Here is a 115343-nt window from a genome sequence, read left to right on the forward strand (position 1 = left end):
GTCGCCTGCTCTTGCTAGGAGGAACCTATCCTTATGGGGGAGCTATCATCATGTCAGCCATTGCAGCTGTTAAGAGTGGAGCTGGTTTGGTGACTGTTGGCACGGATAAGGAGAATATCCCAGCTCTGCACAGCCATTTACCTGAAGCTATGGCATTTTCTATAAAGGATAAAGCATTACTAAAGGAACAGTTAGAGAAGGCAGAAGTTATCTTGCTAGGTCCGGGTTTGCGAGAGAATGTATTCGGAGAAGAACTTGTAAATCGAGTCTTTTACAGTCTCAGAGAAGAACAAATTTTGATTGTAGACGGAGGTGCTTTGGGCATCTTAGCAAAAGCTCATTTGCCATTCCCATCTAGTCAGCTCATCCTAACTCCCCACCAAAAGGAATGGGAAAGACTATCTGGCACAGCTCTTGAACATCAAAATACAGAGATGACTGCTAGAGCTCTTGCATCTTTTCCTCAAGGAACGATTCTTGTCGAGAAGGGTCCAGCGACTCGTATCTGGCAAGCTGGCAAACCTGAATACTATCAGTTACAGGCTGGAGGCCCCTATCAAGCAACTGGTGGGATGGGAGATACTTTGGCTGGGATGATTGCTGGTTTTGCAGGTCAGTTTCACCAAGTAAGCCTCTATGAGAGAGTGGTGGTAGCGACCTACCTTCATTCAGCTATCGCGCAAGAACTAGCTCAAGAACATTATGTGGTTTTACCAAGTCAGATTAGCTGTGAAATTCCGAAAACAATGAAAAAAATATCTCAAAAAGGCAGCTAATACCTTAGTTGTCTTTTTATGTCGATGTAGCTATGTTGATAAGATTTTCAAATACCTCAGAACCAGCGACCAACTGCTGAACTTGCGTGAAATTCTCGCTTTTAAGGTCTTGATTTTTACTCAAAATTACAAATAAAGCGAGATTGTTATCAAAGTTGAGGGGTGTCAAATCATGCTTTTTTTGATATAATTTTTAATGATGAATGCGAGAAATGATCGGTATGTGGTCGTTGATTTAGAGGCGACCAGCACCGGAAGCAAGGCAAAAATTATTCAAGTAGGTATTGTGGTGATTGAGAATGGTGAAATCATCGATCAGTATGCGACTGATGTCAATCCCCACGAACCCTTGGATTCTCATATCAAAGAATTAACGGGTCTGACCGATCGGCGTTTGGCTGCGGCACCAGAGTTTTCTCAGGTGGCCGGAAAAATTTTTGAATTGGTTAAGGACGGTATTTTTGTTGCGCACAATGTACAGTTTGATGCCAATCTCCTTGCGGAATTTCTCTTTTTTGAAGGATATGAATTGCGCACACCGCGGGTGGATACAGTTGAGCTTGCCCAAGTTTTGTATCCTCAGTTTGAAAAGTATAACCTAGGTATCCTTTGTCAAGAGTTGGGCATTGAACTAGAACAAGCCCACACTGCCCTGTCTGATGCTCAGGCAACAGCAGAACTCTTGCTTTACATGCGTCAAAAACTTTTTGAGTTACCAAAAGGGCTCTTAGAAAGCTTGTTAAACCTTGCAGACAACCTTCTCTATGAAAGTTATCTGGTGATTGAGGAGGTTTACCAGCAACAATTTCTCCTGGCTTCTCCAGAATTGATAGAACTCCATGGGCTTTTCCTCAAAAAGGAAAGCAAAGCCTTAGTCCCACGAAAGTTATCCAAAGACTTTGCTAAAAACATTTCTTTATTGGGATTGGAGGAACGTCCGCAACAGTTGGAATTTGCGGAGAAGGTTGAGCACTTATTGGAAGAACACCAGACTTCTTTTATCCAAGCTCAAACGGGATTGGGTAAGACTTACGGTTATCTCCTCCCAGCTTTGAACTCGGAGAGTCAAGCAGGGATTCTAGTGAGTGTTCCGACCAAAATTCTTCAAAATCAAATCATGCAAGAAGAAGGTCAGCGCTTAAAAGAGGTCTTCCACCTGGAGATTCATAGTCTCAAGGGTCCTCAAAATTATTTAAAACTGGATGCCTTTCACCGAGTTCTCCATCGACCGGAGTCCAATCGCCTTTTCACACGCTTTAAAATGCAACTGCTCATCTGGCTAACAGAGACAGAGACTGGTGATTTGGACGAAATCGGTCAGCTTTATCGCTACCAGCACTTTCTGCCTGAACTAGTCCACGATGGCAAGCTTTCAAAGAAAAGTTTATTTGCTACAGAGGATTTTTGGAAACGAGGGCAGGACAAGGCCAAGACCAGTCGTGTTCTTCTGACCAATCATGCCTATCTGGTCACTCGTTTGGAAGACAATCCAGAGTTTGTCGACAACCGTTTGATGATCTTGGATGAGGCTCAAAAAATGCTGTTAGCTCTTGAAAATCTAGCCCAGCAGGCTTATCGCCTTGAGGATCTTGTAACTCAAATTGATAAGTCCTTGGAGACAGAGGAAAATTTGGTTCAGAAACGCTTGCTTGAGAGTATTGCTTTTGAATGTCGTTACTCGATGGAGCACTATCAGTCAGGTCTGAAGAATGGAAAGTGGTTGAATTCTCTCGAACAGTTGCGCCAACATTTTTCGGAGCTAGCTCTCCCAGAGTATAGAGAGATTGCAAACTTTTTTACGTCGGACCGTGAATTTTGGCTTGCTCCAGCAGAGAAATCGAGTAAGGATGTCCTGATTTGTTCAAGCAAAAATGGCCGCTTTATACTAGCAGACTTATTGCCAAAAGATTGTAGGCTCCTAGGAGTATCTGCCACTCTTGAAATCAGCACTCGGGTTTCCTTAGCAGATTTACTGGGATTTCCAAATGCTCCACTTGTTAGGCTTGATGTAGCAAAGCAGGAGCAACAAGAAGTCTTTCTAATCGAGGACTTTCCTCTCGTTACAGAAGTTTCGCCTTTTGACTATGCTAGTGAAGTGGCTTCTGTCATTCGACGTTTACAAGCCTTTCAAGAACCCTTATTGGTTTTGTTTACCTCAAAAGAGATGTTACTGGCAGTTTCGGACCTGCTAGACCAACCACATCTAGCTCAGTATAAAAATGGGGAACCAAGCCAACTGAAAAAACGTTTTGAAAAAGGTGAACGCCAGATCTTACTTGGAACAGGTAGTTTCTGGGAAGGGGTTGATTTTTCAACCCATCCTTTCGTGATTCAAGTTATTCCGAGATTGCCTTTCCAAAATCCCCAAGAACCCTTAACCAAAAAATTAAACCAAGAACTGCGTCAAGAAGGGAAAAATCCTTTCTATGATTATCAGTTACCGATGGCGATCATTCGGCTAAAACAAGCCCTTGGTCGTACTGTTAGACGGCCCAACCAAGGTTCGGTTTCTGTAATCTTAGACAGTCGTGTTGTCAGCAAGCGTTACGGCAAACAAATCGCCCAGACCTTGTCAAAAGAAAGAATGGTTAGGGTTCTTGCTAGAGAACAGCTAGAGTCTGCAGTAGCTGATTTTCTCCAATCCCGTCGCAATAGAATGAAAGAAAAATCCAAGAAAGAGAAAAGGTAAAAAATATGAAACGTTCCTTCGACTCTCGAGTCGACTATAGTCTTCTTCTACCAGTATTTTGTCTACTGGTGATTGGAGTAGTGGCTATTTATATAGCAGTTAGCCATGACTATCCCAATAATGTACTTCCAATTCTAGGTCAGCAAATCGCCTGGATTGCTTTAGGGCTTGTCATTGGCTTTGTCGTCATGTTCTTCAATACTGAGTTTTTATGGAAGGTGACTCCTTATCTCTATGGTCTAGGGCTAGCTTTGATGGTCCTACCTCTTGTTTTCTACAATCCAAATCTTGTAGCGTCAACAGGTGCTAAAAACTGGGTGTCTATCGGGGGAACCACGCTCTTTCAACCATCTGAGTTCATGAAGATTTCCTACATCTTGATATTGGCTCGAGTCATTGTACAATTCACTCAAAAACACAAGGAATGGCGACGGACTATTCCCTTGGATTTCCTATTGATTGGTTGGATGATTGCCTTTACCATCCCAGTCTTGATCCTTCTAGCCCTACAAAGTGACTTGGGGACTGCCTTGGTCTTCGTAGCTATTTTTGCAGGCATGGTCCTCCTTTCAGGTGTTTCGTGGAAGATTATCATTCCTGTTTTTGCGACAGGAGTGACTGCAGTTGTAGGCTTCATGGCCATCTTTATAAGTAAGGATGGACGTGCCTTCTTGCATCAGATTGGGATGCCGACTTACCAGATTAACCGTATTTTGGCTTGGCTCAATCCCTTTGACTTCGCGCAAACAACGACTTATCAACAGGCGCAGGGGCAAATTGCGATTGGAAGTGGTGGCTTGTTTGGACAAGGTTTCAATGTGTCCAATCTCCTCATTCCAGTACGTGAAAGTGATATGATTTTCACAGTGATTGCTGAAGATTTTGGCTTCATTGGTTCAGTCTTTGTCATTGCTTTGTACTTGCTTCTTATCTATCGTATGTTGAAGATTACGCTCAGATCAAATAACCAGTTCTATACTTATATTTCAACTGGCTTTATCATGATGTTGCTCTTCCATATCTTTGAAAATATCGGTGCCGTAACAGGCTTACTTCCTTTGACAGGGATTCCCTTGCCATTCATTTCGCAAGGTGGATCCGCAATTATTAGTAACCTCATCGGTGTCGGTCTCCTCTTGTCTATGAGTTACCAGACCAATCTAGCTGAAGAAAAGAGTGGAAAAGTTCCATTCAAACGAAAGAAAGTCGTTCTAAAACAAATCAAATAAGGAGGCCACTATGGCAAAAGTTGCAGTTATCTTAGCTCAGGGTTTTGAAGAAATCGAAGCCTTGACAGTAGTAGATGTTTTGCGTCGAGCAAACATTTCCTGTGATATGGTGGGATTTGAAGAGCAGGTGACAGGTTCACATGGCATTCAGGTAAAAGCTGATCGTGTCTTTGATGGCGATTTGTCCGACTATGACTTGGTAGTTCTTCCAGGTGGCATGCCAGGCTCAGCTCACCTACGGGATAATCCAGCCCTCATTTCTGAGATTAAAGCCTTTGACCAAGCTGGAAAGAAAATTGCAGCTATCTGTGCAGCTCCAATCGCCCTCCATCAAGCAGGTGTCCTGAAAGACAAGCGCTTCACCTGTTATGACGGTGTTCAGGAGAACATCAGTGATGGAATTTACCGAAAGGAAACAGTAGTTGTGGATGGTAATCTAACAACTAGCCGAGGACCGTCAACTGCCCTTGCCTTCGCCTATGAATTAGTGGAGCAACTGGGAGGAGATGCAGAAAGTTTACGAGTCGGCATGCTCTATCGGGATGTCTTTGAAAATCAACAGTAAAACGAGAGTTAAACTCTCGTTTTTGCTTGGAAAAATCTAGGAAATCATCGCTTTTTTCATAAAAAAATGGTATAATGAAGGGTATGAAATATCATGACTATATATGGGATTTAGGTGGTACCCTATTGGATAATTATGAGACTTCTACAGCAGCCTTTGTAGAAACCTTAGCCCAATATGGTATTGAGCAAGAACACGACCGTGTTTACGAAGCTTTGAAGGTTTCGACAGCTTTTGCCATCGAGAAGTTTGCCCCAGACATCGAGGATTTTTTAGAGAACTACAAAGAAAATGAAGCACGTGAGCTAGAGCACCCAGTTTTGTTTGAGGGAGTTCCAGAATTACTCAAAGACATTTCGGACAAGGGTGGCCGCCATTTCTTGGTTTCTCATCGAAATGACCAGGTGCTAGAACTTCTTGCTAAGACCCAGATAGCCAACTACTTCACTGAGGTGGTGACTGCCAGTTCTGGATTTAAACGGAAACCAGATCCTGAGTCCATGATTTATTTACGTGATAAATATCATATTACATCCGGTTTGGTCATTGGTGACAGAAATATTGATATAGAAGCAGGTGAAGCTGCTGGCTTAGATGCCTATCTTTTTAAAAACGTTGCGACATTGAGACAAGCAATAGACATGTAAGAAAAGGGAAAAAATGACAGAAGAAATCAAAAATCAACAGGCACAGGATTATGATGCCAGTCAAATTCAAGTTTTGGAGGGGCTGGAAGCCGTTCGTATGCGTCCAGGTATGTATATTGGATCGACTTCAAAAGAAGGTCTTCACCACCTAGTCTGGGAAATTGTTGATAACTCAATTGACGAAGCCTTAGCTGGATTTGCAAGTCACATCCAAGTCTTTATTGAGCCAGATAATTCCATCACCGTTGTGGACGACGGCCGCGGAATTCCTGTTGACATTCAGGAAAAGACAGGACGTCCCGCTGTTGAGACCGTCTTTACAGTCCTTCATGCTGGAGGAAAATTCGGCGGTGGCGGATATAAGGTTTCAGGTGGTCTCCACGGAGTAGGTTCTTCCGTAGTAAATGCCCTCTCAACGCAACTAGATGTTCATGTTCACAAAAACGGTAAGATTCATTACCAAGAATACCGTCGTGGTCATGTTGTTGCTGACCTTGAGGTGGTTGGAGATACGGATAAAACTGGAACAACAGTTCACTTCACACCAGATCCAGAGATTTTTACAGAAACAACGACCTTTGATTTTGACAAATTGAATAAACGTATTCAAGAACTAGCCTTTTTGAACCGAGGTCTTCGAATCTCCATCACAGATAAGCGTGAAGGTCTCGAACAAACCAAGCATTATCACTATGAAGGTGGAATTGCTAGCTACGTTGAATATATCAACGAGAATAAAGATGTGATCTTTGAAAAACCAATCTATACAGATGGTGAAATGGAAGACATTACTGTTGAAGTAGCCATGCAGTACACAACCGGTTACCACGAAAATGTCATGAGTTTCGCCAATAATATTCACACCCATGAAGGTGGAACGCATGAGCAAGGTTTTCGTACAGCACTGACGCGTGTTATCAATGATTATGCCCGCAAAAATAAATTGCTAAAAGACAATGAAGATAACCTAACAGGGGAAGATGTCCGTGAAGGTTTGACTGCAGTTATCTCTGTCAAACATCCAAATCCACAGTTTGAAGGACAAACCAAGACCAAGCTGGGCAATAGTGAAGTGGTTAAGATCACCAATCGCCTCTTCAGCGATGCCTTCTCTGATTTTCTCATGGAGAATCCGCAGATTGCCAAGCGCATCGTGGAAAAAGGGATTTTGGCTGCCAAGGCTCGTGTGGCTGCCAAGCGTGCGCGTGAAGTCACTCGTAAGAAATCCGGCTTGGAAATTTCCAATCTGCCAGGAAAACTAGCGGATTGTTCTTCAAATAACCCTGCGGAAACAGAACTCTTCATCGTCGAAGGAGACTCAGCTGGTGGCTCAGCCAAATCTGGTCGTAACCGTGAATTTCAGGCAATTCTTCCAATTCGCGGTAAGATTTTGAACGTTGAAAAAGCTAGCATGGATAAAATTCTGGCCAACGAAGAAATTCGAAGTCTTTTCACGGCTATGGGAACAGGATTTGGTGCAGAATTCGATGTCACTAAGGCTCGTTACCAAAAACTTGTTTTGATGACCGATGCCGATGTTGATGGTGCTCATATTCGAACCCTCCTTTTGACCCTGATTTACCGCTACATGAAACCAATTCTAGAAGCTGGATATGTCTACATTGCTCAACCACCAATCTACGGGGTTAAAGTTGGAAGCGAAATAAAAGAATACATCCAGCCTGGTGCAGATCAAGAAATTAAACTCCAAGAAGCCTTAGCACGTCACAGTGAAGGGCGTTCAAAACCAACCATCCAACGTTATAAAGGTTTGGGAGAAATGGATGACCACCAATTGTGGGAAACAACCATGGATCCAGAACATCGCTTGATGGCGCGTGTTTCGGTAGATGATGCTGCCGAAGCAGATAAGATCTTTGATATGTTGATGGGGGACCGAGTTGAACCTCGCCGTGAATTTATCGAAGAAAATGCCGTTTACAGTACCCTTGACGTCTAAAAAATGTGGGAAATAGTTCCCATGACCTAAAAAATATGATATAATCAATACGATTGTTTCTAGTATAAAAGGAGTTTGATATGTCTAATGGACAACTAATTTATCTAATGGTTGCGATTGCAGTCATTTTGATTCTAGCTTATGTAGCGGCAATCTTCCTACGTAAGCGTAATGTAAGTAGATTGACGGCCCTTGAGGAAAGAAAAGAAGAACTCTACAACCTTCCTGTAAATGATGAGGTTGAAGCGGTTAAAAACATGCATTTGATTGGTCAAAGTCAGGTGACCTTCCGTGAATGGAACCAAAAATGGGTTGATTTATCCCTTAACTCATTTGCTGATATTGAAAATAACCTGTTTGAGGCTGAAGGGTATAATAATTCTTTTCGCTTTTTCAAAGCGACTCACCAAATCGATCAAATCGAAAGTCAAATTGATTTAATTGAAGAAGACATTGCGGCGATTCGTAATGCGCTTTCAGAGCTTGAAAAACAAGAGTCTAAGAATAGCGGACGTGTTCTGCATGCTTTGGACTTATTTGAAAATCTGCAACATACCGTAGCAGAAAATTCAGAACAGTATGGTAAAGCCCTTCCTGAAATTGAGAAACAATTAGAAAATATCCAGTCAGAGTTCTCTCAATTTGTAACCTTGAACTCTTCAGGTGACCCAGTTGAAGCTGCAGCAATTCTTGATTCAACTGAAAATCATATTCTCGCTTTGACACATATCGTTGATCGTGTTCCATCTCTCGTGAAGACTTTGTCAACAGAACTTCCAGAACAATTGGAAGATTTGGAGGAAGGCTACCGTAAACTCTTGGATGCTAATTATCACTTCACTGAAACGGACATCGAGTCACGCTTCCAACTTTTACATGAATCCTTGAAAAATAATCAAGAAAACATCCGCCAGTTGGAATTGGATAATGCAGAGTATGAAAATACACAAATCCAAGAAGAGATTAATGCGCTCTACGATATCTTCACGCGTGAAATAGCTGCCCAAAAAGTCGTTGAAAGTCTCCTTTCAACACTTCCAACCTACCTCAATCACTTGAAAGAAAATAATCAGGTTTTGGTTCAAGACCTTGAACGCTTGAATAAAACCTATCTTCTCCCAGAAAGTGATGGGAACCATGTCCGCCGTCTTCAAGCTGAATTGTCAGGGCTTGATACAGCGATCACAGAGGCAACTGAAGATCAGACAGAACCTACTCAAGCTTACTCTATTTTAGAGGAGCAGTTTAATTCACTTCAAAGTAATCTAAAAGACATTGAAGACGAACAAGTTTCTGTTAGTGAACGCCTAGCCCAAATCGAAAAAGACGACATCAATGCTCGTCAGAAAGCCAATGTCTATGTGAATCGCTTACATACTATCAAACGTTACATGGAGAAGAGAAACTTGCCGGGTATTCCTCAAAGTTTCTTGAAACTTTTCTTCACTGCAAGCCATAACACAGAAGATCTGATGGCAGAGTTAGAACAAGCACAAGTTAATATTGAATCAGTTAAACGAATTCTTGAAATTGCGACCCATGACATGGAGGCTCTTGAAACAGAAACCTACAATATTGTTCAATACGCGACCTTGACGGAGCAACTCTTACAGTATTCAAATCGTTACCGTTCATTTGATGAGCGTATCCAGCAAGCTTTCAATGAAGCACTTGAAATTTTTGAAAAAGAATTTGACTACAAGGCATCATTTGAGAAGATTTCTCAGGCCTTGGAAGTTGCAGAACCAGGAGTCACAAATCGCTTTGTTTCTTCTTATGAAAAAACACGTGAAGCGATTCGCTTCTAATACCTGAAAAGCCTAGATCATCTAGGCTTTTTATTATTTCTTTCAAAAATAGAAGAATATCGATTTATCATTGAAATTACAGTTCTGATTTGATATGATGGAGGTATGAAGAAAAATAGAGAGAAGCGTGTTTCCCACGATAAAAAGAAAAATGTATTACTGGTTTTAGTAGGTATTTTAAGTCTTGCTATGATCTGCCTAGGTAGCATGATTGGTTACAAGATTTTGCAGAAACAGTCCTATGAACAAAAAATTGAAACCTTAAAAAATGAAAAAGATCAACAGTTCAACGCAGGTAGTCATAAAGACCATTTCCGAAAAGGTCAAGCCGAAGTGATTGTCTACTACCCTCTTCAAGGAGAGGAAGTCATTGCATCTGTTAGAGAAAAGATCAACCAGGATATCAAAGAAAAGCTAGAAGATAAAGAGGATTTGGTTTTTTATTATACGGAGCAGTTGGATCCCGTCCTAAAGGGAGTTGTGGCTCGTAATATTAGTAAGCAAGTTTACGATTTGTCTGCAGCAAAGGTTGAAGAAAAAGAAAAAACGTCTTTAGGAAAAGTTTTCTTGACTGAAGATGGGAAAACTTTTGATCTGAGTAAACTTTTCAAGGATGCTAGCAAGGCTAAGGAACTCCTGCTGAGTCAAATCAAGTCAACACTAGAAGATAAGAAACTTGACCAGACAAAAATGGATCAGGTTCTAAAAAACTTCACAGACCAAGATTTGTCGTCATGGAGCTTTGATTATAAAGATAGTCAACTCATCCTTTATCCTGCTGACCAAGTGGAGACTCTGGAGGAAATTGCTTTACCAATATCCAGTTTCTTTGATGTTATTGAGTCATCCTATCTGCTTGAGAAAGATGCTGAACTTTACCAGGCTTACTTTGCTCAGAAAAATAAAAAAGTTGTAGCCTTGACCTTTGATGATGGTCCAAATCCATCTACAACTACCCAGGCTTTGGATACATTAGCTAAGTACAATGTAAAGGCGACCTTCTTTGTACTTGGTAAAAACATTGCTGGCAATGAAGATCTTCTGAAACGAATGAAATCGGAAGGACATGTTGTGGGAAATCATAGCTGGGATCATCCCGTTCTTTCTAAATTGTCTCTGGAAGATGCTAAAAAACAAATCACGGATACGGAAGATGCCTTGACCAAGGTTTTAGGTTCGAGTTCTAAACTTATGCGCCCCCCTTACGGAGCGATTACAGATGATATTCGTAATAGTCTGGATTTGAGTTTTATCATGTGGAATGTAGATAGTTTGGACTGGAAGAGCAAGAATGAATCTGCTATTTTAACAGAGATTCAGCATCAGGTTCGTAATGGATCGATTGTTCTTATGCATGATATTCACGGCGCTACAGTTAATGCTCTTCCAAAGATTATAGAATATCTGAAAGAGCAAGGTTATACATTTGTGACTATTCCGGAATTGCTCAATTCACGTCTAAAAGCTCACGAAATGTATTATGACCGTGATCAATAATTGGTAAAATCTAAAGGAGCAAGTATTCTGATAATCAGGACTTTGTTTCTTTAGATTTTCTTCACATAGAAAGGAAAAAACGATGAAATCTTATACCCTTAATAATGGAGTTTCAATCCCAGTTTTAGGCTTTGGGACATGGAAAGCTGAAAATGGAGAGGTAGCCTACCAAGCCGTTTTAGAAGCTTTAAAGGCTGGATATCGTCATATCGATACTGCGGCTATCTATCAAAATGAGGAGAGCGTTGGCCGTGCTATACGAGATAGCGGTATTTCACGTCAAGAAATCTTTGTAACGACCAAACTTTGGAATACCAATCACAGCTATGATGAAGCTCGCCAAGCCTTTGAGGAATCAATGGAAAAACTGGGATTGGACTACCTAGATTTGTACCTTATCCATTGGCCAAATCCAAAACCACTAAGGGAAAATAACGAATGGAAAACTCGCAATGCTGAAGTTTGGAGAGCGATGGAGGATCTTTACAAAGAAGGCAAAATCTGTGCTATCGGCGTTAGTAATTTCCTCCCCCATCATTTGGATGCCTTGCTTGAGACAGCAAGAATCATTCCAGCGGTTAATCAGGTGCGCTTAGCGCCAGGGGTTTATCAAGAGGAAGTAGTTGCCTACTGTAAAGAGAAAGGAATTCTCTTAGAGGCCTGGGGACCTTTTGGGCAAGGAGAGTTGTTTGATAAGAAAGAGGTCCAAGAAATTGCTGCTAAGCATGGAAAATCAGTTGCCCAAATCGCCTTGGCTTGGAGCTTGGCAGAAGAGTTTTTACCGTTACCTAAGTCAGTAACAGCCTCTCGCATCCAGAGCAATCTTGACTGTTTTGGGATTGAACTCAGCAAAGAAGAGCGAGAGGTCCTAAAGACGATTTCAGTGACTTCTGGCGCACCTCGTGTGGATGAGATGGATTTTTAGAAAGTAAGAAAAAGAATTGTAAATTTTCTCTCTTTCTGATATAATAATCAACAAGAAAGAAAGTCTTATGGCGTTCTTCAAGCGAGCTTGGGATAGTGGGAGCCAAGTAGGACAAGGTAAGAAACTGGCGCTTTCTGTCGTATTTTAAAAAACAATGAAGTAATAAATTAGGGTGGAACCGCGTTTCTGACGCCCCTAGTCGCAAGGCTTGGGTGTTGAAATTCGGTTCTTTTTGAATTTCGTCTAATACCTAAGTAGAAAGGAGCATAATGCTTAAAGGATCTTGTTTATGTAAAGTAGTCACCTACACTTTAGATGAGGAATTGTCGGAATTAGTTTTTTGTCATTGCTCATTCTGTCGGAAAGCAACTGCGTCTGCCTATACAGTTAATGCCAAAGTTAGCAGTAAAAATCTGGTATTGTATGGAGAAGAGAATTTGGTTACTTATAGTTCATCTCCAGGGAAACAACGCTATTACTGTCAGAACTGTCATAGTCAAATTTTCACTGCTCAAGAAAATATACCAGAAGTCTGTGCTTTGAAATTGGGTACAGTAGATGAATGCGATCAGAATTTACAAACTGTTCCCAAACGTCATATTTTTCAGGACCCAGCTTTTTCTTGGTTGCTTGATGAATAAAGCTAAAAAGATAATATAAATTAAAGGAGTATTCAATGTCTAAGAAATTAACATTTCACTGCGTCAGTGGCAGAGACCTCCTTACAGTCGGGCTGCCCCACGCTCAGCACTAGAGTGCCTGAGCTAGACGCAGTACTAACTCGTCTTGCCTCGTATGATCGACGAGGCAGACTCGTGTCGCAAGTAATTTATAAAAAAAGGAGTAAATAATGTCTAAAAAATTGACTTTCCAGGAAATCATCCTTACTTTGCAACAATTTTGGAATGACCAAGGTTGTATGCTTATGCAGGCTTATGACAATGAAAAAGGTGCGGGAACCATGAGTCCGTACACTTTCCTTCGTGCTATCGGACCTGAGCCATGGAATGCGGCTTATGTAGAGCCATCACGTCGTCCTGCTGACGGTCGTTACGGGGAAAATCCTAACCGTCTTTACCAACACCACCAATTCCAAGTAGTTATGAAGCCTTCTCCATCAAACATCCAGGAACTTTACCTTGAGTCTTTGGAAAAATTGGGTATCAATCCTTTGGAACACGATATTCGTTTCGTTGAGGATAACTGGGAAAATCCATCGACTGGATCTGCAGGTCTCGGTTGGGAAGTTTGGCTTGATGGTATGGAAATCACTCAGTTCACTTATTTCCAACAAGTTGGTGGATTGGCAACTGGTCCTGTGACTGCGGAAGTTACCTATGGTTTAGAACGTTTGGCTTCTTACATTCAAGAAGTTGATTCTGTCTATGATATCGAGTGGGCTGATGGTGTAAAATACGGAGAAATCTTTATCCAGCCTGAGTTCGAGCACTCAAAATATTCGTTTGAAATTTCTGATCAAGAAATGTTGCTTGAAAACTTTGATAAGTTTGAAAAAGAGGCTGGTCGTGCCTTGGAAGAAGGCTTGGTTCACCCTGCCTATGACTATGTTCTCAAATGTTCACATACCTTTAACTTGCTTGACGCGCGTGGGGCTGTATCTGTAACGGAGCGAGCAGGTTATATCGCCCGTATCCGTAATCTGGCCCGTGTCGTAGCCAAAACCTTTGTCGCAGAACGCAAACGCCTAGGCTACCCACTTTTAGATGAAGCAACACGAGCTAAACTCTTAGCAGAAGACGCAGAGTAAAGAGAGTGACAGTTTACGAAAATGGGCGAACAGAGTGAGCCCTGAGCCAGTTGCCGTAGTGATGAAGGTATCCTTAGTGATGCTAAGGATACTAGGCAAAAGTGGAGACTTTTGGCTCCAATTTTAGCAATGAAACGACGAAGTCGGTTGCTTGCGTGCCAATCACATAAGGCAAACTGGAAAATAAAAAGATACTTTTCGGAGAAAAAATATGACAAAAAACTTATTAGTAGAACTCGGTCTTGAAGAGTTACCAGCCTACGTAGTAACTCCAAGCGAAAAACAACTAGGTGAAAAAATGGCAGCCTTCCTCAAGGAAAACCGCCTGTCTTTTGAAGCCATTCAAACCTTCTCAACACCACGTCGTTTGGCTGTTCGTGTGACTGGTCTTGCAGACAAACAGTCTGATTTGACAGAAGATTTCAAGGGACCAGCAAAGAAAATCGCCTTGGATAGTGATGGAAACTTCACCAAAGCAGCTCAAGGATTTGTCCGTGGAAAAGGATTGACAGTTGAAGATATTGAATTCCGTGAAATCAAGGGTGAAGAATATGTCTATGTTACCAAGGAAGAAGTGGGTCAAGCAGTTGAATCTATCATTACTGGTGTCGTGGATGTCTTGAAATCCCTAACTTTCCCTGTCAGCATGCACTGGGCTAACAACACCTTTGAATACATCCGCCCTGTACACACTTTGACAGTTCTCTTGGACGAGCAAGAGTTTGACTTGGATTTCCTTGATATCAAGGGCGGGCGTGTGAGTCGTGGTCATCGTTTCTTGGGACAAGAAACCAAGATTCAGTCAGCATTGAGCTATGAAGAAGATCTTCGTGAACAGTTTGTAATCGCGGATCCACGTGAACGTGAGCAAATGATTGTTGACCAAATCAAGGAAATCGAAGCTGAGCATGGTGTACGTATTGAAATTGATGCTGACTTGCTGAATGAAGTCTTGAACTTGGTTGAATACCCAACTGCCTTCATGGGAAGATTTGACGCCAAATACCTTGAAGTTCCAGAAGAAGTCTTGGTGACTTCAATGAAAGAGCACCAACGCTACTTCGTTGTCCGAGATCAAGACGGTAAACTCTTGCCAAACTTCATTTCAGTCCGTAACGGAAATGCAGAGCATTTGGGAAATGTCATCAAGGGCAATGAAAAAGTCTTGGTTGCCCGCTTGGAAGACGGAGAATTCTTCTGGCGTGAAGACCAAAAATTGGTTATTTCTGACCTAGTCGAAAAATTAAACAATGTCACCTTCCACGAAAAGATAGGTTCTCTTCGTGAACACATGATTCGTACTGGTCAGATAGCCACTCTATTGGCAGAAAAAGCTGGTTTATCAATGGATGAAACTCTTGACCTTGCTCGTGCAGCAGCTATTTACAAGTTTGACTTGTTGACGGGGATGGTTGGTGAGTTTGATGAGCTCCAAGGTATTATGGGTGAGAAATATGCTCTTCTTGCTGGAGAAACTCCAGCAGTTGCGGCTGCTATTCGTGAACACTACATGCCTACATCAGCCGAAGGCGAACTTCCAGAGAGCAAGGTTGGAGCCATTCTAGCCATTGCAGACAAATTGGATACGATTTTGAGTTTCTTCTCAGTAGGCTTGATTCCTTCAGGTTCTAATGACCCTTATGCCCTTCGTCGCGCGACGCAAGGTGTAGTTCGTATCTTGGATGCTTTTGGTTGGCATATTGCTATGGATGAGTTGATTGATAGCCTTTATACTTTGAAATTTGACAGCTTGACTTATGAAAATAAAGCAGAGGTTATGGACTTCATCAAGGCTCGTGTTGATAAGATGATGGGTTCAACTCCAAAAGACATCAAGGAAGCAGTCCTTGCAAGTTCAAACTTTGTTGTGGCGGATATGCTAGAAGTAGCAAGTGCTCTTGTCGAAGCAAGCAAGAAAGAAGACTTCAAACCATCTGTCGAATCCCTCTCACGTGCTTTCAACTTGGCTGAAAAAGCCGAAGGAACTGATACTGTTGATCCTGCTCTCTTTGAGAATGAAGAAGAGAAAGCCTTGGCAGAAGCCGTAGAATCACTCGTCTTGTCAGGAACTGCAAGTCAGCAATTAGAACAACTCTTTGCGCTTAGTTCAGTTATTGATGCTTTCTTTGAGAATACTATGGTAATGACCGATGATCAAGATATTCGTCAAAATCGATTGGCCATCTTGTCGCAATTAACCAAGAAAGCAGCTAAGCTTGCACGCTTTAACCAAATCAATACTAAATAAACTCAGTCAAACGGATTAAATCTTATCATAAAGGAGAGAAACATGGATCCGAAAAAAATCGCTCGTATAAATGAGCTTGCCAAAAAGAAAAAAACAGAAGGCTTAACTTCTGCTGAAAAAGTGGAACAAGCTAAACTTCGTGAGGAGTATATCGAAGGCTATCGTCGTTCTGTTCGTCACCACATTGAAGGAATCAAAATTGTGGACGAGGAAGGAAATGACGTCACACCAGAAAAACTACGCCAAGTACAACGTGAAAAAGGTTTACACGGCCGTAGTTTAGATGATCCTAACTCATAAAATGAAAGGGGGGGGTGTAGATGATTTACAAGCCCCTTTTCTGTTGTAATAAAAAAGGAGCCATTTGGCTCCTTTTTGGTTTCTTAGTTGCTTGCACCAGAAGTGGCGTCTGCGTCACCACCGTGGCCTCCAGCCTCCCCCGAATCAGAAGCGCCAGAAGTAGCATCTGCGTCTCCATGACCTCCGGCAGCAGGAGCAAATGGTCCGCTACCACCCACCAAACGTTGACCAGTCTCTTTTAGGTACCAGTCAAGCCATGGTTGGAAGTTAAAGACGATTTCATTGATTCCAGCGTATGATCCATCAGGATAGTACATTGCTTGGTAGTTGTGGGTGTTGATAACACCTGCAGGAGAACCTGGAACGATCGTACGGACGTATTCTTGGTTTCCGTTGCGAAGTGTTCCGATGACCCACTCTACATTCTTCATACGTGCTGGTGGAAGAGAATTGTGAACAGTCGACATACGGTTACCTGATTGAGGTGGTACACGTTTGGCAAACATGGTGTCTGGATCTTGGTGAGCGTTGTTGTAGTAGAGGAATTGGTTGTTATCGTCAGCGTATGTCAATTCAAATGGCATAGCTTTCAAGAACATATCGATTTGGTTAACTGTGAGGATACCGTGGTCCAATTTGACATAGGTATCACCAGAAACAGCGCCAGTGATTGCAGCAACTTTTTCTACCCATTCTGGATCGTCAGGATCAACTTCTGTAATGGTTGTAGCAATTGGTTTTCCGCAATCCAAGTCTTCTGGTTCGATTGGTTTTGGTTTTTTCAATTTCGAAACGACTCCTACGTATTTTACAAAGTTATCTAAGCAAGTTTCAAGGAATTTAACAGTTCCTTCGTTGGTGATATTTCCGTTGTTATCAAAAGCTTCCTTAGCTTTACCAAGAAGGAATTCGTTACCTGGAAGCGTGTAGGCATTAACACCTGGAGCGTCAAGGATTTTACGAAGGTGAACTTGGGCACGTGATGTTCCTTGGTCGTAGTATGATGCACCCACAATCATAACAGGCTTGTTTTCAAATGGATGAACTTCGTATGAAAGCCATTCGAGTACAGATTTAAGTGAAGCTGAGATAGTGTGGTTGTGCTCAGGAGTAGCGATAATGACACCATCAGCACGTGTAATTTTGTTATACAAGAAGCGCAATTGGAAACTTTCGTCCCATTTTTCGTCTTGGTTAAACATTGGAACTTCGTCGATTTCAAGAACTTCTAATTCAAATTTGAATTTGAAATTGCGACGGATAAATTCCAAGAGTTTGCGGTTATATGATTGATCGTAGTTTGATCCAACAAGTCCAACAAATTTCATTCTTTCGGTCTCCTATCTTACAAATTTTCCCAGTCAAATTCTTCAGCATCTTTGCGAAGCAATTCTTGTGCATTGCGCAATTTTTCAGTAATTTTCACGAAGATACGGAAGTCATCGAAGATGGCATCCAATTTCTTGATGACATCAAGGTCAACCAAGTCGCCACTTGGGTTAAATGCTTGAAGAGAGTGTGAGAGCAAGAATTCATCTGGTAGAACATTTGCCTTGATTTCAGGAGCGTTCAAGATTTGACGAAGTTGCAATTGGGCACGAGATGAACCAAGTGTACCGTAAGAAGCACCAGTGATCATGATTGGTTTGTTCAAAAGTGGGTAGATACCGTAAGATAGCCAAGCAAGAGCGCTCATCAAAACTGCAGGGATAGAGTGGTCGTACTCAGGAGTACCGATAATCACACCGTCAGATGCTTCAATTTTAGCTGCAATCTCAAGAATTTCAGCTGGAAGTTGCTTATCTGCTGGTTTGTTGAAAACAGGGATATCCTTGATTTCAACGAGTTCAATTTCAGCTTTATCAGCAAAGTGTTTTTGCATGTATTGGAGCAATTGGCGGTTTGTAGAACGTTTAGAGTTCGTTCCAACAATGGCAATAAGTTTTAGCATGAGATTTCCTTTCTCTTTTTACATAATACAATTTTGAAGGCCTGAAGAACATGCAAGGCGTCCCTCTTTGTCGATGAGAATGGCTTCAATACCATCTAAACTTTCGACTTGCCAGAGGATAGAAGCGCTTCGTTCTCCGAAAAGGCGCGTTGTCCAAATCTCACCATCAATGGATTTATCAGAGATAATCGTTAGGCTAGTGAGTTCGGTTTCGACAGGGAATCCTGTCTCACTATCAAAGATATGGTGATAGTCTTTTCCATCTACTGTCAGGTGGCGTTCATAGATACCTGAAGTGACAACGGATTTGTTAGAAGCAGGAATGGTTAGGAGATGATTGCCACGAGGATTTCGCGGATCCTGAATGCCGATCTGCCAGTCTTTCCCTTCTTTAGCTTGGTTATTCCCGATGGTGAGGATATTTCCTCCCAGATTGATCAAGGCAGAGGTGACACCGTGTGTTTTTAAATACTGGGCAACCTTATCTGCACTATAGCCCTTAGCCAAACAACCTAGATCGAGCTTCATTCCTTTCTTCTCTAAAAAGACAGTAGAGCTAGTCGGATCTAACTTGATAAAATGTGGGTCAACTAGAGGCAAGACGGCTTCGATTTCATTTGGCTTTGGAAGCCGAGCATCTGAAAAGCCAATTCGCCAGGTTTGAATCAAGGGACCAATACTGATGTTGAGGTGGCTAGACGGAGCTAGGCTATGCTCTAGTCCAAGAGCAATCAGTTCAAATAGATCAGGATGAACCTTGACAGGTGCGATTCCAGCCTGGTAGTTGATTTCCATCAGTTCGGATTCTTGACTGTTGGCGTTGAAGCGGTATTCAAGCTCCTTGAGCAAATCAAAGGCTCCTTGAAGTAGGCAATCAGCCTGTTCATCTACTAATGAAATCGTGATAGTTGTTCCCATTAGCCGTTCAGAACGTGAATGAAGAGGCAAGCTACCAGCTCCTTTCTTCTTACTAGGAAATCATTCAATATAAGATAGTTAGAGAAATTAAACCCCTTACATTTTCTTTCCATGTATCTAGCATACCATAAAGTCAGCGTTTTCACAAATAAATTTTAACAAAAGTCAAGAAATATGCTCAAAAATTGGAAGGAAATGAAACAAATAGTATAGTAAAGAATAATTTTTTCTGAAAAAAAGAGAATTCCAAGCAAATACCTTGTAAACGCTAACAGCAAATGATATACTAGAGGGGTAAATTAAATTTTAAAGGTGGAATTATTCTATGAGTAAAATCGTTGTAGTTGGTGCTAACCACGCTGGTACAGCATGTATCAACACTATGTTGGACAACTTTGGACATGAAAATGAAATCGTTGTATTTGACCAAAACTCAAATATTTCATTCCTTGGTTGTGGAATGGCGCTTTGGATCGGGGAACAAATCGATGGCCCAGAAGGTCTCTTCTACTCTGATAAAGAAAAATTGGAAGCAAAAGGTGCTAAAGTTTACATGAACTCACCAGTTCTTTCAATTGACTACGATAACAAAGTTGTGACTGCAGAAGTTGAAGGTAAAGAACACAAAGAGTCTTATGATAAATTGATCTTTGCAACTGGTTCAACTCCAATCTTGCCTCCAATCGAAGGTGTTGAAATCGTTAAGGGCAACCGCGAATTCAAAGCAACTCTTGAAAATGTACAATTTGTTAAATTGTACCAAAACGCTGAAGAAGTTATTGAAAAACTTGAAGACAAGAGCAAACACCTTGAGCGCATTGCCGTTGTTGGTGGTGGTTACATCGGTGTAGAACTTGCCGAAGCTTTCGAGCGTCTTGGAAAAGAAGTAGTGCTTGTAGATATCGTAGACACTGTCTTGAACGGCTACTATGACAAAGACTTCACTCAAATGATGGCGAAGAACTTGGAAGATCACAATATCCGCTTGGCTCTTGGTCAAACAGTTAAAGCCATCCAAGGTGATGGTAAAGTAGAACGCTTGGTAACAGACAAAGAAACATTTGATGTGGATATGGTTGTTCTTGCAGTTGGTTTCCGTCCAAACACAGCTCTTGCTGACGGTAAGATCGAACTCTTCCGCAACGGTGCCTTCCTTGTAGATAAGAAACAAGAAACATCTATCCCAGGTGTATACGCTGTTGGTGACTGTGCAACTGTTTATGACAATGCTCGTAAAGATACAAGCTACATCGCTCTTGCATCTAACGCTGTACGTACTGGTATCGTTGGTGCTTATAATGCTTGTGGTCATGAATTGGAAGGAATCGGAGTTCAAGGATCAAACGGTATCTCTATCTACGGTCTTCATATGGTTTCGACTGGTTTGACTCTTGAAAAAGCCAAAGCTGCAGGCTATAACGCAGCTGAAACTGGCTTTAACGATCTTCAAAAACCAGAATTTATCAAACATGACAACCACGAAGTTGCCATCAAGATTGTCTTTGACAAAGACAGTCGCGAAATCCTTGGTGCACAAATGGTTTCACATGATGCTGCTATCAGTATGGGAATCCACATGTTCTCACTTGCTATCCAAGAGCATGTAACAATTGATAAATTGGCCTTGACAGACCTATTCTTCTTGCCACATTTTAACAAACCATACAACTATATCACAATGGCTGCACTTACAGCTGAAAAATAATAGAAACATTATTTGATATGAAAACAAAAAGTTGAGAAAAGATTCTCAACTTTTTTACATGTAATAAACAATCGCGATATATTGAAGTGCAGACGCAGCTAGGATAAAGAGATGCCAAATCATGTGGAAATAAGGTTTTTTCTTAGCGTAAAATCCAGCTCCAACTGTATAACAGAGTCCGCCAGTTACCATGAGACTCCAGAAAATTGGCGTTGTTTGACTGATAATGGCAGGAATGATAGCCAGAACCAACCAGCCCATAATGAGATAAAGGGCAAGGCTGAATTTCTCATTGACCTTTTTAGCAAAGATTTTATAGAGGATGCCAAAGATGGTCGTTCCCCACTGAATGGCAATGATCAGATAGCCAAACCAGTTATTCATCAAAGTCAATACGACCGGCGTATAAGAGCCTGCGATAGCCACATAAATCATAGAATGGTCGATGATTCGCAAGACGTATTTGTGGGTCGAACCATAGGCCATAGAGTGGTAAATGGTTGACGAGAGGAACATGAGAAAGAGACTGATAACAAAGATAGAAACGCCAAAAGATGATAAAAATCCGTGTGCTTCATAACTATAGGTGGATGAAATAGGGAGTAGGATGAGCATGATAACGGCACCCACAGCATGGGTCACGCTATTGGCAATCTCCTCTCCAAAACTGAGTTTTTTACTGAGCTTTAGGCTAGTATTCATTGGGATACCTCCTCTTCTTTGCTAAGGATTAAGTCTAGAGTTTGATGATAGAGTTTAACTGTTTGACAGCTGGTTTGGATAATAGGATTTTCTGGATCAATCCCATGGTTCATGTAGTCCACAAAAGCGTCGTAGAGCTGGTCTGAGCTCGCTTGAGCTTGTAGAGTATTAAGTGTCTGAGCGATTTCTTGGATCGAAAAGACAGACTTGAGAGTGGTGATGGCAATCAAACGTGCAATTTGTTTGCGTTGGTATTTTTTCTTGTCTGGCTTTGTCAGGTAACCATGTTTGACATAATTATTGACCATGGATGCTGTTAGACCCTTGTCCTTATCTGGAGAGATAGGGGCGCAGACTTGATTGACATAAAGCAAAACCTGATCCAGATAGAGGTCAATGTTTGGAATGTCTTCCCATTTTGGGTAGGAAAAGTTAGAATTCATTTCCAACTCCTTTTTATCTAGTTTTAATAACTAGATTATAAAATAATAAAAAACAAAAGTCAAGTTTCAACTGCTTGTAGAAAGCTTTAAATTATGCTATGATGAGAGAAAACAGTTAGAAATGAGGGGAAAAGATGGAGATTCGTTTAGCTTTTCCAAACGAAGTAGATGCGATTATGCAGGTGATAGAGGATGCCAAAAAGTGCTTAGCCAAGTCTGGTAGTGACCAGTGGCAAAATGGCTATCCAAATGCCGACATCATTATTGATGATATCATCTCTGGTCAAGCTTATGTGGCCTTGGAAGAGGGAGAACTGTTAGCCTATGCTGCTGTGACCAAGAGTCCAGAGGAAGCCTATGAAGCTATTTATGAAGGAAGTTGGCAGGGGGGAGAATCAGAATATCTGGTCTTTCACCGTATCGCTGTGGCAGCAGATGTCCAAGGACAAGGTGTTGCTCAGACTTTCTTAGAAGGCTTGATTGAAGGTTTTGATTATCTAGATTTTCGTTCAGATACGCATGCAGAAAACAAGGCCATGCAGCATATCTTTGAAAAGCTAGGCTTCCAACGGGTCGGAAAGGTTCCAGTTGATGGGGAACGTTTGGCCTATCAGAAATTAAAAAAATGAAGCAGAAAAAGTACGCAAAGATGCTCTACCCGTCGCCAATTGGAACCTTATCCTTAGTTGCTGACGAGCAATATCTGTATGGCATTTGGGTACAGAACCAAACTCATTTTGAGAGGGGATTAGGAGACGAAACGATAGAAGAAGTTGATAGCCATCCTGTATTAGAGCAAGTTATTTCCTATTTAGATACCTATTTCGAAGGCAGTGTTCAGGACCTATCAGACTTACCTTTGGCTCCTATTGGAACGGATTTTGAAAAGCGAGTCTGGACTTATTTACAGGCCATTCCTTATGGTCAAACAATAACTTACGGACAAATAGCGCAAGACCTGCAAGTGGCTTCTGCCCAAGCGATTGGCGGAGCAGTGGGGCGTAATCCTTGGTCCATCCTCGTACCCTGTCATCGTGTGCTAGGGTCAGGCAATCGCTTGACAGGCTATGCATCTGGAGTCGAAAAGAAAGCCTGGCTCTTGCAACATGAAGGTGCAACATTTCAAGAAAATAAAAAATAGAAAGAAAAGAAGATGTTAGAATTTATCGAATACCCAAAATGTTCAACTTGTAAGAAAGCAAAAAATGAATTGGATCAACTTGGACTGGAATACCAAGATGTCCACATCGTAGAAGAAACCCCAAGTGAAGACGTGATTTTGAACTGGTTGGAAACTTCCGGTTTTGAAGTGAAACAATTTTTCAATACCAGCGGGATCAAATACCGCGAACTGGGTCTAAAAGATAAGGTGGGAAGTTTGTCAAAACAAGAAGCAGCCAAGCTTCTAGCCAGTGATGGCATGTTATTGAAACGTCCAATTCTGGTGGAGAATGGTGCTGTTAAACAAATTGGCTATAGAAAAAGCTATGAGGACTTAGGTTTGAGATAGTTTTTATCTATCTCCTTGATAGGTAAAATATATAGCCTCCCTGTTTTAAAGTGTGATAAACTAGAAGATAGACAAAGTCTGATCAGCCCGTAGCAAATAATTTGCTTGCGAGCAGAAGTATGATAGAATGAATCATTATCAGGAGAGGATGTTTTTATGACTGTTACAACATTTTTAGCATCAGATTGGTACCAAAGTTTGATGCAACTCATTCCGGATGGTAAGCTCTTTAGTTTGCGTTCGGTCTTTGATGGAATTCCAAGGATTGTCCAACAACTGCCTACAACCTTGATGTTGACGCTTGGAGGTGCGATTTTTGGCTTGGTGCTGGCCTTGGTTTTCGCCATTGTTAAAATCAATCGTGTTAAAATTCTATATCCCTTGCAGGCCTTTTTCGTCAGCTTCTTAAAAGGTACCCCAATCCTAGTTCAACTTATGTTGACCTACTACGGAATACCTTTGGCACTGAAAGCTATCAACCAGCAATGGGGAACTGGTTTCAATATCAATGCGATTCCAGCAGCGCTTTTTGCGATTGTAGCCTTTGCTTTTAATGAGGCAGCTTATGCAAGTGAAACGATTCGTGCGGCCATCCTTTCTGTTAATCCAGGTGAAATTGAGGCGGCACGCAGTTTGGGTATGACGCGAGCTCAAGTTTACCGTCGCGTGATTATTCCAAATGCGGCCGTTGTGGCGACTCCAACCTTGATTAATTCCCTTATCGGTTTGACCAAGGGAACTTCTCTAGCCTTTAGTGCGGGTGTTGTCGAAGTTTTTGCTCAAGCTCAGATTTTGGGTGGAGCAGATTATCGTTACTTTGAGCGCTTTATCTCCGTAGCCCTTGTTTATTGGGTAGTCAATATCGGAATTGAGAGCCTAGGTCGCTTTATCGAGAAGAAAATGGCTATTTCTGCACCCGATACAGTGCAAACAGATGTGAAAGGGGACCTTCGTTAATGATTAAGATTTCGAATTTAAGTAAATCCTTTTCAGGCCAGACTGTCTTGGATCATCTGGACTTGGATATCCAAAAAGGGGAAGTCGTAGCCTTGATTGGTTCATCTGGAGCTGGGAAATCAACCTTTCTTCGTAGTTTGAACTACCTTGAAACTCCAGATAGTGGAACGATTCAGATTGACAATTTTAAAGTTGATTTTTCTCAGATTAGCCAAGAAGAGATTCTAACCCTTCGTCGCAAGTTATCCATGGTTTTCCAACAGTTTAATTTGTTTGAACGCCGAACAGCCCTTGACAATGTCAAGGAAGGTTTGGTTGTCGTTAAAAAATTATCGGACGAGGAGGCAACAAAAATCGCTAAGGAAGAGTTGGCCAAGGTTGGTCTTTCTGACCGTGAAAACCATTATCCTCGCCATTTATCAGGTGGACAAAAGCAACGGGTTGCCCTCGCGCGTGCGCTTGCTATGAAACCAGATGTCTTGCTCTTGGACGAGCCTACTTCAGCCCTTGACCCAGAGTTGGTCGGTGAAGTAGAAAAGTCTATTGCAGACGCTGCCAAGTCTGGTCAGACCATGATCTTGGTTAGTCACGATATGTCTTTTGTAGCCCAAGTGGCAGACAAGGTTTTATTCCTAGATAAAGGGAAAATCATCGAGTCAGGTACACCGGATGAAATCATCAATCATCCGAAAGAAGAACGGACAAAAGAATTCTTCGCTAGTTACAAACGGACTTATATTTGATATAATAGTAAAAGGAAAACTCAGTTAGGTGGACTAGCTGAGTTTACTCTTTAAAAAAGATAGAAACGAGAGAGATCATGCTGCTGCAACTATTTTCTTTATATTTCGAGAGTTTGATCTTAACGACCATTCTCGTCGTGATTTTTTTAGGGATTTGGATTGGATTGCGAGCTATGTCTGGTGTGGACAAGACAGCCAAGGCGCGACAAGCCCATCTCTATGATATGATCATGATTGGGGTTTTGGTTGTTCCGGTGTTATCCTTTGCCGTCATGAGTTTGCTCTTGGTTTTCAAGGCATAATCCTTGCGTGACTAGCAAGAATGAGTTAGAATAAAGATAGTTACAACAAGAAAGAAGGAATCGAAATGTACGATACGATTATTATCGGTGCTGGACCTGCGGGAATGACAGCTGCCTTATATGCTGCTCGAAGCAATCTGAAAGTGGCTTTGATTGAAGGTGGTCTGCCAGGCGGGCAAATGAATAACACATCTGATATTGAAAACTATCCAGGTTATGCCAACATCAGTGGACCTGAATTGGCTGAAAAGATGTTTGAACCTCTTGAAAATCTTGGAGTAGAGTACCTTTATGGATTTGTTGAAAAGATTGAAGATCATGCCGACTATAAGAAGGTCATCACTGATGACCAAGTTTATGAAACCCGTACTGTCATCGTGGCAACTGGGTCTAAACACCGTCTTTTGGGTGTTCCTGGAGAAGAAGAACTAAATAGCCGAGGCGTTTCTTACTGTGCCGTATGTGATGGTGCTTTCTTCCGTGATCAAGACTTGCTCGTAGTTGGTGGAGGAGATTCTGCGGTAGAAGAAGCTCTCTTCTTGACTCGCTTTGCAAAGACTGTTACTATTGTTCACCGTCGAGATGAACTTCGTGCTCAAAAAGTTTTGCAAGACCGTGCCTTTGCAAATGAGAAAGTCAACTTTATCTGGGACTCTGTAGTCAAGGAAATTAAAGGTGAAAACCGAGTAGAATCTGTCGTATTTGAAAATGTGAAAACAGGTCAAGTAACAGAGCAAGCCTTCGGTGGTGTCTTTATCTATGTTGGTTTGGACCCTGTTAGCGATTTTGTTAAAGAATTGAATATCCAAGACCAGGCAGGCTGGATTGTGACAGACAATCACATGAAGACTGCTGTTGACGGTATCTTTGCGGTTGGGGATGTTCGCCAGAAAGACCTTCGCCAAGTCACAACAGCAGTTGGAGATGGGGCTATCGCTGGTCAAGAAGCTTACAAATTTATTACAGAACATAGTTAATACACTTCGAAAATCAAATTCAAACCACGTCAGCTTCGCCTTGCCGTACTCAAGTACTGTCTACAGCTAGCTTCCTAGTTTGCTCTTTGATTTTCATTGAGTATAATCATAAAAAAGTTTCCAATCAAATGATTGGAAACTTTTTTATAGTCGGTTTCGGAAAACTTCGTACATGAGAATGGCTGCAGCAACACTGGCATTGAGGCTTTGAACATGCCCATTCATCGGAATGGTAATCATCTCATCAACTTGTTTTTTGATGTTACTAGAGATGCCTTTTCCTTCATTTCCGATGATGAGGGCAATTTTCCCTTTTGTATTCCACTTGTGGCAAGGGGTACCGTTCATATCCGTTCCGAAGGTCCAGAAACCTTCGTCCTTGAGTTTATCTAGGGTTTGACTGAGGTTGGTCACTCGGGCAATCGGTACATGCTCAATAGCCCCAGTAGCCGTTTTGGCAACGACTGGAGTTACACCGACAGCACGGTGCTTGGGAATGATGACACCTGAAACATTGGTAGCGTCAGCAGTTCTCAAGATAGAACCCAGATTATGGGGGTCAGTTAATCCGTCCAGAATCAATAGCAAAGGATTTTCTTCTTGACGCGTTTTGGCAAGAATGTGATCTAGCTCGCTATAGGCAAATTCGGAAACTCGAAGGACAAATCCTTGATGGACAGCGCCTTCGGTCATTTCAGAGAGGGATTTTTTTGAAGTCCAAGAGATGGAGACCTTTTTCTCAGCAGCAAGTTCCTTGACTTTCTCAACATTCTTGCCTCTGAGATCTTCTTGGAGGTAGAGTTTGTTTCCTGTATTTGCAAGGAGGGCTTCGGTAACGGCGTGGACGCCATAGACAATATCATTTGTTTTCATGCCTCTATTATAACACAAAACCTCGTCTTGAAACGGGATTTTCTTTATTCGAGGATGAGGAGTCCATCTTTAACTGCAAATGGATCTTTCTCATTGATACGATCGTAAAACATGATTCCGTTTAGGTGGTCAATTTCATGTTGGACAACGATGGAGTTGTAACCTTTGAGCTTGATGCGGTGTTTTTCGCCGTCCTTGTCAAAGTAATCAACAGTGACGCGGGCATGGCGGACAACATAGCCTGGTACGTTACGGTCAACAGATAGGCAACCTTCTCCTTCGCCAAGAGCAGCGTCCTGAACAGAGTGGGATACGATTTTTGGATTGTACATAATGGCTTGTAAATCGTAGGCTTCCTGTGGAGTTTCACCTTCTTCTACAATATTTGGGACCAAGACGGCAATAATACGTTTTGAGATATCCAGCTGGGGAGCAGCAAGTCCAACACCACCACGCAAGCCCATTTTCTCAGCCATAACAGGATCCTGAGAATGTTTGAGGAATTGCATCATTTTTTCACCAAGGATGATATCCTGATCAGACAAGGGGAAAGTGACCTCCTCAGCAACCGCGCGTAAAGTTGGATTTCCCTCACGGATAATATCTTTCATATCAATCAAATGAGCAGCTTTTGTAATACGTTCTATAGCAGACATTTTCTCTCCTTTCATTACCTCTACATGATAACACAAAATAGACGAGAAAGAAAGTCGCAGAAGTTGCTAAAAAATAATATAATAAACTGTAATACCCTTTTGTCTGTGGTATAATAAAAGAAAAGACTTGCAGTAAAAGCAAAGGGGGATAAGAATGGAAAAGCGACAAGATAGACGGTCTCGTGGTTCTCTTTATGGATTGTTGAAGAGTAGTATTGGTTTCTTTAGGAATTATAAATCTTGGACCAATGCCCAGTTTATTGCTGTTTTGTTGCTTGCAGTTGCCTTGTCCATGGGGCTGAACTTGTTGGTTCGAGCAGTACAAGGAAACAAGGGAACAAGTCCTAGTAGCCAAACTCTTGATTCTGCTAAGATGTCTGATCAATCCAAAGAAAATCAGTCTGGTGAAACGACGGCGCGTATCATGGCAAATGGTGACCTTCTCTACCATATTCCTATCTACCGAACAGCTCTGAAAGAGGACGGGACCTATGATTTCCACGAAAATTTTGAATATGTCAAACCTTGGCTCAAGCAAGCGGATTTGGTGATTGGCGACTTTGAAGGAACTGTGAACAAGGACCACTACTTGGCAGGTTATCCTCTTTTTAATGCACCTGGTGAGGTGATGGATGCTATCAAGGATGCAGGCTACCAAGTTCTAGACTTGGCTCATAATCATATTTTGGATTCTCAAATTGAGGGAGTAGTTTCAACGGCTCAAGCTATTGAAAAGGCTGGAATGACACCCATCGGAGTCTACACACATGAATCCCGTGACCAAGCCCCTATAATCATCAAGGAAGTCAATGGAATCAAGGTGGCTCTCCTGGCCTATTCTTACGGTTTTAATGGCATTGAGCAGTATATCTCACAAGAGGACTATAATCGCTATCTTTCTGATCTGAATGAAGATAAGATGAAGGCAGAAATTGAACGCGCAGAGAAGGAAGCGGATATTACTGTCATCATGCCTCAGATGGGAATTGAGTACCAGCTAGAACCAACGGAAGAACAAAAAACACTGTACCACAAGATGATTGACTGGGGAGCTGATATTATCTTTGGAGGGCATCCTCACGTCGTTGAACCTGCTGAAACAGTTGAAAAAGATGGTGACAAAAAACTGATCATCTACTCCATGGGGAATTTCCTCTCAAATCAGCGCATTGAAACCATGCAAGATGAGGAAAATGCCAAGTGGACGGAGCGCGGTGTTCTCATGGATGTGACTATTAAGAAAAAAGATGGCAAGACAAGGATTGAAACGGCCAAAGCGCATCCGACTTGGGTCAATCGGACGCCTAAAGGAACATACTCTCCAGAAGGCTATCCGCTCTTCCTCTATCAGACCTATATCCTAGAAGACTTCATCGAGGGAGGCAGCCACCGTGATAAGTTGGATGAAGCGACCAAGGAACGAATTGACACGGCCTATAAAGAAATGAATGAACATGTAGGGTTGAAGTGGTAGACGCTTGCCCTAAAGGAGATATGATGACGATTAAATTAATTGCAACAGACATGGATGGAACCTTGCTAGATCCGAGAGGGCAGCTGGATCTGCCCCGCTTGGAAAAGATTTTAGATAAGCTGGATCAAAGGGATATCCGTTTTGTCATTGCGACGGGGAATGAAATTCATCGTATGAGAGAATTGTTGGGACACTTGGCAAGTAGAGTTGTCCTAGTCGTTGCCAATGGTGCTCGTATTTTTGAAAACAATAAACTGGTTCAGGCTCAGACCTGGGATGACGCTATGGTTGACAAGGCTCTCCTTCATTTTAAAGGGAGGGAGTGTCGAGATCAGTTCGTCGTCACTAGTATGAATGGGAGTTTTGTCAAGAAAGGAACTGTTTTTACAGAACTTAATAAATTTATGACTCCTGAGATGATTGAAAAACTTTACCAAAGGACCAATTTTGTGGATGAGCTAAACTCAGACCTCTTTGGAGGAGTCCTAAAGATGAGCATGGTCGTTGGTGAGGAACGATCGAGTTCTGTTTTGCAGGAAATTAATGACCTCTTTGATGGGCGTGTAAGAGCTGTTTCCAGCGGTTATGGTTGCATTGACATCCTCCAAGCCGGGATTCATAAAGCATGGGGATTGGAAGAATTACTCAAGCGCTGGGATTTGACATCGGAACAAATCATGGCTTTTGGTGATAGTGAAAACGATGTTGAAATGCTAGAACTGGCTGGAATTGCCTATGCTATGGAAAATGCAGATGATGAGGCCAAGGTAGTTGCGACTGCTCTAGCACCAGCTAACAGCCAGGCGGGTGTTTATCAGGTTCTAGAAAATTGGTTAGAGAAAGAGGGATAAGGTGGCAGTACAGTTATTAGAGAATTGGCTCTTAAAGGAGCAGGAAAAAATTCAAACCAAGTATCGTGAATTGAATCAAGTTTCTGTTCTAGAGCCAGATATGATTTTTATCGGCGATTCGATTGTAGAATACTACCCTCTGCAAGAGTTACTCGGGACTGCAAAGACGACTATTAATCGAGGCATCCGAGGTTACCAAACGGGGCTTCTACTAGACAATCTTGACGCCCATCTTTATGGTGACACTGTCGATCAAATTGTTCTCTTAATTGGGACAAATGATATCGGAAAAGATGTCCCTATGAATGAAGCCTTGGATAATCTTGAGCGAGTTATCCAATCAATTGCCCGAGATTATCCGCTGTCACAAATAAAGCTCCTTTCCATTTTGCCGGTCAATGAGGGAGAGAAATACAAGCAGACTGTTTATATCCGAACTAATGAAAAGATTAGGGAGTGGAATCAAGCCTATGAGGCTCTAGCCTCCGCCTATGTGCAAGCAGATTTTCTACCAATTTATGATAGTTTGACAGATTCAGAAGGACAGCTTCAATCATCCTATACAACGGATGGTCTCCATCTAAGCGTAGCGGGTTATCAAGCCTTATCAGAAGCCTTGAAAACATATCTTTTCTAAAGAATCGACTTAATTTTGCATTTTTGATTTAGATAAGGTATAATGGTTTTATTGTCTTTTGGGGTCGTTACGGATTCGACAGGCATTATGAGGCATATTTTGCAACCCGTGTGGCGACGTAAACGCTCAGTTAAATATAACTGCAAAAAATAACACTTCTTACGCTTTAGCTGCCTAAAAACCAGCAGGCGTGACCTGATTTGGATTGCTCGTGTTCAATGACAGGTCTTATGATTAGCGAGATACGATTAAGTCTTGTCTAGCGACTTGATAAGAGATTAATAGACTCGCAGTTTCTAGGCTTGAGTTATGTGTCGAGGGACTGTTAAAACAATACATAACCTATGGTTGTAGACAAATATGTTGGCAGGTGTTTGGACGTGGGTTCGACTCCCACCGGCTCCATTATTCCTTTGCATTCTTTCGCATTCTTTGGTAAAACAAAACGTTGTTAAATCAACGTTTTTTATTTTTGTCTTTGGTATTCCTTGGTATTCTTTTTCAAAAAAGGCAGACCCTAAAACAGACCCTCTTTTTGAAGAAGGTCTGTCGTATCCTAGAAATCTATATCCTTTTGTTTTATGAAATCATATAGTGTTTGTATTATTTGATTTTTAAATGCTTGCGATAAAAAAACTGCATTGAGTTGCAGTTTTTATTTTTCTACGGAAGACATGGGATTCGAACCCACGCACGCTGTTACACGCCTACCGCGTTTCCAACACGGCCTCTTAAGCCTCTTGAGTAATCTTCCAATACTTACTCAAATAGTCTACCATAAAGCCACTTATCTTGCAATAAAAATTTTGGAAATAAGAAAAATGATAGAATTTGAAAGAAAATGACAAATAATGCTTGACTTTGCCAGGAATTGTGCTAGAATGAATAGTGTAAACGATAACAGGAGGTGATTTAGTGTTAAAAACTGAGCGAAAGCAACTGATTTTAGAGGAGTTAAATCAACATCATGTAGTTTCTCTTGAAAAATTGGTTAGTCTATTAGAAACTTCAGAATCAACGGTTCGAAGAGATTTGGATGAGTTGGAGGCGGAAAACAAGCTTCGCCGTGTGCATGGTGGAGCAGAATTACCTCACTCCTTGCAGGAAGAAGAAACCATTCAAGAAAAATCTGTCAAAAACCTTCAAGAGAAGAAGTTACTTGCTCAGAAAGCAGCCTCTCTTATCAAGGAAAAAGATGTTATCTTTATCGATGCTGGAACGACAACAGCTTTTCTAATCAAGGAATTGACCAATAAGAATATCACCGTTGTGACCAACTCCATTCATCATGCGGTTCAGTTGGTTGAAAAACAGATTCCAACTGTCATGGTTGGAGGAAGTGTCAAGATGGCAACAGATGCATGTATCGGTGGAGTTGCTCTTAACCAAATCAATCAATTGCACTTTGACCGTGCCTTTATCGGGATGAATGGTGTTGACGATGGTTATTATACGACTCCAGATATGGAGGAGGGAGCTGTGAAACGTGCTATTTTGGAGAATGCCAAACAAACCTATGTCTTGGTTGATTCGTCAAAAATTGGGCAAACTTGCTTTGCCAAGGTAGCACCACTTAAACGAGCCATTGTTATCACAAGTCAAGGACATGAGCTCTTGCAGGCTATTAAGGAGAAAACGGAGGTAATAGAGGTATGATTTATACAGTCACACTCAATCCGTCTATTGACTATATCGTTCGCTTGGACCAAGTTCAAGTTGGAAGTGTCAATCGTATGGACAGTGATGATAAGTTTGCTGGTGGGAAAGGAATCAATGTCAGTCGTGTCTTGAAACGTTTAGATATTCCCAATACAGCAACTGGATTTATCGGAGGCTTTACTGGTAAATTTATCACAGATACCCTTGCAGAGGAAGAAATCGAGACACGTTTTGTCCAAGTAGCAGAAGATACTCGTATCAATGTCAAGATTAAAGCAGACCAAGAAACAGAAATCAATGGGACTGGTCCAAATGTTGAGCCCGAACAACTTGAAGAGTTAAAAGCCATTCTTTCAAGTCTGACAGCAGAAGATACGGTTGTATTTGCGGGTTCGAGTGCTAAAAATCTAGGAAATGTCATCTACAAGGATTTGATTGCCTTGACACGCAAGACTGGTGCGCAAGTGGTTTGTGACTTTGAAGGACAGACATTGATTGATAGTTTGGACTACCAGCCACTTTTGGTTAAACCAAACAATCACGAACTTGGAGCTATCTTTGGAGTGAAACTCGAAAGTTTAGATGAGATTGAGAAGTACGCACGTGAGTTACTAGCTAAGGGTGCTCAACATGTCATCATCTCTATGGCTGGGGACGGTGCTCTTCTTGTCACATCTGAGGGAGCTTACTTCGCAAAACCTATCAAGGGAACAGTCAAAAATTCAGTTGGTGCTGGTGACTCTATGGTTGCTGGGTTTACAGGTGAATTTGTCAAATCAAAAGATGCAGTAGAAGCTTTCAAATGGGGAGTGGCTTGCGGAACGGCAACTACCTTCTCGGATGACTTGGCAACTGCGGAATTTATTAAAGAAACATATGAAAAAGTTGAGGTAGAAAAACGATGAAAATTCAAGACCTATTGAGAAAAGACGTCATGTTGCTGGATTTGCAGGCAACTGAAAAAACAGCTGTCATTGAAGAGATGATTAAAAGCCTGGTAGATCACGGTTATGTGACGGATTTTGAAACATTCAAAGAAGGAATCTTGGCGCGTGAAGCTCTAACTTCTACTGGTTTGGGTGATGGAATCGCTATGCCTCACAGTAAAAACTCTGCTGTCAAAGAAGCGACAGTTCTCTTTGCTAAGTCAAACAAGGGTGTTGACTATGAGAGCTTGGATGGGCAACCAACAGACCTTTTCTTCATGATTGCGGCTCCAGAAGGTGCCAATGATACTCACTTAGCAGCCTTGGCAGAATTGTCTCAATACTTGATGAAAGATGGCTTTGCTGATAAACTTCGTCAAGTAACATCTGCTGACCAAGTCATCGAGCTTTTTGACCAAGTTTCAGAAAAAGCTGAGGAACCTGTCCAAGCACCTGCCAATGAATCTGGTGACTTTATCGTAGCTGTTACAGCTTGTACAACAGGTATCGCCCACACTTATATGGCCCAAGAGGCCCTTCAAAAAGTAGCTGCTGAAATGGGTGTTGGCATCAAGGTTGAGACTAATGGTGCCAGCGGTGTTGGAAATCAACTGACAGCAGAGGACATCCGTAAGGCCAAAGCTGTTATCATCGCTGCAGACAAGGCAGTTGAGATGGATCGTTTCGATGGAAAACCATTGATCAATCGTCCAGTTGCAGACGGTATCCGTAAGACAGAAGAGTTGATTAACTTGGCTCTTTCAGGAGATGCTGAAGTTTATCGTGCTGCTAATGGGGCCAAAGCTGCAACAGCATCTAATGAAAAACAAAGCCTTGGTGGTGCCTTCTACAAACACTTGATGAGTGGTGTATCACAAATGTTGCCATTCGTTATCGGTGGTGGTATCATGATTGCCCTTGCTTTCTTGATCGACGGAGCTTTGGGTGTTCCAAATGAAAATCTTGGCAATCTCGGATCCTACCATGAACTAGCTTCTATGTTCATGAAAATTGGTGGCGCTGCCTTTGGCTTGATGCTCCCAGTCTTTGCAGGTTATGTAGCCTACTCTATCGCTGAAAAACCAGGTTTGGTAGCAGGTTTCGTGGCAGGTGCTATTGCCAAAGAAGGTTTTGCCTTTGGTAAAATCCCTTATGCTGCAGGTGGTGAAGCAACTTCAACTCTTGCAGGTGTCTCATCTGGTTTCCTAGGTGCCCTTGTTGGTGGATTTATCGCAGGTGCTTTAGTTCTTGCTATCAAGAAATACGTTAAAGTTCCTCGTTCACTTGAAGGTGCTAAATCAATCCTTCTCTTGCCACTTCTTGGAACAATCTTGACAGGATTTGTTATGTTGGCTGTTAACATTCCAATGGCAGCAATCAACACTGCTATGAATGACTTCCTAGGCGGTCTTGGAGGAGGTTCAGCTGTCCTTCTTGGTATCGTTCTTGGTGGAATGATGGCTGTTGACATGGGTGGACCAGTTAACAAAGCAGCTTATGTCTTTGGTACAGGTACGCTTGCAGCGACTGTTTCTTCAGGTGGTTCTGTAGCCATGGCAGCAGTTATGGCTGGAGGAATGGTGCCACCGCTTGCCATCTTTGTTGCAACTCTTCTCTTTAAAGATAAATTTACCAAAGAAGAACGTAACTCTGGTTTGACAAACATCATCATGGGCTTGTCATTTATCACCGAGGGAGCAATTCCATTTGGTGCTGCTGACCCAGCTCGTGCGATCCCAAGCTTCATCCTTGGTTCTGCGGTGGCAGGCGGACTCGTTGGTCTTGCTGGTATCAAACTCATGGCGCCACACGGAGGAATCTTCGTTATCGCCCTTACTTCAAATGCCCTTCTTTACCTTGCCTTTGTCTTGGTTGGTGCAATTGTAAGTGGTGTGGTTTATGGTTACCTACGCAAACCACAAGCATAAAAAAGAATTCATATACCAAAATGACTAAACACGGAAGTGGGTGGTCATTTTTTGATAATGGAGTGAGGGAGACTGGACTTTAAAATGATATAGAAGTAGATCGTAGAGAATTTCATTCTTCATCTAAATAATAGAATGCTAAAGTTTGTATAAATACCATGGAGGTGAAAAGTATCTTGAATGATTCTAGAGAAGAAATCAGAGAATGAAAAGTTCCGTAGTCAAAGTATTCTAAATGAAGAGTTACAAGCGACCTATGTCAGCATGGTGGAGGAGAATTTTCCCGATTCTAAATGAACCAATTTTATAGCTGATTTAGGTAGGAGACGAGGAATAACTAAAAGCTTTATATCTAAATAAATAATTGATATAATAATAGTTAAAGAATTATTAGAGGGAGAGATAAATTAATGGAAAAAGAATATCAATTTCGAGCACTTACTTCAAATAAAGATGTTGAAATAAAGCCAGTAACACTAGAAGCACTTCAGTTTGCGATTGACAAAAATTCGGAAGTAACCAACGTAGCTATTACTGGGAATTATGGAGCGGGGAAAAGTAGTGTTGTTGAGAGCTTTGAGAGGAAATATACTGATAAAACATTCCTCCATATATCTTTAGGGCAGTATGATGAAACAATAGGTAGTGAAAAAAATGGGCTAAATAATCGTCAAATTAATACCATAGAAGGAAAGATAATCAATCAATTACTTCATCAAATTAATCCTAATCAAATAAGAAAATCAATTTTTAAAACTCTTGATGCAGAATCGCAGATTAAACCTTTTAATATTTCGGTCTATGTAGGTTTAGTATTATTATTATCCTTATACTTACTAAATATTTCTTCATGGAATGGATTGATTCAGGATTTTTCTTGGTTATCTTGGACTACGAAACCTATTATTTCCCTTCTTATACTAGTAATTTTATTTGTTTTAATTGTATATGGATTTTATTTTTTACTGAAGCTACAAAAAGATTTTGGTTTTATCAAAAAACTATCCTTAAAAGCAGAAAAAATTGAAACTGATATCGAAATTTTTTCAAATGATAATTCTAAAGTATCCTATTTTGATCGATACTTAGACGATGTCCTTTATCTATTCAAGCAATCAGGAGCAGATGTTATAGTATTTGAAGATATTGAACGTTTTAATGATTCTAGAATTTTTGAAAAATTGAAGGAATTAAATATAGTTATCAATAGAAATCGAAAGGCAAATAACAAACGTAAACTAGTATTTTTCTATCTTGTAAAGGATGATTTGTTTGAATCACAAGAAAGAACTAAGTTTTTTGATTTTATTATCCCTGTAGTTCCTGTAGTAACTGCTTCTAATTCCCATGACATATTAAAAAAATTGCTAACAGAAATGTGGGAATACGATAGTTTAGATAAAACTTTTTTATTTAATATTTCTTTGTATCTCGATGATATGAGATTAATTAATAATATTTGTAATGAGTATCTTACTTATAAAGACACATTAAATACTTTAAAGCTAGATTATGAAAAACTATTTGCAATGGTAGTCTATAAAAATATTTTCCCTAAAGATTTTTCACTCTTACAAAGAAATCAAGGATATTTATATGAATTGTTGAACTCAAAAGAAACAGCATTAAAAAATCTTAGAGAGGAGTTAAATAATAAGAAGAATGCTTTGGAGAGAAAGATAGAGAATGCTGAGGAAGAACATTTAAACGATGAAGTTGAATTATATGGAACTGTCTTAAAAATACCATCTGGAAGAAAAATAATTAAAGTAAATGGAAAATTTGAAAAAGATTTTTCAACACGTTATGATTACATAAAAGAGTTAATTGCAGGAGATAGTGAAATTTATTCCTTTGATAGTTATCATGATGCAGAGTATAATCAATATAAGCGAAATGAGGATATTGATTCTTTATTTCCTAGTAGGAATACTCCAGAATTTCAAGAGCGTTTAAAGAATACTAAAAATAAAAAAATAATAGAAAAATTAAAAGAAGAGATTAAGAAAATAAACGATGAGCTTGGGAAACTAGATAGTTATAGATTATCAGATGTTTACCAATATGCTACAGATATTGATGATTTTAAAAGTGACTTTGCAAAAGAAATAAGAAAGAATCCTCAATTCTCAATAATTTCTTTCCTAATTAGAAATGCTTATATTGATGAGAGCTATCAAGATTATTTGAATCATTTCTATGAAAATACTATAACGGTAGAAGAAAAAGAATATTTAAGAAATGTAATTTCTGGCAGACAGAATAAACATAATATTTCTCTAAAAAATTTTGATGAAATCTTTAATTATTTAGAATTAAAAAATTATAAAAGTAGTAATGTGTTAAATTATGATTTATTTAGATTTCTGTTATATTCAAATGAACATAATGAGAAGTTGAAATTAATCTTTTACCAAGATAATATTTTGGAATTTTTACTGGACTTTTATAACGAATTATTTAGATTAAATGTTGAAAATAAATCGTTTTTCTCAGAGCGTGATATAAGGGTATTTTTGAGAAAATGGCTACATCATAACTCGGATCTCTTCAACGAATATATTAACCAAGAACATAGCGATTTTATTTACGTTGATAAAAGAAAATTGATATTATCTTTAATGAATTTAGTTGATTTGAGTGATTGTACAAAAGAAACAAAAGGACAGATTTCTAAATATCTAGAGATGACACAAGAGGTTTTTCTTAATATTTTTCATGATAATTATTGTGATTTTGAAAAGTTTAATTTCAATTTATCGGCTATAAATTTTAAAATTAAGGAATTTCATTATGTGAGTTCAGGATATGAGGAAAATGTGCTGAATTATATTTATAAGAACGGCTTATACGATATTTGCAAATCTAATGTACTCTTTTTCATGGAACAGTATTCTGATATGAGTACAAAAATATATGATGTAAAACATAAAAATTATGAAATCATGGCTAGTCAAAACGGATTAAAACCTTTACTAGATTATTGTCAATCTTCTGATGAAGAATTCCTAAAGTATATTTTAATGTATGTTACTTTATCAGAGGGAGAGATGCGTGATAAACCTGAGTATATTGAACAGTTTCTAAATAACGATGTTGTATTTAATCATCAAGTACCTCAGGAAAAGTTAGAAAATGATGAATCTGAAAAGCTAGGTAATGATGAAAATATCAAGAAAGTTACATTAGCAGAAGAGATTATCTCTAGTATTCCAGATTTTTATATCACTTATACTCGAGAAAAATTCAATAAGCTAAATATTGAAAATCAGAAAGAGTTAGTAAAAAGTTTTGTTCAGACTAAAAAAGCAGAAGTGAATACTGAAATTGTTTTAGACTATTTTATTCAAAATAATGAAGTTGATAATTTTTTGATTGATTTTATTAATCTGAATCCTAATTTTGAGTTAGATAAAGAAATTTACTCAAAATTGAATAAAGACTTACAAGATAATTTTAATGAAAATATTATTAGTTCTTCAACGTTAAATGATAATATTCGAAAAAGAATACTTAGTCAGCTTGGACTCTATTTTAAAAGAATTGATAATACTGATATTGATGACAAAGATTTATTGAATTTAATAGTTAATAATCGTATTGAATTCAATAAAGAAAATCTTGAGTTTATTCGTAAAAGACAGTTGGTACACCTAGAAGAATTTATATTTATAAATATAGAAGATTATTTAAATGCTACTAATGTTGTTCGAAATGATAAGGAAATGAGAGGAGCGTTAAATAAACCTGACATAGATGAAAAATATGTAGTTGAATTATTAGTATTGCTTTTAGATGATAAATTTGATGAGTATGACTTTGACAATTTAATAAATCAAAATAGCTATGATTCGTTAGATGTGACGCTCCAAAATAAAATACAAAAAATAGTTAAAAAATATATAAGACAATTTATAGCATTAGATGAAAATGAAATTAGCGTTCCATTGTATAAATCTATCCTAAATGCGAATGATGTTTTACTTGAACATAAGAAAGAACTTTTTGAAAAATTAATTTCTGATTCGGGAAGTCAAATAGAAGTAGATAAGCTTACTTTGCTAGGTGCTTATTTAGAATTATTGGAACTATCTGATATAATGAAATTTTTGAAGGAAGAAATTGCCAAAGATATCTATGATGAATGGAAAGTTGCCTTTGACAAATTAAATCAAAATGAAGGTAATGGTGGAAATGGTAATCAGGAAGCGAAAGTATCGTATTCTGAATTTAACGAAAAACTTCTTGACTACTTAAAGAAAAGGAAGTTGATTTCTAATAAATCAAAACATGAAAATTCTGTATTAAAGCTCTATGGATTTAGAAAGAAGCAGATTGAATATAGTGATGAAGCAGAAGAAAAGCAATAGTTATCACATTCAAATGACTGAACACAAAAGTGGGCAGTCTTTTTTGATTTCTCTAGAAGTTTCTGAAATATGATATAATAGAAGAATGGCAAACAAGAATACTACAAAAACAAGACGGAGACCGTCTAAAGCAGAACTCGAAAGAAAACAGGCTATCCAGAGGATGCTGATTTCCTTAGGGATTGCCTTATTGTTGATTATTGCAGCCCTCAAGCTTGGTGCGGCGGGTATCACCCTTTACAATCTCATTCGACTGGTGGTTGGAAGTTTGGCCTATGTGGCCATCGGTGCCCTCCTCATTTATCTCTTTCTATTTAAATGGATACGTAAGCAAGAAGGACTTCTGTCAGGATTTCTCTGTATCTTCGCTGGCTTACTCTTAATTTTTGAGGCCTATCTTGTCTGGAAATTTGGCTTGGAGCAGGCAGTTCTAAAAGGGACTTTGTCTCAAGTTATGACGGACCTGACTGGTATCCGGGTGACTAGCTTTGCTGGTGGAGGCCTGCTAGGTGTCGGACTTTATATCCCCATTGCCTTTCTTTTCTCAAATATCGGATCGTACTTTATTGGAGTTCTCTTGATTCTAGTTGGGGCACTCTTGGTCAGTCCTTGGTCTATTTATGACGTTGCAGCCTTTATTGGAGCTCAGTTTAGATCCTTCATGGAAAAACAGGAACAGAGAAAACAGGAACGCTTCATCAAGAGAGAAGAAGAAAAGGCTCGCCAAGAAGCTGAAGAAGCAGCCAGAATTCAGAGAGAACAAGAAGAAAAGGATACCCTACCGCTTCCTCCTGTAGATCCTGAAACTGGAGAAATCTTATCTGAAGTACCAGACTACGATTTCCCCCCAATTCCTGAAAAAGAATGGAGTGAACCGGAGATCATCCTCCCTCAAGCTGACGTTGAAGTTCCAGATGAGGAAGAAGACTTTGAGGATGAAGAGGTGCAGGTTGATTTTTCTGCCAAGGAAGCCCTCGAATACAAGCTACCAAGCTTGCAACTCTTTGCGCCAGATAAACCCAAAGATCAGTCCAAGGAAAAGAAGATTGTTCGAGAAAATATCAAAATCTTAGAAGAAACCTTTGCTAGCTTTGGTATCAAGGTAACGGTGGAACGAGCTGAAATCGGCCCATCTGTTACCAAGTATGAAGTCAAGCCAGCAGTCGGTGTACGGGTTAACCGCATTTCCAATCTGGCAGACGACTTAGCGCTTGCTCTAGCGGCCAAGGATGTTCGGATTGAGGCTCCGATCCCTGGTAAATCTTTAGTCGGGATTGAGGTTCCTAACTCTGAAATTGCGACCGTTTCTTTCCGTGAGCTCTGGGAACAGTCTCAGACTAAACCAGAAAATCTCCTCGAAATTCCTCTGGGGAAGGCAGTTAATGGAACTGCTCGTACCTTTGACCTTTCCAAGATGCCTCACCTACTGGTTGCAGGTTCGACGGGATCCGGGAAGTCAGTCGCAGTTAACGGTATTATCGCTAGCATTCTGATGAAAGCAAGACCAGACCAGGTCAAGTTTATGATGGTGGATCCAAAGATGGTTGAGCTATCGGTTTACAACGATATTCCTCATCTCTTGATCCCAGTTGTGACCAATCCACGCAAGGCTAGCAAGGCTCTCCAAAAGGTCGTGGATGAGATGGAAAACCGTTATGAACTCTTCGCTAAGGTTGGAGTGCGAAATATAGCTGGTTACAATGCCAAGGTTGAAGAATTCAATGCCCAGTCTGAGTACAAACAAGTACCCCTGCCTTTGATTGTTGTTATTGTGGACGAGTTGGCTGACCTTATGATGGTGGCTAGCAAGGAAGTAGAAGATGCCATCATCCGTCTCGGACAGAAGGCGCGTGCTGCAGGGATTCACATGATTCTTGCAACGCAGCGGCCATCGGTTGATGTTATCTCTGGTCTTATCAAGGCCAATGTCCCGTCTCGTGTGGCTTTTGCAGTTTCTTCAGGTACAGATTCACGAACCATCTTGGATGAAAATGGCGCTGAAAAACTGCTTGGTCGAGGAGACATGCTCTTTAAACCAATTGATGAAAATCACCCAGTCCGTCTGCAAGGGTCCTTTATCTCGGATGATGATGTTGAACGTATCGTAAACTTCATCAAGGCTCAGGCTGATGCGGACTATGATGATAACTTTGACCCAGGAGATGTTCCTGAAAATGAAGGAGATGTCTCTGATGGTGAAGCTGGCGGCGATCCGCTCTTTGAGGAAGCCAAGGCTCTGGTTATCGAGACACAGAAAGCCAGTGCTTCTATGATTCAGCGTCGTTTGTCTGTTGGATTTAACCGTGCGACCCGCCTTATGGAAGAACTTGAGATGGCAGGTGTCATTGGTCCAGCTGAGGGAACCAAACCACGAAAAGTATTGCAACAATAAAAAAATAGCTTCTTTCCAAGTTTGGAAGGAAGCTATTTTAGTGACTACTGGTTCGTTTTATTTTCTGAACTCGTCGTATTTGACTGTGTACCGCTATCGCTTGTTTCTTTATTTGTAGCAGGTGTAGAAGAGTCCTGAGTTGTTGTTTTCTGCTCTTCTTTTTTCTCCTCTTTCTTGTTGGATTGAGAAGTTTCTTCTTGTGGGGTATTTTCTTTAGTAGAAGTGTTGTCCTTGTTAGGTGTAGTATTTTCCTGAGGGGATTCCTTTTGAATTTCCTTGACAACAGTTGTTTGGGTTGTCGTTGGTTCTTTTTTGTTGTTTTTGTTATTATCCATGGCGTTCATGATGGTGATAGTAGCGGTGATTAGGCCAAGGATACTACCGATGGTAGCAATCGTTTTTTGAAAGACAGTAAATCCCTTTTTGATGTGTTCTGTTTTTGGTTTTGAAGTTCTACGATAGTTAGACATGATACTCTCCTTTGATTATGATTTATTATACCTCATTTCTTTAAAAAAATCTTAAAAAAAGAGAAACCTCCCTTTCTTGTCGCAGGTCTCTTTTCGTGATACAATAGAAGGAGTGATTTTAGAAAGCGTGAGAATACATGATCTACTTTGATAATTCGGCGACAACTAAGCCTTATCCTGAAGCTCTAGAGACCTATATGCAGGTCGCTTCAAAAATTGTAGGAAATCCGTCTAGTCTCCATCGTTTGGGAGACCAGGCAACACGAATTTTAGATGCTTCCCGGCAGCAAATTGCAGATTTGATTGGGAAGAAAAGTGATGAAATCTTCTTTACATCTGGTGGAACAGAAGGGGATAACTGGGTCATCAAGGGTGTAGCCTTTGAAAAAGCCCAGTTTGGCAAGCACATCATCGTATCAGCTATTGAGCATCCAGCAGTCAAGGAGTCAGCACTCTGGCTGAAAAGTCAAGGTTTTGAGGTGGATATTGCCCCAGTTGATGAGAAAGGATTTGTAGATGTCAAGGCTCTAGCAAGTTTGATTCGACCTGATACGACCCTCATTTCCATCATGGCAGTTAACAATGAAATCGGCTCTATCCAACCTATTGAAGCTATTTCAGAACTTTTAGCTGATAAACCAACCATTTCCTTCCACGTGGATGCGGTTCAGGCACTTGCCAAGATTCCGACTGAAAAGTATCTGACAGATCGAGTGGATTTTGCAACCTTCTCAAGTCATAAGTTTCATGGTGTCAGAGGTGTTGGCTTTGTCTATATCAAGTCTGGTAAGAAAATCACGCCTCTTTTAACAGGTGGTGGTCAAGAGCGCGATTATCGCTCGACAACTGAAAATGTGGCAGGGATTGCAGCGACAGCCAAAGCTCTCCGATTGGCTATGGAAAAGCTAGACCTGTTTATATCTAAGACAAGCCAGATGAAGGCAGTCATTCGCCAAGCCCTTCTGGACTATTCAGATATTTTCGTCTTTTCAGATGAGGAAGACTTTGCCCCTCATATCCTGACTTTTGGGATTAAGGGTGTTCGTGGAGAAGTCATCGTCCATGCCTTTGAAGACTATGATATTTTCATTTCCACAACCTCTGCTTGTTCATCCAAGGCTGGGAAACCTGCGGGTACCTTGATTGTCATGGGAGTGGACAAAGATAAGGCCCAGTCAGCTGTGCGTTTAAGCCTAGACCTTGAAAATGATATGAGTCAGGTTGAGCAGTTCTTGACCAAGCTAAAATTAATTTACAATCAAACTAGAAAAGTAAGATAGGAGCATTCATGCAGTATTCAGAAATTATGATTCGCTACGGAGAGTTGTCAACCAAGGGCAAAAACCGCATGCGTTTCATCAATAAACTTCGCAATAACATTTCAGACGTTTTGTCCATCTATCCCCAAGTTAAGGTAACCGCTGATCGCGACCGTGCCCACGTTTACCTGAATGGAGCCGATTACACAGCAGTTGCAGAATCACTCAAACAAGTATTCGGGATTCAAAACTTTTCTCCAGTTTACAAAGTTGAAAAGTCTGTTGAAACTCTCAAAGCTGCCGTGCAAGAGATTATGCAAGACATCTACAAGGAAGGCATGACTTTTAAAATCTCTAGTAGACGAAGCGACCATAGCTTTGAATTGGACAGTCGTGAACTTAATCAAACCCTTGGTGGATCTGTTTTCGACGTAATTCCTACTATTCAAGCCCAGATGAAAAATCCTGATATCACTCTTCAGGTGGAGATTCGTGAGGAAGCTGCTTATCTTTCCTATGAAACCATTCGTGGAGCAGGTGGTTTACCAGTGGGTACTTCTGGTAAGGGGATGCTCATGTTGTCAGGAGGAATTGACTCACCTGTAGCAGGTTATCTAGCTCTTAAACGTGGGGTAGATATCGAGGCGGTTCACTTTGCTAGCCCACCATACACTAGCCCTGGAGCTCTCAAGAAGGCCCAATATTTGACCCGTAAATTGACCAAGTTTGGTGGTAATATCCAATTTATCGAAGTGCCTTTCACTGAGATTCAAGAGGAAATCAAGGCCAAGGCGCCAGAAGCCTACCTCATGACTTTGACGCGTCGGTTTATGATGCGGATTACTGACCGTATCCGTGAGGTGAGAAAGGGTCTGGTCATTATCAATGGGGAAAGCCTTGGCCAAGTAGCGAGCCAGACCTTGGAAAGTATGCAGGCTATCAACGCTGTGACCAACACTCCCATCATCCGCCCTGTGGTCACTATGGACAAGTTGGAAATCATTGACATCGCTCAGGAAATCGATACCTTTGAAATTTCTATCCAGCCGTTTGAGGACTGCTGTACTATTTTTGCACCTGACCGTCCTAAGACCAATCCTAAGATAGAGAATGCTGAGAAGTATGAAAAATGGATGGATGTTGAAGGCTTGGTTGAGCGAGCAGTGGCTGGTATCATGATCACTGAGATTACACCTCAGGCTGAAAAAGATGCTGTCGATGAGTTAATTGACAATCTCCTCTAATCAGAAAATCCAGAAGAATTCAGAAAAACAAATGAAAAAAGTTAGTTATTTATCCTTTAAATGGACATTAACTGACTTTTTTTCTATTTTTATGGTATAATAAGATAAAATTTTGAATATAGAGAGTTTTCTGACAATGAATCATTCCTACTTTTACTTAAAAATGAAAGAACACAAACTCAAGGTTCCTTATACAGGAAAAGAGCGTCGAGTGCGTGTTCTCCTGCCTAAGGACTACGAGAAAGACACAGACCGTTTTTACCCTGTTGTTTACTTTCACGATGGGCAAAATGTCTTTTACAGCAAGGAGTCCTATATCGGACACTCTTGGAAGATTATTCCAGCCATTAAGCGAAATCCGGATATCAGTCGCATGATTGTTGTAGCCATTGACAATGATGGTATGGGACGGATGAATGAGTACGCAGCTTGGAAGTTTCAAGAATCTCCTATTCCAGGGCAGCAGTTTGGCGGTAAAGGTGTGGAGTATTCCGAGTTTGTCATGGAGGTGATCAAGCCTTTTATCGATGAGACCTACCGTACCAAAGCTGACCGCCAGCATACGGTCATGATTGGATCGTCATTAGGAGGCAATATTACCCAGTTTATCGGACTGGAATACCAAGACCGAATTGGTTGTCTGGGTGTCTTTTCATCTGCCAACTGGCTCCACCAAGAAGCCTTTAACCGCTACATCGAGCGTAAGAAACTGTCGCCTGAACAGCGCATTTTCATCTATGTAGGAACAGAAGAAGCAGACGATACGGACAAGACCCTGATGGCTGGCAATATCAAACAAGCCTATATCGACTCGTCGCTTCGCTATTACCATGATTTGATTGCAGGTGGAGTAGACTTGGATAATCTTGTTTTGAAAGTTCAGTCTGGTGCCATCCATAGTGAAATACCTTGGTCGGAAAATTTACCAGACTGTCTCCGATTTTTTGCAGAGAAATGGTAAGTTAAGAAAGGAGAAAGCCAATGCATATTGAAAACCTCAGCCACTGGAGTGGCAATCTTAATCGTGAAATGTATCTCAACCGTTATGGGCATGCTGGGATTCCAGTTGTGGTTTTTGCTTCATCTGGTGGCAGTCACAATGAATACTATGATTTTGGTATGATTGATGCCTGTGCTTCCTTTATCGAAGAAGGTCGTGTTCAATTCTTTACTCTCTCCAGCGTTGACAGTGAGAGCTGGTTGGCCACTTGGAAAAATAATCATGACCAAGCGGAGATGCATCGAGCTTACGAACGCTATGTGATTGAGGAGGCCATTCCTTTTATCAAGCATAAGACAGGTTGGTTTGATGGCATGATGACTACGGGTTGCTCGATGGGGGCTTACCATGCACTCAATTTCTTCCTCCAGCATCCAGATGTCTTTACCAAGGTGATTGCTCTCAGCGGTGTTTACGACGCGCGTTTCTTTGTCGGCGATTACTACAATGACGATGCCATTTATCAAAACTCGCCAGTAGATTATATCTGGAATCAGAATGACGGCTGGTTTATCGATCGTTACCGTCAGGCGGAGATTGTCGTTTGTACGGGCCTCGGTGCCTGGGAACAAGATGGTCTACCATCTTTCTACAAGCTTAAAGAAGCCTTTGACCAGAAACAAATTCCAGCCTGGTTTGCTGAATGGGGACACGATGTCGCCCACGACTGGGAATGGTGGCGTAAACAAATGCCCTATTTTCTTGGACACCTGTATCTATAAAAGGAGTTGCCTATGAATTACCTTGTTATTTCTCCCTACTATCCGCAAAACTTTCAACAGTTTACAATCGAGTTAGCTAATAAAGGCATCACAGTCTTGGGAATTGGTCAGGAGCCTTACGAACAACTAGATGAGCCTTTGCGCAATAGCCTAACTGAGTATTTCCGTGTGGACAATCTTGAGAATATAGACGAAGTCAAGCGTGCTGTTGCCTTTCTTTTCTACAAGCATGGTCCTATCGATCGAATCGAGTCACACAATGAATACTGGCTTGAGCTAGACGCAGCACTTAGAGAACAATTCAATGTCTTTGGTGCCAAACCCGAGGATCTCAAAAAGACGAAATATAAGTCTGAAATGAAGAAACGTTTCAAAAAAGCAGGTGTCCCTGTGGTACCTGGAGCTGTTATCCAGACGGAAGCAGATGTGGATAAAGCAGTGAAAGAAATCGGTCTACCAATGATTGCCAAACCTGATAACGGAGTGGGAGCGGCAGCAACCTTTAAGCTTGAGACAGAAGAAGATGTAAATCACTTCAAGGCTGAATGGGACCATTCTACCGTTTATTTCTTTGAAAAATTTGTCACTTCTAGCGAAATCTGTACCTTTGACGGACTTGTGGACAAGAATGGCAACATCGTCTTTTCAACGACTTTCGATTATGCCCATACACCACTTGATCTCATGATTTATAAGATGGACAATTCCTACTATGTGCTCAAGAATATGGATCAAAAACTGCGCAAATATGGTGAGGCCATAGTCAAAGAATTTGGCATGAAGGAGCGTTTTTTCCATATCGAATTCTTCCGTGAGGGAGCTGACTATATCGCCATTGAGTACAACAATCGTCCTGCAGGTGGTTTTACCATTGATGTTTATAACTTCGCTCACTCCTTGGATCTCTACCGAGGTTATGCAGCTATTGTCGCAGGTGAGGAGTTTCCAACATCAGAGTTTGAACCTCAATACTGTCTAGCTACATCACGTCGTGCTAATGCTAACTATGTTTATTCAGAAGAGGACCTTCTTGCCAAATACAGCCAGCAATTCAAGGTCAAAAAAATCATGCCAGCAGCCTTTGCAGAGCTACAAGGGGATTACCTTTATATGTTGATAACTCCAAGCCGTCAAGAGATGGAGCAGATGATTGCAGATTTTGGTCAACGTCAAGAGTAACGAAAGGGATGAAAGAAGTTTGACTTCTTTTGTCCTTTTCTTAAAGATAAGTTAAATAAAGCGTTTTCCAGATATTCTTTTAGAAAATCGGTTGCTAAAAGGCCTAAAAATTGATAGAATAAGGATTGTCTAAAAAAATTTAAGGAGAATCTATCAAATGGATTTTACATGGGCTATTAAATATGCCACTGAATTTTTGGGAACTGCTATTTTGATCATTCTTGGAAATGGTGCAGTTGCCAACGTTGAACTTAAAGGTACGAAAGGTCACCAAAGTGGCTGGCTCGTTATCGCTGTTGGTTATGGTATGGGGGTTATGATCCCAGCCTTGATGTTCGGTAACGTTTCTGGTAACCACATCAACCCAGCTTTCACTCTTGGACTTGCTGTTAGCGGGCTTTTCTCTTGGGATCAAGTACCGTTTTACATCCTTGCGCAAGTTTTGGGGGCAATTTTTGGTCAAGCTTTGGTTGTAGCGACTCACCGTCCTTACTACTTGAAAACAGAAAACCCAAACAATATCTTGGGTACCTTCTCAACGATTTCAAGCATCGACCACGGTACAAAAGAATCACGTTTCGCAGCAACGGTTAACGGTTTCCTAAATGAGTTTGTAGGTTCATTTGTTCTTTTCTTTGCAGCACTAGGTTTGACAAAACTACATTTTGGTGCAGAACTTAAAGCTGTCGCAGAATCTACAGTTCAACAACAAGTTCAGCAAGCTACATTAGCAGGTCAACAAATTGCAGAATCAGATGTAAAAAATGCTATACATAATATATTTGCACAATCTACAAATGGTTCTTCTGCTATCGCACACTTGGCACTTGGTTTCCTAGTCATGGCCTTGGTAACATCTCTTGGTGGTCCTACAGGACCAGGTTTGAACCCAGCTCGTGACTTTGGACCACGTCTCCTTCACGCTGTTCTTCCAAAATCAGTTCTTGGTCAACACAAGGGTGATTCAAAATGGTGGTATGCATGGGTACCAGTTGTAGCTCCAATCGCAGCGGGTATTGCAGCAGTAGCAGTATTCAAACTACTTTATCTATAATAAGAGAAACTGGGGAAACCCAGTTTTTTTGTTATAAAATTTCTAAATAAATCAGATATGGCTTGTAAAATATTCGAAAATCCTTTAGAATAAAAGAGTTGGAGGAATTTATGAGTGTGAATGAGATTGTTCGGATCATTCCGACTGTGAAAGTTAATAACCGAAAATTAAATGAAAAATTTTACATTGAAACCCTAGGGATGAAACCCTTATTAGAAGAGTCGGCCTTTCTTTCCTTGGGAGACCAGACAGGTACTGAAAGATTGATTTTAGAAGAAGCTCCGAGCATGAGAACACGCAGAGTTGAAGGAGTTAAGAAGTTAGCTAGACTCTTGGTAAAAGTTGACAATCCTTCTGAAATCGAGGACCTTCTTTCACAGATGAAGTCCCTTCCTCGCCTATTTAAAGGAAGCTGTGGTTATGCTTTTGAGATTGTTTCTCCTGAACAGGATGTGATCCTTGTTCATGCGGAAAATCATATTGAAGATTTAGTTCCGCTAGATACGATTCCTGAATTTTGTTTAAATACAAGCATAAAATATTTGAGTCAATTTGAAGTTTCCGTTGAACTCCGTCTGCCTGAGGACAGGGAGAGTTTACTTGATTCAGAATTGGCGACTAATGCCATTACCTTTACTAAAGGGCAAGGACAAGATTTGGCTGTTGAAAACAATGTTACCTGGGACTTGTCTATGCTGAAATTTTTGGTAAAGAATCTAGAGTTGACTAGTCTTCGTCAGAAATTTGAAAAGACAGGCTACTTTGTTCCTAAGTCCGAAAAATTCTTCCTTGGTAAAGATAGCAATAACATCGAATTGTGGTTTGAAGAAGCATGAAGTGGACAAAAATTCTAAAAAAAATAGAAGATCAAATCGAGGCAGGGGTCTATCCCGGGGCCTCTTTTGCGTATTTTAAGGATGGTAAATGGAAAGAATCTTATCTGGGATTTAGTGATCCTGAGAAAGGTTTGAAAACAGAGTCGGGGCTAGTCTATGACCTAGCCAGTGTGAGTAAGGTTGTGGGAGTAGGGACAGTCTACACCTTCTTGTGGCAACAGGGGAAACTAGACATTGATCGACCAGTGACAGATTTTTTTCCTGAATGCGATTACCCAGATATCACTATTCGTCAACTCTTGACCCACGCAACAAATCTGGACCCCTTTATTCCCAATAGGGACCAGTTGGGTTCTGAGGAATTAAGAGAGGCCATGTTTCATCTGAATAGACGTAGTCAGCCTGCTTTTCTATACTCGGATGTTCACTTTTTACTCTTGGGCTTTCTTTTGGAGAAAATCTTTGAACAAGACTTGGATCAGATTATAGAAGAACAAGTTTTGAACCCATGGAGGATGAAGGAAACCATGTTTGGTCCCGTTGAGTTTGCTGTACCAACAGTGAGGGGAGTAGAGGCAGGCAGTATTCACGATCCCAAAGCCCGTCTTTTGGGCAGACATGCTGGAAGTGCGGGTTTATTTTCAACTGTTAAGGATTTGCAAATCTTTCTGGAACATTATTTGAAAGATGATTTTGCTGAAAACTTAAGTCGAAATTACTCTCCCCTAGAGGATAAAGAGCGATCGCTAGCTTGGAATCTGGAGGGAGACTGGCTTGACCATACGGGCTATACAGGTACCTTCATCATGTGGAATCGAGAGAAACAAGAAGCTGCCATCTTTTTATCCAATCGAACGTATGAGAGAGATGAACGTGCTCAGTGGATAATCGATCGAAACCAAGTCATGGAAATGATTCGTCAAGAAGAGCAGGGGGAAGAATGTCAAAAACCGTAAAAGGAACTCTCTTTACAGTAGTTGCAGGAATTGCTTGGGGCTTGTCTGGAACCAGTGGCCAATACCTGATGGCACACGGTATTTCCGCTCTAGTCTTGACCAATCTGCGACTCATTATTGCAGGATTGGTCCTGGTATTTTTAACTTATGCGACCGCAAAGGATAAACTCCTTGCTTTTTTAAATGACAGGAAAAGCCTTTACTCTCTCTTGTTATTTGCCTTGTTTGGCCTTTTCTTAAACCAGTTTGCCTATCTTTCTGCCATTCAGGAAACCAATGCTGGAACGGCGACAGTTCTCCAGTATGTATGCCCCGTTGGGATCTTGATTTATACTTGTATCAAGGACAGGGTAGCTCCGACACTGGCTGAGCTTATTTCGATTGGATTGGCTATAGGAGGAACTTTTCTGATTGCGACGCACGGGAAAGTTGACCAGTTGTCTGTCACACCTGCTGGTCTTTTCTGGGGCCTCTTTTCTGCCTTGACCTATGCCCTCTATATTATCCTTCCTATTGCCTTGATTAAGAAGTGGGGGAGTATGTTGGTGATTGGTGTGGGCATGGTTATTTCTGGAGTGGTGGCTATTCCCTTCACAGGGGTTTTGCAGGCCAGTATACCGACAAGTTTGGATTTTCTTTTTGCATTTGCTGGCATTATCATCATTGGCACGGTCTTTGCCTATACAGCTTTCCTAAAAGGAGCTAGTATGATAGGCCCTGTTAAGTCCAGTTTATTGGTTTCCATAGAGCCCATCTCTGCTGTTTTCTTTGCCTTTCTGATTATGAAAGAGCAATTCTATGCAATTGATTTTGTCGGTATGGCTATGATTTTACTTGCGGTAGCCATCATTTCTTTGAAAGATTTGTTGATAGAAAATAAACGGAAGGTTGAATGAGAAACTAGTTACTCGTAAAAAGTGGTTGGTTTGAATATCCTATCGAAATATTGATTATGGATAAGGAATGGGAGTGGAATTTTATAAAATTTTAAGTTTCTTTTCTTACAATAAACCAATCTTTAACTGCTAGAAGGAGGAGATATGAAAATTTTACAAAGCATTCACCCAACTAAGCCCCTGCGCTACTTGAGATGGTTTGACATTCTGATTATTACAGTTTTAATGTTTGGTCAGTTTATCATTCGGTCAACGGAGCTCTTTTTAGCAAGTATGTTTCCGACAGGTCTTTCAACTACAATGGATACAGTAAGTAATACTGTCAGCGAGGGGGTAGGCTATTTGAGCAACTTCACCCTGCAAGTGATACTTCTTACCTTAGCCTTGCTTTACCTTTTGATTCGGAATTATGATTTCAAACAACTTCCCATTCGTTGGACCTGGTCCCTTCTCTTTTGGGTTCCTTCTATATTTGCCATTGTGGGTTTGTTTGGAGACTTGGTGACGACACTAACTGGTGAATACAATTACTTAAATCCAGCTCTTTTTGCCCACATAGATCCCATGGAAGTTATACGGAAATTCCTAGCGCTTAGTCCGATGGCAATTGCCTATGCCTTGTTAAATGGCTTCTATGAAGAATTTTTCTTTCTAGGGTTGTTGACCTCAGTGAAAGAAAAGCACAAGTGGCGGGTTTTGTTTTATTCTACCCTCATTCGGATTTCTTTTCACACTTATCAAGGATTGGTGTGGGCACTGGTTATTGGTGTAGTTTATGGTTTATTCTATTATTTTCTATACAAGTATAAGGTTAAAAATCTTTTGCCATTTTTCCTTATGCATGCTCTGGTAGACATGTTTGGTTCTAGCCTCCTGTATCTCTTGATTGCGTGGGGAAGGTAAGAATCAGAAAAATCCACTCAACTGAGTGGATTTTGTCTATATAGATGACTAGTCTTTGTTTTCGTATGGTAAGATCAAGTTTAAGATGATACCTGTCATAGCTGATAGGGCAGTACCTGAAAGGGTAACTGGTCCTACTTTGAGGATGGCTCCACCAAGCCCAAGAACCAACATAGCACTAGCAATGATGAGGTTACGCATTTGACTGAAATCAACGCGCTCCTTGATCAAGACTTTCAAACCGTTGCTGGCGATAACTCCGTAGAGAAGGATAGACATCCCACCAAGTACAGCACTAGGGATTGTTGAGATCAAGGCAGTGAATTTACCAAGGAAACTAAGAGCGATGGCAATAAAGGCTGCGTTACGAATAACGGAGACAGAAGCGATACGAGTCATACCGATAACTCCTGTATTTTCGCCGTAAGTCGTATTGGCTGGTCCACCGAGGAAAGCAGATACAGATGTTGCAATACCGTCACCAAGAAGAGTACGGTGAAGTCCTGGTTCTTTCAGGAACTGACGTCCACAGATTTGGCTTAGGACGGTATGGTCACCGATGTGTTCTGAAATGGTTACGATAGCGATTGGCAAGATGGCGATTGTTTCAGGACCGAAGTAGAGGTTATACTCTTTGAAGGCTCCGCCTGTACTAAATGGTAAGTAGAAACCAGGGATTTCAAACCAGTTAGCTTCTAGGACTGGTGTAAAGTCAACCAAGCCAAGTGTTACTGCGAAGATGTAACCACCGATGATGGCAAAGAGGAAAGGAATGATACGTAGGAAACCTTTTCCTTTTGTATTGATAAAGGCAGCAATCAAGAAAGTTACGACAGCTACAAGTGCATTTTTCCAATTTCCATCTGCTACAAGTCCAGCGTTTGTAACAGCTGAATTTGCCAGTCCAAGACCGATAACGATGATCATGGGTCCGATAATGATTGGTGGTAAGAGTTTATCGATCCATTTTGTACCTGCAAAACGAACACTTGCAGCCACAAGGACATAAACCAAACCAGTCAGGATAACCCCAGTTTGAGCGGCCGATACATCGCCACCCATCTCTTTCATAGCTAGAGACATGGCCGTGATAAAGGCGAAGGATGATCCGAGATAGACTGGAACTTTAAAACCAGTCGAAATCATGTAGATGAGTGTCCCAACGCCTGATGCAAAAAGGGCAACAGATACAGGCATTCCCAAAATTAAGGGAACGAGAATGGTTGCACCAAACATGGCAAAAACGTGCTGGAAGCTTAAAAGAATCCCTTTACCAGCTGAAGGACGTTGGTCAACGTCTAGTAACAAATCAATAGTTGATTCTTGTTTCATATAAACCTCACTTTTAGGCATCAAAAAAGAGCCCATTATTTTACAGCAATAGGCTCTCAGAGTAAGACTTCTTTAAAAAAGATTATTCCATTCTTAAAGAACTTCATATATTTCTGCGTCTTCGTCACCTCACGGGATGACATTAAAAACCTTTGCTTAGGATAGTATAGCAGAAAAAAATGATTTTGTAAATCATTTTTTCCCGAGCCTAGAAATGCAAGAGCGAGGAATGATTTTGTAAATCATTTTTTCCCGAGCCTAAAAATGTAAGAGCGAGGTTGATTTTGTAATTTTTTTTACTAAAAAAATTAAAGCGGGCGTTTGTTGGGCATGCCAGCCTTTCTTGGGTACTTGTTAGGCGTCTCCTTTTTCTTTTCGACGACTGTGATGTAACGCGGATCTCCATTTGGTAGGGCATAGCTGAGGTTGTCTTCGACCTTACTAAAGAGGAGGTTGAGGGCATTCTTAGCTTCTAGCAATTCCTCGGGGGCATTGCTGGCCTTGAGTGCCAATAGTTTTCCACCGACTTTAAGATAGGGAATGGTCAGTTCAGACAAAACCTGCATGCGAGCAACCGCACGAGCTGTTACTATATCAAACTGGGCGCGGAAGTTCTTGTCTTGGGCAAAATCTTCTGCACGCCCATGGTAGAAGTGAACACCATCCAAATCCAGCTCTTGAGCTAAAAGTTGAAGGAAGTTGATGCGCTTATTGAGCGAATCGATGATGGTCACATCTAACTGAGGATAGAGAATTTTCATGGGGAGACTAGGAAATCCTGCCCCAGCCCCGATATCAAGAAGTTTGATAGTTTCATTTGAAATTAAACCTTGCAGAATAGGTGCAATCGAATCATAAAAATGTTTGAGATAAACTTCTTCTTTATCTGTAATAGCGGTCAGGTTAATCTTTTCATTCCACTCGACCAAGAGTTCAAAATACCGTTCAAATTGTTTCTTTTGCTGGTCCGAAAGTGGAAGATTTTGCTCGGCAAGCAAGTTGTAAAATGTTTCTGGTTTCATAGTAGTTTCCTTCTCTAGTATCATCTTATTTTACCATATTCATTAAAATTTTGATATACTGGTATTAATCTAAAAGCAGAAAGGAATAAGATTATGATTTGGATTATTCTTGGAGTTTTGGCTCTGATTGTTATTTTTGTGATTGTTAGCTATAACGGTTTGGTTAAAAATCGTATGCAAACCAAGGAGGCTTGGAGCCAGATCGATGTTCAGTTGAAGCGTCGTAATGATCTCCTCCCAAACTTGATTGAAACAGTCAAAGGCTATGCGAAATATGAAGGTTCTACCTTGGAAAAAGTGACAGAACTTCGTAGACAGGTAGCCGCAGCAACCTCGCCAGCTGAAGCTATGAAGGCCAGCGATGCCCTTACTCGCCAAATTTCTGGTATCTTTGCAGTAGCAGAGAATTACCCAGACTTGAAAGCTAGTGCTAACTTTATCAAATTGCAAGAAGAGTTGACCAATACAGAAAATAAAATTTCTTACTCACGCCAACTCTACAACAGTGTTGTCAGCAACTACAATGTAAAACTTGAAAGCTTCCCAAGTAATATCATCGCAGGACTATTTGGCTTTAAAGCTGCAGACTTCCTTCAAACACCTGAAGAGGAAAAGGCAGTTCCTAAAGTTGACTTTAGCGGTTTAGGTGACTAAGATGTTGTTTGATCAAATTGCGAGCAATAAACGAAAAACTTGGATTTTATTGCTGGTTTTCTTCCTACTCTTGACCTTGGTTGGTTATGCGGTTGGCTATCTCTTTATGCGTTCAGGTCTTGGCGGCATGATAATTGCCTTGATTATTGGTTTTATCTACGCTCTAACTATGATCTTTCAATCGACAGAGATTGTCATGTCTATGAATGGGGCGCGTGAGGTTGATGGGCAAACAGCACCAGACCTCTACCATGTAGTGGAAGATATGGCTATGGTCGCTCAGATTCCCATGCCGCGTGTTTTCATCATTGAGGATTCTTCTTTAAATGCCTTTGCAACAGGTTCTAACCCGCAGAATGCGGCAGTTGCGGCTACTTCGGGTCTCCTAGCCATCATGAATCGTGAGGAGCTAGAAGCGGTCATGGGTCATGAAGTCAGTCACATTCGGAACTACGATATCCGCATTTCGACCATTGCTGTTGCCCTTGCCAGTGCCATTACACTGCTATCTAGTATGGCTGGTCGGATGATGTGGTGGGGTGGCGCAGGCCGCAGACGGAGTGATAATGATCGTGATGGAAATGGTCTAGAGATTATCATGCTTGTTATCTCTCTCTTAGCTATTGTTCTAGCACCTCTCGCAGCAACCTTGGTGCAACTAGCTATCTCTCGTCAGCGAGAATTCCTGGCGGATGCATCCAGTGTGGAGCTGACTCGCAATCCTCAAGGGATGATTAATGCCTTGCGTAAATTGGACAATAGCGAGCCGATGCATCACCATGTTGACGATGCTAGCAGCGCTCTTTATATCAATGATCCTAAGAAAGGTGGGGGACTTCAAAAACTTTTTTATACCCACCCACCTATCTCAGAACGAATCGAACGCTTGAAACAAATGTAAACAAAATCCAGAGAGATTTCTCTGGATTTTTGCTATGTTCAACATTTATAAATCTTGTAAAGCGACGACTTCCAAACCATTTTCTGTCAAACGATAGAGACTCGTACAGACCTCTTTTAAGAAGCGTCTGTCATGCGAAACAGTGATCAGACCGCCGGGATAAGAGGCAAAGAGTTTTCTTATTTCGGGTTGAGAAGTGGGAGAAAAATTACGTGTAGGCTCATCTAGAAGAAGAAAGTTTGGTTTGCGCAGGACTAATTCCAAAAGAAGCAGTTTACCTTGTTGCCCGCCAGATAAGGAACAGATTTGGTGCTGCATCTCTGGATAGCTGAAATTGAGACTAGCTAGGTGAGATTGGATTTTCTGTAGTTCCTCTTTTTGTCCAGTTTGGCTGAGATAGGCTACTGGTGACATCTCCAATTGCAGTTTTTTATGGTAATCTTGTGGCATAAAACCAAGCGAAATTTCTCTTTTGGCGCTAAGTAGTTGCTGCAACTTGGCTAGCAGAGTCGATTTCCCAACACCATTTGGCCCGATGATACCGATTTTATCTTGGCCACGGACCGTTAGTCGTAACTCCTGAGCTAAAATGCGCTGGCCAATGGACAACTTTTCCTTTTCCAGTTGAACTAAGACTTTAGAAGCCGCTAATGGTTGGATATCTGAGAAGAAAAGTTGGATTTGTTCCTCTTCAAGTGGCTTTTGTGCCATGGACTGAGCTGCCTTTTCGTAGCGTTTTTCTTGAGAGAGAACAGTTTTCATCTTTTTAGCCAATAGGCGACCGGCAGTACTGTCTTTGGTTGCTCGAAGTGCAGTTTCTACATTTTGCTTAACTCGGCGATGTTTTTCCATGGTTTTGTCATAGGCTCTCTGGTCGTTAGCAGCTTGCTGACTTTGTCTGGCAAAACTAGCCTTTCTCTGCTCACTATAGCGATCATAGTCTAAATGCTCGACTAGCGTTTCCGCTTCTTTCCGATGCTTGACCAGTCGCAAGTGGACAATAGTATCAGCCGTTTGAGAAAGAAAGTCTTCATCATGGGAAATGAAAATAACAGTTTGCCTAATCTTTTGTATCTGCCTTTTTAGCCAATCAACCGTCTCAAGGTCTAGGTCATTTGAAGGTTCATCTAAAAATAGAATCTCAAAGGGTTTGGCTAATTCATGGATGAGTTGAATTTTCAAAGCTTCGCCCCCTGATAGACTGCCAATCTTTTGCTCACTAGCGAAGCGATCACTATCAAAATGTAACTCCTCAGCCAAACGATAGAGGATACTGTAGTCTAAATCAGTAGACTCTAAAAAGAAGTAATCGTGTAGAGTTCTATTTTTTAGCTCCTCAGGTAACTTTTGAGGAATGTAAGCCAGTGACTGAAGGTTAGACTGGATGTCGCCCTTGATAGTAAAATCAGGTAATGCTTCCCCCATTAAATCTCGTAGTAAAGTCGATTTACCATTTCCTTCTTCACCAATAATAGCAACCTTTTCCCCGTCTTGGATAGTCATGCTTAAGTCAGATACAAGGTCTCGTAAATCTTTGTTTTGCGTGATAGTTAGATGATTGATTTTTATCATATTGTTGCCCTTTCTAGAATGTCGATAGTGCATAACAAAAAGCTCTACTTTACCTAGTAGAGCCTAAAGTCACTGTCAAAAACTCTATTATCCTCGTTGAAAAGCTCGTCAAACTAGCTTGGAGCTGCCTAACCCAACCCAAGAGGAGCATAGCTTTCTAGTTTTTTGATTTTTAATGAGGATAAAGTACCAGAAAATCCAGTACAAAAAGAGCACACAAAAAGAGACAAAAACAAGATCTACTAAATAAAGATTCTTTATTTGATAGATTAGTTGTTCATGTCTCCCTTACCTCCGAGTATTAGTACCTCTATCCTATACCTTTAAGGAAATTTTGTCAACAGAAAACTGGAAATTCCAAGCTCTAAAAACCAAAAACAGGTCCATAGAGAGTCAGTACGTGTTTGACGTGCTCGTAATGGAACTTGTCATAGTTACGCCAAGCGGTGCGTGCTGGGTCGTTTAGTTTTAGGCTCCCCAGTCCGATCAGTAGACTGGTACGTTGGTAAAATTTCTCAAGGTCAATTAAGATACTGTTGTTAACCGTTTCAGCTTTTTTAAGTTCCTTGAGAGTGCTGTTTAGCAGTTCTTGTAGACGGAAATCATCGGCTGTTCCTTGTTTGCAGCTTTGGTAGCTTTTATTTAACTCGGATAGGAGTTGGTAAGCTTCGTTAATCAGGGCTTTGTCTTCCATATGAGCATCCTCCTTGCTCTGATGTATTCTTGCCTATAGTATAGCACTAATAGGAAAGTTTGTCATAGTAAATATGTTAAAAAATGAGATTTTAATATCAAAGTTTGGGAAGCTGACTTATAGCCTTTTCATGGTATAATCAAGTGAGTACATCTTTATGGAGGAAATATGAAGTTAAATATTCAAGAAATTCGTAAGCAGCCTGAAGGCCTGCATTTTGAACAAGTTTTAGACCTGGCAGCAGACTTGCGTAAACGGAATCAAGAAATTTTAGATGTCAAAGATATCCTTGCAGTGGGAAAGGTGCAGTATGAAGACCGTCTGTATTTCTTAGACTATCAGTTGTCATATACCATTGTTCTTGCTTCCAGCCGCAGTATGGAGCCAGTTGAGTTGGCTGAGTCATATCCAGTGACAGAAGTTTTCATGGAAGGAGCGACCAACCAACTGGACCAGGAAGTTCTAGATGATGACTTGGTCTTGCCTATCGAAAATGGGGAAATCGACCTTGCTGAGAGCGTTTCCGATAATATCTTGCTAAACATTCCAATCAAGGTCTTAACAGCAGAAGAAGAAGCTGGTCAAGGTTTTGTGTCTGGAAATGACTGGCAAATCATGACTGAAGATGAATACCAGGCTCAACAAGCAGTCAAGAAAGAAGAAAACAGTCCATTTGCAGGCTTGCAAGGACTATTTGACGGAGACGAATAATGGTCTTGTCAAAAAAACGAGCACGAAAGGTGCTAGAAGAAATTATTGCCCTTTTTCCAGATGCTAAGCCTAGTCTTGATTTTACTAATCATTTTGAACTCTTGGTTGCAGTGATGTTGTCAGCTCAGACGACAGATGCAGCGGTAAATAAGGCCACCCCAGGTCTCTTCGCTGCTTTTCCAACGCCACAAGCCATGTCTGTCGCGACTGAAAGTGAAATTGCTTCACACATTTCTCGTCTGGGACTGTATCGAAATAAGGCTAAATTTCTTAAAAAATGTGCCCAACAGTTACTAGATGATTTTGATGGTCAAGTTCCTCAGACTCGAGAGGAATTAGAAAGTCTAGCGGGTGTTGGTCGTAAAACAGCTAATGTCGTCATGAGTGTGGGGTTTGGAATTCCTGCTTTTGCAGTGGATACTCATGTGGAGCGTATCTGTAAGCATCACGATATCGTTAAAAAATCAGCTACGCCACTTGAAGTAGAAAAACGTGTTATGGATGTCTTGCCACCAGAAGAATGGTTAGCAGCTCACCAGGCCATGATTTACTTTGGACGGGCTATCTGTCATCCAAAGAACCCAGAATGCGATCACTATCCCCAATTATATGATTTTAGTTCGTTATAAGATAAAAATTTTATGTTTTTTTCTTGCATTGATCCTTTCTTTGTGATATAGTAATAACAATAAAATATTCCTTTAAACCTGTCCCGTGAGGCAGGCAAGGAGCTGGATCAATAGATAGTCGGAGTCTATACTCTTTACAGTAGGGCTGGCTTGGCTATACATTCTGAAGTCTCCTTGTTAAGGAGACTTTTCTTTTTGGAGGTTTGTCATGAGGACAAAAGAAGTTGTAGACGAATTGACCGTCAAACGAGCGATTACTCGGATTACCTACGAGATTATTGAGCGAAACAAAGATTTGAACAAAATCGTTTTGGCTGGTATTAAAACGCGAGGTGTCTTTATCGCCCATCGTATCCAAGAACGTTTGGAGCAGTTAGAAAATGTCTCTGTTCCCGTAGTAGAATTGGATACCAAACCTTTCCGTGACGATGTCAAAAGTGGGGAAGATACCTCTGTAATCTCTGTTGATGTGACAGATCGAGAAGTCATTTTGGTGGATGATGTGCTCTATACAGGTCGTACTATTCGTGCAGCTATTGACAACATCGTTAGCCATGGTCGCCCTGCCCGTGTGAGTTTGGCAGTCTTGGTTGATCGTGGTCATAGAGAACTTCCAATCCGTCCGGACTATGTTGGAAAAAACATCCCAACCAGTCGTTCTGAAGAAATTATCGTAGAGATGACAGAACTAGATGGACAGGACAGAGTACTAATCACAGAACAAGCCTAAAACACTAAAAGGAGTAAAAAAATGTCAGAAAATCAACAAGCTTTGCAACATGTCGTTTCTATGGAAGACCTTACTGTAGAACAAGTAATGAAATTGATTAAACGAGGAATCGAATTTAAAAACGGAGCGAGTGCTTCTTATGAGGAACAACATATCGTTTCCAACCTTTTCTTTGAAAGTTCAACTCGTACCCACAAATCCTTTGAGGTAGCAGAACTGAAACTTGGACTTGATCTTTTGGATTTCGATGTGAAGACCAGTTCAGTGAATAAGGGTGAAACACTCTATGACACGATCTTGACGCTTTCTGCACTAGGAGTGGATGCCTGTGTCATTCGTCACCCAGAGGTGGACTACTACAGAGAATTGATTGCTAGCCCGACCATCACAACTTCGATTATCAATGGTGGGGACGGTTCAGGGCAACACCCTAGCCAAAGTTTGCTTGATTTGATGACAATTTATGAAGAATTTGGACATTTTGAAGGTCTTAAGGTGGCTATCGCTGGCGACCTCAACCACTCACGGGTAGCTAAGTCTAATATGCAAATCCTTAAACGCTTGGGAGCGGAGCTTTACTTTGCTGGTCCTGAGGAATGGAGAAGTGAGGAGTTTGAACATTACGGTCGCTTTATATCAATTGATGAGGTGATTGATCAAGTAGATGTTATGATGTTTCTTCGTGTGCAGCATGAACGTCATGAAATTGTGACAGGATTTTCAAAAGAAGACTATCATAACCAGCATGGTTTGACACAAGAACGCTATGACCGCTTGAAAGAAAAAGCAATCCTTATGCACCCAGCTCCAGTCAATCGTGATGTGGAAATCGCTGATCACTTGGTAGAAGCACCGAAATCACGTATTGTTCAGCAAATGACCAACGGTGTCTTTGTCAGAATGGCAATTTTAGAATCTGTGCTGGCCTATAGAAAAGCAAAATAAGGCACAAAGCGTTAAAAGATGTCTGAGAGCATCAACGAGAGGTGAGTAGATGAAAAAACGACTTCTAGTATTAGAAGATGGTACAGTATTTGAAGGCAAGGCCTTCGGAGCAGATATTGATGTAACAGGGGAAATCGTCTTTAACACAGGGATGACTGGTTACCAAGAATCCATTACTGACCAGTCTTACAATGGACAAATCTTAACCTTTACCTATCCTTTGGTGGGAAATTATGGAATTAACCGTGACGACTACGAGTCAATCACTCCTACCTGCAAGGGAGTAGTAGTTTTTGAAGAAGCGCGTAGAGCCAGCAACTGGCGCAATCAAATGACCTTGGATGAATTCTTGAAAGCGAAGAAAATCCCAGGTATCTCAGGAATTGATACCCGAGCTTTGACAAAAATTATCCGTAAGCATGGTACCATGCGTGCAACCCTTACGCATGTTGGTGATACGATGGACCATATCATAGACCAGCTCCAAGCGACAGTTCTACCGACAGATAATATCAAGCAAGTCTCTACTAAGACAGCTTATCCTGCTCCTGGAGTTGGATTGAGTGTCGTATTGGTAGACTTTGGTCTCAAACACTCCATCTTACGCGAACTATCTAAGCGTAACTGTAACGTGACCGTTGTTCCATACACAACAACAGCAGAAGAGATTCTCCATCTCCATCCTGACGGGGTCATGTTGTCAAACGGTCCAGGAAATCCAGAAGATGTTCCTCAGGCACTTGATATGATTCGTGGTGTGCAAGGGAAAATTCCAATCTTTGGTATCTGTATGGGTCATCAACTTTTTGCTATGGCAAATGGTGCTAAGACCTACAAGATGAAGTTTGGTCACCGTGGATTTAACCACGCGGTGCGTGAAATTGCAACAGGCCGAGTAGACTTTACTAGCCAGAACCATGGTTATGCGGTTAGCCGTGAGGATTTGCCAGAGCATTTGATTATTACCCATGAAGAAATCAATGACAAGTCAGTTGAGGGTGTGCGTCACAGATACCAACCAGGTTTCTCTGTGCAATTCCATCCAGACGCAGCTCCAGGACCGCACGATGCAAGCTATCTCTTTGATGAATTTATCGAAATGATGGAGTCGTTTAAATCTGCTAATCGCTGATATAGGAAACTCTGTCAGAGGCTTGTCGAATAAAAAGGCAAGTCCTTTCTTTTAGTTGAGCAATGAGATGATGAAAATTTTTACACTCGATTTATTATTGAAAAATCATCGGAGAATTTATTTAATGTCGCTCTGTGAGGCGACGAATAGAAAGGCAGGTCGTTTCTTTTAGTCGCTATCAGGCGAACTAAAAACTCCCTGCACTAGATTTTTTATCGAAAAATATCGTTTCTCTAAAAAATCGTCGGAGAATTTATTTAATGTCGCTCTGTGAGGCGACGAATAGAAAGGAGAAGGGTGGTCCGTATTTGCTGAACTGAATACGGGCTACGGACGGTGCTAAAAAGATAGTTATTCCTAGAACTGATAGTTCTTCGTCATAACTCCTATTTTAGCTTTGTCCGCTTGACGCCCTTAATATCTTATAAATGCCTAAACGTACTGATATTCAAAAAATTATGGTGATTGGTTCTGGTCCGATTATTATTGGTCAGGCTGCTGAGTTTGACTACGCGGGGACCCAGGCCTGCTTGTCTTTGAAAGAGGAAGGTTATGAAGTTATCTTGGTGAATTCAAACCCTGCCACTATCATGACAGATAAGGAGATTGCGGACAAGGTCTACATCGAACCGATTACACTCGAGTTTGTGACGCGTATTCTCCGTAAGGAACGTCCAGATGCCTTGCTCCCAACCCTTGGTGGGCAAACAGGTCTCAATATGGCCATGGAATTGTCTAAAAACGGAATTTTAGATGAACTTGGTGTAGAACTTCTCGGAACTAAATTGTCTGCCATTGACCAAGCAGAGGACCGTGACCTCTTTAAACAATTAATGGAAGAGCTTGAGCAACCAATCCCTGAATCTGAAATTGTCAACACAGTGGAAGAAGCTGTTGCCTTTGCGGCGTCAATCGGCTACCCAGTTATCGTCCGTCCAGCCTTCACCCTTGGTGGTACTGGTGGTGGTATGTGTGCCAATGAGGAAGAATTGCGTGAAATCGCTGAAAATGGGTTGAAACTGTCACCTGTTACCCAATGTTTGATTGAGCGTTCCATTGCAGGTTTCAAGGAAATCGAATACGAGGTCATGCGTGACTCGGCTGACAATGCTCTTGTGGTTTGTAACATGGAAAACTTTGACCCAGTTGGGATTCACACAGGAGATTCTATCGTATTTGCCCCTGCGCAAACCATGTCGGACTATGAAAACCAAATGCTACGTGACGCGAGCTTGAGCATTATCCGCGCTCTTAAGATTGAAGGTGGGTGTAACGTTCAGCTGGCCCTTGATCCGCATAGCTTCAAGTACTATGTTATCGAAGTAAACCCTCGTGTATCGCGTTCGTCAGCCCTTGCTTCTAAGGCGACGGGTTATCCGATTGCCAAATTGGCTGCCAAGATTGCCGTTGGTTTGACTCTGGATGAGGTCATCAACCCAGTTACAGGTTCAACTTATGCTATGTTTGAACCAGCTCTTGACTACGTCGTTGCTAAGATTCCACGTTTCCCATTTGACAAGTTTGAAAAAGGTGAGCGTCGTCTGGGTACCCAGATGAAGGCGACTGGAGAAGTCATGGCGATTGGTCGTAACATCGAGGAATCACTTCTCAAGGCATGTCGCTCTCTTGAAATTGGAGTTCACCACAATGAAATGCCAGAACTTGCAACCGTTTCTGATGATGCCTTGATTGAAAAAGTTTTCAAGGCCCAAGATGACCGTCTCTTCTACGTATCAGAGGCCATTCGCCGTGGTTACACACCAGAAGAAATTGCTGAATTGACTAAGATTGATATCTTCTATCTGGATAAACTCTTGCACATCTTTGAAATTGAGCAGGAATTGGGTGCCCATCCACAAGATTTAGAAGTCTTGAAAACTGCTAAACTTAATGGTTTCTCAGACCGCAAGATTGCTGAACTCTGGGAAACGACAGCTGACCAGGTTCGCCAACTTCGCTTGGAAAACAAAATTGTCCCAGTTTACAAGATGGTCGATACTTGTGCGGCAGAATTCGACTCTGAAACACCATACTTCTATTCAACCTATGGCTGGGAAAATGAGTCTATCAAGTCTGATAAGGAATCTGTCCTAGTCCTAGGTTCAGGTCCAATCCGTATCGGACAAGGGGTTGAGTTTGACTACGCAACTGTTCACTCTGTTAAGGCTATACAGGCGGCTGGTTATGAAGCTATCATTATGAACTCAAACCCAGAGACCGTTTCTACGGACTTCTCGGTATCTGACAAGCTCTACTTTGAACCGTTGACTTTTGAAGATGTCATGAATGTTATTGACCTTGAGCAACCAAAAGGCGTTATAGTTCAGTTCGGTGGTCAAACAGCTATCAACCTTGCAGAGCCATTGGCAAAAGCAGGTGTGACCATCCTTGGTACACAAGTCGCTGACTTGGATCGTGCCGAAGACCGTGATCTCTTCGAACAAGCCCTTAAAGACTTGGATATTCCACAGCCGCCAGGACAAACAGCAACCAATGAAGAAGAAGCAGTGCTTGCAGCTCGCAAGATTGGTTTCCCAGTCTTAGTTCGTCCTTCTTATGTTTTGGGTGGACGTGCCATGGAAATCGTAGAAAATGAGGAAGATCTTCGTTCTTACATGCGTACCGCTGTTAAGGCTAGTCCAGACCATCCAGTCCTTGTTGACTCTTACATTGTTGGGCAAGAGTGTGAAGTTGATGCCATTTCAGACGGTGAAAATGTTCTCATCCCTGGTATCATGGAACATATCGAACGTGCCGGTGTCCACTCAGGTGACTCAATGGCCGTTTACCCACCACAAACCTTGTCGCAAAAGGTGCAGGAAACCATCGCAGACTATACGAAACGCCTAGCAATCGGCCTCAACTGTCTTGGGATGATGAACATCCAGTTTGTCATCAAGGATGAAAAAGTCTATGTTATTGAGGTCAATCCACGTGCCAGTCGTACGGTGCCATTCCTTTCTAAGGTAACTAATATTCCTATGGCTCAGGTAGCGACTAAGCTCATTCTTGGTCAAAGTCTTGAAGAACTTGGCTACCAAGATGGCCTTTATCCAGAAAGTACTCGCGTTCATATCAAGGCGCCAGTCTTCTCCTTTACGAAACTAGCTAAGGTAGACAGCTTGCTCGGTCCTGAAATGAAGTCAACAGGGGAAGTTATGGGTTCTGATAGAACTCTCGAAAAAGCTCTCTATAAAGCTTTTGAAGCTTCTTACCTGCACTTGCCAACCTTTGGAAATGTTGTCTTTACCATCGCTGATGATGCCAAAGATGAAGCCTTGGACTTGGCTCGTCGTTTCCAAAATATCGGTTATGGTATCCTTGCGACAGAAGGGACAGCAGCCTTCTTTGCTAGTCATGGACTCAAAGCCCAACCTGTTGGTAAGATTGGTGACGATGAACAGGATATCCCAAGCTTTGTTCGCAAAGGGAAAATTCAAGCGATTATCAATACTGTCGGAACAAAACGAACTGCTGACGAAGATGGTGAGCAAATCCGCCGTTCAGCCATTGAACACGGGGTGCCACTCTTCACAGCCCTAGACACAGCCAATGCCATGCTCAAAGTGCTGGAAAGCCGTAGTTTTGTCACAGAAGCAATCTAGTTGAGAAAAAATTTTTACAGTTAAAAAGTCAGCGTAGAAAACGCTGGCTTTTTGCAATATAGATCTTGCTTATTTCAACTATCATTCTTTCCTTAAGAATCATTCCAAAATGTGATATAATAAGGAAGAATTGGAAATAAGTAAATTATTTTCATTGTATTTTCAAAAACACCATTAAGAAAATAGGTAAAGACAGATTAGAAAGTGTAAAATTCCGATGTCTTCTAACAAGAAAGTCTCTCTTTCTGAGATCAATCAATCTATTGAAACTCCAAATAACAACCATTTTTGGCAAAATCTAAAAGCATTTTTAGGACCTGGCGCTCTTGTGGCAGTTGGTTATATGGATCCTGGAAACTGGATTACAAGTGTGGTTGGTGGTGCTTCTTACAAGTATAGTCTCTTATTCGTCATTTTAATTTCATCCATCATCGCCATGCAGCTACAACAAATGGCTGGAAAGCTCGGTATCGTAACTAAGATGGACCTAGCACAGGCAACAGCTCATCATGCTCCCAAGTGGCTTCGCTATAGTCTGTGGGTGATTTTAGAATTAGCTTTAATGGCGACAGACTTAGCTGAGGTTCTAGGGTCAGCGATTGCCTTAAATCTTTTATTTAAAATACCGATTATGGTTGCTATTCTCTTAACTGTTTTAGATGTATTTTTGTTACTTTTATTGATGAAATTTGGCTTCAAAAAAATTGAAGCCATTGTTACGACTCTTATTTTAACCATATTAGCCATCTTTACCTATCTTGTGGCCTTATCCAGTCCAAGTATTCAGGGGATTATTGGTGGTTATTTACCAACTTCAACTTTATTTGAAACACCGTTACCAGGTCATGAAAGCCAATTAACATTAGCTCTAGGAATTGTAGGTGCGACAGTCATGCCCCATAATCTCTATCTTCATTCATCCCTATCCCAAACAAGGAAAATCAATCACAAAGATAAGAAGGATGTTCGGAAAGCCGTGCGTTTTATGACATGGGATTCAAATCTTCAGTTGTCCTTAGCCTTTATTGTCAATTCCTTGCTTCTCATTTTAGGTGCCTCCCTCTTTTTTGGTCATGCATCTGAAATTTCAGCTTTTTCTCAAATGTACAATGCTTTACAGGATTCAACAATAGCAGGAGCGATAGCCAGCTCAACTCTGTCAACTTTATTTGCTCTAGCTCTCTTAGCAAGTGGCCAAAATTCGACTATTACAGGTACCTTGACAGGACAGATTGTCATGGAAGGTTTCTTGCATCTGAAATTGCCTCAGTGGATTATCCGTATCGGTACACGTATTTTTGCCTTGCTCCCTGTGATTATTGTAGCCGTCTTGTTTGGACATCAAGAAAAAACCTTGGATCAGTTATTGGTCTATTCACAAGTCTTTCTGTCAATCGCTCTTCCGTTTTCAATCTTCCCCTTAATCTATCTGACTTCTAAAAAGTCACTGATGGGAGAATTCACCAATGCCAAGTGGAACACCATCCTAGGTTACGCAGTTTCAATCATCTTGACCATTCTCAATATCAAGCTTCTTTTTGATATTTTTTAACCTCGTTTGAAATCAATCATAGTGTCAGCGTGAAGCTTGATAAAGAGAAAGTAGTAGTGGTTGATTCATAAAAATAAGTACAAAAAAAGAACAGTTGGAACTGTTCTTTTTATGATTATTTGAGACCGTATTTTTTGTTGAAACGATCCACACGTCCATCTGCTTGAGTGAACTTTTGACGTCCAGTGTAGAATGGGTGTGAGTCTGATGAAATTTCCACACGGATCAATGGGTAAGTTTCGCCTTCGAACTCAACAGTTTCGTTAGAGCGTTTTGTTGAACCGCTAAGGAATTTGTAACCAGTAGTTGTGTCCATGAAGACAACTGGGCGATATTCTGGATGGATATCTTTTTTCATTTTGCAATATTTCCTTTCTGCCATGGTCTCTTTGCGAGCCATAGATTGTTACCTTACTAGTCTATCAGATTATGAAAAGTTTAGCAAGTATTTTATCAGTTTTTAAGCAAGTTTTTTAGTTTTTGGTAGATGATTTCGTTTTCTTCTAGACTATAGGAATTGGCGCCACTGGCTAATGGGTGTCCTCCTCCGTCGTGTTGTTTGGCAATGTCATTGATAGGGGTGATTTTACTGCGCATACGAACGCGGAAGTGGCCATCATTTTGTTCAACAAAGATAGCCCAAGCCTTAACAGTATCAATTCGACCAGGTGCACCGACAATCGCTGCGGTTTCAGCGTCGGTAACATTGTACTGTTTCAAGATTTCTTGACTGAGAAGAACGCGAGCAGCTCCATTTTCATCAATTTCTAGATGGTCGTAGATGTAGCCTTGAAGTTTTGCAATCTTGAAGCTCATGGTATCCATCTGTCGAGACAATCCGGCAAAGTCAAAATCAACTTCTCGGAGCTGGGCAGCTATTCTAAAGGTACGAGCACTAGTTGACGGGTAGAGAAAACGCCCTGTGTCCCCGACAATTCCTGCATAGAGAAGTCGTGCCGCTTCGCTAGACAAAGCCAGCTGATTTTCTTGAGCAAATAGGGCAATCATCTCACTGGCACTGCTTGAACTTGTATCGACCCAAGACATGTCACCGTATACATCGTCGTTAGGATGGTGATCGATTTTGATGGTGAAAGCAGCTTGTTCATAGCGTTTATCATCGATACGAGGCCGATTCGCTGTATCACAAATAATAGCAAGAGCACCATGGTAGTCACTATCTTGAACAGTATCCATTTCTGCCATCCAAGTCAAAGTCGGTTCATTATAACCAACAGCTTTGATGGTCTTTTCTGGAAAATGGTGATTGAGCAAGGCTTTCAAACCTACCTGACTTCCCAAGGCATCAGGGTCCGGTTTCATATGACGATGAATGATGATGGTATCGTATTCTTTGATTTTCTCTAAAATTTGCTGACAAATCTCCATAAATAACCTCAATTCTTTCTCATTTCATTGTAGCACAAGAATTTTTATTTTTAAAATGAAAAAGATATGATATAATGGAGAGAGATAAATTGAGGAGGACGATATGGCATTAGCAAAAATTGTATTTGCCAGTATGACCGGTAATACCGAAGAAATTGCAGATATTGTAGCAGATAAATTGCGTGATTTGGGCTTGGATGTCGATGTTGATGAATGTACGACTGTTGACGCTTCAGACTTCTTGGAGGCGGACATCGCTATCGTTGCGACTTACACTTACGGAGATGGAGAATTGCCAGATGAGATGATGGACTTCTATGAAGACCTAGCAGACCTCAACTTGAATGGTAAAATCTACGGAGTGGTCGGTTCAGGTGACACCTTCTACGACGAATTTTGTAAGGCTGTTGATGACTTTGATCGCGTTTTTGTAGCGACAGGAGCAGAAAAAGGTTCAGAGTGTGTTAAAGTTGATCTTTCTGCCGAAGAAGAAGACATCGAACGCTTGGAACAATTCGCAGAAGAATTGGCTGCAAAAGTAGGATAAGAATCAAACTGCGCTGACTGAAAGGAGTCGGTGCGTTTTTTATTAGCTATTTTGGGATTTTACTAGCCTATTTGGTGGCTTTTTGATACAATAATTCAAATAAAGGAGGAGACACTATGGATTTAGATAGTATTCGGCAAGAAATTGATCAAATTGACGATCAAATCGTCAAGCTCCTGGAAGAAAGAATGCATTTAGTTGAAGGGGTTGTCGCTTATAAAAAAGCATCTGGTAAACCAATCTTAGATTCTAAGAGAGAAGAAGTTATTTTTGAAAAAGTCAAAAATCGAGTAGAAGATAAGCGCTATCAGGAGACCATTGTTGAGACTTTTTCAGACATTCTCAAACGTTCGCGTGATTATCAGGATCAAAACATCAAATGAAAAAAGAACAATTTTATCCGCTAGGGATTTTTCTGGCTGCTATGTTGGGAGGTCTTGTCCGCTATCTGGTTTCCACTTGGTTACCAGCTAGTCCAGACTTTCCTTGGGGTACCCTCCTTGTCAACTATCTGGGTATTTTCTACCTGGTCTATCTGGTAAAAGGCTATCTGGCCTATAAGGGAACCAGCAAGGGCTTGGTTTTGGCGCTTGGGACAGGATTTTGTGGTGGCCTGACAACCTTTTCTAGTCTAATGCTTGATGCCGTGAAATTGCTCGATACCGGGCGTTATCTTAGCTTAATTAGCTATCTGCTTTTGAGTATTGGAGGAGGTCTGCTATTGGCTTATATTCTAGGGAGGAAGAAATGGTAATCATCTATCTTGCAATCGCCTGCGGGTTCGGAGCACTGGTGCGTTATTTCTTTTCTCGCTATAATCAATCCTCGAAATTGCCCCTAGGAACTCTCATAGCCAATCTTCTCGGTTGTTTTTTGATTGGCTTGCTCTACAACCATGTGGAGTCCAAGGAAGTCTATGCTATCCTAGCGACAGGTTTCTGTGGTGGGTTGACGACCTTTTCAACCTTGAATGATGAGCTGCAAAGACTACTTAGTGACAAGAAGGTATTTTATAGCTATTTAGTCTTAACCTACATAGGTGGTTTTCTAGCGATTTTTTTAGGAATTCTGCTATAAATTTCTTTACTTTTATGTGGAAATTTGGTAAACTGTATCTTGTGTGTAATGGACGCACAAAAATACAGTTTATCCGCTGAGGAAGGTTCCTCAAGATTGACAAAGATAGGAGAATAAAATGAATCCATTAATCCAAAGCTTGACTGAAGGTCAACTTCGTACAGATATCCCATCATTCCGTCCTGGTGACACTGTTCGTGTACATGCGAAAGTTGTCGAAGGTAACCGTGAACGTATCCAGATTTTTGAAGGTGTTGTTATCGCACGTAAAGGTGCTGGCATCTCAGAAAACTACACAGTTCGTAAAATCTCTAACGGTGTAGGTGTTGAGCGTATCTTCCCAATCCACACTCCACGTGTTGAAAAGATCGAAGTTGTTCGTTACGGTAAAGTACGTCGTGCGAAATTGTACTACTTGCGTGCACTTCAAGGTAAGGCAGCTCGTATCAAAGAAATCCGTCGTTAATTCGACTAAAAAACTCTGCTTACCTAGCAGAGTTTTTCTCTAGCTCCCTTAGTTCAATGGATATAACAACTCCCTCCTAAGGAGTAGTTGCAGGTTCGATTCCTGCAGGGGGCATTTTAAGTAATGCAAAGAAAAGCAAAGAATATGCAAAGTGTTTATTTTAAGGCAATCATCACAAGTTAATTTTTAAAAATAATTTAGTATTTTTTGTTTTTTTGACCAAATCATGACCAAATTTTGACCAAAATTAAATTTTTAGAAATTAATATAAAGTAAAGTAGATCAAGAAATTGGTCTATTTTTTGTGAAACAGTATTAAGAGTTATTAAAAAATATTTTATCATTTTCACTATGAAATTGTTCTGTCCATTTAAAAATGTTGGAAGAGACTAAATAATATTTTTGGTTTATAGAACAGATATAAAGTTTTAAATATGATTACGCTTTAAAAAAATGTTGTATTTTATTGTGTTATCCCTTGACAATTTTATTTAGAAAATATATGATAAGGATAATGACAGCGGTGTCATTTTGTCTGATGTAAAAAAATTTAGTGATACATAGTAAAAAAACAATAAAAAATTTGGAGGTGTTTTATGAAGCATTTTGTTCACAATGAGGTTTTTAGTATTCGGAAACTTAAGGTTGGATTGTGCTCTGTTTTGGTAGCGGTTTCATTCTTGGGGGTACAAAGTGTTTTTGCTGATGAAGTTATTACAAGTACTTCACAGATATCTATAAATAAGCTTTCTACTTCAACCACCAATAGTTTAGAAAGCTCATCAACTAATAATTATGATAAACCTACTGGGATTGACTCTTCTACTTCACAATTAACCGATAGTAATGTTGATTCTCCTTTGACACCTAATAAAGAATATAAAGAAGATGGGGTAAATACTGGAACTTTTGAAGATGAAATGAAAGATTCTCCTCTTGTTTCTAATAGTGACCTTTCTACTTCAACTATCAAAACTTTAGAAGGTTCCTTAACTAGTAAACATGACAGTTTGACTGATTTTATTAGTACTTATTCAAAGTCAGTTAGTTCTGAGAACGAAGTTGCAGATACCTCTAATAGTAATGAAGTGCGAGAGAGTAACACTGCCTTAGAAAAAGGAATTGAAGTTTCGGCTTTAAATGTAAAAGATTATGGTGCAGTAGGCGATGGGGTTAATGATGACAGACAAGCAATTCAAGATACAATAGATGCAGCTGCTAAAGGATTAGGTGGAGGAAAAGTATATTTTCCTGAGGGAACTTATTTAGTTAAAGAAATTGTCTTTTTGAGAAGTCATACACACATAGAAGTACATGAAAAAGCTACAATATTAAATGGTATCAATATCAAAAATCATCCTTCTATTGTATTCATGACAGGTTTATTCACTGATGATGGAGATCAAGTTGAGTGGGAACCAACCGAAGATATCAGTTACTCTGGTGGAACAATTGATATGAACGGAGCTTTGAATGAAGAGAGGACAAAAGCTAAGAATCTTCCTTTGATCAATTCTTCAGGAGCCTTTGCTATAGGAAATTCAAAAAACGTAACAATAAGTAATGTAACCTTTAAAGATAGCTATCAGGGACATGCCATTCAAATTGCAGGTTCAAAAAATGTACTAGTAGACAACTCTCGGTTTTTGGGACAAGCTCTCCCTAAGACTATGAAGGATGGTCAGATCATCAGTAAGGAGTCTATTCAAATAGAGCCATTAACCAGAAAAGGCTTTCCATATGCATTAAATGATAATGGTCAAAAATCTGAAAATGTAACAATTCAAAATTCTTATTTTGGTAAAAGTGAAAAATCAGGTGAATTAGTAACTGCAATTGGGACACATTATCAAACTGCAACAACTGAAAATCCTTCAAATATTAAAATTCTAAATAATCATTTTGATAATATGATGTATGCGGGTATTCGCTTTACAGGATTTACTGATATTTTAATAAAAGGAAATAGGTTTGATAAGAAAACTAAAGAGGAAAGTGTACACTATCGTGAAAATGGTGCTGCTTTAGTTAATGCTTATAGTTATAAAAATGTTAAAGATATATTAGATTTGAATAAACATGTGACTATTACTGGAAATGTATTTAATATTGCTGATTCTAACACTAAAGCAATACGAATTGCAAAAGATAGTGCAGATTATCTTGGAAAAGTAACTGATATTACTGTAACAAAGAATATCATTCGTAATAATTCGAAAAATACTGAACAGCCAAATATTGAAATGTTAAGAGTCAGCGACAATTTGGTAGTGTCTGATAATATCATTTCAGGAGGTAAAGACGGAATCGTAATTGAAGAATCCGCTGGAAGTATCACTGTCTTAAATAACCAACTTTCCAATTTAACAGGAAATCATGTTTCTTTACTTAAAACTGATTTTAATGGGACCAGTTCAGACACAAATAATAGTGTCGGTGATTTTAATATTATAACTGAGAATGAAAGTTATAAAATCTTTTCGCAAAATTCAGGTAATCATTCAGATAACCACTCAGATAAGCATGCAGAGGAAATAAAACCTGTAGCTGAAAACAAAAATAGTTTAGCTAATAATTACTCAGTAAATAGTGTAGATGATAAAATTGAAAAATCAAATCATGATTCAGGTAATGTAGTAACAGGAGAAATTTCACAAAAACAATATGACGTAACTAATGTTAGTGAAGTAGTTAAGACAAAAAATAATCAACATGCATTACCAAAAACTGGATTAAATAAAATGGTTGAGTTGCTTTTAACTATTATTGGAATTTGCCTTCTATTTGGACAACGGAGTTTTAAACGTCATTATGAAGATAGATAGAATATGCTCAATACAAGGTAGCACTATAGAGAACGAAGATAGCGTAGGTTACAAAAATCAATATTTCTGGATTATAGATGGAGCAACAGATTTATTTAATTCAAAAGACTCTATAGGTTATTCAGTTTCAGAAGTATCTCACCTTATTTCTGAATGTCTCAAGCAGTATTGTGACGATTCGTTATCATTGAAGAAAATTTTCGAGCTTGTTTTGGATGATGTTAGAAAAATAATAGAGATAGATCAGTGTGAGTTTGATGATTATTACCAGTTACCAACTTTTGCCTTTATTTTTGCGAAATTATCTGGTTTAAAATTAGAATACATAATGATTGGCGATTGTGTTATGATAGTCAACAATCAAACTATTACAGACCATAGAGTAGATTGCCTTTTTGAACAAGGAAAATTTTCAATCAAATCTAATGATGAAGTTGATAAAAAGACTATATTACAAAATATTAGGAAGCTAGCTAATAAACCAGATGGATATTGGATAGGTTCACTAGACAAAAGTAGTATAAATCATGTTATCAATGGTAGTTTGGAAGTAACTAGTGATCATATTGTTTTAATGACTGATGGTTTTTACGATTTTTATACTCAAAATTCAGGCTACAATTTTGGAGAGTTAATTGAAATGAGAAAAGAATCTACAAATATTGATCCTATTTATGGTAAAAAAGATGATGCAAGTATTTTGATAATTGATGTTTAAAATAATTTCATCATATGATGAACTATAAAGACAGTTATCTATACGAGTTCTTTATAGTGCAATTGATTATTGAGGTTAGATAATGTTGAGAAAGCATTTTGACAATGAAATTATTGAGTTGTCTAATAATCTAGAAGATATATGGATTTCTATAATAAAAAAATATGAAATGATATATGATGATTTAACTGAAGTTCAAAAACAAAGTATTATAGATAATGATTTAGTTATTAATGAAGCAGTTGTTACAATAGATATGAAAGGTATTGAACTCATCTGTTTACAACATCCTGTTTCTGTTGATTTGAGAAAAATTATAACTATAGTAAAATTATCCACAGATATTGAACGTATTGGTGATCGAATCATTGAAATAGTTAAGAATTTAAAAAATATTCATACAATGCATGAATGGGGACCATTATTTTATGAAATGCTAAAAATACATTTTATTCTAGGGGATCACTTAAAGAAAACTCTAACATGGTATAAGAATAGAAACTATGAACCTGACGTATATGACTATAATAAAAAATGTAAGTTGATATCTGGTCTATGTCAAAAACTAGGAGACAAAGTAGTAGAGAACTTTCTTATTGAATCCTCAAATGTTGATGAAGCTATTGTATTTTTAGAAGTTATTAATATTCTTGATAAGATGTCCCATACAACAAAATCTATTTATAAATGGTTAGATTATCAGGAAATTGGAGTATTATAGTTAAAGAGGAGTATATATGCAGACAATAGTAGATAATTTTGCTAATAAAGTTATTGAATATGGAATTTATAAATCGATGGACCAAATATATATAAAAAATAGAATATTGGCTTTAATCGGTGAAGAAGGAACTGATAAGATTTCAAATGATAGTGATCTTAAAAAATTAAAAGACAATTTAGTAGAAATAGCTTTAAAGAACGGTAAAATTGCTGATTTAGCTGAGGCAAAGGAATGTTTAGGTGCAGAGCTGATGAATTTTATCGTTCCATTACCAAGTCGCCTTAATGATATTTTTTGGAGTTCATATGATGTTTCGCCACAGGAAGCAGTTGAAGAGTTCTATCAGTTAAGTAAAGATAGCGACTATATTAAATTGTCAGCTATCGCTAAAAATATAGCTTTTCATACTGAAACTAATTATGGTTCACTTGAAATTACAATCAATTTATCAAAACCGGAAAAAGATCCGAAAACAATCGCAGCAGAGAAATTGGTAAAGTCATCTAATTATCCAAAATGTTTACTTTGTATGGAAAATGAAGGTTATCAGGGGAGAATAAATTATCCAGCACGTGCTAATCATAGAATTATTCGGTTGGAACTGGGAGACGAAGTATGGGGTTTCCAGTATTCCCCATACTCATATTTTAATGAGCATGCGATATTCTTGAATAGTCAACATGTACCAATGGCTATTACGTCCAAAACATTTGAACAATTATTGGAGATTGTTGATATTTTACCAGGATATTTTGCTGGTTCAAATTCTGATCTTCCTATCTCAGGAGGTTCTATTCTTAGTCATAATCACTACCAGGGAGGAAAACATATTTTCCCAATGGAAAAAGCAAAAATTGAGAGAGAATTTCTTTTTAAAGACTTTGAGGATGTTAAAGCAGGTATTGTAAAATGGCCGATGTCAGTGATTAGGCTACAAGGTGAAAATAAAAATCGTTTGGTAGAATTAGCTACTAAAATCCTAAATATCTGGAGAGAATATTCAGATTTAGAAGTAGACATCATTGCTAAGACTGAAGATATTCCACACCATACGGTGACTCCTATTGCTCGTAAAGTGGATGGAAGATATGAATTGGATATTGTTCTGAGAGATAACCATACTACTAAACAATACCCAGATGGTGTTTACCACCCTCATCAAGATGTACAACATATTAAAAAGGAAAATATCGGGTTAATCGAAGTGATGGGACTTGCGATTTTACCACCTCGTTTGAAAACAGAGTTAGAAGAAGTTGAAAAATATCTTTTAGGAGAAAAAAATTCAATTGCAAACTATCATTTAGAATGGGCTGACCAATTGAAAGAAAAATATCCTAATATTAAAAAAGAAGAGGTTAATCGCGTAGTTCAACACGAAGTAGGACAAGTATTTGCGAGAGTTCTCGAAGATGCTGGCGTTTATAAGAATACTCCGTTTGGACATGAAGCGTTTATGAGATTTGTTAAGTCGGTTGGAATTAGTTAGGAGGAACCCCAAATGGCAATATTGGTGACAGGCGGAGCTGGTTATATTGGTAGCCATACCGTAGTAGAATTATTAAATTTAGGGAAGGAAGTCGTAATTGTCGATAACCTTTCGAACTCTAGCATCTTGGTATTAGATCGGATTGAAGCAATTACTGGGAAACGTCCTGCGTTTTACGAATTAGATGTTTGTGATAAACAAGGATTGAGAAAAGTTTTTGAACAAGAATCTATTGAGGCTGCAATTCATTTTGCAGGATACAAAGCTGTCGGAGAATCCGTGCAAAAGCCTGTGATGTACTACGAAAATAATATTATGAGCACATTAGCTCTTGTTGAAGTGATGTCAGAGTTTAAAGTTAAGAAGATTGTATTTTCATCGAGTGCGACTGTATACGGCATTCACAATCAATCACCCCTCATTGAGACAATGCCGACAAGTGCAACAAACCCTTATGGGTACACCAAAGTGATGCTTGAACAAATTTTAAAAGATGTTCATGTAGCAGATTCAGAGTGGAGTATTGCATTGCTTCGTTATTTTAATCCGATCGGGGCTCATGAGTCTGGGCTTATTGGTGAAGACCCCTCTGGAATTCCCAACAACTTGATGCCTTTTATTGCACAAGTAGCTGTAGGCAAGCGATCAGAGCTAAGTGTTTTTGGAGATGATTATGATACGGTAGATGGTACTGGTGTTCGCGATTATATCCATGTAGTGGATTTAGCGATAGGGCATATAAAAGCTTTAGAAAAAGTATCCGAAAAAACAGATGTTTATATTTATAACCTGGGCTCAGGAGAGGGAACTAGTGTATTACAACTTGTAAATACATTTGAAAGTGTCAATAAGGTTCCAATTCCTTATAAAATTGTTCCAAGACGATCAGGAGACGTTGCGACTTGTTATGCAAATGCAGACAAAGCGTATAAGGAGTTAAATTGGAAGACTACGAAAACGGTTGAAGATATGTGTAGAGATACATGGAATTGGCAATCCAAAAATCCTAATGGATACAATAAATAATAAAGCACAATAGTCTTGTGATATGTATATATAAAAAAAATCAAAAAAAAATTATGAAAGCGCTTGACAAAGTAATCGTTTACATTGTATAATGTAAACATGAATGACACCGATGTCAAAAATAAAAAAGAAGGTCTTTTTATGAAAAACTTAACAAAAATTAAGTTCAAAGAGAACGGGGAATTTAATCATTTCCCAGGGAATACAGTTGTTGCAAATCTTTATACTAATTCAGATTTGATGGAAGTTGTTGATATCATTCAATCACGTTATAGAGAGTTGCCATTTATAGATAAATTTACATTAACTCCAAGAGATTCTATTCATATGACAGTAATAGAGTTACTTTGTCACGAAAATCGTGAGTCTGAATTTTGGAGTAGTCATCTACCACTAGATACACCATTACAAGAAATTCATGATTACTTTGCTAAGCAACTAGAAATCTTCCCATTACTCAACGAAGATATTCATATGCGAGTTACTGAAATGGGCAATCAAAACATTTTAGTTGAACCAGCAGATGAAAAATCAGCTAAACGATTAGAAGAAATTAGAACGTATGTTTCAGAAAAAGCAGGTGTTCGATTCCCTAATCATGATCGCTATCAATTCCATATCTCAATTGGATATCTTCGAGTTCCATTAACGGAAGATGAAAATGAAGAGTTTACAAAGGTGAAAAAGGAATTAACAAAAGTTCTACTTGAAAAGATTCCTGTAATTACTGTAAATCGTATTGATTATACAGTATTTGAAGATATGAGACGATTTGTTCCATATTGTGAAAAATTTTAAAAAAAATTATTATTAAAAATATAAAGGAGTTTTCATATGAAAAAATCTAAATTGTTATCGCTTTTAGCTGCAGGGGTTGCGGTTACAACATTGGCAGCATGTTCAGGTGGTTCAAATAATTCATCAAATTCTTCGAGCGATACACCTCAATCAGAAGAAAAAGCTGATAAGAGCCAAGAATTAGTAATTTATTCTAACTCTGTTTCAAACGGACGTGGAGATTGGCTAACTGCTAAAGCAAAAGAAGCTGGTTTCAATATTAAAATGGTTGATATCCCTGGCGCTCAATTAGCAGACCGTGTTATTGCTGAGAAGAATAATGCAGTTGCAGATATGGTATTTGGAATTGGTGCTGTTGATTCAAATAAAATTAGAGATCAAAAATTACTAGTACAGTACAAGCCTAAATGGTTAGATAAAATTGATCAATCTTTATCAGATAAAGATAATTATTATAATCCTGTGATTGTTCAACCATTAGTTTTAATTGGGGCGCCTGATGTAAAAGAAATGCCTAAAGATTGGACTGAGTTAGGTAGCAAGTATAAAGGTAAATATTCAATTTCTGGGCTCTCAGGTGGAACAGGGCGTGCTATCTTGGCAAGTATCCTTGTTCGTTATCTAGATGATAAAGGAGAATTGGGTGTTTCTGAAAAAGGTTGGCAAGCAGCTAAAGAATATTTGGAAAATGCGTACACTCTTCAAAAGGGTGAAAGTTCAATTGTTAAAATGTTGGATAAGGATGACCCAATCCAGTATGGAATGATGTGGGGTTCTGGTGCATTAGTTGGACAGAAAGAACAAAATGTTGTATTTAAAGTAATGTCTCCTGAAATTGGTGTCCCGTTTGTAACTGAACAAACAATGATTTTGAATACTAGTAAGAAACAAGCTTTAGCTAAAGAATTTATTGATTGGTTTGGTCAAACAGAAATTCAAGTAGAGTATAGCAAAAACTTTGGTTCTATTCCTGCAAATACTGAGGCAGTGAAAGAGTTACCAGAAGCAACTAAGAAATTTGTTGATCAAGTGAAACCACAAAGTATTGATTGGGAAGCTGTTGGAAAACATTTGGACGAATGGGTCGAAAAAGCTGAACTTGAATATGTAAAATAGGACATAAGTGTAATTTTTAAAATTCCAAGTCTCTCTAATGTTTCTGCACATACAAAAGAAATTAAGAGGGACTTTTTATATATTAGTAAAGGAAGTTAATAATATGATTAAATTTGATAATATTCAAATTAAATATGGTGATTTTATCGCGATTGATAATCTTAATTTAGATATTCAGGAAGGAGAATTCTTTACCTTTCTAGGACCTTCTGGATGTGGTAAATCAACAACTTTGAGAGCTTTGGTAGGTTTTCTAGACCCTTCATCTGGAAGTATTGAGGTTAATGGCACAGATGTTACGCACTTGGAGCCTGAAAAACGTGGAATCGGGATCGTATTCCAATCTTACGCACTATTTCCAACAATGACAGTTTTTGATAATATTGCATTTGGTTTAAAAGTTAAAAAAGTTGCTCCAGATGTTATTAAAGCCAAGGTTTCTGCAGTGGCTGCTAAAATTAAGATTTCAGATCAACAATTGCAACGTAACGTTTCAGAATTATCTGGAGGACAACAGCAGCGTGTAGCTTTAGCTCGTGCTCTTGTTTTGGAACCTAAAATCCTATGTTTGGATGAACCCTTGTCAAACCTAGATGCAAAATTACGTGTGGATTTGAGAAAAGAGTTGAAACGTCTTCAAAAAGAATTGGGAATTACAACTCTATATGTTACACATGACCAAGAGGAAGCGTTAACGCTATCTGATAGGATTGCTGTTTTTAATAATGGTTTTATTGAACAAGTGGGGACACCAGTAGAAATTTATCATAATTCTCAAACAGAATTTGTATGTGATTTCATTGGAGACATTAACGTACTTACAGATGAAACTGTTCACGGAATTCTTCTAAATAATGCTCATGTTTTTTTGGAAGATAAAAAAGGTTACATTCGTTTAGAAAAAGTTCGCTTCAAACGTGAAACGGATCAGGATTTTGTCTTAAAAGGTTCAATTATTGATGTTGAATTTTCAGGAGTTACAATTCACTATACTGTTCAGGTATCTGAAAACCAAATTCTTAATGTAACAAGTATCGATAGTCAGTCAGCTATTAGATCTGTCGGAGAAAGTGTGGAATTATTTATCACACCATCAGACGTTCTGCAATTTTAAGGAGGGGCAGTATGCGTCATAAATTAAATTGGAAAGATTGGCTCATTCGTTTAGGCTTAATCTGGTTCTTGGTAACTTTCATCATTTATCCAAACTTTGATTTAGTAGTTAATGTATTTGTGAAAGGTGGGGAGTTTTCACTTGATGTCGTACAACGAGCTTTTAAATCTCAACGTGCGATTCAGAGTATTTTTAACAGTTTCAAGTTAGCATTCTCACTAATTATAACTGTTAATGTTGTTGGTGTACTTTGTGTATTGTTTACAGAATATTTTGATATTAAAGGAGCTAAAATATTAAAACTAGGATACATGACGTCACTAATCTACGGTGGAGTAGTTTTGGCTACTGGTTATAAATTCGTTTATGGACCATATGGAATGATTACCAAATTTTTACAAAGTATTATTCCATCTTTAGATCCTAACTGGTTTATTGGTTATGGTGCAGTTCTATTTATTATGACATTTTCTGGTACTGCTAATCACACCTTATTCCTAACTAATACAATTCGAAGTGTAGACTATCATACTATTGAAGCTGCACGTAATATGGGTGCCAAACCATTTACAGTGTTTAGAAAAGTAGTATTGCCAACTCTAATTCCTACTTTATTCGCTCTTACAATTATGGTTTTTCTAAGTGGGTTATCAGCAGTAGCAGCACCTATGATTGTTGGTGGGAAAGAATTCCAAACTATTAACCCAATGATCATAACATTTGCTGGAATGGGAAATTCTCGTGACTTAGCCGCCTTTCTAGCAATTATTTTGGGTATTGCCACTACGATTTTGCTTACTATTATGAACAAGATCGAAAAAGGCGGAAATTATATTTCTATTTCTAAAACGAAAGCACCTTTGAAAAAACAAAAAATCACATCTAAACCATGGAATATCATTGCACATATTGTTGCTTATGCTTTGTTCACTGTTTTCATGTTACCATTGATTTTCATTGTATTGTATTCATTTACTGACCCAGTTGCAATACAGTCAGGAAACTTATCATTATCAAACTTTACTCTTGATAATTACAGATTGTTCTTTAGTAATAGTGTTGCGTTTTCTCCATTCCTAGTCAGCTTTATATATTCTATCATTGCAGCAACTACTGCAACAGTTCTTGCTGTTGTGTTTGCGCGAGTAGTTCGTAAACATAAAACTCGATTTGATTTCTTGTTCGAATACGGAGCTCTTCTTCCTTGGCTATTACCAAGTACACTTCTAGCAGTTAGTTTATTGTTCACTTTCAACCAACCTCAACTTTTAGTCTTTAACCAGATTCTAGTTGGTAGTTTAGTAATTTTGCTAATCGCTTATATTGTTGTAAAAATTCCATTCTCTTATAGAATGGTACGTGCAATCTTATTTAGTGTTGATGATGAGATGGAGGATGCTGCTAGAAGTATGGGGGCTTCACCATTTTACACAATGATGAAGGTTATTATTCCTTTCATCTTGCCGGTAGTTCTTTCTGTTATCGCACTCAACTTTAACTCTTTATTGACCGATTTCGATTTATCTGTATTCCTTTATCATCCATTGGCTCAACCATTAGGTATTACGATTCGTTCTGCAGGTGATGAAACAGCAACATCTAATGCACAAGCTCTTGTATTTGTTTATACAATTGTTCTAATGATTATTTCAGGAACTGTATTGTACTTCACACAGAGACCGCGTGGTAAGAAAAGGAAATAGTAATGCAATCATCCAGCATTGGACTATCATACATTGAAATTATTATTAGAGTCGTGTTATCTTTGGTCATTGGAAGTATTATTGGCTTAGAAAGAGGAAGTAAATCTCAACCAGCAGGTATTCGTACACATAGTATCGTTTGTATGGCTGCTTGTTTGATTATGATGACTAATGAATTTGTATCTTATAAGTTTGGAACAGGAGATCCGACACGTTTAGGTGCTCAAGTTATTTCTGGTGTTGGTTTTCTTGGAGCTGGAACAATTCTTATCACAGATAAAAAGAAGGTTACTGGTCTGACAACTGCAGCAGGAATCTGGGCTTCTGCAGGAATAGGTTTAGCTATTGGAGTAGGTTTTTATGAAGGTGCTCTGTTAGTAGCTATTTCTGTGTGGAGTGTGATTTCTATGTTTCAGCCTTTAAAAAAATATCTTCAAAGTCGTTCAAAAGTTATTGAATTATATATTGTAGTTAAATCTACTGAGGCATATAATCGAGTATTAGTTTATTGTGCAGAAAATGGAATTCGATTGAATGATTCAAGAACTGCTTTTGGAGATGTTAATTCTGAAAGAATTGAATATTTTGATGTTCCAGACAAAAGAATAGCATCATTTATGACTCTAGAACTTTCAGGTAAGTTTGAACATCTTAAACTAATGGAAGAAATAGCAAATATTGTTGGTGTTATTTATGTCGAAGAAGTTAGTTGATATAGAATAAACAAAGGGGCAGTTATTCTTGTCCCTTTGTTTTTTAGGTGATAATTGACTCGAAATTATTTGCAAAGTATAAGGATAAACATAAATGAAGGTATATAATATTAATTTTGACTGTGGAAGAATAACGTATTTTGAATATAATTCTTTAGTGCAAGTATATAGATTTCATTCTTTTTATGATATTTGTGAAATTGTATTTTCGTCTTCTTTACCAGCTGATGATATATTAGCAAAAGTTATTGTTAAGGAAAAGATTATTCCGATCTTAGACTGCTATGTCCAAATGTTATTAGATACTTTTATAGTTTCAATGGATTTTACCGAAAATGATTTTTTATATTTTCGTGGTAAGTTATTTTCATACAAGTTTATCAGTTGTGAAGTAGAAAAAATTGTAAAGAATAAAGATTTTAATTGTCAATGTTATTTTTTTGAATCGGAAGAATAGAGTATAAAATAGAAAATTTTGAAATTAAAGTTTTTGTTAAGATACATTAAAATATTTTACTAAATTCTCTTGTTAAAAAAAGTAAATATTGTATAATAAAATTAGATAAATCATAAATGGAGGACTAAAGTGAAAAATTTAAACGATAAAAAGGTAACTATTTATGATATTGCGCATTTATCAGGTTTTTCTCCAAAAACTGTTTCACGTGTTATTAACGGTGGTGAAAAGGTAAAAGAAGAAACTTATCGAGCTATTCAAAAAGTCATTGATGAGTTGTCGTATGTTCCAAATGCATATGCAAAAAATTTGACTAAGAAAGAAACTACAAACATTTTGATTTCCGTTAAAAAGATTGATTCTTTTCCCTTGATTTGGTTTCAAACTTTACTAGATAGAGTTCTACAAACTTGTAAAGAGTTTGGTGTAAACGCTATTGTTGAATACTTTGGTGAAGAAGATACGATTAGGAATTCAATAATTTCAAGTACAGGAAGCTTAATAGATGGAGTAATAGTATTTTATGAAAGTAAAGACGATATTCGGATTAATTATTTACAGAAGAATAATATGCCTTTTATAGTTTTTGGAGAATCTCGAACACCTGATGTTGTTTATGTATCTAATAACAATTTTCAAGCAACTTATGATATGATGGAATTAGTAACAAAAGAGAATATTAAAAGTATGTTGTTACTTATGGGAGGGGAATCTCTTGTTAATAAGGATCGTGAAAAAGGTATTCGTACTTTTCTGACTGATAAAAATTATTTAATGGATTTGCAAGTTATTTATGGTTTAACTACAATTGATTCAGTTTATTCATATGCTATAAATAATTTATCTAATCAAAATCATCCGGATATGATATTTGTTTCAGGGGATGAGAAGGTTCAAGGGCTGATTCGTGCGTGCTATGAGAAGGGGATTACCATTCCTGATGATATTTCAATAATTGGATTCGATAATATTCCTATTTCGCAATATTATACTCCAGCTCTGTCTACTATTTCTCCTAATTATGCTATGTTAGCCCAAAAAATGATAGAAGGTGTTTTAGCAATTATTAAAGGGGAAAGTGTCACATCTGTTGAAGTTTCTCCTAAATTTGTTAGGAGACAGAGTTTCTAGTATTGTTTAATTCTTGAAAATCCTAGTGGAAAAGATGGAGTGTTCTAAAATAAGTTCTGTTTAGCCTCCATTTAGTTTCTAATGAGTTGTTTAGTCGCTTTTCATTATAGATGATATGGGACTTTTTTCTACAACAAAATAGGCTCCATAATATCCATAGGGGGCATTTTTAGAAATGTAAAGAAAAAAAAGAAAATTCAAAGTGTTTGTTTATAGGCAATCATCACAAGTTAGTTTTTTTAAATAAGTTAGTATTTTTGGAATTTTTGACCAAAGTGTGACCAAAAGTCAATGAATATAGAATAAAGTAGATCAGGAAACTGGTCTATTTATTTTGTAATTATTAATGAACAGTATTTTTTAAGTTTATAATATTCAGTTTAAGTTAAATAGTTGTAATTATAGTATATAAGTTTTTCTTTGTTAATGTTATAATATAAAGTATATAGAGCTATTTTTCGAGGTGCGGATTTGGCAAATAATAAAAAAATTGAGACATTAGGTGTTTCATATCTGTCGACATTTATAGATAAGCATGAGTTACTTCAATCTTATTTTGATAGAAATGATAAAACTCCAGTGTGGGATGGAGAAATTCATGTTCTTAAATCATCGAGTGAGAAGAAAGACGAAATATTAGGTAAAGTACCTGTTCAGATTAAAACCACTAGACAGAAAAAAGATGTGTTAAAATCCTTTCCATTAGATGCTAGAGATTTAGAATTATATAAATCAAATGGCGGCGTAGTTTTATTTGTAGTTTGGTTGAGTGAGAATAATGACTTACGAGAAATCTATTATAAATCATTGCCTCCTTTTTCTATAAAAGATTTGCTCAAAAAAAGTAAATTAAAAAATAAATCTACAAATAGTAAGAAACTGTCCATACAGATATTTAAACTAGATGAAAAAAAGATGTATCCAATGTTAGTGGATTTTATAAATAATAGTCAGAGACAGTATAGCTTCATAAATACTGATGGTATCTCAGTTGAAGATATCTCTGACGATAATAATCTTAAATTCTATTTTTATGGACAAGGAAAAGGAGAGATATTTAACTATCAGAAAGAACACGATCTCTTCATTTATTATAAAGATCCTTTAACTGGTATTGAAATACCACTTGAAAATACAATAAAGGTTGTCGAAACTTACGAGGAAACTGATTTAATTATTACAATTGGAGATTTTACTTTTCAAGATGTAAAAAGACATCGATTCCCTGATGGGAGTGTACAACTACATTTTGGTGAATGCTTTAAAATGTCCTTTGATGTAAATAAAAAAATATTTAAATTTAATTATACAAGGTCTAATATGCTCTCAAAAGCCATGGAGTGTACGGAGGTACTTCAAGAGCTAGGAAGAGTAGGATATTTCAATCTCAATGGAAATAAAATAGAACTAGATAATCAGTCAATATCGGATATTACTTCACGGAATTTAGATAGCGATATAAAGGATTTGAGACAGATTTCTAACTTCTTGGAAAATATGGGTGTACAAAAGGATCTTGATCTAAACTACTTTGATAAACAATCTCAAAAAAATCTAAATATCCTTAATTCAGGTCTTGTTCTAAAGAAGAAGGTTGCCTTAGATTATAATGAATCTAAATTACTTCATCTAAGAATTGCTAATATCCATATTATTGCCTTATATAATTTTACAATAGATAAGAACGGAACTATGATTGATATCTTTACTGAAATTCCCTGGTGTAGGAGAGGTGAGGGTAAAGATTCTTCAGATATTTCAATTTTTGAAGTTTTTGAACCTAACGATTGGCTAAAAATAGATAATTGTAATTTTGATTCGGTTATTGCCTCATATCAAAGATTAGTTGATAATGACTTGAAATTTGAAGATGCTAATAACACTATTATAAAAATAGTTATTGCTGCTGACATGGCAGAAGATGTTTCTAGAAGAGAGTTATTGCTTAATTGGGCACAATGTCTTTCTAATTGGAACTTAAAATACTCCCAAAATAGTGAGATAGCTATAATAAATGACCTTCAAATAAAATCTAGAGTTCGTAAATTAAACAGCAAAGAAATGGAGATTCTAAGCAATATTTTAGTAAATAGTAATGATAACTATGAACTTTGTTTCGGTTCATCAGTGTTATTGAAATCGAAACCGCAAGCTGATTTGTTTTGGAATAAACTGGATAACGAGACAAAAGAAAGATATAAAGACTTTCCTATTTATACTTTGTATATGAAATTATCGTAAAATTAAAAGAGATTATAAAGAGATAAAATATGGAAATAAAGAGGGTGATTTATTATAATTCAGTACCACAATTAAGGAAGCAATACCTATTTTTGCACTCTCAAGATTTAAGTAACTGTAAAACTGCAATTTAATTTATTGATTTACCCTCATTGTGATATGTTCATACTAAAAACCGCTCTGCTGAGCGGTTTTCGTCTATTCTTACCTTTTTACAGTACCCACGTACGGATAGCATGGGCAACGCCGGATTCGTCATTAGACTTGGTGATGTATTTGGCGATTTTTTTGAGTTCTGGATTTCCATTTTCCATAACAACGGGGTTACCAACGACTTCCAGCATGGCACGGTCATTTTCTTCGTCCCCGATAGCCATGGTTTCATCTTTGGTCAATCCGAGTTTTTCAGCTAAGTGAGTGATGGCTGAACCCTTGTCTACATTCTTTTTAAGGAGTTCAAGGTAGAAAGGAGCAGATTTATTGATAGAGTAGCGTTCGTAAAATTCTGCTGGGATTTTTTCAATCGCAGCATCGAGAATTTCTGGTTCATCGATAAACATACATTTGACAATTTCCTTGCCAGCCATTTCTTCAGGAGTACGGTAGAAAATGGGCATGTTGACGAGGGTTGATTCATGCACCGTGTATTTTCCGATATTGCGATTGGCAGTATAGATACCGTCCTTGGTAATAGCGTGCATGTGGACACCGAGCTTGCGACTGAGAAATTCCATATCCAGATAATCCTCATAGGTCAAGGATTCGCTGATAATCTCATGACCAGTAGCAGTCTCTTGGACAAGGGCACCGTTGAAGGTTACCACATAGTCACCATCGTCTCTCAATTGCAAGTCATCCAGAAGTTTGGCAACACCTGCGATAGGGCGACCAGTTGCAATGACGACTTTGACACCAGCTTGTTTGGCGTCTTGAATGGCAGAAAAGACTTCCGGAGTGATCTCCTTTTTACTGTTTACTAGGGTACCATCGATATCGACGGCGATTAGTTTAATACTCATATATTTCCTCTATTCGTTCTTATTTGGGGTAAAATGATCGTTCTCAATCAAGTGTAAAAATTGCTGGGTAATGCTTGCGAAGATACTGTTTTGGTCCAACATTTCTTTTGGGAAATAGAAACGATTATCTCCGTGGCGACTGCCAGCAAGGGATTGAACGATAGGAGACAGGCTAGAGAGTTCTGCCAGATCTCCATTTTTCTGTAGAATCTCAATCTGTGTCCGTGGATTTTCAGATTCGGGACGATAGATATCATAAGGAAGGTCAAAGTTCTTATGAATGGCTGTGTAGTAGTCGGGATCAAATCCGATGTCTTCAACCAGTTGTCTCATGGTTGCGAGTCGGTCTTGATCTTCTTGAGAAAAAGTAATGGATTTGAAGACCTTACGGTTGACAAAGCGCTGCGACAAGTCTGCGAGAATCTTGTCAGGACTGGTCATCCAGAGTTGGAAGTAGGTATTCATCACGCCATCATCAAGAGCCAGATAGTCAGATAGGGTAACTCTCTTTTCAAAAAAAGGTAACAAATGTGGGGAAGTTCGTGCAAAGAAGTCCTTGTCTTCAGGAAAGAGTTCCTTGGCGCGTTTGAGGAGATTCTGTAGGAGAACTTCCATGGCGCGTGTTGCTGGGTGAAAATAAACCTGCATATACATCTGGTAGCGACTGAGAACATAGTCTTCAATGGCATGCATGCCATTGCGTTGAAAGGCGATACCATTTTCGATAGGACGAATCACTCGGAGAATTCGAGTCAGGTCAAATTCTCCGTAAGATGCTCCTGTAAAATAAGAGTCACGCAAGAGATAGTCCATGCGATCCGCATCAATCTGGCTAGAAATGAGTTGCACGACCTGCTTGTTAGGATAGGTGTGGTCAATGACACTGGCCACCTTTTCTGGAAAATCTGGCGCTACTTGAAGCAGGACTTGGTGAATCTCTGTTTCAGGGCTTTGGATGATTTCCTGAGTAATGGCCTCATGATCTGTATCAAAGAGATGTTCAAAAGTATGGGAGTAGGCACCATGCCCAAGGTCATGTAGGAGAGCAGCAGTCATAGTCAAGAGAGACTCAGCAGGATCCCATTCTTCAGGATATTTTTCTTCAAAAATCTCCGTGATACGTCGGGCAATCTCATAAACCCCCAAACAGTGGGAGAAGCGGCTGTGCTCCCCACCATGGAAGGTATAACTGGAAGTTCCTAGTTGCTTGATACGGCGCAGACGTTGAAATTCTTTTGTATTGATCAAGTCATAGATGACCTGATTGTTTACATGGATATAGTTGTGAACTGGGTCACGGAATACTTTTTCGTTCATATGACCATTATAGCAAAATCCTGCTCTTTTTGGTAAAATAGTAGGACAAGAGAGAAGAAAGAGGACCTGATGTGAAGATTCGGATGCGAAATAGGATTCAGTTTGATGAACAGTTGGAAGTCATTGACCAACTCTATGACGTGGAGGTGCGTGAAAAGGGAGATTATCGCTATCTGCTTTTCTATAATGAGGAAAAAGAAAAAGTGGTTCTCAAGTTTCATGAAGAAGAACTGGTGATGACCCGTTTCTCGAGTCCCAAAACCATCATGCGATTTCTAAAGGATAGTGATAGTTTGGCCTATATTCCTACTCCAATGGGGATGCAGGAGTTTATCATTCAGACAAGTCACTACAAACTGGATGGGCAAAAGATTGAGCTCGCCTATCAACTGCAAAATCAAGAGGGACATCCTTTTGCCAGTTATCAATTAGAAATTACTTGGGGATAAGAAAAAGGTTGGCGAATGCTAACCTTATTTGATATAGAGTTCTTGGTTTTTTAGAACAATTTCACCTACACTTGCGAATTTCTTGAGTTTTTTAAGTTCTTCAGGATGGGTTACGAGAGTGATAACATAGCCCTCTTTACCCATGCGACCTGTACGGCCAGCGCGGTGAGTGTAAGTTTCCATTTCTCTAGGAACATCAAAGTTTACGACACATTCTAGGCTATCAATATCAATCCCACGTGCCAGAAGGTCAGTTGCAAGGAGCAGGGTTAGTTGCTTGTCTTTGAACTTTTCTAAGATGACTTTTCGAAACTTAACATTGACATCGCTAGCGAGGGAAACGGCCAAGACATCGCGATACTGTAGTTTTTCCTCCGCACTTCCAAGATCTGACAAGCTGTTAAAGAAGACCAGACCACGGAAATCCTCTACATGAGCTAATTTTCGTAGCATGTCCACTCGATGACGTTGGTCTACCTGCATATAGAAATGTTGGATGTTGTCTAACTTTTGGTCAGAAAGGTCGATGGTGCGCGTGTTTGGTGCAATCTTTTCTTGGCCAAACTTGGTCGTCGCACTCATGTAGATGAGTTGGTGGTCACGAGGTGCGTAGTGAGTGATTTTTTCGACAAAGTGAATCTGAGAATCATCGAGCAATTGGTCAAATTCATCCAGGATGATGGTTTCCACATTCATCATCTTGATTTTTTTCAATTTAATCAACTCAAAGATACGGCCGGGAGTTCCAATCAGAATTTCTGGTCCTTTTTTAAGTCGCTCAATCTGGCGTTTCTGACTGGAACCTGATAAGAAGAGCTGAGCAGTCAAACCGATGGCTTCTGCCCACGTTTTACACACGTCAAAAATCTGTCCAGCCAGTTCTGTATTTGGTGCTAGAATCAAGAGTTGTTGGGCTTTTTTCTTTTTCAGTCTGAGTAGACTTGGCAAGAGGTAAGCTAGTGTCTTACCAGTTCCTGTTGGGCTCACTCCTAGGAGGTTTTCTCCAGTAAGAATGGGCTCAAATAGTTGAGTTTGAATGGGGGTGAATTCTTGGAAACCGAGCTGGTCGCTCAGTTCTTGCCATTCAGTCGGTAGTTTAGTTTTCATTTTCTGCCTCGAATCTAATGCCAGCAGTCTGGCGCATGGTATATAATAGGTCATGAACAGAACCTGCATCATCCAGCCAGTTCTGGTAAAGTGTCTGGTCTGGTTGCTGGATCATGTGTGCAAATGCAGCTGCTTCCTCAGCCATCGTATGAGGAGCCTGTTGGATAGGGAGTTGGACTTGATTTCCTTGGTGGTCGCTAAAAATAGCTGAGCGGACATGTTCAATCGTGTTAAGGGTCAAGGTTCCATCTGCTGTATAAATCTCGCAAGGAAGATTGGAAGTGATGTTTTTCCCAGCCTTAATGTGAACTTGAAAATCTGGGTAGAAGAGGATACCATCACCATTTAGGTCAATGCTATTGTCAAGCTGTTGAGCCTGATAGATCGCGTCCTGAGCTTTTCCAAAGAGGCGAACGGCAGCGTAGAGAGGATAAATCCCCAAGTCCATAAGAGCTCCGCCAGCAAAACGATCTGAAAAGACATTAGGCGTCTGTCCCGCCAACAAGTCAGGCATCTTTGATGAATATTTGGCATAGTTGAAATCTGCGCCTAAGATTTGCTTGTCTGCCAAAAAATTCTTGATAGTGGTAAAAGCTTCCTCGTGGTAGTTTCTTGCTGCTTCAAAGATAAAACAATTATTTTCCTCAGCCGTTTGAATTAGATTCAGCCATTCTTGTGGCTGAGTGACAGCTGGCTTTTCAAGAATGACGTGCTTACCAGCAGACAAGGCAGCCTTGGCTTGATCAAAATGCAAGGAGTTTGGACTAGCGATATAGACTACATCAAAGGAAGACTTAAAGAAGTCTTCTAATTGATTAAAGAGTTGGATATCCTGATACCGAGAAGCAAAGGTTGCGGCAGTTTCTAGCTTTCTAGAATAGACTGCAACTAGCTGGTATTCTCCGCTAGCATGGGCTGCTTCTATGAAATGATGGCTGATAGCCCCTGTTCCGATGACACCTAATTTAAGCATAGATACTCCTTTTCCGACTTCAAATCCTTCCTTCATTATAACATAGAAAAGAAGGACTATCCAACAGATGGTAAAAATTTTCAAATGGACTACGCATTTCTTGGAGAAAGTGGTACAATATTGAAATGAGTAAATGAAACTGAAATGGGAGAGAAAATGAGATTATTACCAATAAGAAAAATATCACGTCAGTCTAAGAGACTAGCGCTTTTTTTGACTTTTTGTGCAGGATATGTCGATGCCTATACCTTTATCGTTCGAGGGAACACCCTTGTGGCTGGACAAACCGGGAATGTTGTTTTTCTCTCTGTAGGACTCATTCAACAGAATGTCTCGGATGCCAGTGCTAAAGTAATGACTTTGTTTTTCTTTATGATGGGTGTTTTTTTTCTGACATTGTATAAGGAAAAACTACGAATTGTTAAAAAGCCGATTTTGTCCTTGATTCCACTTGCAATCCTGTCCTTAATTATAGGTTTTGTGCCACAAACGGTTGATAATATCTATCTCGTACCGCCATTGGCCTTCTGTATGGGACTGGTGACAACTGCTTTTGGAGAAGTGTCAGGTATTGCCTATAATAATGCTTTTATGACAGGGAATATCAAACGAACCATGTTAGCTTTTGGGGATTATTTCCGAACCAAACATACGCCTTTCCTACGAGAGGGCTTGATTTTTGTTAGCTTGCTTAGCAGTTTTGTCTTTGGAGTCATTTTTTCGGCTTATTTGACGATTTACTATCAGGAGAAGACAATTCTAGGTGTTCCCCTGATGATGAGCATCTTTTACATCAGTATGCTTTTTGCTTCTTGGAGAAAAAAAGGGAAAGAAAAAGCTTAAATTTGATTGATTTCGCTTGTAAGAAAAGAGAAGATATGCTATACTTGAAGAGTTGACTATGCACAGTCCTGTGCAACCGCACGAACATCGTTTGCTCGTCGTATAACAAATTTAAACTTTGTTATACTTAGAGCTCTTCTTTTAAGTGGTTCGTCCCACGATGCTAGGCGAGTCTTCACAAAAATACGGGGAAACCCTAAAAATCATAGGAGGTGCATAATGAGCACATACGCAATTATCAAAACTGGCGGAAAACAAGTTAAAGTTGAAGTTGGTCAAGCAGTTTACGTTGAAAAATTGAACGTTGAAGCTGGTCAAGAAGTTACTTTTAACGAGGTTGTTCTTGTTGGTGGTGAAAACACTGTTGTCGGAACTCCACTTGTTGCTGGAGCTACTGTAGTTGGAACTGTTGAAAAACAAGGAAAACAAAAGAAAGTTGTTACTTACAAGTACAAACCTAAAAAAGGTAGTCACCGTAAACAAGGTCACCGTCAACCATATACAAAAGTTGTCATCAACGCGATCAACGCTTAATTTTAAGGAGAACACATGATACAAGCAGTCTTTGAGAGAGCCGAAGATGGCGAGCTGAGGAGTGCGGAAATTACTGGACACGCCGAAAGTGGCGAATACGGCTTAGATGTCGTGTGTGCATCGGTTTCTACGCTTGCCATTAACTTTATCAATTCTATTGAGAAATTTGCAGGCTATGAACCAATCTTAGAATTAAACGAAGATGAAGGTGGCTATCTAAAGGTTGATATACCAGCGGATCTTCCTTCACACCAGAGAGAAATGACCCAGTTATTCTTCGAATCATTTTTCTTAGGTATGGCAAACTTATCGGAGAACTCTTCTGAGTTCGTCCAAACCAGAGTTATCACAGAAAACTAACACGGAGGAAAACATTATGTTAAAAATGACTCTTAACAACTTGCAACTTTTCGCCCACAAAAAAGGTGGAGGTTCTACATCAAACGGACGTGATTCACAAGCGAAACGTCTTGGAGCTAAAGCAGCTGACGGACAAACTGTAACAGGTGGATCAATCCTTTACCGTCAACGTGGTACACACATCTATCCAGGTGTAAACGTTGGACGTGGTGGAGACGATACTTTGTTCGCTAAAGTTGAAGGCGTAGTACGCTTTGAACGTAAAGGTCGCGATAAAAAGCAGGTTTCTGTTTACCCAATCGCAAAATAAAAAGGTCCAGTAAACCTTTTTATCCCGAGCCTTGAAATGAAAAGGCGAGGAAGCTAGAAGTAGCATTAAATGAGGCTTTCCGAGTTTTCGGAGAGCCTATTTTTTTGTTTTGATATCCATAATTCTTTGTTACTAGTGTAGATGAATTTTGTGAGTGACATTATTTTTCCTAGGTGGAAAACTTCTAAAATATGGTATAATGAACAGATAGAGAAGTTGGGGGGTAAAAGATGAACATTCAACAATTACGCTATGTTGTGGCCATTGCCAATAGTGGTACTTTCCGTGAAGCTGCTGAAAAGATGTATGTTAGTCAGCCGAGTCTGTCTATTTCTGTGCGCGATTTGGAAAAAGAGCTTGGTTTTAAGATTTTCCGTCGGACGAGTTCGGGAACATTTTTGACTCGTCGTGGAATGGAATTTTATGAGAAAGCGCAAGAATTGGTCAAAGGCTTTGATGTTTTTCAAAATCAGTATGCCAATCCTGAGGAAGAAAAGGATGAATTTTCCATTGCCAGTCAGCACTATGACTTCTTGCCACCAACCATTACGGCTTTTTCAGAACGTTATCCTGATTATAAGAACTTTCGTATTTTTGAGTCTACTACAGTTCAAATTTTAGACGAAGTGGCTCAAGGACATAGTGAGATTGGGATTATCTACCTCAACAACCAAAATAAAAAGGGCATCATGCAACGGGTTGAAAAGCTTGGTTTAGAAGTTATTGAACTAATTCCTTTCCAGACTCACATTTATCTTCGTGAAGGGCATCCTTTAGCACAGAAAGAGGAATTGGTCATGGAGGATTTAGCGGATCTGCCAACGGTTCGTTTTACTCAGGAAAAGGATGAGTATCTATACTATTCAGAGAACTTTGTCGACACAAGCGCAAGCTCGCAGATGTTCAATGTGACGGATCGTGCTACTTTGAATGGTATTTTGGAGCGGACGGATGCTTATGCGACTGGATCTGGGTTTTTAGATAGTGACAGTGTTAATGGCATCACAGTCATTCGTCTCAAGGATAATCTAGATAACCGCATGGTCTATGTCAAACGGGAAGAAGTGGAACTTAGTCAAGCTGGGACTCTTTTCGTTGAGGTTATGCAAGAATATTTTGATCAGAAGAGGAAATCATGAAAAAAAGAGGAATAGTAGCAGTCATTGTACTGCTTTTGATTGGGTTGGATCAGTGGGTTAAAGCCTATGTTGTCCAGCAGATTCCACTAGGTGAAGTTCGTTCGTGGATCCCCAATCTCGTTAGCTTGACCTATCTGCAAAATAGAGGAGCAGCCTTCTCCATGCTGCAAGATCAGCAGTGGTTATTTGCTGTCATTACACTGGTCGTCATGGTGGGTGCCATTTGGTATCTACATAAACACATGGAGGATTCTCTCTGGTTGGTTTTTGGACTGACTTTGATAATCGCGGGAGGTCTGGGCAACTTTATCGACAGAATGAGTCAAGGTTTTGTGGTGGATATGTTTCACCTAGACTTTATCAACTTTGCGATTTTCAATGTTGCTGATAGCTATTTGACAGTCGGCGTGATTGTTTTATTGATTGCAATGCTTAAAGAGGAAGTAAATGGAAATAAAAATTGAAACTGGTGGGCAACGTCTAGACAAGGCTCTGTCGGACCTGACAGAATTGTCACGCAGTCTCGCGAATGAACAAATTAAGGCTGGACAAGTCTTGGTGAATGGGCAAGTAAAGAAAGCCAAATACACTGTCCAAGAGGGGGATATCGTCACCTACTATGTGACAGAACCAGAGGTTTTAGAATATGTGGCTGAGAATCTGCCGCTCGAGATTATCTACCAAGATGAGGATGTAGCCGTTGTTAACAAACCTCAAGGCATGGTGGTGCATCCGAGTGCTGGTCATACTAGCGGAACCTTGGTCAATGCTCTCATGTACCATATCAAGGACCTGTCAGGTATCAATGGGGTTCTTCGTCCGGGCATCGTTCACCGCATTGACAAGGACACGTCTGGTCTGCTCATGATTGCGAAGAATGATGAGGCCCACTTGACGCTTGCCCAAGAGCTAAAAGATAAGAAGTCTCTACGCAAATACTGGGCGATTGTTCACGGCAATCTGCCAAATGATCGTGGTGTGATTGAAGCGCCGATTGGTCGGAGCGAAAAAGACCGTAAGAAACAGGCCGTGACCGCCAAGGGGAAACCAGCTGTGACCCGTTTTCAGGTCTTGGAACGCTTTGGCGATTATAGTTTGTTAGAGTTGCAACTGGAAACAGGACGTACCCACCAAATCCGTGTTCATATGGCTTATATTGGCCATCCAGTCGCTGGTGATGAGGTCTATGGTCCACGCAAAACCTTGAAAGGACATGGACAATTCCTCCATGCTAAGACTCTAGGCTTTACCCATCCGAGAACAGGTGAAACCTTGGAGTTCACAGCAGATATTCCAGAGATTTTTAAAGAAACGCTGGAAAGATTGCGTAAAACTGAGAATAGATAAAAGAGTTGAGATGTCTTGTCTCAACCTTTTTCATTTCAAGTCTTTTCTATTTTAAAGCATTCATGTTATAATGGATAAATATGAAGAATCGGAGTGAGACTATGAAGTACAAACGAATCGTCTTTAAGGTGGGGACGTCGTCCTTGACAAATGAAGACGGAAGTTTATCAAGAAGTAAAGTAAAGGCAATTACCCAACAATTAGCTATGTTGCATGAAGCTGGGCATGAGTTGATTTTGGTGTCATCTGGGGCAGTAGCGGCAGGGTTTGGAGCTTTGGGTTTTAAAAAGCGTCCGACCAAGATTGCAGATAAGCAGGCTTCGGCTGCAGTAGGACAAGGTTTGCTCCTAGAAGAATACACAACCAATCTCCTCATGCGCCAGATCGTTTCTGCACAAATCTTGCTGACACAGGATGATTTTGTAGATAAGCGTCGCTATAAGAATGCCCATCAGGCCTTGTCTGTATTGCTTCATCGTGGTGCCATTCCTATCATCAACGAGAATGACAGTGTCGTTATTGATGAGCTCAAGGTTGGGGACAATGATACTCTGAGTGCTCAGGTAGCGGCTATGGTTCAGGCAGATCTTTTGGTTCTCTTGACGGATGTAGACGGTCTCTATACTGGCAATCCCAACTCAGATCCAAGAGCTAAACGTATTGAGAAAATCGAGACTATCAATCGTGAGATTATTGATATGGCTGGTGGAGCAGGTTCGTCTAATGGTACAGGTGGGATGTTGACTAAGATCAAAGCAGCTACGATCGCGACGGAGTCGGGTGTGCCAGTTTATATTTGTTCGTCCCTGAAATCAGATGCCTTGATTGAGGCGGCGAACGAGACAAAGGATGGTTCTTTCTTTGTTGCGCAAGAGAAGGGCCTTCGTACTCAGAAACAATGGCTAGCCTTCTATGCTCAAAGTCAGGGAACGATTTGGGTAGATGGTGGAGCTGCAGAAGCACTTTCAAAAAATGGAAAAAGTCTCCTTTTATCAGGTGTGGTAGAAGTGGAAGGGAACTTCTCTTACCATGATATTGTCACAGTAGCAGATAAAGAAACAGGTCAATCTCTTGGAAAGGGACGTGTCCAATTTGGTGTCTCAGCCCTAGAAGATATGCTCCGTTCTCAAAAAGCCAAGGGAGTCTTGATTCACCGTGATGACTGGATTTCCATCACGCCTGAAATCCAGCTGCTCTTTACAGAATTTTAGAGGTGAACGATGGTAAGTACACAAGAACAATTTGAACAGGTACAGGCTGTTAAGAAATCAATCAATACTGCCAGCGAAGCAGTGAAAAACCAAGCCTTGCTAGCTATGGCTGATCATTTATTGGCAGCTACTGAGGAGATTTTAGCAGCCAATGCCCTCGATATGGCAGCGGCCAAGGGAAAAATCTCAGATGTTATGCTAGACCGTCTTTATTTGGATGCGGGACGTATAGAAGCGATGGCAACTGGTATTCGTGAAGTGGTTGCTTTACCAGATCCTATTGGTGAAGTCCTAGAAACAAGTCAGCTTGAAAATGGCTTGGTTATTACTAAGAAGCGTGTGGCTATGGGGGTCATCGGTATTATCTATGAAAGTCGTCCAAATGTGACATCTGATGCGGCTGCTTTGGCACTCAAGAGTGGGAATGCGGTCGTTCTTCGTAGTGGTAAGGACGCCTACCAAACTGCTCATGCTATTGTCACAGCTCTGAAGAAGGGTTTGGAGACGACTACCATACATCCAGAGGTGATTCAACTAGTGGAAGATACCAGTCGTGAAAGTAGCTATGCCATGATGAAGGCCAAGGGCTATCTAGATCTTCTCATTCCTCGTGGAGGTGCTGGCTTGATCAATGCCGTGGTTGAGAATGCCATTGTGCCAGTTATCGAGACAGGAACTGGAATTGTCCATGTCTATGTAGATAAGGATGCAGATGAAGACAAGGCTCTATCGATCATCAACAATGCTAAAACCAGTCGTCCTTCTGTCTGCAATGCCATGGAGGTCTTGCTGGTTCATGAAGACAAGGCAACAAGCTTCCTTCCTCGCTTGGAGCAAGTGCTGGTTGCAGATCGAAAAGAAGCTGGACTGGAATCAATTCAATTCCGTCTGGATAGCAAAGCAAGTCAGTTTGTTTCAGGTCTAGCAGCTGAGGCCCAAGACTTTGATACCGAGTTTTTAGACTATGTCCTAGCGGTTAAGGTTGTGAGTAGTTTAGAAGAAGCGGTTGCGCATATTGAAGCCCACAGCACCCATCATTCGGATGCCATTGTGACGGAAAATGCTGAAGCTGCAACTTACTTTACAGATCAAGTAGATTCAGCAGCGGTTTATGTCAATGCCTCAACGCGTTTCACTGACGGTGGGCAATTTGGTCTTGGATGTGAGATGGGGATTTCTACTCAGAAACTGCATGCGCGTGGTCCAATGGGCTTGAAAGAGTTGACTAGCTACAAGTATGTGGTTACTGGTGACGGACAGATAAGGGAGTAAGAGATGAAGATTGGATTTATCGGTTTGGGGAATATGGGTTCTAGCTTGGCCAAGGCTGTCTTGCAGGCCAAGACGGGTGCTCAGATTCTTCTTGCCAATCGTAGTCAAGCGAAAGTAGATGCTTTCATTGCCAACTTTGGAGGTCAGGCTTCCAGCAATGACGAAATCTTCGCAGAAGCAGATGTGATTTTTCTAGGAGTAAAGCCTGCTCAGTTTTCTGAACTGCTTGCTCAATACCAGACCATCCTTGAAAAAAGAGAGAGTCCTCTTTTGATTTCTATGGCGGCTGGATTGACTTTGGAAAAACTAGCGAGTCTTCTGCCAAGTCAACACCGGATTATTCGCATAATGCCCAATACTCCAGTGGCTATCGGCCAAGGAGTGATTAGTTATGCCATGTCAGCAAACTGTCGTGTAGAGGACAGTGAGCTCTTTTGTCAGCTTTTAGCCAAGGCTGGCCTCTTGGTTGAGCTGGGAGATGGCTTAATCGATGCAGCGACAGGTCTTGCAGGTTGTGGGCCTGCCTTTGTCTACCTCTTTATCGAGGCTTTGGCAGATGCAGGTGTTCAGACAGGATTGCCCCGAGAAACGGCCTTGAAAATGGCAGCCCAAACAGTTGTTGGCGCTGGACAAATGGTTCTCGAAAGCCAGCAACATCCTGGAGTTTTGAAAGATCAAGTTTGTAGCCCAGGAGGTTCGACTATCGCTGGTGTAGCAAGTCTGGAAGAACATGCCTTTAGAGGCACAGTCATGGACGCAGTTCATCAAGCCTATAAACGAACACAAGAACTAGGTAAATAAGAGGTTGGATGACTCCCAGCCTCTTTTATGGTCGGTTGAATGGAGAAGAAGCAAAAAGATTGTCACAAAAACCTATTTTTTTGATAGAATAGAAGGTAGAAAAAAAGAAATGAGTTAGACATGTCAAAAGGATTTTTAGTCTCGCTTGAGGGACCAGAGGGAGCAGGGAAGACCAGTGTTTTAGAGGCTTTGCTCCCAATTTTAGAGGAAAAAGGAGTAGAGGTGCTGACGACCCGTGAGCCAGGTGGAGTCTTGATTGGAGAGAAGATTCGGGAAGTGATTTTAGATCCAAGTCATACTCAGATGGATCCTAAAACGGAACTCCTTCTCTATATCGCCAGTCGTAGACAGCACTTGGTGGAAAAAGTTCTTCCAGCTCTTGGAGATGGTAGGTTGGTCATTATGGACCGTTTCATCGATAGTTCTGTTGCCTATCAGGGATTTGGTCGTGGCTTGGATATTGATGCCATTGATTGGCTCAATCAGTTTGCGACAGATGGCCTCAAACCCGATTTGACCCTCTATTTTGATATTGACGTGGAAGAAGGGCTGGCTCGCATTGCTGCTAATAGTGACCGCGAGGTCAATCGTTTGGACATGGAAGGCTTAGACTTGCACAAAAAAGTTCGTAAAGGCTACCTTTCTCTTCTGGACAAAGAAGGAAATCGCATGGTCAAGATTGATGCGAGTCTTCCTTTGGAGCAAGTTGTGGAAACGACCAAGGCTGTCTTATTTGACAGAATGGGCTTGGCTAAATGAAACAAGAACAACTAAAGGCTTGGCAGCCAGACCAGTTTGACCGTTTTGTCCGTATCCTAGAACAAGACCAGCTCAATCATGCCTATCTCTTTTCAGGTTTCTTTGGAAGCTTGGAAATGGCGCAGTTTTTGGCTAAGAGTCTCTTTTGTACGGATAAAGTAGGCGTTTTGCCGTGTGAGAAATGCCGAAACTGCAAGCTGATTGAACAGGAAGAATTTCCCGATGTTACCTTGATTAAGCCAGTCAATCAGGTCATAAAGACAGAACGCATTCGGGAATTGGTGGGGCAATTTTCCCAAGCAGGGATTGAAAGTCAACAACAGGTTTTTATTATCAAGCAGGCGGAGAAAATGCATCCCAACGCAGCCAATTCTCTGCTCAAGGTCATCGAAGAACCCCAGAGTGAGGTTTATATTTTTTTCTTGACCAGCGATGAGGAAAAGATATTACCGACCATCCGAAGTCGGACGCAGATTTTCCACTTTAAAAAGCAAGAAGAAAAGCTCATCTTGCTCTTAGAACAAATGGGACTGGTTAAGAAAAAGGCGACTCTTTTAGCCCAGTTTTGTCAGTCACGAGCTGAAGCAGAAAAGTTGGCTAATCAGGCAAGTTTTTGGATCTTGGTCGATGAAAGTGAACGCCTACTGACCTGGTTATTAACTAAGAAAAAAGAAAGTTATCTGCAGGTTGCTAAATTAGCTAACTTAACAGATGACAAGGAAAAACAGGATCAGGTTTTACGGATTCTTGAAGTCCTCTGTGGACAAGATATCTTGCAAGCAAGAGTACGGGTGATTCTACAAGATTTGCTAGAAGCTAGAAAAATGTGGCAAGCCAATGTCAGCTTTCAAAATGCCATGGAATATCTGGTCTTAAAAGAAATGTAAACTCAAAAATAAACGATAAAGAAAGGAAAGGGCTGGTTTATGGACAAAAAAGAATTATTTGACGCGCTGGATGATTTTTCCCAACAGTTATTGGTGACCTTGGCCGATGTGGAAGCCATCAAGAAAAATCTCAAAAGCTTGGTAGAGGAAAATACAGCTCTTCGATTGGAAAATAGTAAGTTGCGCGAACGCTTGGGCGAGGTGGAAGCAGATGCTCCCGTCAAGGCCAAGCATGTTCGTGAAAGCGTCCGTCGGATCTATAAAGACGGGTTTCACGTATGTAATGATTTTTATGGACAACGCCGAGAGCAGGACGAGGAATGTATGTTCTGTGACGAGTTGTTATACAGGGAGTAAGCATGCAGATTCAAAAAAGTTTTAAGGGGCAAACTCCCTATGGCAAGCTTTACCTAGTGGCAACGCCAATTGGCAATTTAGATGATATGACTTTTCGTGCCATCAAAACCCTGAAAGAAGTGGATTGTATTGCGGCTGAGGACACGCGCAATACAGGTCTTTTGCTCAAGCATTTTGATATTTCCACCAAGCAGATCAGTTTTCATGAGCACAATGCCAAGGAAAAAATTCCTGATTTGATTGGTTTTCTGAAGGCGGGACAAAGTATTGCTCAGGTCTCTGATGCGGGTCTGCCTAGTATTTCGGATCCTGGGCATGATTTGGTCAAGGCAGCCATCGAGGAAGAGATTGCAGTTGTCACAGTTCCAGGTGCCAGCGCAGGGATTTCTGCCTTGATTGCCAGCGGCCTAGCACCACAACCACATATCTTTTACGGTTTCTTACCTAGAAAATCAGGCCAGCAAAAGCATTTTTTTCAAGCCAAAAAAGACTATCCTGAAACTCAGATTTTCTATGAATCGCCCCATCGTGTAGCGGATACATTGGAAAATATTCTAGAAGTCTACGGTAACCGCTCGGTTGTCTTGGTTAGGGAGTTGACCAAAATCTATGAAGAATACCAACGAGGAAAGATCTCTGAATTGCTGGAAAGCATTGCCGAGACGCCGCTCAAGGGCGAGTGCCTTCTCATCGTTGAAGGTGCCAGTCAGGATGTGGAGGAAAAGGACGAGGAGGCCTTGTTTTCAGAAATCCAATCTCATATCCAGCAAGGAATGAAGAAAAATCAAGCCATTAAGGAAGTCGCTAAACTTTATCAGAGGAATAAAAGTCAACTCTACGCTGCTTATCACGACTGGGAAGAAAATTAAGAAAATGACTAAACAGGGAAGTTTGCCTTCTTCCCTTTTTTTGTTATACTAGTAAAAGAAAATTAAGAAAGATTTGTGGGTGTCAAACAGTCTAGTAGCTTGTTTTTATTTGGACTTAGTTTCCACCCAAAGAGGTATTAGTGTCGTGTCTCAATCTTATATCAATGTTATCGGAGCAGGTTTAGCGGGGTCTGAAGCTGCCTACCAAATCGCAGAGCGTGGTATTCCAGTTAAACTCTATGAAATGCGTGGTGTCAAGTCAACACCTCAGCACAAAACAGACAATTTTGCAGAGTTAGTTTGTTCCAATTCTCTTCGTGGCGATTCCCTGACAAATGCGGTCGGGCTCCTCAAGGAGGAAATGCGTCGCTTGGGTTCTGTCATCTTGGAATCTGCCGAAGCAACCCGTGTTCCTGCTGGTGGTGCTCTTGCGGTGGACCGAGAAGGTTTCTCACAGATGGTGACCGAGAAAGTAGCCAACCATCCCTTAATCGAAGTAGTGCGTGATGAAATTACAGAATTGCCGACAGATGTTATTACAGTTGTAGCGACTGGTCCTTTGACCAGTGATGCCTTGGCCGAAAAGATTCATGCCCTTAATGACGGCGATGGCTTCTATTTCTATGACGCGGCAGCGCCTATCATCGATGTTAATACTATTGATATGAGCAAGGTCTATCTCAAGTCCCGTTATGATAAGGGAGAAGCGGCCTATCTCAATGCTCCTATGACCAAGCAAGAGTTTATGGATTTCCATGAAGCCTTGGTCCATGCAGAAGAAGCTCCGCTCAATTCTTTTGAAAAAGAAAAGTACTTTGAAGGTTGTATGCCGATCGAAGTCATGGCAAAACGTGGTATTAAAACCATGCTTTATGGTCCTATGAAACCAGTCGGTCTGGAGTACCCAGATGACTACACAGGTCCGCGTGATGGGGAGTTTAAGACTCCGTATGCGGTTGTCCAGCTCCGTCAGGATAATGCGGCTGGTAGTCTCTACAATATCGTCGGTTTCCAGACCCATCTCAAATGGGGAGAGCAAAAGCGTGTTTTTCAAATGATTCCAGGTCTTGAAAATGCGGAGTTTGTTCGTTATGGAGTCATGCACCGCAATTCTTACATGGATTCACCAAATCTTCTTGAGCAGACCTATCGTTCGAAGAAACAGCCAAATCTCTTCTTTGCTGGTCAAATGACTGGTGTGGAAGGCTATGTCGAGTCAGCAGCTTCAGGCTTAGTTGCAGGTATTAACGCGGCTCGTCTTTTCAAGGGAGAAAGTGAGGCAATTTTCCCAGAGACAACAGCGATTGGCAGTCTAGCTCATTACATCACCCATGCTGACAGCAAGCATTTCCAACCCATGAATGTCAATTTCGGGATTATCAAGGAGTTGGAAGGCGAGCGTATCCGTGATAAGAAGGCTCGTTATGAAAAAATTGCAGAGCGTGCTCTTACTGACTTAGAGGAATTTTTAACTGTCTAATTTTTTTGAAAGAATTGCTCATGATACTATAAAAATCTTAGAAATTGTGATAAAATAGGTAGGATAAAAAAAGGAGAGTAAAAATGGCGAATCCCAAGTATAAACGTATTTTAATCAAGTTATCAGGTGAAGCCCTTGCCGGTGAACGTGGCGTAGGGATTGATATCCAAACAGTTCAAAAAATCGCAAAAGAGATTCAAGAAGTTCATAGTCTAGGTATCGAAATTGCCCTTGTTATTGGTGGAGGAAATCTCTGGCGTGGAGAACCTGCAGCAGAAGCAGGAATGGACCGCGTTCAGGCAGATTACACTGGAATGCTTGGGACCGTTATGAATGCTCTTGTAATGGCAGATTCATTGCAACAAGTTGGTGTCGATACGCGTGTGCAAACAGCTATTTCTATGCAACAAGTGGCTGAGCCTTATGTTCGTGGACGTGCTCTTCGTCACCTTGAAAAAGGCCGTATCGTTATCTTTGGTGCTGGGATTGGTTCACCTTACTTCTCAACAGATACAACAGCGGCCCTTCGTGCGGCTGAAATTGAAGCGGATGCCATCCTTATGGCTAAAAATGGCGTAGATGGTGTTTACAATGCCGATCCTAAGAAAGACAAGACAGCCGTTAAGTTTGAAGAATTGACCCACCGTGACGTTATCAACAAAGGTCTCCGTATCATGGACTCAACAGCTTCAACCCTCTCTATGGATAACGACATCGACTTGGTTGTCTTCAACATGAACCAACCAGGCAATATTAAACGTGTCGTATTTGGTGAAAATATCGGAACAACAGTTTCAAACAATATCGAAGAAAAGGAATAAGAAATTATGGCTAATGCAATTGTAGAAAAAGCTAAAGAGAGAATGACCCAGTCCCATCATTCACTTGCGCGTGAATTTGGTGGTATTCGTGCAGGACGTGCCAACGCAAGCTTGCTAGACCGTATCCACGTAGAATACTATGGAGTCGAAACTCCTCTTAACCAAATCGCTTCTATCACTATTCCAGAAGCGCGTGTCTTGTTAGTAACACCATTTGACAAGTCTTCGTTGAAAGACATCGAGCGTGCCTTGAACGCTTCTGATCTTGGTATCACACCAGCTAATGATGGCTCTGTGATTCGCTTGGTTATTCCTGCCCTTACAGAAGAAACTCGTCGTGACCTTGCCAAAGAAGTGAAGAAGGTTGGCGAGAATGCTAAAGTGGCTGTCCGCAATATCCGTCGTGATGCTATGGATGAAGCAAAGAAACAAGAAAAAGCAAAAGAAATCACTGAAGACGAATTGAAGACTCTTGAAAAAGATATTCAAAAAGTAACAGACGATGCTGTGAAACACATCGACGATATGACTGCCAATAAAGAAAAAGAACTCTTGGAAGTCTAAAAATAAACAGAAAAACTCAGTTGGCATTGCTGGCTGAGTTTTATTCGAAAGAAGGAAATATGAATACAAATCTTGCAAGTTTTATCGTTGGACTTATCATCGATGAAAATGACCGTTTTTACTTTGCGCAACAGGATGGTCAAATCTATGCACTTGCCAAGGAAGAAGGTCAACACACGGTAGGGGATACGGTCAAAGGTTTTGCCTATACAGATATGAAGCAAAAACTCCGCTTGACCACTCTAGAAGTGACTGCCACTCAGGACCAATTTGGCTGGGGAACGGTAACGGAAGTTCGTAAGGACTTGGGTGTCTTTGTCGATACCGGTCTACCTGATAAGGAAATCGTTGTGTCACTCGATATCCTCCCTGAGCTCAAGGAACTCTGGCCTAAGAAAGGTGACAAACTCTACATCCGTCTTGAAGTGGACAAGAAAGACCGAATCTGGGGACTCTTGGCTTATCAGGAAGACTTCCAACGTCTGGCTCGTCCTGCCTACAACAACATGCAGAACCAAAACTGGCCAGCCATTGTTTACCGTCTCAAGCTGTCAGGGACCTTTGTCTATCTGCCAGAGAATAACATGCTTGGTTTCATTCACCCAAGTGAGCGCTACGCAGAGCCACGTTTGGGACAAGTGCTAGATGCGCGTGTCATTGGTTTCCGTGAAGTGGACCGCACCTTGAACCTATCCCTCAAACCACGTTCTTTTGAGATGTTGGAAAATGATGCTCAGATGATTTTGACCTACTTGGAAAGCAATGGCGGTTTCATGACCTTAAATGATAAGTCTTCTCCTGAGGACATCAAGGCAACCTTTGGTATCTCTAAAGGTCAGTTCAAGAAAGCACTCGGTGGCTTGATGAAGACTGGCAAAATCAAGCAAGACCAGTTTGGGACAGAGTTGATTTAGGTCTTATAGACATGAAAAAGAAACTTGAAGAAATGAGTTTAGAGGAACTCTGGCAACTTTTTCCGATTTTTTTAGTGGAGCACAAGTCAGAGTGGAAAGACTGGTATGAATTGGAAAAAACAAGTCTGAAAAAAATATTGGGTGCAAATGTTATTAAAAGAATAGAACATATCGGTAGCACTGCTATTCCTAATATTTGGGCCAAAAATATCGTTGATATTCTGCTAGAAGTAGGTAGAATAGAGGATTTAGCAAGAGTTAGGGATTTATTGGTGAAGAATGGGTGGCTAGTGATGTCGGAGAGTCCTAACAGGATTTCGCTAAATAAAGGATATACAGAGCAGGGATTTGCTGAGAAAGTTTTTCATTTACATTTGCGAATGACGGGAGATCATGACGAGATTTATTTTAGAGATTATCTCTGCCAGCATCCAGATATTGCCCAAGCGTATCAGGAATTAAAACTCAGTTTGTGGAAAAAATTTGAACACAATCGAGACGCCTATACAGATGCGAAAACAGATTTTATAAACCACTACGTTTCAGAGGCTAAGTCCAGTAATTTTCAAGAATCAGAAAAATTTCATCAAAAAAGTTTTGATAGGAGAAAGAATTGAGAAAATCATTTTACACTTGGCTCATGACTGAGCGCAATCCCAAAAGTAACAGTCCTAAAGCCATCTTGGCAGACCTCGCTTTTGAAGAGTCAGCCTTCCCAAAACACACGGATGATTTTGATGAGGTGAGTCGCTTTTTGGAGGAGCATGCCAGTTTCTCTTTTAACCTAGGAGACTTTGACGCCATCTGGCAAGAATACTTAGAACACTAGAGACAATGAGATGAGGCTAGTATTTTATTGTTCTCTTTGCTATAATATAAAGAAATAAACGGATTAGAGAGGTTCTTTATTTGAAGGAACATTCAATAGACATTCAACTGAGTCATCCAGATGACTTGTTTCATCTTTTTGGTTCCAATGAGCGCCATCTTCGTTTGATGGAAGAAGAGCTCGATGTGGTGATTCATGCCCGTACGGAGATTGTGCAGGTTTTGGGTGAAGAGCCTGCCTGTGAGGAAGCCCGTCAGGTTATCCAGGCTTTGATGGTCTTGGTGAATCGGGGGATGACCGTTGGCACGCCAGATGTGGTGACTGCGATTAGCATGGTCAAAAACGATGAAATCGACAAGTTTGTCGCCCTTTACGAAGAAGAAATTATCAAGGACAATACTGGGAAACCGATTCGTGTCAAAACCTTAGGTCAAAAACTTTATGTGGACAGTGTCAAACAGCATGATGTGACCTTTGGAATCGGACCAGCAGGGACAGGGAAGACCTTTCTTGCAGTGACTTTGGCAGTAACTGCTCTTAAACGTGGGCAAGTCAAGCGGATTATCCTTACTCGTCCAGCAGTGGAAGCAGGTGAGAGTCTAGGATTTCTTCCGGGTGATCTTAAGGAGAAGGTCGATCCTTATCTTCGACCAGTTTATGATGCCTTGTATCAGATTCTCGGCAAAGACCAAACGACCCGTCTCATGGAGCGTGAAATTATCGAAATCGCTCCCCTTGCCTACATGCGTGGTCGGACCTTGGATGATGCCTTTGTCATTCTGGATGAGGCGCAAAATACGACCATCATGCAGATGAAGATGTTCTTGACTCGTTTAGGTTTTAATTCTAAGATGATTGTCAATGGAGATATCAGTCAGATTGACCTACCGCGAAATGTCAAGTCTGGTTTGATTGATGCTCAAGAAAAGCTCAAGAACATTCACCAGATCGACTTTGTTCATTTTTCAGCTAAGGATGTGGTTCGCCATCCAGTTGTCGCTCAGATTATCCGAGCCTATGAACCAGCTCCAGTTAAAAATGAAGAGAAGAACGAAGAAACAGAATAGCAAAAAAGAGCAGTTTCATCTGAACTGCTCTTTATCGTATCTGTGTTAACTAGTTAATGTCTTTAGACAAGTTCATCAATCGAAGTGTAATCCTTATCTAGCCCTTGGGCAACTGGAAGACTAGTCAAGTAACCTTGGTAAGTTGTCACTCCTTCACGTAAGCCTTGATCTTCAGTGATTGCTTTTTGGAATCCCTTGTCAGCTAAAGCTTCGATATAAGGAAGGGTGACATTAGTTAGGGCGATGGTTGAAGTACGAGCTACCGCGCCAGGGATGTTGGCAACAGCATAGTGGAGCACCCCATGTTTTTCATAGACGGGCTCATCGTGCGTGGTCACACGGTCAGCTGTCTCGATAACGCCACCTTGGTCAACGGCAACGTCAACGATGACAGAGCCTGGACGCATTTGTTTGACCATCTCATCTGTCACCAGTTTTGGTGCCTTGGCACCAGGGATGAGAACTGCACCAATCACCACATCAGCATCTTTCACGCTTGCTTCGATATTGAATGAATTGGACATAAGAGTTTGGATTTGGTTTCCGAAGACTTCTTCTAGAACTGAGAGACGCTTCGCACTGATATCTAAAATAGTCACTTGAGCACCGAGTCCCAAGGCGATGCGGGCAGCATGTGTACCAACGACACCGCCACCGATGATGGTTACTTTTCCTTTTGGAACACCCGGTACACCACCAAGTAGGACACCAGAGCCGCCAGCTTGTTTGGTAAGGAAGTGAGCACCGATTTGAACTGCCATACGACCGGCAACCTCACTCATTGGAACGAGGAGTGGTAGGTGACCTAGGGAGTCACGGACAGTCTCATAGGCAATTCCTGTTGTTTTTGCTGCTAGCATGGCATCTGCTAACTCTGGAGCAGCAGCCATGTGCAAGTAAGTGAAGAGGAGAAGATCATCTCGCAAATAGCCATATTCAGAAGCTAGTGGTTCTTTTACTTTCACGACTAACTCAGCTGCCCAAGCTTCAGCAGCAGTAGCGACAATCTCAGCACCTTGCTTTTGATAGTCCGCATCAGTAAATCCTGAACCGAGACCAGCATTTGTTTCGATGAGGACATGATGCCCACGGGTGATCAAACTGTGGACGCCAGCAGGAGTGAGGGCAACGCGGTTTTCATTGTTCTTAATTTCTTTTGGAATTCCGATTAACATAGAGATAACCTACCTTTCAATTGACGGTATTGTTTTAGTTGTCACATTCCAGTTCATAAATGAAAAATGTGATGGTTTTATTGTATATGAAACCGCTTCAAAAATCAAGAAAAACTTGTCATCCAAATTTATTTATGCTAGACTAGTGAGAATCAAGCTCTAATGGAGGAAAAAGTATGGAATCAATATTTGTGAAATTTGCTCAGTATCCATCTATAGAAACGAAGCGTTTATTGCTCCGACCTGTAACCTTGGACGATGCAGAAGCCATGTTTGAGTATGCTTCAGATAGAGAAAATACACGCTATACCTTTCCAACAAATCAGAGTCTAGAAGAGACCAAGAACAACATTGCTCAGTTCTACTTGGCTAATCCCTTGGGACGGTGGGGGATAGAACTAAAAAGCAATGGCAAGTTTATCGGAACCATTGACTTGCACAAGATTGACCCCATTCTCAAAAAAGCAGCTATTGGTTACATTATCAACCAAAAGTATTGGAATCAAGGATTGACGACAGAAGCCAATCGTGCCGTGATTGAGCTGGCTTTTGAGAAGATTGGAATGAATAAGTTGACCGCCCTTCACGATAAGGATAATCCCGCATCTGGAAGAGTCATGGAGAAATCAGGTATGCGTTTTTCACATGAAGAACCCTATGCTAGAATGGATAATAAAGAACCAGGGAGAATTGTCACAAGAGTTCATTATGCCTTGACCAAGGAAGACTATTTTGCAAATAAGTGAGCAGTTGAAAAGATTTTTCAGCTGTTTTTTTCTTCCTCTTACGAATAATTTAAGAGAGGAGAAAATATGGAAGCAATTATCGAGAAAATCAAAGAGTATAAAATCATTGTCATTTGTGCTGGTTTAGGTTTGGCCTTAGGCGGATTTTTCCTGCTAAAGCCAACGTCACAAACACCCGTCACGGAAACGAATTTGCAGGCTGAAGTTTCAGCTGTTTCAAAGGATTCATCGTCTGAAAAGGAAGTGAGGAAGGAAGAAAAGGAAGAGTCTCTTGAACAAGATTTAATCACAGTAGATGTCAAGGGTGCTGTTAAATCGCCAGGGATTTATGACTTACCAGTAGGGAGTCGGGTTCACGATGCCGTTCAGAAGGCGGGGGGATTGACAGAAGAAGCAGATAGCAAGTCGATTAATCTAGCTCAGAAAGTCAGTGACGAGGCTCTTGTCTATGTTCCAACTAAGGGAGAAGAAGTAGCTAGTCAGCAGACTGCCTCTGGAACGACTCCTTCGACAAGTAAAGAAAAGAAGGTCAATCTCAATAAAGCTAGTCTGGAAGAACTCAAGCAGGTCAAAGGCTTGGGAGGAAAACGAGCCCAGGATATTATCGATCATCGTGAGGCAAATGGCAAGTTCAAGTCGGTAGATGAATTAAAGAAAGTCTCTGGTATTGGCGCTAAGACCATAGAAAAGCTAAAAGACTATGTTACAGTGGACTAAAAACTTCCCTATTCCTCTAATCTATCTGAGCTTTCTGTTACTCTGGCTTTACTATGCCATTTTTGGAGCGTCCTATCTCGCACTGCTAGGTTTTGTTTTTTTGCTCGTCTGCCTCTTTTTCCAATTTCCTTGGAAATCGGCTGGAAAAGTTCTAGCGATTTGTGGAGTTTTTGGATTTTGGTTTCTGTTTCAAACTTGGCAACAGACACAAGCTAGTCAAAATTTAGTCGGTTATGTTGAAAAGGTGAAGATCTTGCCTGATACCATCAAAGTCAATGGAGATAGTCTGTCCTTTCGGGGAAAGGCTGAAGGTCGCACTTTCCAAGTTTATTATAAACTCCAGTCCGAGGAGGAGAAAGAGCAATTTCAAGCCTTGACAGACCTTCATGACTTGGAATTAGAAGGGAAGCTTTCAGAGCCAGAAGGTCAGAGGAATTTTGGTGGATTTGACTACCAAGTCTATCTAAAGACCCAAGGGATTTACCAGACACTGACTATCAAGAGCATCCAGTCACTTAAAAAGGTTAGCAGTTGGGATATAGGTGAAAATTTATCAAGTTTACGTCGAAAGGCTATTGTTTGGATCAAGACGCACTTTCCAGATCCTATGCGTAATTATATGACGGGCCTTCTGTTAGGACATCTGGACACAGATTTTGAAGAGATGAATGAGCTCTATTCCAGTCTTGGAATTATCCATCTCTTTGCCTTGTCGGGTATGCAGGTGGGCTTCTTTATGGATGCCTTTAAGAAACTCCTCTTGCGTTTGGGCTTGACCCAAGAAAAGTTGAAGTGGCTGACCTATCCCTTTTCCCTTATCTATGCAGGTCTGACAGGATTTTCAGCCTCAGTCATTCGCAGTCTCTTACAAAAGTTACTGGCCCAACATGGTGTTAAGGGTTTGGATAATTTTGCCTTGACGGTCCTTGTCCTCTTTATCATCATGCCTAACTTTTTCTTGACAGCTGGAGGGGTCTTGTCCTGCGCCTACGCTTTTATCTTGACCATGACTAGCAAAGAAGGGGAGGGACTCAAGGCTGTTACCAGAGAAAGTCTGGTTATTTCCTTGGGAATATTACCCATTCTATCCTTTTATTTTGCAGAATTTCAGCCTTGGTCTATCCTTTTGACCTTTGTCTTTTCCTTTCTGTTTGATGTGGTATTCTTACCGCTTTTGTCCATCTTATTCATTCTGTCTTTTGTTTACCCAGTCACTCAGTTTAACTTTGTCTTTGAGTACTTGGAGAACATCATTCGCTTGGTATCACAGCTGGCAAGCAGGCCTCTAGTTTTTGGACAACCCAATGCGTGGCTGTTGATTCTACTGTTAGTTTCATTAGCCTTGGTCTATGACATGAGGAAAAATATCAAAAGACTAGCAGGATTCAGTCTCTTTATTGTGGGGCTCTTTTTCCTGACCAAGCATCCACTTGAAAATGAAATTACCATGCTGGATGTGGGGCAAGGCGAAAGTATTTTCCTACGGGATGTAACTGGTAAAACCATTCTCATAGATGTAGGTGGTAAGGCAGAGTCTACTAAGAAAATCGAGGCTTGGCAAGAAAAGGCGACGACCAGCAATGCCCAGCGAACCGTGATTCCCTATCTTAAAAGTCGCGGAGTAGCCAAGATTGACCAGCTGATTTTGACAAATACGGATAAGGAGCATATTGGCGATTTGCTGGAGGTGACCAAGGCTTTCCATGTTGGGGAGATTTTAGTATCAAGAGGAAGTCTGACACAGAAGGAATTTGTAGCGGAACTAGAAGCAAGTCAAAACAAGGTACGTAGTGTGACAGCTGGGGAGAATTTCCCGATTTTTGGAAGTCAGTTAGAAGTCCTATCCCCAAGGCAGATTGGAGATGGGGATCGTGATGGTTCTCTGGTTCTTTATGGAAAACTCTTGGATAAGCACTTTCTCTTTACTGGAAACTTGAAGGAGAAGGGAGAAAAGGATCTTCTAAAGCAATACCCTACCTTAGAGGTGGATGTCTTAAAAGTCGGTCAACATGGTGCTAAAACCTCATCAAATCCAGCTTTTCTAGAAAAACTCAAACCAGAGATTACTCTCATTTCAGTGGGCAAGAACAATCGTGCGAAACTCCCCCATCAGGAGACCTTGACTCGACTGGAAACTATCAATAGTAAAGTTTATAGAACAGATCAGAACGGAGCTATTCGCTTTAAAGGATGGAATAGTTGGCAAATCGAAAGTGTTCGTTAGGAAGAAAAATGTTATATATTAGTGAAATAAACTGAAAATCTGTTGCATAATACCGAGAAAAACGATATAATGAAAGTGCTTTCAAGAGTAATGATATAAATGCAATGAAAACATGAAAAATCAGAAAAAGTCGTTTTATTAGCTAGTTTGTTCTCTATTGGTCTTTTTCAGTCCAGTGTATCTGCTGTGACAGTCACTAAGAGTTATCGGTATGATTGGAACACTGTTGGGGGATATAGTACCAACTATCACAACCATCAATATGCTTGGATTCCGTCATGGTCTCGTTATGACAGCTACGATGAATATAAAGTTGATTCTGGCTGGAATTACGATCGTTATGAGGTCATAAAATACTATTAATCGTTAAAGAGTTAGAAAAAGGAGGGCTGGATATGATAACTCTTACTCATGTTACCTTAAAAACGCGACAAGTCATCTTGCAAGATGTTGATTTCACCTTTAAAAAAGGTAGGATTTATGGCCTTCTTGCTATCAATGGCTCTGGAAAGACGACACTGTTCCGAGCTATTAGCAAGCTGCTTCCCCTTAGTAGTGGACATATCGCAGCCTCTCCTTCTTTGTTTTATTATGAGAGCGTTGAATGGCTGGATGGAAACTTAAGTGGGATGGACTACCTTCGTCTCATAAAAAACATCTGGAAGTCAGATCTAAACTTGGGGGACGAAATCGCCTATTGGGAAATGTCTGACTATATCAACCTTCCCATCCGCAAGTATTCCTTAGGGATGAAGCAACGCTTGGTGATTGCTATGTATTTCCTTAGTCAGGCGAAATGCTGGCTCATGGATGAGATAACAAATGGCTTAGACGAGTATTATCGACAGAAGTTTTTTGATAGACTGGCACAAATCAATAGAAAAGAACAGCTGGTTCTTTTGAGTTCCCACTACAAAGAGGAGTTAGTGGAGATTTGCGATAGCATGGTAACCATTCATCAGGGGCAGATAGAAGAGGTTCCGTTATGAAAGATATTAGCCTATTTTTATTAAAAAAAGTTTTCAAAAGTCGCTTAAACTGGATTATCTTAGCTTTATTTGTATCTGGACTCGGTGTTACCTTTTATCTTAATAGTCAGACTGCAAACTCCGTCAGCTTGGAGAGCGAGTTGGAAACCCGTCTTGTAAAAAATGAGAGAGTCATCAATGAATATGAAGAGAAACTCTCCCAAATATCTGATACCAACTCGGAGGAATACCAGATTGCTAAAATTAATTTAGAATCGCAAAAAAATCTTTTGACTCAAAAGAAAGAAATTCTGGCTTTGTTAAAAGAAGGACGCTGGAAAGAAGCCTACTATTTGCAGTGGCAAG

General features: G+C 40.2%; 113 protein-coding genes, 2 tRNA genes, 1 other RNA gene, 1 pseudogene and 1 other annotated feature (2 of these 118 running past the window's edge). Of the genes and pseudogenes, 96 read left to right on the top strand and 21 right to left on the bottom strand.

The features are described 5' to 3' along the window. The 13 genes from D8801_RS00525 to D8801_RS00585 form a co-directional block, all read left to right on the top strand. Positions 1–776, top strand: the 3' portion of a protein-coding gene (locus D8801_RS00525; protein ID WP_125847095.1) for an NAD(P)H-hydrate dehydratase. It extends 76 nt beyond the left edge of the window; only the last 776 of its 852 coding nucleotides appear in the window; its start codon lies beyond the left edge, outside the window; the stop codon is at positions 774–776. 199 nt (positions 777–975) lie between these two features. Continuing rightward, positions 976–3465, top strand: coding sequence for a bifunctional DnaQ family exonuclease/ATP-dependent helicase (locus D8801_RS00530; RefSeq protein ID WP_398575007.1), 2490 nt, complete (start codon positions 976–978; stop codon positions 3463–3465). A gap of 5 nt (positions 3466–3470) precedes the next feature. Further along, positions 3471–4694 (top strand): FtsW/RodA/SpoVE family cell cycle protein, encoded by a 1224-nt coding sequence (locus tag D8801_RS00535; protein WP_125847099.1) that lies wholly within the window; start codon positions 3471–3473, stop codon positions 4692–4694. 10 nt (positions 4695–4704) lie between these two features. Then, positions 4705–5259 (top strand): DJ-1 family glyoxalase III, encoded by a 555-nt coding sequence (locus D8801_RS00540; RefSeq protein ID WP_125847101.1) that lies wholly within the window; start codon positions 4705–4707, stop codon positions 5257–5259. A gap of 83 nt (positions 5260–5342) precedes the next feature. Then, the gene (locus tag D8801_RS00545; protein WP_033585975.1) at positions 5343–5906 is read left to right on the top strand and encodes an HAD-IA family hydrolase; all 564 of its coding nucleotides are present in this window, start codon (positions 5343–5345) and stop codon (positions 5904–5906) included. Between the two features lie 13 nt (positions 5907–5919). Continuing rightward, complete coding sequence (gene gyrB / locus D8801_RS00550; RefSeq protein WP_125398841.1) at positions 5920–7866, top strand: DNA topoisomerase (ATP-hydrolyzing) subunit B; 1947 nt, start codon at positions 5920–5922, stop codon at positions 7864–7866. 80 nt (positions 7867–7946) lie between these two features. Then, entirely contained in the window at positions 7947–9674 is a 1728-nt protein-coding gene (ezrA, locus tag D8801_RS00555; RefSeq protein WP_125847104.1) for a septation ring formation regulator EzrA, read from the top strand. A 105-nt stretch (positions 9675–9779) separates the two neighbouring features. Next, positions 9780–11171 carry a peptidoglycan-N-acetylglucosamine deacetylase PgdA gene (pgdA, locus tag D8801_RS00560; protein WP_125847106.1) on the top strand — a complete coding sequence of 464 codons (1392 nt, stop codon included), beginning with the start codon at positions 9780–9782 and terminating at the stop codon, positions 11169–11171. Between the two features lie 82 nt (positions 11172–11253). Beyond that, positions 11254–12096, top strand: a complete 843-nt coding sequence (locus D8801_RS00565) for an aldo/keto reductase (RefSeq protein WP_125847108.1) — start codon at positions 11254–11256, stop codon at positions 12094–12096. 269 nt (positions 12097–12365) lie between these two features. Then, the gene (locus D8801_RS00570) at positions 12366–12737 is read left to right on the top strand and encodes a GFA family protein (protein WP_125847110.1); all 372 of its coding nucleotides are present in this window, start codon (positions 12366–12368) and stop codon (positions 12735–12737) included. A gap of 209 nt (positions 12738–12946) precedes the next feature. Further along, on the top strand, positions 12947–13864 hold the full coding sequence (gene glyQ, locus D8801_RS00575) for a glycine--tRNA ligase subunit alpha (RefSeq protein WP_125847112.1): 918 nt from the start codon (positions 12947–12949) through the stop codon (positions 13862–13864). A 211-nt stretch (positions 13865–14075) separates the two neighbouring features. Beyond that, positions 14076–16112 (top strand): glycine--tRNA ligase subunit beta, encoded by a 2037-nt coding sequence (gene glyS, locus D8801_RS00580; protein ID WP_125847114.1) that lies wholly within the window; start codon positions 14076–14078, stop codon positions 16110–16112. A 42-nt stretch (positions 16113–16154) separates the two neighbouring features. Further along, complete coding sequence (locus tag D8801_RS00585; RefSeq protein WP_000371291.1) at positions 16155–16412, top strand: DUF896 family protein; 258 nt, start codon at positions 16155–16157, stop codon at positions 16410–16412. 83 nt (positions 16413–16495) lie between these two features. On the opposite strand, the gene D8801_RS00590 is transcribed toward D8801_RS00585, so the two are convergent. From D8801_RS00590 to D8801_RS00600, 3 genes are read right to left on the bottom strand one after another with little or no spacing between them, the layout of a single operon-like run. Next, a complete protein-coding gene (locus tag D8801_RS00590; RefSeq protein WP_125847116.1) occupies positions 16496–17740 on the bottom strand; it encodes an NAD(P)H-dependent oxidoreductase in 1245 nt (414 codons plus the stop codon). A 17-nt stretch (positions 17741–17757) separates the two neighbouring features. Next, complete coding sequence (locus D8801_RS00595) at positions 17758–18363, bottom strand: NADPH-dependent FMN reductase (protein WP_000915933.1); 606 nt, start codon at positions 18361–18363, stop codon at positions 17758–17760. Between the two features lie 18 nt (positions 18364–18381). Further along, a complete protein-coding gene (locus tag D8801_RS00600; protein ID WP_125847118.1) occupies positions 18382–19311 on the bottom strand; it encodes an FAD:protein FMN transferase in 930 nt (309 codons plus the stop codon). A 295-nt stretch (positions 19312–19606) separates the two neighbouring features. Here D8801_RS00600 and nox point away from each other — a divergent pair, with 295 nt between their 5' ends. Continuing rightward, complete coding sequence (gene nox / locus D8801_RS00605) at positions 19607–20986, top strand: H2O-forming NADH oxidase (protein WP_125837750.1); 1380 nt, start codon at positions 19607–19609, stop codon at positions 20984–20986. A gap of 54 nt (positions 20987–21040) precedes the next feature. Here nox and trhA read toward each other — a convergent pair whose 3' ends face one another. Continuing rightward, positions 21041–21688: a PAQR family membrane homeostasis protein TrhA gene (trhA, locus tag D8801_RS00610; RefSeq protein WP_001097972.1), complete on the bottom strand. Its 648-nt coding sequence runs from the start codon at positions 21686–21688 to the stop codon at positions 21041–21043. Then, positions 21685–22131 carry a DUF1836 domain-containing protein gene (locus D8801_RS00615; protein WP_125847120.1) on the bottom strand — a complete coding sequence of 149 codons (447 nt, stop codon included), beginning with the start codon at positions 22129–22131 and terminating at the stop codon, positions 21685–21687. Before D8801_RS00615 ends, trhA begins: the two co-directional genes overlap by 4 nt. 134 nt (positions 22132–22265) lie before the next feature. On the opposite strand from D8801_RS00615, the gene D8801_RS00620 reads away from it, so the two are divergent. The 7 genes from D8801_RS00620 (at position 22266) to trxB (ending at position 26620) form a co-directional block, all read left to right on the top strand. After that, positions 22266–22760, top strand: coding sequence for a GNAT family N-acetyltransferase (locus D8801_RS00620; protein WP_125847122.1), 495 nt, complete (start codon positions 22266–22268; stop codon positions 22758–22760). Next, positions 22757–23272, top strand: a complete 516-nt coding sequence (locus D8801_RS00625; RefSeq protein WP_125847124.1) for a methylated-DNA--[protein]-cysteine S-methyltransferase — start codon at positions 22757–22759, stop codon at positions 23270–23272. Before D8801_RS00620 ends, D8801_RS00625 begins: the two co-directional genes overlap by 4 nt. Before the next feature lie 12 nt (positions 23273–23284). Further along, the gene (locus D8801_RS00630) at positions 23285–23641 is read left to right on the top strand and encodes an arsenate reductase family protein (RefSeq protein ID WP_125847126.1); all 357 of its coding nucleotides are present in this window, start codon (positions 23285–23287) and stop codon (positions 23639–23641) included. 156 nt (positions 23642–23797) lie between these two features. Continuing rightward, positions 23798–24598 carry an amino acid ABC transporter permease gene (locus D8801_RS00635; RefSeq protein ID WP_125847128.1) on the top strand — a complete coding sequence of 267 codons (801 nt, stop codon included), beginning with the start codon at positions 23798–23800 and terminating at the stop codon, positions 24596–24598. Then, positions 24598–25341 (top strand): amino acid ABC transporter ATP-binding protein, encoded by a 744-nt coding sequence (locus tag D8801_RS00640; protein ID WP_009729972.1) that lies wholly within the window; start codon positions 24598–24600, stop codon positions 25339–25341. The genes D8801_RS00635 and D8801_RS00640 overlap by 1 nt, the downstream gene beginning before the upstream one ends. A gap of 77 nt (positions 25342–25418) precedes the next feature. Further along, entirely contained in the window at positions 25419–25643 is a 225-nt protein-coding gene (locus tag D8801_RS00645) for a DUF4059 family protein (protein WP_000926603.1), read from the top strand. 65 nt (positions 25644–25708) lie between these two features. Beyond that, a complete protein-coding gene (gene trxB, locus D8801_RS00650) occupies positions 25709–26620 on the top strand; it encodes a thioredoxin-disulfide reductase (protein WP_125847130.1) in 912 nt (303 codons plus the stop codon). Between the two features lie 144 nt (positions 26621–26764). On the opposite strand, the gene rlmB is transcribed toward trxB, so the two are convergent. Together rlmB and def are read right to left on the bottom strand one after the other, a co-directional pair. Further along, positions 26765–27493 carry a 23S rRNA (guanosine(2251)-2'-O)-methyltransferase RlmB gene (rlmB, locus tag D8801_RS00655; protein WP_000855729.1) on the bottom strand — a complete coding sequence of 243 codons (729 nt, stop codon included), beginning with the start codon at positions 27491–27493 and terminating at the stop codon, positions 26765–26767. A 44-nt stretch (positions 27494–27537) separates the two neighbouring features. Beyond that, the gene (gene def, locus D8801_RS00660; protein ID WP_125847132.1) at positions 27538–28149 is read right to left on the bottom strand and encodes a peptide deformylase; all 612 of its coding nucleotides are present in this window, start codon (positions 28147–28149) and stop codon (positions 27538–27540) included. 154 nt (positions 28150–28303) lie between these two features. On the opposite strand from def, the gene D8801_RS00665 reads away from it, so the two are divergent. The 4 genes from D8801_RS00665 (at position 28304) to ssrA (ending at position 31519) form a co-directional block, all read left to right on the top strand. Further along, the gene (locus D8801_RS00665; protein ID WP_125847134.1) at positions 28304–29623 is read left to right on the top strand and encodes a CapA family protein; all 1320 of its coding nucleotides are present in this window, start codon (positions 28304–28306) and stop codon (positions 29621–29623) included. Between the two features lie 23 nt (positions 29624–29646). Further along, positions 29647–30474, top strand: a complete 828-nt coding sequence (locus D8801_RS00670; protein ID WP_125847136.1) for a Cof-type HAD-IIB family hydrolase — start codon at positions 29647–29649, stop codon at positions 30472–30474. A gap of 1 nt (position 30475) precedes the next feature. Further along, positions 30476–31111 carry an SGNH/GDSL hydrolase family protein gene (locus D8801_RS00675; protein WP_125847138.1) on the top strand — a complete coding sequence of 212 codons (636 nt, stop codon included), beginning with the start codon at positions 30476–30478 and terminating at the stop codon, positions 31109–31111. Between the two features lie 60 nt (positions 31112–31171). Then, positions 31172–31519: a transfer-messenger RNA gene (gene ssrA / locus D8801_RS00680) on the top strand. 258 nt (positions 31520–31777) lie between these two features. On the opposite strand, the gene D8801_RS00685 is transcribed toward ssrA, so the two are convergent. Continuing rightward, positions 31778–31865: transfer RNA gene (locus tag D8801_RS00685), tRNA-Ser, on the bottom strand. A 161-nt stretch (positions 31866–32026) separates the two neighbouring features. On the opposite strand from D8801_RS00685, the gene D8801_RS00690 reads away from it, so the two are divergent. The 5 genes from D8801_RS00690 to D8801_RS00710 all read left to right on the top strand — a co-directional run bounded on the left by D8801_RS00690 (position 32027) and on the right by D8801_RS00710 (position 42386). Next, positions 32027–32767 carry a DeoR/GlpR family DNA-binding transcription regulator gene (locus D8801_RS00690; protein WP_125847140.1) on the top strand — a complete coding sequence of 247 codons (741 nt, stop codon included), beginning with the start codon at positions 32027–32029 and terminating at the stop codon, positions 32765–32767. Continuing rightward, positions 32764–33675 carry a 1-phosphofructokinase gene (pfkB, locus tag D8801_RS00695; protein WP_125847142.1) on the top strand — a complete coding sequence of 304 codons (912 nt, stop codon included), beginning with the start codon at positions 32764–32766 and terminating at the stop codon, positions 33673–33675. Before D8801_RS00690 ends, pfkB begins: the two co-directional genes overlap by 4 nt. Continuing rightward, positions 33672–35624 (top strand): PTS fructose transporter subunit IIABC, encoded by a 1953-nt coding sequence (locus D8801_RS00700; RefSeq protein ID WP_125847144.1) that lies wholly within the window; start codon positions 33672–33674, stop codon positions 35622–35624. Before pfkB ends, D8801_RS00700 begins: the two co-directional genes overlap by 4 nt. A 410-nt stretch (positions 35625–36034) precedes the next feature. After that, positions 36035–39994, top strand: coding sequence for a YobI family P-loop NTPase (locus tag D8801_RS00705; RefSeq protein WP_125847146.1), 3960 nt, complete (start codon positions 36035–36037; stop codon positions 39992–39994). Positions 39995–40079: 85 nt separating this feature from the next. Next, positions 40080–42386: a DNA translocase FtsK gene (locus D8801_RS00710; protein ID WP_125847148.1), complete on the top strand. Its 2307-nt coding sequence runs from the start codon at positions 40080–40082 to the stop codon at positions 42384–42386. Positions 42387–42430: 44 nt separating this feature from the next. Here D8801_RS00710 and D8801_RS00715 read toward each other — a convergent pair whose 3' ends face one another. Beyond that, entirely contained in the window at positions 42431–42856 is a 426-nt protein-coding gene (locus D8801_RS00715; protein WP_125847150.1) for a DUF6556 family protein, read from the bottom strand. Between the two features lie 137 nt (positions 42857–42993). On the opposite strand from D8801_RS00715, the gene D8801_RS00720 reads away from it, so the two are divergent. From D8801_RS00720 to D8801_RS00765, 10 genes are all read left to right on the top strand, one after another. Beyond that, a complete protein-coding gene (locus tag D8801_RS00720; protein ID WP_125847152.1) occupies positions 42994–44136 on the top strand; it encodes a cysteine desulfurase family protein in 1143 nt (380 codons plus the stop codon). Between the two features lie 8 nt (positions 44137–44144). Further along, positions 44145–45359 (top strand): tRNA uracil 4-sulfurtransferase ThiI, encoded by a 1215-nt coding sequence (gene thiI / locus D8801_RS00725; RefSeq protein ID WP_125847154.1) that lies wholly within the window; start codon positions 44145–44147, stop codon positions 45357–45359. A gap of 136 nt (positions 45360–45495) precedes the next feature. Then, positions 45496–46320: an alpha/beta hydrolase gene (locus tag D8801_RS00730; RefSeq protein ID WP_125847156.1), complete on the top strand. Its 825-nt coding sequence runs from the start codon at positions 45496–45498 to the stop codon at positions 46318–46320. A 20-nt stretch (positions 46321–46340) separates the two neighbouring features. Further along, positions 46341–47081, top strand: a complete 741-nt coding sequence (locus D8801_RS00735; RefSeq protein WP_125847158.1) for an esterase family protein — start codon at positions 46341–46343, stop codon at positions 47079–47081. A 12-nt stretch (positions 47082–47093) separates the two neighbouring features. Then, on the top strand, positions 47094–48260 hold the full coding sequence (locus D8801_RS00740) for an ATP-grasp domain-containing protein (protein WP_125847160.1): 1167 nt from the start codon (positions 47094–47096) through the stop codon (positions 48258–48260). A 157-nt stretch (positions 48261–48417) separates the two neighbouring features. Next, positions 48418–49314 carry an aquaglyceroporin Gla gene (gene gla / locus D8801_RS00745; RefSeq protein WP_125847162.1) on the top strand — a complete coding sequence of 299 codons (897 nt, stop codon included), beginning with the start codon at positions 48418–48420 and terminating at the stop codon, positions 49312–49314. 110 nt (positions 49315–49424) lie between these two features. Then, entirely contained in the window at positions 49425–50150 is a 726-nt protein-coding gene (locus tag D8801_RS00750) for a CppA N-terminal domain-containing protein (RefSeq protein ID WP_125847164.1), read from the top strand. Beyond that, positions 50147–51106: a serine hydrolase domain-containing protein gene (locus D8801_RS00755; RefSeq protein ID WP_125847166.1), complete on the top strand. Its 960-nt coding sequence runs from the start codon at positions 50147–50149 to the stop codon at positions 51104–51106. The genes D8801_RS00750 and D8801_RS00755 overlap by 4 nt, the downstream gene beginning before the upstream one ends. Continuing rightward, positions 51091–52002, top strand: a complete 912-nt coding sequence (locus D8801_RS00760) for a DMT family transporter (RefSeq protein WP_125847168.1) — start codon at positions 51091–51093, stop codon at positions 52000–52002. The genes D8801_RS00755 and D8801_RS00760 overlap by 16 nt, the downstream gene beginning before the upstream one ends. 144 nt (positions 52003–52146) lie before the next feature. Next, positions 52147–52905, top strand: a complete 759-nt coding sequence (locus D8801_RS00765; RefSeq protein ID WP_125847170.1) for a CPBP family intramembrane glutamic endopeptidase — start codon at positions 52147–52149, stop codon at positions 52903–52905. Positions 52906–52953: 48 nt separating this feature from the next. On the opposite strand, the gene D8801_RS00770 is transcribed toward D8801_RS00765, so the two are convergent. Then, positions 52954–54237, bottom strand: a complete 1284-nt coding sequence (locus tag D8801_RS00770; RefSeq protein ID WP_165941791.1) for a uracil-xanthine permease family protein — start codon at positions 54235–54237, stop codon at positions 52954–52956. A gap of 308 nt (positions 54238–54545) precedes the next feature. Further along, positions 54546–55259, bottom strand: a complete 714-nt coding sequence (gene rsmG, locus D8801_RS00775; RefSeq protein ID WP_125847172.1) for a 16S rRNA (guanine(527)-N(7))-methyltransferase RsmG — start codon at positions 55257–55259, stop codon at positions 54546–54548. Positions 55260–55352: 93 nt separating this feature from the next. Here rsmG and D8801_RS00780 point away from each other — a divergent pair, with 93 nt between their 5' ends. Both D8801_RS00780 and htpX read left to right on the top strand, forming a co-directional pair. Further along, a complete protein-coding gene (locus D8801_RS00780; protein ID WP_125453995.1) occupies positions 55353–55913 on the top strand; it encodes a LemA family protein in 561 nt (186 codons plus the stop codon). A 1-nt stretch (position 55914) separates the two neighbouring features. Continuing rightward, positions 55915–56814 (top strand): zinc metalloprotease HtpX, encoded by a 900-nt coding sequence (gene htpX, locus D8801_RS00785; RefSeq protein ID WP_125847174.1) that lies wholly within the window; start codon positions 55915–55917, stop codon positions 56812–56814. Positions 56815–56859: 45 nt separating this feature from the next. Here the strand turns inward: htpX and D8801_RS00790 are convergent, their stop codons facing one another. Together D8801_RS00790 and D8801_RS00795 are read right to left on the bottom strand one after the other, a co-directional pair. Further along, on the bottom strand, positions 56860–58419 hold the full coding sequence (locus D8801_RS00790) for an ATP-binding cassette domain-containing protein (protein ID WP_125847176.1): 1560 nt from the start codon (positions 58417–58419) through the stop codon (positions 56860–56862). 331 nt (positions 58420–58750) lie between these two features. Further along, on the bottom strand, positions 58751–59080 hold the full coding sequence (locus tag D8801_RS00795; RefSeq protein WP_125847178.1) for a helicase BlpT: 330 nt from the start codon (positions 59078–59080) through the stop codon (positions 58751–58753). Between the two features lie 168 nt (positions 59081–59248). Here D8801_RS00795 and D8801_RS00800 point away from each other — a divergent pair, with 168 nt between their 5' ends. From D8801_RS00800 to D8801_RS00830, 7 genes are all read left to right on the top strand, one after another. Continuing rightward, a complete protein-coding gene (locus D8801_RS00800; RefSeq protein ID WP_125847180.1) occupies positions 59249–59791 on the top strand; it encodes a YceD family protein in 543 nt (180 codons plus the stop codon). Then, positions 59791–60420, top strand: a complete 630-nt coding sequence (gene nth / locus D8801_RS00805; RefSeq protein WP_125847182.1) for an endonuclease III — start codon at positions 59791–59793, stop codon at positions 60418–60420. Before D8801_RS00800 ends, nth begins: the two co-directional genes overlap by 1 nt. Before the next feature lie 208 nt (positions 60421–60628). Next, positions 60629–61150, top strand: coding sequence for a bifunctional pyr operon transcriptional regulator/uracil phosphoribosyltransferase PyrR (gene pyrR, locus D8801_RS00810; RefSeq protein WP_125847184.1), 522 nt, complete (start codon positions 60629–60631; stop codon positions 61148–61150). A 21-nt stretch (positions 61151–61171) separates the two neighbouring features. Further along, positions 61172–62095 (top strand): aspartate carbamoyltransferase catalytic subunit, encoded by a 924-nt coding sequence (locus D8801_RS00815; protein ID WP_125847186.1) that lies wholly within the window; start codon positions 61172–61174, stop codon positions 62093–62095. A gap of 49 nt (positions 62096–62144) precedes the next feature. Then, on the top strand, positions 62145–63227 hold the full coding sequence (locus D8801_RS00820; protein ID WP_000746720.1) for a carbamoyl phosphate synthase small subunit: 1083 nt from the start codon (positions 62145–62147) through the stop codon (positions 63225–63227). A gap of 428 nt (positions 63228–63655) precedes the next feature. Then, a complete protein-coding gene (gene carB / locus D8801_RS00825) occupies positions 63656–66832 on the top strand; it encodes a carbamoyl-phosphate synthase large subunit (protein ID WP_125847188.1) in 3177 nt (1058 codons plus the stop codon). 217 nt (positions 66833–67049) lie between these two features. Beyond that, complete coding sequence (locus D8801_RS00830; RefSeq protein ID WP_125847190.1) at positions 67050–68384, top strand: Nramp family divalent metal transporter; 1335 nt, start codon at positions 67050–67052, stop codon at positions 68382–68384. Between the two features lie 115 nt (positions 68385–68499). On the opposite strand, the gene D8801_RS00835 is transcribed toward D8801_RS00830, so the two are convergent. Further along, the gene (locus D8801_RS00835; RefSeq protein WP_000710762.1) at positions 68500–68742 is read right to left on the bottom strand and encodes a type B 50S ribosomal protein L31; all 243 of its coding nucleotides are present in this window, start codon (positions 68740–68742) and stop codon (positions 68500–68502) included. 95 nt (positions 68743–68837) lie between these two features. Beyond that, positions 68838–69773 carry a DHH family phosphoesterase gene (locus D8801_RS00840; protein WP_125847650.1) on the bottom strand — a complete coding sequence of 312 codons (936 nt, stop codon included), beginning with the start codon at positions 69771–69773 and terminating at the stop codon, positions 68838–68840. A gap of 103 nt (positions 69774–69876) precedes the next feature. On the opposite strand from D8801_RS00840, the gene D8801_RS00845 reads away from it, so the two are divergent. The 19 genes from D8801_RS00845 to D8801_RS00935 all read left to right on the top strand — a co-directional run bounded on the left by D8801_RS00845 (position 69877) and on the right by D8801_RS00935 (position 87918). Then, on the top strand, positions 69877–70320 hold the full coding sequence (locus D8801_RS00845) for a flavodoxin (protein ID WP_001162125.1): 444 nt from the start codon (positions 69877–69879) through the stop codon (positions 70318–70320). Positions 70321–70436: 116 nt separating this feature from the next. After that, positions 70437–70703 (top strand): chorismate mutase, encoded by a 267-nt coding sequence (locus D8801_RS00850; RefSeq protein ID WP_125847192.1) that lies wholly within the window; start codon positions 70437–70439, stop codon positions 70701–70703. Beyond that, the gene (crcB, locus tag D8801_RS00855) at positions 70700–71074 is read left to right on the top strand and encodes a fluoride efflux transporter CrcB (RefSeq protein WP_125838294.1); all 375 of its coding nucleotides are present in this window, start codon (positions 70700–70702) and stop codon (positions 71072–71074) included. The genes D8801_RS00850 and crcB (D8801_RS00855) overlap by 4 nt, the downstream gene beginning before the upstream one ends. Continuing rightward, on the top strand, positions 71068–71397 hold the full coding sequence (crcB, locus tag D8801_RS00860) for a fluoride efflux transporter CrcB (RefSeq protein ID WP_125454005.1): 330 nt from the start codon (positions 71068–71070) through the stop codon (positions 71395–71397). The genes crcB (D8801_RS00855) and crcB (D8801_RS00860) overlap by 7 nt, the downstream gene beginning before the upstream one ends. Before the next feature lie 118 nt (positions 71398–71515). Next, positions 71516–71863: a 50S ribosomal protein L19 gene (gene rplS / locus D8801_RS00865; RefSeq protein WP_001068669.1), complete on the top strand. Its 348-nt coding sequence runs from the start codon at positions 71516–71518 to the stop codon at positions 71861–71863. Positions 71864–71905: 42 nt separating this feature from the next. Further along, positions 71906–71977, top strand: a tRNA-Arg gene (locus tag D8801_RS00870). A gap of 482 nt (positions 71978–72459) precedes the next feature. Beyond that, the gene (locus D8801_RS00875; protein WP_125839106.1) at positions 72460–74688 is read left to right on the top strand and encodes a glycosyl hydrolase family 28-related protein; all 2229 of its coding nucleotides are present in this window, start codon (positions 72460–72462) and stop codon (positions 74686–74688) included. Then, complete coding sequence (locus D8801_RS00880; protein ID WP_125449783.1) at positions 74675–75406, top strand: protein phosphatase 2C domain-containing protein; 732 nt, start codon at positions 74675–74677, stop codon at positions 75404–75406. The genes D8801_RS00875 and D8801_RS00880 overlap by 14 nt, the downstream gene beginning before the upstream one ends. 82 nt (positions 75407–75488) lie before the next feature. Beyond that, positions 75489–76127 carry a phosphate signaling complex PhoU family protein gene (locus tag D8801_RS00885; protein WP_125847194.1) on the top strand — a complete coding sequence of 213 codons (639 nt, stop codon included), beginning with the start codon at positions 75489–75491 and terminating at the stop codon, positions 76125–76127. 16 nt (positions 76128–76143) lie between these two features. Further along, positions 76144–77619 carry a UDP-glucose--hexose-1-phosphate uridylyltransferase gene (gene galT, locus D8801_RS00890; protein WP_125450193.1) on the top strand — a complete coding sequence of 492 codons (1476 nt, stop codon included), beginning with the start codon at positions 76144–76146 and terminating at the stop codon, positions 77617–77619. Between the two features lie 12 nt (positions 77620–77631). Further along, positions 77632–78645 (top strand): UDP-glucose 4-epimerase GalE, encoded by a 1014-nt coding sequence (gene galE, locus D8801_RS00895; protein ID WP_125450192.1) that lies wholly within the window; start codon positions 77632–77634, stop codon positions 78643–78645. A gap of 141 nt (positions 78646–78786) precedes the next feature. Next, on the top strand, positions 78787–79443 hold the full coding sequence (locus D8801_RS00900) for a DUF1868 domain-containing protein (RefSeq protein ID WP_084973849.1): 657 nt from the start codon (positions 78787–78789) through the stop codon (positions 79441–79443). Positions 79444–79479: 36 nt separating this feature from the next. After that, positions 79480–80559 carry an extracellular solute-binding protein gene (locus D8801_RS00905; RefSeq protein ID WP_125450190.1) on the top strand — a complete coding sequence of 360 codons (1080 nt, stop codon included), beginning with the start codon at positions 79480–79482 and terminating at the stop codon, positions 80557–80559. 103 nt (positions 80560–80662) lie between these two features. Further along, positions 80663–81673, top strand: a complete 1011-nt coding sequence (locus tag D8801_RS00910) for an ABC transporter ATP-binding protein (RefSeq protein ID WP_084973845.1) — start codon at positions 80663–80665, stop codon at positions 81671–81673. An 11-nt stretch (positions 81674–81684) separates the two neighbouring features. Further along, complete coding sequence (locus D8801_RS00915; protein WP_084973843.1) at positions 81685–83376, top strand: ABC transporter permease; 1692 nt, start codon at positions 81685–81687, stop codon at positions 83374–83376. 2 nt (positions 83377–83378) lie between these two features. Next, positions 83379–84089 (top strand): MgtC/SapB family protein, encoded by a 711-nt coding sequence (locus D8801_RS00920; RefSeq protein ID WP_084973841.1) that lies wholly within the window; start codon positions 83379–83381, stop codon positions 84087–84089. A gap of 94 nt (positions 84090–84183) precedes the next feature. Then, entirely contained in the window at positions 84184–84546 is a 363-nt protein-coding gene (locus D8801_RS00925) for a hypothetical protein (RefSeq protein ID WP_125450186.1), read from the top strand. Between the two features lie 129 nt (positions 84547–84675). Then, positions 84676–85677, top strand: a complete 1002-nt coding sequence (locus D8801_RS00930; protein ID WP_125448222.1) for a LacI family DNA-binding transcriptional regulator — start codon at positions 84676–84678, stop codon at positions 85675–85677. 471 nt (positions 85678–86148) lie between these two features. Further along, complete coding sequence (locus D8801_RS00935; RefSeq protein WP_125448223.1) at positions 86149–87918, top strand: DUF4365 domain-containing protein; 1770 nt, start codon at positions 86149–86151, stop codon at positions 87916–87918. Positions 87919–88130: 212 nt separating this feature from the next. On the opposite strand, the gene yidA is transcribed toward D8801_RS00935, so the two are convergent. Beyond that, on the bottom strand, positions 88131–88937 hold the full coding sequence (gene yidA / locus D8801_RS00940; protein ID WP_125448224.1) for a sugar-phosphatase: 807 nt from the start codon (positions 88935–88937) through the stop codon (positions 88131–88133). A 9-nt stretch (positions 88938–88946) separates the two neighbouring features. Beyond that, positions 88947–90254 carry an HD domain-containing protein gene (locus D8801_RS00945; protein ID WP_125448225.1) on the bottom strand — a complete coding sequence of 436 codons (1308 nt, stop codon included), beginning with the start codon at positions 90252–90254 and terminating at the stop codon, positions 88947–88949. 71 nt (positions 90255–90325) lie between these two features. Here D8801_RS00945 and D8801_RS00950 point away from each other — a divergent pair, with 71 nt between their 5' ends. Then, positions 90326–90703 (top strand): YwiB family protein, encoded by a 378-nt coding sequence (locus D8801_RS00950; protein WP_125847196.1) that lies wholly within the window; start codon positions 90326–90328, stop codon positions 90701–90703. 24 nt (positions 90704–90727) lie between these two features. Here the strand turns inward: D8801_RS00950 and D8801_RS00955 are convergent, their stop codons facing one another. Further along, a complete protein-coding gene (locus tag D8801_RS00955; protein ID WP_125847199.1) occupies positions 90728–91810 on the bottom strand; it encodes a DEAD/DEAH box helicase in 1083 nt (360 codons plus the stop codon). Then, positions 91800–92783 carry a Gfo/Idh/MocA family protein gene (locus D8801_RS00960; protein ID WP_125847201.1) on the bottom strand — a complete coding sequence of 328 codons (984 nt, stop codon included), beginning with the start codon at positions 92781–92783 and terminating at the stop codon, positions 91800–91802. Before D8801_RS00960 ends, D8801_RS00955 begins: the two co-directional genes overlap by 11 nt. A gap of 156 nt (positions 92784–92939) precedes the next feature. On the opposite strand from D8801_RS00960, the gene D8801_RS00965 reads away from it, so the two are divergent. From D8801_RS00965 to rpmA, 4 genes are all read left to right on the top strand, one after another. Beyond that, on the top strand, positions 92940–93626 hold the full coding sequence (locus tag D8801_RS00965; protein ID WP_185758477.1) for a YoaK family protein: 687 nt from the start codon (positions 92940–92942) through the stop codon (positions 93624–93626). A gap of 64 nt (positions 93627–93690) precedes the next feature. Further along, positions 93691–93811 (top strand) — a sequence feature (ribosomal protein L21 leader region). A 34-nt stretch (positions 93812–93845) separates the two neighbouring features. Continuing rightward, on the top strand, positions 93846–94160 hold the full coding sequence (gene rplU / locus D8801_RS00970; protein ID WP_000109141.1) for a 50S ribosomal protein L21: 315 nt from the start codon (positions 93846–93848) through the stop codon (positions 94158–94160). Positions 94161–94175: 15 nt separating this feature from the next. After that, complete coding sequence (locus D8801_RS00975; RefSeq protein WP_000613696.1) at positions 94176–94520, top strand: ribosomal-processing cysteine protease Prp; 345 nt, start codon at positions 94176–94178, stop codon at positions 94518–94520. Positions 94521–94536: 16 nt separating this feature from the next. Next, complete coding sequence (rpmA, locus tag D8801_RS00980) at positions 94537–94830, top strand: 50S ribosomal protein L27 (protein WP_000916509.1); 294 nt, start codon at positions 94537–94539, stop codon at positions 94828–94830. 165 nt (positions 94831–94995) lie between these two features. Here rpmA and D8801_RS10050 read toward each other — a convergent pair. After that, positions 94996–95068, bottom strand: a pseudogene (locus D8801_RS10050) (AraC family transcriptional regulator); the annotation flags it as partial. Here D8801_RS10050 and D8801_RS00985 point away from each other — a divergent pair. The 17 genes from D8801_RS00985 to D8801_RS01065 all read left to right on the top strand — a co-directional run bounded on the left by D8801_RS00985 (position 95061) and on the right by D8801_RS01065 (position 109147). After that, entirely contained in the window at positions 95061–95969 is a 909-nt protein-coding gene (locus D8801_RS00985; protein WP_001025717.1) for a LysR family transcriptional regulator, read from the top strand. The pseudogene D8801_RS10050 and the gene D8801_RS00985 overlap by 8 nt on opposite strands. Then, positions 95966–96433 carry a signal peptidase II gene (lspA, locus tag D8801_RS00990; protein WP_000745694.1) on the top strand — a complete coding sequence of 156 codons (468 nt, stop codon included), beginning with the start codon at positions 95966–95968 and terminating at the stop codon, positions 96431–96433. The genes D8801_RS00985 and lspA overlap by 4 nt, the downstream gene beginning before the upstream one ends. Then, positions 96417–97316: an RluA family pseudouridine synthase gene (locus D8801_RS00995; protein ID WP_125847205.1), complete on the top strand. Its 900-nt coding sequence runs from the start codon at positions 96417–96419 to the stop codon at positions 97314–97316. The genes lspA and D8801_RS00995 overlap by 17 nt, the downstream gene beginning before the upstream one ends. Positions 97317–97417: 101 nt before the next feature. Then, entirely contained in the window at positions 97418–98527 is a 1110-nt protein-coding gene (gene proB, locus D8801_RS01000) for a glutamate 5-kinase (protein ID WP_221761544.1), read from the top strand. Positions 98528–98536: 9 nt separating this feature from the next. Continuing rightward, positions 98537–99799 (top strand): glutamate-5-semialdehyde dehydrogenase, encoded by a 1263-nt coding sequence (locus tag D8801_RS01005; protein WP_125847209.1) that lies wholly within the window; start codon positions 98537–98539, stop codon positions 99797–99799. Positions 99800–99802: 3 nt separating this feature from the next. Beyond that, positions 99803–100600: a pyrroline-5-carboxylate reductase gene (gene proC, locus D8801_RS01010; RefSeq protein WP_125847211.1), complete on the top strand. Its 798-nt coding sequence runs from the start codon at positions 99803–99805 to the stop codon at positions 100598–100600. Between the two features lie 120 nt (positions 100601–100720). Beyond that, a complete protein-coding gene (gene tmk, locus D8801_RS01015; protein WP_125847213.1) occupies positions 100721–101359 on the top strand; it encodes a dTMP kinase in 639 nt (212 codons plus the stop codon). After that, a complete protein-coding gene (locus tag D8801_RS01020) occupies positions 101356–102246 on the top strand; it encodes a DNA polymerase III subunit delta' (RefSeq protein WP_125847215.1) in 891 nt (296 codons plus the stop codon). Before tmk ends, D8801_RS01020 begins: the two co-directional genes overlap by 4 nt. Before the next feature lie 39 nt (positions 102247–102285). Further along, positions 102286–102603, top strand: a complete 318-nt coding sequence (gene yabA / locus D8801_RS01025) for a DNA replication initiation control protein YabA (RefSeq protein WP_000358227.1) — start codon at positions 102286–102288, stop codon at positions 102601–102603. A 2-nt stretch (positions 102604–102605) separates the two neighbouring features. Further along, positions 102606–103472: a 16S rRNA (cytidine(1402)-2'-O)-methyltransferase gene (gene rsmI / locus D8801_RS01030; protein ID WP_125847217.1), complete on the top strand. Its 867-nt coding sequence runs from the start codon at positions 102606–102608 to the stop codon at positions 103470–103472. A 145-nt stretch (positions 103473–103617) separates the two neighbouring features. Beyond that, positions 103618–104952, top strand: a complete 1335-nt coding sequence (gene trmFO, locus D8801_RS01035) for a methylenetetrahydrofolate--tRNA-(uracil(54)-C(5))-methyltransferase (FADH(2)-oxidizing) TrmFO (protein ID WP_125847219.1) — start codon at positions 103618–103620, stop codon at positions 104950–104952. 83 nt (positions 104953–105035) lie between these two features. Then, positions 105036–105773 carry a UMP kinase gene (pyrH, locus tag D8801_RS01040; RefSeq protein ID WP_000002990.1) on the top strand — a complete coding sequence of 246 codons (738 nt, stop codon included), beginning with the start codon at positions 105036–105038 and terminating at the stop codon, positions 105771–105773. Positions 105774–105779: 6 nt separating this feature from the next. After that, on the top strand, positions 105780–106337 hold the full coding sequence (gene frr / locus D8801_RS01045; RefSeq protein WP_125847221.1) for a ribosome recycling factor: 558 nt from the start codon (positions 105780–105782) through the stop codon (positions 106335–106337). Between the two features lie 59 nt (positions 106338–106396). Continuing rightward, complete coding sequence (gene cvfB / locus D8801_RS01050; protein ID WP_125847223.1) at positions 106397–107251, top strand: RNA-binding virulence regulatory protein CvfB; 855 nt, start codon at positions 106397–106399, stop codon at positions 107249–107251. Positions 107252–107262: 11 nt separating this feature from the next. Next, entirely contained in the window at positions 107263–107868 is a 606-nt protein-coding gene (locus D8801_RS01055; RefSeq protein WP_125847225.1) for a GrpB family protein, read from the top strand. After that, positions 107865–108080: a YozE family protein gene (locus D8801_RS01060; protein WP_001232084.1), complete on the top strand. Its 216-nt coding sequence runs from the start codon at positions 107865–107867 to the stop codon at positions 108078–108080. The genes D8801_RS01055 and D8801_RS01060 overlap by 4 nt, the downstream gene beginning before the upstream one ends. Positions 108081–108160: 80 nt before the next feature. After that, positions 108161–109147 carry a PhoH family protein gene (locus D8801_RS01065; RefSeq protein ID WP_125847227.1) on the top strand — a complete coding sequence of 329 codons (987 nt, stop codon included), beginning with the start codon at positions 108161–108163 and terminating at the stop codon, positions 109145–109147. A gap of 62 nt (positions 109148–109209) precedes the next feature. Here the strand turns inward: D8801_RS01065 and ald are convergent, their stop codons facing one another. After that, a complete protein-coding gene (gene ald, locus D8801_RS01070; protein ID WP_125847230.1) occupies positions 109210–110322 on the bottom strand; it encodes an alanine dehydrogenase in 1113 nt (370 codons plus the stop codon). A gap of 176 nt (positions 110323–110498) precedes the next feature. Between ald and D8801_RS01080 the strand changes: the two genes are divergently transcribed. The 6 genes from D8801_RS01080 to D8801_RS01100 form a co-directional block, all read left to right on the top strand. Next, entirely contained in the window at positions 110499–111068 is a 570-nt protein-coding gene (locus D8801_RS01080) for a GNAT family N-acetyltransferase (protein ID WP_125847232.1), read from the top strand. 66 nt (positions 111069–111134) lie between these two features. Next, a complete protein-coding gene (locus tag D8801_RS01085) occupies positions 111135–111785 on the top strand; it encodes a helix-hairpin-helix domain-containing protein (RefSeq protein WP_125847234.1) in 651 nt (216 codons plus the stop codon). Beyond that, a complete protein-coding gene (locus D8801_RS01090; RefSeq protein WP_125847236.1) occupies positions 111769–114009 on the top strand; it encodes a DNA internalization-related competence protein ComEC/Rec2 in 2241 nt (746 codons plus the stop codon). The genes D8801_RS01085 and D8801_RS01090 overlap by 17 nt, the downstream gene beginning before the upstream one ends. A gap of 211 nt (positions 114010–114220) precedes the next feature. Then, the gene (locus D8801_RS09805) at positions 114221–114361 is read left to right on the top strand and encodes a hypothetical protein (RefSeq protein ID WP_180364028.1); all 141 of its coding nucleotides are present in this window, start codon (positions 114221–114223) and stop codon (positions 114359–114361) included. Between the two features lie 43 nt (positions 114362–114404). After that, a complete protein-coding gene (locus D8801_RS01095; RefSeq protein WP_093584946.1) occupies positions 114405–114998 on the top strand; it encodes an ATP-binding cassette domain-containing protein in 594 nt (197 codons plus the stop codon). After that, a protein-coding gene (locus D8801_RS01100) for a hypothetical protein (RefSeq protein ID WP_093584949.1) crosses the window boundary here: on the top strand, positions 114995–115343 show its start. It continues 836 nt past the right edge of the window; only the first 349 of its 1185 coding nucleotides appear in the window; its start codon is at positions 114995–114997; the stop codon falls past the right edge of the window. The genes D8801_RS01095 and D8801_RS01100 overlap by 4 nt, the downstream gene beginning before the upstream one ends.

This window comes from Streptococcus oralis, assembly GCF_003943415.1.
Classification (GTDB): domain Bacteria; phylum Bacillota; class Bacilli; order Lactobacillales; family Streptococcaceae; genus Streptococcus; species Streptococcus oralis_BJ.

Coding starts and splice junctions, on each gene's coding strand:
- D8801_RS00625 (WP_125847124.1), top strand. CDS start 22,757: ATGAAGCAGAAAAAGTACGCAAAGATGCTCTACCCGTCGCCAATTGGA.
- pyrH (WP_000002990.1), top strand. CDS start 105,036: ATGGCGAATCCCAAGTATAAACGTATTTTAATCAAGTTATCAGGTGAA.
- carB (WP_125847188.1), top strand. CDS start 63,656: ATGCCTAAACGTACTGATATTCAAAAAATTATGGTGATTGGTTCTGGT.
- D8801_RS00965 (WP_185758477.1), top strand. CDS start 92,940: ATGAGATTATTACCAATAAGAAAAATATCACGTCAGTCTAAGAGACTA.
- D8801_RS00830 (WP_125847190.1), top strand. CDS start 67,050: ATGTCTTCTAACAAGAAAGTCTCTCTTTCTGAGATCAATCAATCTATT.
- D8801_RS00780 (WP_125453995.1), top strand. CDS start 55,353: ATGATTTGGATTATTCTTGGAGTTTTGGCTCTGATTGTTATTTTTGTG.
- D8801_RS00875 (WP_125839106.1), top strand. CDS start 72,460: ATGAAGCATTTTGTTCACAATGAGGTTTTTAGTATTCGGAAACTTAAG.
- rplS (WP_001068669.1), top strand. CDS start 71,516: ATGAATCCATTAATCCAAAGCTTGACTGAAGGTCAACTTCGTACAGAT.
- yidA (WP_125448224.1), bottom strand. CDS start 88,937: ATGAGTATTAAACTAATCGCCGTCGATATCGATGGTACCCTAGTAAAC.
- trhA (WP_001097972.1), bottom strand. CDS start 21,688: ATGAATACTAGCCTAAAGCTCAGTAAAAAACTCAGTTTTGGAGAGGAG.
- D8801_RS00920 (WP_084973841.1), top strand. CDS start 83,379: ATGCAATCATCCAGCATTGGACTATCATACATTGAAATTATTATTAGA.
- nox (WP_125837750.1), top strand. CDS start 19,607: ATGAGTAAAATCGTTGTAGTTGGTGCTAACCACGCTGGTACAGCATGT.
- D8801_RS00730 (WP_125847156.1), top strand. CDS start 45,496: ATGAATCATTCCTACTTTTACTTAAAAATGAAAGAACACAAACTCAAG.
- D8801_RS00535 (WP_125847099.1), top strand. CDS start 3,471: ATGAAACGTTCCTTCGACTCTCGAGTCGACTATAGTCTTCTTCTACCA.
- rsmI (WP_125847217.1), top strand. CDS start 102,606: ATGCAGATTCAAAAAAGTTTTAAGGGGCAAACTCCCTATGGCAAGCTT.
- D8801_RS00945 (WP_125448225.1), bottom strand. CDS start 90,254: ATGAACGAAAAAGTATTCCGTGACCCAGTTCACAACTATATCCATGTA.
- gyrB (WP_125398841.1), top strand. CDS start 5,920: ATGACAGAAGAAATCAAAAATCAACAGGCACAGGATTATGATGCCAGT.
- D8801_RS00955 (WP_125847199.1), bottom strand. CDS start 91,810: ATGAAAACTAAACTACCGACTGAATGGCAAGAACTGAGCGACCAGCTC.
- D8801_RS00845 (WP_001162125.1), top strand. CDS start 69,877: ATGGCATTAGCAAAAATTGTATTTGCCAGTATGACCGGTAATACCGAA.
- pgdA (WP_125847106.1), top strand. CDS start 9,780: ATGAAGAAAAATAGAGAGAAGCGTGTTTCCCACGATAAAAAGAAAAAT.
- D8801_RS00915 (WP_084973843.1), top strand. CDS start 81,685: ATGCGTCATAAATTAAATTGGAAAGATTGGCTCATTCGTTTAGGCTTA.
- D8801_RS00665 (WP_125847134.1), top strand. CDS start 28,304: ATGGAAAAGCGACAAGATAGACGGTCTCGTGGTTCTCTTTATGGATTG.
- D8801_RS00585 (WP_000371291.1), top strand. CDS start 16,155: ATGGATCCGAAAAAAATCGCTCGTATAAATGAGCTTGCCAAAAAGAAA.
- D8801_RS00760 (WP_125847168.1), top strand. CDS start 51,091: ATGTCAAAAACCGTAAAAGGAACTCTCTTTACAGTAGTTGCAGGAATT.
- D8801_RS00995 (WP_125847205.1), top strand. CDS start 96,417: ATGGAAATAAAAATTGAAACTGGTGGGCAACGTCTAGACAAGGCTCTG.
- D8801_RS00835 (WP_000710762.1), bottom strand. CDS start 68,742: ATGAAAAAAGATATCCATCCAGAATATCGCCCAGTTGTCTTCATGGAC.
- D8801_RS00720 (WP_125847152.1), top strand. CDS start 42,994: ATGATCTACTTTGATAATTCGGCGACAACTAAGCCTTATCCTGAAGCT.
- D8801_RS00565 (WP_125847108.1), top strand. CDS start 11,254: ATGAAATCTTATACCCTTAATAATGGAGTTTCAATCCCAGTTTTAGGC.
- D8801_RS00800 (WP_125847180.1), top strand. CDS start 59,249: ATGAAGTTAAATATTCAAGAAATTCGTAAGCAGCCTGAAGGCCTGCAT.
- lspA (WP_000745694.1), top strand. CDS start 95,966: ATGAAAAAAAGAGGAATAGTAGCAGTCATTGTACTGCTTTTGATTGGG.
- thiI (WP_125847154.1), top strand. CDS start 44,145: ATGCAGTATTCAGAAATTATGATTCGCTACGGAGAGTTGTCAACCAAG.
- D8801_RS00710 (WP_125847148.1), top strand. CDS start 40,080: ATGGCAAACAAGAATACTACAAAAACAAGACGGAGACCGTCTAAAGCA.
- nth (WP_125847182.1), top strand. CDS start 59,791: ATGGTCTTGTCAAAAAAACGAGCACGAAAGGTGCTAGAAGAAATTATT.
- D8801_RS00880 (WP_125449783.1), top strand. CDS start 74,675: ATGAAGATAGATAGAATATGCTCAATACAAGGTAGCACTATAGAGAAC.
- gla (WP_125847162.1), top strand. CDS start 48,418: ATGGATTTTACATGGGCTATTAAATATGCCACTGAATTTTTGGGAACT.
- D8801_RS01020 (WP_125847215.1), top strand. CDS start 101,356: ATGAAACAAGAACAACTAAAGGCTTGGCAGCCAGACCAGTTTGACCGT.
- proB (WP_221761544.1), top strand. CDS start 97,418: ATGAAGTACAAACGAATCGTCTTTAAGGTGGGGACGTCGTCCTTGACA.
- rlmB (WP_000855729.1), bottom strand. CDS start 27,493: ATGAAAACAAATGATATTGTCTATGGCGTCCACGCCGTTACCGAAGCC.
- D8801_RS00530 (WP_398575007.1), top strand. CDS start 976: ATGAATGCGAGAAATGATCGGTATGTGGTCGTTGATTTAGAGGCGACC.
- D8801_RS00740 (WP_125847160.1), top strand. CDS start 47,094: ATGAATTACCTTGTTATTTCTCCCTACTATCCGCAAAACTTTCAACAG.
- D8801_RS00630 (WP_125847126.1), top strand. CDS start 23,285: ATGTTAGAATTTATCGAATACCCAAAATGTTCAACTTGTAAGAAAGCA.
- yabA (WP_000358227.1), top strand. CDS start 102,286: ATGGACAAAAAAGAATTATTTGACGCGCTGGATGATTTTTCCCAACAG.
- glyS (WP_125847114.1), top strand. CDS start 14,076: ATGACAAAAAACTTATTAGTAGAACTCGGTCTTGAAGAGTTACCAGCC.
- D8801_RS01095 (WP_093584946.1), top strand. CDS start 114,405: ATGATAACTCTTACTCATGTTACCTTAAAAACGCGACAAGTCATCTTG.
- crcB (WP_125454005.1), top strand. CDS start 71,068: ATGGTAATCATCTATCTTGCAATCGCCTGCGGGTTCGGAGCACTGGTG.
- D8801_RS00540 (WP_125847101.1), top strand. CDS start 4,705: ATGGCAAAAGTTGCAGTTATCTTAGCTCAGGGTTTTGAAGAAATCGAA.
- D8801_RS00640 (WP_009729972.1), top strand. CDS start 24,598: ATGATTAAGATTTCGAATTTAAGTAAATCCTTTTCAGGCCAGACTGTC.
- rsmG (WP_125847172.1), bottom strand. CDS start 55,259: ATGAAACCAGAAACATTTTACAACTTGCTTGCCGAGCAAAATCTTCCA.
- D8801_RS00620 (WP_125847122.1), top strand. CDS start 22,266: ATGGAGATTCGTTTAGCTTTTCCAAACGAAGTAGATGCGATTATGCAG.
- D8801_RS09805 (WP_180364028.1), top strand. CDS start 114,221: ATGATTGGAACACTGTTGGGGGATATAGTACCAACTATCACAACCATC.
- D8801_RS00905 (WP_125450190.1), top strand. CDS start 79,480: ATGAAAAAATCTAAATTGTTATCGCTTTTAGCTGCAGGGGTTGCGGTT.
- D8801_RS00645 (WP_000926603.1), top strand. CDS start 25,419: ATGCTGCTGCAACTATTTTCTTTATATTTCGAGAGTTTGATCTTAACG.
- D8801_RS00755 (WP_125847166.1), top strand. CDS start 50,147: ATGAAGTGGACAAAAATTCTAAAAAAAATAGAAGATCAAATCGAGGCA.
- D8801_RS00545 (WP_033585975.1), top strand. CDS start 5,343: ATGAAATATCATGACTATATATGGGATTTAGGTGGTACCCTATTGGAT.
- pyrR (WP_125847184.1), top strand. CDS start 60,629: ATGAGGACAAAAGAAGTTGTAGACGAATTGACCGTCAAACGAGCGATT.
- def (WP_125847132.1), bottom strand. CDS start 28,149: ATGTCTGCTATAGAACGTATTACAAAAGCTGCTCATTTGATTGATATG.
- D8801_RS00795 (WP_125847178.1), bottom strand. CDS start 59,080: ATGGAAGACAAAGCCCTGATTAACGAAGCTTACCAACTCCTATCCGAG.
- D8801_RS01005 (WP_125847209.1), top strand. CDS start 98,537: ATGGTAAGTACACAAGAACAATTTGAACAGGTACAGGCTGTTAAGAAA.
- D8801_RS00790 (WP_125847176.1), bottom strand. CDS start 58,419: ATGCACTATCGACATTCTAGAAAGGGCAACAATATGATAAAAATCAAT.
- D8801_RS00975 (WP_000613696.1), top strand. CDS start 94,176: ATGATACAAGCAGTCTTTGAGAGAGCCGAAGATGGCGAGCTGAGGAGT.
- ezrA (WP_125847104.1), top strand. CDS start 7,947: ATGTCTAATGGACAACTAATTTATCTAATGGTTGCGATTGCAGTCATT.
- D8801_RS00570 (WP_125847110.1), top strand. CDS start 12,366: ATGCTTAAAGGATCTTGTTTATGTAAAGTAGTCACCTACACTTTAGAT.
- D8801_RS01055 (WP_125847225.1), top strand. CDS start 107,263: ATGAAAAAGAAACTTGAAGAAATGAGTTTAGAGGAACTCTGGCAACTT.
- galT (WP_125450193.1), top strand. CDS start 76,144: ATGCAGACAATAGTAGATAATTTTGCTAATAAAGTTATTGAATATGGA.
- crcB (WP_125838294.1), top strand. CDS start 70,700: ATGAAAAAAGAACAATTTTATCCGCTAGGGATTTTTCTGGCTGCTATG.
- D8801_RS00910 (WP_084973845.1), top strand. CDS start 80,663: ATGATTAAATTTGATAATATTCAAATTAAATATGGTGATTTTATCGCG.
- D8801_RS01085 (WP_125847234.1), top strand. CDS start 111,135: ATGGAAGCAATTATCGAGAAAATCAAAGAGTATAAAATCATTGTCATT.
- D8801_RS00750 (WP_125847164.1), top strand. CDS start 49,425: ATGAGTGTGAATGAGATTGTTCGGATCATTCCGACTGTGAAAGTTAAT.
- D8801_RS00960 (WP_125847201.1), bottom strand. CDS start 92,783: ATGCTTAAATTAGGTGTCATCGGAACAGGGGCTATCAGCCATCATTTC.
- D8801_RS00885 (WP_125847194.1), top strand. CDS start 75,489: ATGTTGAGAAAGCATTTTGACAATGAAATTATTGAGTTGTCTAATAAT.
- D8801_RS00820 (WP_000746720.1), top strand. CDS start 62,145: ATGAAAAAACGACTTCTAGTATTAGAAGATGGTACAGTATTTGAAGGC.
- D8801_RS00765 (WP_125847170.1), top strand. CDS start 52,147: ATGAAAATTTTACAAAGCATTCACCCAACTAAGCCCCTGCGCTACTTG.
- D8801_RS00850 (WP_125847192.1), top strand. CDS start 70,437: ATGGATTTAGATAGTATTCGGCAAGAAATTGATCAAATTGACGATCAA.
- htpX (WP_125847174.1), top strand. CDS start 55,915: ATGTTGTTTGATCAAATTGCGAGCAATAAACGAAAAACTTGGATTTTA.
- D8801_RS00590 (WP_125847116.1), bottom strand. CDS start 17,740: ATGAAATTTGTTGGACTTGTTGGATCAAACTACGATCAATCATATAAC.
- D8801_RS00735 (WP_125847158.1), top strand. CDS start 46,341: ATGCATATTGAAAACCTCAGCCACTGGAGTGGCAATCTTAATCGTGAA.
- galE (WP_125450192.1), top strand. CDS start 77,632: ATGGCAATATTGGTGACAGGCGGAGCTGGTTATATTGGTAGCCATACC.
- D8801_RS00670 (WP_125847136.1), top strand. CDS start 29,647: ATGACGATTAAATTAATTGCAACAGACATGGATGGAACCTTGCTAGAT.
- tmk (WP_125847213.1), top strand. CDS start 100,721: ATGTCAAAAGGATTTTTAGTCTCGCTTGAGGGACCAGAGGGAGCAGGG.
- D8801_RS00705 (WP_125847146.1), top strand. CDS start 36,035: ATGGAAAAAGAATATCAATTTCGAGCACTTACTTCAAATAAAGATGTT.
- proC (WP_125847211.1), top strand. CDS start 99,803: ATGAAGATTGGATTTATCGGTTTGGGGAATATGGGTTCTAGCTTGGCC.
- ald (WP_125847230.1), bottom strand. CDS start 110,322: ATGTTAATCGGAATTCCAAAAGAAATTAAGAACAATGAAAACCGCGTT.
- D8801_RS01080 (WP_125847232.1), top strand. CDS start 110,499: ATGGAATCAATATTTGTGAAATTTGCTCAGTATCCATCTATAGAAACG.
- D8801_RS00815 (WP_125847186.1), top strand. CDS start 61,172: ATGTCAGAAAATCAACAAGCTTTGCAACATGTCGTTTCTATGGAAGAC.
- frr (WP_125847221.1), top strand. CDS start 105,780: ATGGCTAATGCAATTGTAGAAAAAGCTAAAGAGAGAATGACCCAGTCC.
- D8801_RS00840 (WP_125847650.1), bottom strand. CDS start 69,773: ATGGAGATTTGTCAGCAAATTTTAGAGAAAATCAAAGAATACGATACC.
- pfkB (WP_125847142.1), top strand. CDS start 32,764: ATGATTTATACAGTCACACTCAATCCGTCTATTGACTATATCGTTCGC.
- rpmA (WP_000916509.1), top strand. CDS start 94,537: ATGTTAAAAATGACTCTTAACAACTTGCAACTTTTCGCCCACAAAAAA.
- D8801_RS00985 (WP_001025717.1), top strand. CDS start 95,061: ATGAACATTCAACAATTACGCTATGTTGTGGCCATTGCCAATAGTGGT.
- D8801_RS00900 (WP_084973849.1), top strand. CDS start 78,787: ATGAAAAACTTAACAAAAATTAAGTTCAAAGAGAACGGGGAATTTAAT.
- D8801_RS01090 (WP_125847236.1), top strand. CDS start 111,769: ATGTTACAGTGGACTAAAAACTTCCCTATTCCTCTAATCTATCTGAGC.
- D8801_RS00635 (WP_125847128.1), top strand. CDS start 23,798: ATGACTGTTACAACATTTTTAGCATCAGATTGGTACCAAAGTTTGATG.
- glyQ (WP_125847112.1), top strand. CDS start 12,947: ATGTCTAAAAAATTGACTTTCCAGGAAATCATCCTTACTTTGCAACAA.
- rplU (WP_000109141.1), top strand. CDS start 93,846: ATGAGCACATACGCAATTATCAAAACTGGCGGAAAACAAGTTAAAGTT.
- D8801_RS00715 (WP_125847150.1), bottom strand. CDS start 42,856: ATGTCTAACTATCGTAGAACTTCAAAACCAAAAACAGAACACATCAAA.
- D8801_RS00925 (WP_125450186.1), top strand. CDS start 84,184: ATGAAGGTATATAATATTAATTTTGACTGTGGAAGAATAACGTATTTT.
- D8801_RS00595 (WP_000915933.1), bottom strand. CDS start 18,363: ATGCTAAAACTTATTGCCATTGTTGGAACGAACTCTAAACGTTCTACA.
- D8801_RS00615 (WP_125847120.1), bottom strand. CDS start 22,131: ATGAATTCTAACTTTTCCTACCCAAAATGGGAAGACATTCCAAACATT.
- D8801_RS00700 (WP_125847144.1), top strand. CDS start 33,672: ATGAAAATTCAAGACCTATTGAGAAAAGACGTCATGTTGCTGGATTTG.
- trxB (WP_125847130.1), top strand. CDS start 25,709: ATGTACGATACGATTATTATCGGTGCTGGACCTGCGGGAATGACAGCT.
- cvfB (WP_125847223.1), top strand. CDS start 106,397: ATGAATACAAATCTTGCAAGTTTTATCGTTGGACTTATCATCGATGAA.
- D8801_RS00770 (WP_165941791.1), bottom strand. CDS start 54,237: ATGAAACAAGAATCAACTATTGATTTGTTACTAGACGTTGACCAACGT.